104 protein-coding genes (1 of these 104 running past the window's edge) are annotated in these 115,343 nt (G+C 58.3%); 61 read left to right on the top strand and 43 right to left on the bottom strand.

What is annotated here, in order from left to right; all coding sequences use genetic code 11:
- The 3 genes from AVCG78_RS04180 to AVCG78_RS04170 form a co-directional block, all read right to left on the bottom strand.
- Positions 1 to 1,057: the 5' portion of a L,D-transpeptidase family protein gene (locus tag AVCG78_RS04180; protein WP_041696415.1), read on the bottom strand. 269 nt of this gene lie to the left of the window's left edge; 1,057 of the gene's 1,326 nt are visible here — the first part of the coding sequence; the start codon lies at positions 1,055 to 1,057; the stop codon falls past the left edge of the window.
- A 416-nt stretch (positions 1,058 to 1,473) separates the two neighbouring features.
- Positions 1,474 to 1,986: a transcriptional regulator LdtR gene (gene ldtR, locus AVCG78_RS04175; RefSeq protein ID WP_015915576.1), complete on the bottom strand. Its 513-nt coding sequence runs from the start codon at positions 1,984 to 1,986 to the stop codon at positions 1,474 to 1,476.
- A 148-nt stretch (positions 1,987 to 2,134) separates the two neighbouring features.
- Positions 2,135 to 2,554, bottom strand: a complete 420-nt coding sequence (locus AVCG78_RS04170) for a DUF6163 family protein (RefSeq protein WP_071204650.1) — start codon at positions 2,552 to 2,554, stop codon at positions 2,135 to 2,137.
- Positions 2,555 to 2,763: 209 nt separating this feature from the next.
- Here AVCG78_RS04170 and hemB point away from each other — a divergent pair, with 209 nt between their 5' ends.
- The 3 genes from hemB to AVCG78_RS04155 all read left to right on the top strand — a co-directional run bounded on the left by hemB (position 2,764) and on the right by AVCG78_RS04155 (position 5,456).
- Positions 2,764 to 3,777, top strand: a complete 1,014-nt coding sequence (gene hemB, locus AVCG78_RS04165) for a porphobilinogen synthase (RefSeq protein ID WP_071204651.1) — start codon at positions 2,764 to 2,766, stop codon at positions 3,775 to 3,777.
- Positions 3,778 to 3,899: 122 nt separating this feature from the next.
- Entirely contained in the window at positions 3,900 to 4,358 is a 459-nt protein-coding gene (locus tag AVCG78_RS04160) for an RDD family protein (RefSeq protein ID WP_060715813.1), read from the top strand.
- Between the two features lie 336 nt (positions 4,359 to 4,694).
- Positions 4,695 to 5,456, top strand: a complete 762-nt coding sequence (locus tag AVCG78_RS04155) for an arginyltransferase (RefSeq protein WP_071585297.1) — start codon at positions 4,695 to 4,697, stop codon at positions 5,454 to 5,456.
- An 81-nt stretch (positions 5,457 to 5,537) separates the two neighbouring features.
- On the opposite strand, the gene AVCG78_RS04150 is transcribed toward AVCG78_RS04155, so the two are convergent.
- Together AVCG78_RS04150 and AVCG78_RS04145 are read right to left on the bottom strand one after the other, a co-directional pair.
- Positions 5,538 to 7,322 carry a sensor domain-containing phosphodiesterase gene (locus tag AVCG78_RS04150; RefSeq protein WP_071204653.1) on the bottom strand — a complete coding sequence of 595 codons (1,785 nt, stop codon included), beginning with the start codon at positions 7,320 to 7,322 and terminating at the stop codon, positions 5,538 to 5,540.
- A gap of 469 nt (positions 7,323 to 7,791) precedes the next feature.
- Positions 7,792 to 8,838, bottom strand: coding sequence for a class I SAM-dependent methyltransferase (locus AVCG78_RS04145; protein WP_071204654.1), 1,047 nt, complete (start codon positions 8,836 to 8,838; stop codon positions 7,792 to 7,794).
- Positions 8,839 to 9,156: 318 nt separating this feature from the next.
- On the opposite strand from AVCG78_RS04145, the gene AVCG78_RS04140 reads away from it, so the two are divergent.
- The gene (locus tag AVCG78_RS04140; protein WP_071204655.1) at positions 9,157 to 11,181 is read left to right on the top strand and encodes a putative bifunctional diguanylate cyclase/phosphodiesterase; all 2,025 of its coding nucleotides are present in this window, start codon (positions 9,157 to 9,159) and stop codon (positions 11,179 to 11,181) included.
- A 108-nt stretch (positions 11,182 to 11,289) separates the two neighbouring features.
- Here AVCG78_RS04140 and parC read toward each other — a convergent pair whose 3' ends face one another.
- Positions 11,290 to 13,566, bottom strand: coding sequence for a DNA topoisomerase IV subunit A (gene parC, locus AVCG78_RS04135; protein WP_071585299.1), 2,277 nt, complete (start codon positions 13,564 to 13,566; stop codon positions 11,290 to 11,292).
- 199 nt (positions 13,567 to 13,765) lie between these two features.
- On the opposite strand from parC, the gene AVCG78_RS04130 reads away from it, so the two are divergent.
- Complete coding sequence (locus AVCG78_RS04130; protein ID WP_015915567.1) at positions 13,766 to 14,989, top strand: AsmA family protein; 1,224 nt, start codon at positions 13,766 to 13,768, stop codon at positions 14,987 to 14,989.
- Positions 14,990 to 15,069: 80 nt separating this feature from the next.
- Here AVCG78_RS04130 and AVCG78_RS04125 read toward each other — a convergent pair whose 3' ends face one another.
- The gene (locus AVCG78_RS04125) at positions 15,070 to 15,600 is read right to left on the bottom strand and encodes an FUSC family protein (RefSeq protein ID WP_071204657.1); all 531 of its coding nucleotides are present in this window, start codon (positions 15,598 to 15,600) and stop codon (positions 15,070 to 15,072) included.
- 4 nt (positions 15,601 to 15,604) lie between these two features.
- Complete coding sequence (gene aspS, locus AVCG78_RS04120) at positions 15,605 to 17,410, bottom strand: aspartate--tRNA ligase (RefSeq protein WP_015915565.1); 1,806 nt, start codon at positions 17,408 to 17,410, stop codon at positions 15,605 to 15,607.
- A 219-nt stretch (positions 17,411 to 17,629) separates the two neighbouring features.
- Between aspS and AVCG78_RS04115 the strand changes: the two genes are divergently transcribed.
- The 6 genes from AVCG78_RS04115 (at position 17,630) to AVCG78_RS04090 (ending at position 24,301) form a co-directional block, all read left to right on the top strand.
- Complete coding sequence (locus tag AVCG78_RS04115) at positions 17,630 to 18,865, top strand: MFS transporter (protein WP_087727712.1); 1,236 nt, start codon at positions 17,630 to 17,632, stop codon at positions 18,863 to 18,865.
- Positions 18,866 to 18,952: 87 nt separating this feature from the next.
- Positions 18,953 to 20,365, top strand: a complete 1,413-nt coding sequence (locus AVCG78_RS04110) for a multicopper oxidase family protein (protein WP_071204769.1) — start codon at positions 18,953 to 18,955, stop codon at positions 20,363 to 20,365.
- 235 nt (positions 20,366 to 20,600) lie between these two features.
- Positions 20,601 to 21,755 (top strand): ribonuclease D, encoded by a 1,155-nt coding sequence (rnd, locus tag AVCG78_RS04105; RefSeq protein WP_071585301.1) that lies wholly within the window; start codon positions 20,601 to 20,603, stop codon positions 21,753 to 21,755.
- Positions 21,755 to 22,249, top strand: a complete 495-nt coding sequence (locus AVCG78_RS04100; RefSeq protein WP_071204660.1) for a GNAT family N-acetyltransferase — start codon at positions 21,755 to 21,757, stop codon at positions 22,247 to 22,249. The genes rnd and AVCG78_RS04100 overlap by 1 nt, the downstream gene beginning before the upstream one ends.
- A 55-nt stretch (positions 22,250 to 22,304) precedes the next feature.
- A complete protein-coding gene (locus AVCG78_RS04095; protein WP_071204661.1) occupies positions 22,305 to 23,282 on the top strand; it encodes a small ribosomal subunit Rsm22 family protein in 978 nt (325 codons plus the stop codon).
- Positions 23,282 to 24,301, top strand: a complete 1,020-nt coding sequence (locus AVCG78_RS04090) for a DUF2891 domain-containing protein (protein ID WP_139191419.1) — start codon at positions 23,282 to 23,284, stop codon at positions 24,299 to 24,301. Before AVCG78_RS04095 ends, AVCG78_RS04090 begins: the two co-directional genes overlap by 1 nt.
- On the opposite strand, the gene AVCG78_RS04085 is transcribed toward AVCG78_RS04090, so the two are convergent.
- Positions 24,285 to 25,646: an Nramp family divalent metal transporter gene (locus tag AVCG78_RS04085; RefSeq protein WP_015915558.1), complete on the bottom strand. Its 1,362-nt coding sequence runs from the start codon at positions 25,644 to 25,646 to the stop codon at positions 24,285 to 24,287. The two genes, AVCG78_RS04090 and AVCG78_RS04085, sit on opposite strands and share 17 nt — an antisense overlap.
- A gap of 234 nt (positions 25,647 to 25,880) precedes the next feature.
- On the opposite strand from AVCG78_RS04085, the gene mntR reads away from it, so the two are divergent.
- The gene (gene mntR, locus AVCG78_RS04080; RefSeq protein ID WP_234634047.1) at positions 25,881 to 26,414 is read left to right on the top strand and encodes a manganese-binding transcriptional regulator MntR; all 534 of its coding nucleotides are present in this window, start codon (positions 25,881 to 25,883) and stop codon (positions 26,412 to 26,414) included.
- Between the two features lie 17 nt (positions 26,415 to 26,431).
- Here mntR and ppx read toward each other — a convergent pair whose 3' ends face one another.
- From ppx to AVCG78_RS04060, 4 genes are all read right to left on the bottom strand, one after another.
- Entirely contained in the window at positions 26,432 to 27,952 is a 1,521-nt protein-coding gene (gene ppx, locus AVCG78_RS04075) for an exopolyphosphatase (RefSeq protein ID WP_071204663.1), read from the bottom strand.
- Between the two features lie 176 nt (positions 27,953 to 28,128).
- Positions 28,129 to 30,333: an RNA degradosome polyphosphate kinase gene (locus AVCG78_RS04070; RefSeq protein ID WP_041696409.1), complete on the bottom strand. Its 2,205-nt coding sequence runs from the start codon at positions 30,331 to 30,333 to the stop codon at positions 28,129 to 28,131.
- A gap of 164 nt (positions 30,334 to 30,497) precedes the next feature.
- The gene (gene hdaA / locus AVCG78_RS04065) at positions 30,498 to 31,220 is read right to left on the bottom strand and encodes a DnaA regulatory inactivator HdaA (RefSeq protein ID WP_071585303.1); all 723 of its coding nucleotides are present in this window, start codon (positions 31,218 to 31,220) and stop codon (positions 30,498 to 30,500) included.
- Positions 31,221 to 32,360, bottom strand: coding sequence for an AI-2E family transporter (locus AVCG78_RS04060; RefSeq protein ID WP_060715830.1), 1,140 nt, complete (start codon positions 32,358 to 32,360; stop codon positions 31,221 to 31,223).
- A gap of 270 nt (positions 32,361 to 32,630) precedes the next feature.
- Between AVCG78_RS04060 and purM the strand changes: the two genes are divergently transcribed.
- Both purM and purN read left to right on the top strand, forming a co-directional pair.
- Positions 32,631 to 33,704 carry a phosphoribosylformylglycinamidine cyclo-ligase gene (purM, locus tag AVCG78_RS04055; protein ID WP_071204665.1) on the top strand — a complete coding sequence of 358 codons (1,074 nt, stop codon included), beginning with the start codon at positions 32,631 to 32,633 and terminating at the stop codon, positions 33,702 to 33,704.
- Positions 33,701 to 34,390 carry a phosphoribosylglycinamide formyltransferase gene (purN, locus tag AVCG78_RS04050; RefSeq protein WP_071204666.1) on the top strand — a complete coding sequence of 230 codons (690 nt, stop codon included), beginning with the start codon at positions 33,701 to 33,703 and terminating at the stop codon, positions 34,388 to 34,390. The genes purM and purN overlap by 4 nt, the downstream gene beginning before the upstream one ends.
- On the opposite strand, the gene AVCG78_RS04045 is transcribed toward purN, so the two are convergent.
- The 7 genes from AVCG78_RS04045 to AVCG78_RS04015 all read right to left on the bottom strand — a co-directional run bounded on the left by AVCG78_RS04045 (position 34,380) and on the right by AVCG78_RS04015 (position 40,464).
- Entirely contained in the window at positions 34,380 to 35,159 is a 780-nt protein-coding gene (locus tag AVCG78_RS04045) for a sulfite exporter TauE/SafE family protein (RefSeq protein WP_071204667.1), read from the bottom strand. The two genes, purN and AVCG78_RS04045, sit on opposite strands and share 11 nt — an antisense overlap.
- A complete protein-coding gene (locus tag AVCG78_RS04040; protein WP_071204668.1) occupies positions 35,156 to 35,590 on the bottom strand; it encodes a YeeE/YedE family protein in 435 nt (144 codons plus the stop codon). The genes AVCG78_RS04045 and AVCG78_RS04040 overlap by 4 nt, the downstream gene beginning before the upstream one ends.
- Complete coding sequence (locus tag AVCG78_RS04035; protein ID WP_071204773.1) at positions 35,587 to 35,994, bottom strand: YeeE/YedE family protein; 408 nt, start codon at positions 35,992 to 35,994, stop codon at positions 35,587 to 35,589. Before AVCG78_RS04035 ends, AVCG78_RS04040 begins: the two co-directional genes overlap by 4 nt.
- Entirely contained in the window at positions 35,994 to 36,338 is a 345-nt protein-coding gene (gene bigR, locus AVCG78_RS04030; protein ID WP_015915547.1) for a sulfite-sensing transcriptional repressor BigR, read from the bottom strand. Before bigR ends, AVCG78_RS04035 begins: the two co-directional genes overlap by 1 nt.
- A complete protein-coding gene (blh, locus tag AVCG78_RS04025) occupies positions 36,332 to 37,618 on the bottom strand; it encodes a bifunctional sulfur transferase/dioxygenase Blh (protein WP_071204669.1) in 1,287 nt (428 codons plus the stop codon). The genes bigR and blh overlap by 7 nt, the downstream gene beginning before the upstream one ends.
- Positions 37,619 to 37,768: 150 nt before the next feature.
- Positions 37,769 to 38,353, bottom strand: a complete 585-nt coding sequence (locus AVCG78_RS04020) for an NUDIX domain-containing protein (RefSeq protein WP_071204670.1) — start codon at positions 38,351 to 38,353, stop codon at positions 37,769 to 37,771.
- On the bottom strand, positions 38,350 to 40,464 hold the full coding sequence (locus AVCG78_RS04015; RefSeq protein WP_071585349.1) for a molybdopterin-containing oxidoreductase family protein: 2,115 nt from the start codon (positions 40,462 to 40,464) through the stop codon (positions 38,350 to 38,352). The genes AVCG78_RS04020 and AVCG78_RS04015 overlap by 4 nt, the downstream gene beginning before the upstream one ends.
- A 75-nt stretch (positions 40,465 to 40,539) precedes the next feature.
- On the opposite strand from AVCG78_RS04015, the gene AVCG78_RS04010 reads away from it, so the two are divergent.
- Together AVCG78_RS04010 and AVCG78_RS04005 are read left to right on the top strand one after the other, a co-directional pair.
- Positions 40,540 to 41,391 carry a 23S rRNA (adenine(2030)-N(6))-methyltransferase RlmJ gene (locus AVCG78_RS04010; protein WP_071204671.1) on the top strand — a complete coding sequence of 284 codons (852 nt, stop codon included), beginning with the start codon at positions 40,540 to 40,542 and terminating at the stop codon, positions 41,389 to 41,391.
- Positions 41,392 to 41,423: 32 nt separating this feature from the next.
- Positions 41,424 to 42,020, top strand: a complete 597-nt coding sequence (locus AVCG78_RS04005; RefSeq protein WP_015915542.1) for a glutathione S-transferase family protein — start codon at positions 41,424 to 41,426, stop codon at positions 42,018 to 42,020.
- 88 nt (positions 42,021 to 42,108) lie between these two features.
- On the opposite strand, the gene AVCG78_RS04000 is transcribed toward AVCG78_RS04005, so the two are convergent.
- Positions 42,109 to 42,747, bottom strand: coding sequence for an outer membrane protein (locus tag AVCG78_RS04000; RefSeq protein ID WP_071204672.1), 639 nt, complete (start codon positions 42,745 to 42,747; stop codon positions 42,109 to 42,111).
- 412 nt (positions 42,748 to 43,159) lie between these two features.
- On the opposite strand from AVCG78_RS04000, the gene AVCG78_RS03995 reads away from it, so the two are divergent.
- The 5 genes from AVCG78_RS03995 (at position 43,160) to AVCG78_RS03975 (ending at position 47,416) form a co-directional block, all read left to right on the top strand.
- Positions 43,160 to 43,939, top strand: coding sequence for an SDR family oxidoreductase (locus tag AVCG78_RS03995; RefSeq protein ID WP_071204673.1), 780 nt, complete (start codon positions 43,160 to 43,162; stop codon positions 43,937 to 43,939).
- Entirely contained in the window at positions 43,936 to 45,996 is a 2,061-nt protein-coding gene (gene uvrC, locus AVCG78_RS03990) for an excinuclease ABC subunit UvrC (RefSeq protein ID WP_071585306.1), read from the top strand. Before AVCG78_RS03995 ends, uvrC begins: the two co-directional genes overlap by 4 nt.
- A 112-nt stretch (positions 45,997 to 46,108) precedes the next feature.
- Positions 46,109 to 46,699, top strand: coding sequence for a CDP-diacylglycerol--glycerol-3-phosphate 3-phosphatidyltransferase (pgsA, locus tag AVCG78_RS03985; protein WP_015915538.1), 591 nt, complete (start codon positions 46,109 to 46,111; stop codon positions 46,697 to 46,699).
- On the top strand, positions 46,696 to 46,953 hold the full coding sequence (gene moaD / locus AVCG78_RS03980; protein ID WP_015915537.1) for a molybdopterin converting factor subunit 1: 258 nt from the start codon (positions 46,696 to 46,698) through the stop codon (positions 46,951 to 46,953). Before pgsA ends, moaD begins: the two co-directional genes overlap by 4 nt.
- 4 nt (positions 46,954 to 46,957) lie before the next feature.
- Positions 46,958 to 47,416 carry a molybdenum cofactor biosynthesis protein MoaE gene (locus AVCG78_RS03975; protein ID WP_071204675.1) on the top strand — a complete coding sequence of 153 codons (459 nt, stop codon included), beginning with the start codon at positions 46,958 to 46,960 and terminating at the stop codon, positions 47,414 to 47,416.
- Positions 47,417 to 47,578: 162 nt separating this feature from the next.
- Here AVCG78_RS03975 and ndk read toward each other — a convergent pair whose 3' ends face one another.
- Positions 47,579 to 48,001: a nucleoside-diphosphate kinase gene (gene ndk, locus AVCG78_RS03970; protein WP_041696404.1), complete on the bottom strand. Its 423-nt coding sequence runs from the start codon at positions 47,999 to 48,001 to the stop codon at positions 47,579 to 47,581.
- Positions 48,002 to 48,107: 106 nt separating this feature from the next.
- Positions 48,108 to 48,788, bottom strand: a complete 681-nt coding sequence (locus tag AVCG78_RS03965; RefSeq protein ID WP_071204676.1) for a glutathione S-transferase family protein — start codon at positions 48,786 to 48,788, stop codon at positions 48,108 to 48,110.
- A 160-nt stretch (positions 48,789 to 48,948) separates the two neighbouring features.
- On the opposite strand from AVCG78_RS03965, the gene AVCG78_RS03960 reads away from it, so the two are divergent.
- Both AVCG78_RS03960 and AVCG78_RS03955 read left to right on the top strand, forming a co-directional pair.
- The gene (locus AVCG78_RS03960) at positions 48,949 to 50,832 is read left to right on the top strand and encodes an ABC-F family ATP-binding cassette domain-containing protein (RefSeq protein WP_071585308.1); all 1,884 of its coding nucleotides are present in this window, start codon (positions 48,949 to 48,951) and stop codon (positions 50,830 to 50,832) included.
- A gap of 612 nt (positions 50,833 to 51,444) precedes the next feature.
- The gene (locus AVCG78_RS03955) at positions 51,445 to 53,352 is read left to right on the top strand and encodes a HAMP domain-containing methyl-accepting chemotaxis protein (protein WP_156582637.1); all 1,908 of its coding nucleotides are present in this window, start codon (positions 51,445 to 51,447) and stop codon (positions 53,350 to 53,352) included.
- Between the two features lie 145 nt (positions 53,353 to 53,497).
- Here AVCG78_RS03955 and AVCG78_RS03950 read toward each other — a convergent pair whose 3' ends face one another.
- Both AVCG78_RS03950 and AVCG78_RS03945 read right to left on the bottom strand, forming a co-directional pair.
- Positions 53,498 to 53,947: a DNA polymerase III subunit chi gene (locus AVCG78_RS03950; protein ID WP_071204679.1), complete on the bottom strand. Its 450-nt coding sequence runs from the start codon at positions 53,945 to 53,947 to the stop codon at positions 53,498 to 53,500.
- A 14-nt stretch (positions 53,948 to 53,961) separates the two neighbouring features.
- Complete coding sequence (locus tag AVCG78_RS03945; RefSeq protein WP_156582636.1) at positions 53,962 to 55,455, bottom strand: leucyl aminopeptidase; 1,494 nt, start codon at positions 55,453 to 55,455, stop codon at positions 53,962 to 53,964.
- Positions 55,456 to 55,824: 369 nt separating this feature from the next.
- On the opposite strand from AVCG78_RS03945, the gene AVCG78_RS03940 reads away from it, so the two are divergent.
- The 4 genes from AVCG78_RS03940 to AVCG78_RS03925 all read left to right on the top strand — a co-directional run bounded on the left by AVCG78_RS03940 (position 55,825) and on the right by AVCG78_RS03925 (position 61,360).
- Positions 55,825 to 56,631: a phosphatase PAP2 family protein gene (locus tag AVCG78_RS03940; RefSeq protein ID WP_174089656.1), complete on the top strand. Its 807-nt coding sequence runs from the start codon at positions 55,825 to 55,827 to the stop codon at positions 56,629 to 56,631.
- Between the two features lie 126 nt (positions 56,632 to 56,757).
- A complete protein-coding gene (gene lptF, locus AVCG78_RS03935; protein ID WP_071204681.1) occupies positions 56,758 to 57,942 on the top strand; it encodes an LPS export ABC transporter permease LptF in 1,185 nt (394 codons plus the stop codon).
- On the top strand, positions 57,939 to 59,027 hold the full coding sequence (lptG, locus tag AVCG78_RS03930) for an LPS export ABC transporter permease LptG (RefSeq protein ID WP_071204682.1): 1,089 nt from the start codon (positions 57,939 to 57,941) through the stop codon (positions 59,025 to 59,027). Before lptF ends, lptG begins: the two co-directional genes overlap by 4 nt.
- Positions 59,027 to 61,360: an LPS-assembly protein LptD gene (locus tag AVCG78_RS03925; protein WP_071204683.1), complete on the top strand. Its 2,334-nt coding sequence runs from the start codon at positions 59,027 to 59,029 to the stop codon at positions 61,358 to 61,360. Before lptG ends, AVCG78_RS03925 begins: the two co-directional genes overlap by 1 nt.
- Before the next feature lie 233 nt (positions 61,361 to 61,593).
- Here AVCG78_RS03925 and AVCG78_RS03920 read toward each other — a convergent pair whose 3' ends face one another.
- A complete protein-coding gene (locus AVCG78_RS03920; protein WP_156538201.1) occupies positions 61,594 to 61,764 on the bottom strand; it encodes a hypothetical protein in 171 nt (56 codons plus the stop codon).
- Positions 61,765 to 61,913: 149 nt separating this feature from the next.
- Here AVCG78_RS03920 and AVCG78_RS03915 point away from each other — a divergent pair, with 149 nt between their 5' ends.
- Genes AVCG78_RS03915 through rsmA form a run of 3 tightly spaced genes read left to right on the top strand, consistent with a single transcriptional unit; the run spans position 61,914 to position 64,737 of the window.
- Complete coding sequence (locus AVCG78_RS03915; protein ID WP_071204684.1) at positions 61,914 to 62,861, top strand: SurA N-terminal domain-containing protein; 948 nt, start codon at positions 61,914 to 61,916, stop codon at positions 62,859 to 62,861.
- Between the two features lie 8 nt (positions 62,862 to 62,869).
- Complete coding sequence (gene pdxA / locus AVCG78_RS03910) at positions 62,870 to 63,910, top strand: 4-hydroxythreonine-4-phosphate dehydrogenase PdxA (protein ID WP_071204685.1); 1,041 nt, start codon at positions 62,870 to 62,872, stop codon at positions 63,908 to 63,910.
- A complete protein-coding gene (gene rsmA / locus AVCG78_RS03905; protein WP_071204686.1) occupies positions 63,910 to 64,737 on the top strand; it encodes a 16S rRNA (adenine(1518)-N(6)/adenine(1519)-N(6))-dimethyltransferase RsmA in 828 nt (275 codons plus the stop codon). The genes pdxA and rsmA overlap by 1 nt, the downstream gene beginning before the upstream one ends.
- A gap of 28 nt (positions 64,738 to 64,765) precedes the next feature.
- On the opposite strand, the gene AVCG78_RS03900 is transcribed toward rsmA, so the two are convergent.
- From AVCG78_RS03900 to fabD, 8 genes are all read right to left on the bottom strand, one after another.
- Positions 64,766 to 65,446, bottom strand: coding sequence for a class I SAM-dependent methyltransferase (locus AVCG78_RS03900; RefSeq protein ID WP_071204687.1), 681 nt, complete (start codon positions 65,444 to 65,446; stop codon positions 64,766 to 64,768).
- 68 nt (positions 65,447 to 65,514) lie between these two features.
- Positions 65,515 to 66,177 carry a guanylate kinase gene (gene gmk, locus AVCG78_RS03895; protein ID WP_015915521.1) on the bottom strand — a complete coding sequence of 221 codons (663 nt, stop codon included), beginning with the start codon at positions 66,175 to 66,177 and terminating at the stop codon, positions 65,515 to 65,517.
- Between the two features lie 3 nt (positions 66,178 to 66,180).
- Positions 66,181 to 67,071: a YicC/YloC family endoribonuclease gene (locus tag AVCG78_RS03890; RefSeq protein ID WP_071204688.1), complete on the bottom strand. Its 891-nt coding sequence runs from the start codon at positions 67,069 to 67,071 to the stop codon at positions 66,181 to 66,183.
- A gap of 55 nt (positions 67,072 to 67,126) precedes the next feature.
- Positions 67,127 to 68,371, bottom strand: coding sequence for an endolytic transglycosylase MltG (mltG, locus tag AVCG78_RS03885; RefSeq protein WP_409065471.1), 1,245 nt, complete (start codon positions 68,369 to 68,371; stop codon positions 67,127 to 67,129).
- A gap of 333 nt (positions 68,372 to 68,704) precedes the next feature.
- Positions 68,705 to 69,967, bottom strand: coding sequence for a beta-ketoacyl-ACP synthase II (gene fabF / locus AVCG78_RS03880; RefSeq protein WP_015915518.1), 1,263 nt, complete (start codon positions 69,965 to 69,967; stop codon positions 68,705 to 68,707).
- 243 nt (positions 69,968 to 70,210) lie between these two features.
- The gene (locus AVCG78_RS03875) at positions 70,211 to 70,447 is read right to left on the bottom strand and encodes an acyl carrier protein (protein ID WP_015915517.1); all 237 of its coding nucleotides are present in this window, start codon (positions 70,445 to 70,447) and stop codon (positions 70,211 to 70,213) included.
- 295 nt (positions 70,448 to 70,742) lie between these two features.
- Positions 70,743 to 71,480 (bottom strand): 3-oxoacyl-[acyl-carrier-protein] reductase, encoded by a 738-nt coding sequence (gene fabG, locus AVCG78_RS03870; RefSeq protein ID WP_071585350.1) that lies wholly within the window; start codon positions 71,478 to 71,480, stop codon positions 70,743 to 70,745.
- A 131-nt stretch (positions 71,481 to 71,611) separates the two neighbouring features.
- The gene (gene fabD / locus AVCG78_RS03865) at positions 71,612 to 72,556 is read right to left on the bottom strand and encodes an ACP S-malonyltransferase (RefSeq protein WP_071204690.1); all 945 of its coding nucleotides are present in this window, start codon (positions 72,554 to 72,556) and stop codon (positions 71,612 to 71,614) included.
- Between the two features lie 207 nt (positions 72,557 to 72,763).
- Here fabD and AVCG78_RS03860 point away from each other — a divergent pair, with 207 nt between their 5' ends.
- The 12 genes from AVCG78_RS03860 (at position 72,764) to AVCG78_RS03805 (ending at position 83,477) form a co-directional block, all read left to right on the top strand.
- Positions 72,764 to 73,807: an aldo/keto reductase gene (locus AVCG78_RS03860; RefSeq protein ID WP_071204691.1), complete on the top strand. Its 1,044-nt coding sequence runs from the start codon at positions 72,764 to 72,766 to the stop codon at positions 73,805 to 73,807.
- A gap of 300 nt (positions 73,808 to 74,107) precedes the next feature.
- Positions 74,108 to 75,013 (top strand): RTX toxin, encoded by a 906-nt coding sequence (locus AVCG78_RS03855; RefSeq protein ID WP_071585312.1) that lies wholly within the window; start codon positions 74,108 to 74,110, stop codon positions 75,011 to 75,013.
- 154 nt (positions 75,014 to 75,167) lie between these two features.
- A complete protein-coding gene (locus AVCG78_RS03850) occupies positions 75,168 to 76,211 on the top strand; it encodes a M4 family metallopeptidase (RefSeq protein WP_071204777.1) in 1,044 nt (347 codons plus the stop codon).
- A 54-nt stretch (positions 76,212 to 76,265) separates the two neighbouring features.
- Positions 76,266 to 76,550, top strand: a complete 285-nt coding sequence (locus AVCG78_RS03845) for a protealysin inhibitor emfourin (protein WP_071204693.1) — start codon at positions 76,266 to 76,268, stop codon at positions 76,548 to 76,550.
- 307 nt (positions 76,551 to 76,857) lie between these two features.
- Positions 76,858 to 77,319 (top strand): 30S ribosomal protein S6, encoded by a 462-nt coding sequence (rpsF, locus tag AVCG78_RS03840; protein ID WP_015915511.1) that lies wholly within the window; start codon positions 76,858 to 76,860, stop codon positions 77,317 to 77,319.
- Positions 77,320 to 77,331: 12 nt separating this feature from the next.
- Positions 77,332 to 77,580 carry a 30S ribosomal protein S18 gene (gene rpsR / locus AVCG78_RS03835; RefSeq protein ID WP_015915510.1) on the top strand — a complete coding sequence of 83 codons (249 nt, stop codon included), beginning with the start codon at positions 77,332 to 77,334 and terminating at the stop codon, positions 77,578 to 77,580.
- Positions 77,581 to 77,725: 145 nt separating this feature from the next.
- The gene (locus AVCG78_RS03830; protein WP_071204694.1) at positions 77,726 to 78,727 is read left to right on the top strand and encodes a DUF2232 domain-containing protein; all 1,002 of its coding nucleotides are present in this window, start codon (positions 77,726 to 77,728) and stop codon (positions 78,725 to 78,727) included.
- Positions 78,728 to 78,772: 45 nt separating this feature from the next.
- On the top strand, positions 78,773 to 79,348 hold the full coding sequence (rplI, locus tag AVCG78_RS03825; protein WP_015915508.1) for a 50S ribosomal protein L9: 576 nt from the start codon (positions 78,773 to 78,775) through the stop codon (positions 79,346 to 79,348).
- A gap of 253 nt (positions 79,349 to 79,601) precedes the next feature.
- Positions 79,602 to 81,098, top strand: coding sequence for a replicative DNA helicase (locus AVCG78_RS03820; protein ID WP_060715865.1), 1,497 nt, complete (start codon positions 79,602 to 79,604; stop codon positions 81,096 to 81,098).
- Positions 81,099 to 81,246: 148 nt separating this feature from the next.
- Positions 81,247 to 82,029, top strand: coding sequence for a transporter substrate-binding domain-containing protein (locus tag AVCG78_RS03815; protein ID WP_015915506.1), 783 nt, complete (start codon positions 81,247 to 81,249; stop codon positions 82,027 to 82,029).
- A 120-nt stretch (positions 82,030 to 82,149) separates the two neighbouring features.
- The gene (locus AVCG78_RS03810) at positions 82,150 to 82,821 is read left to right on the top strand and encodes an amino acid ABC transporter permease (RefSeq protein WP_071204697.1); all 672 of its coding nucleotides are present in this window, start codon (positions 82,150 to 82,152) and stop codon (positions 82,819 to 82,821) included.
- Positions 82,818 to 83,477, top strand: a complete 660-nt coding sequence (locus AVCG78_RS03805) for an amino acid ABC transporter permease (protein ID WP_015915504.1) — start codon at positions 82,818 to 82,820, stop codon at positions 83,475 to 83,477. Before AVCG78_RS03810 ends, AVCG78_RS03805 begins: the two co-directional genes overlap by 4 nt.
- Before the next feature lie 10 nt (positions 83,478 to 83,487).
- Here AVCG78_RS03805 and AVCG78_RS03800 read toward each other — a convergent pair whose 3' ends face one another.
- Positions 83,488 to 84,342 (bottom strand): AraC family transcriptional regulator, encoded by an 855-nt coding sequence (locus AVCG78_RS03800; protein ID WP_071204698.1) that lies wholly within the window; start codon positions 84,340 to 84,342, stop codon positions 83,488 to 83,490.
- Between the two features lie 86 nt (positions 84,343 to 84,428).
- Between AVCG78_RS03800 and alr the strand changes: the two genes are divergently transcribed.
- From alr to AVCG78_RS03760, 8 genes are all read left to right on the top strand, one after another.
- On the top strand, positions 84,429 to 85,592 hold the full coding sequence (alr, locus tag AVCG78_RS03795) for an alanine racemase (RefSeq protein ID WP_071204699.1): 1,164 nt from the start codon (positions 84,429 to 84,431) through the stop codon (positions 85,590 to 85,592).
- A gap of 127 nt (positions 85,593 to 85,719) precedes the next feature.
- Positions 85,720 to 87,120 carry a DNA repair protein RadA gene (gene radA / locus AVCG78_RS03790; protein WP_015915501.1) on the top strand — a complete coding sequence of 467 codons (1,401 nt, stop codon included), beginning with the start codon at positions 85,720 to 85,722 and terminating at the stop codon, positions 87,118 to 87,120.
- Between the two features lie 137 nt (positions 87,121 to 87,257).
- Positions 87,258 to 88,283 carry a UDP-glucuronic acid decarboxylase family protein gene (locus AVCG78_RS03785; RefSeq protein ID WP_071204700.1) on the top strand — a complete coding sequence of 342 codons (1,026 nt, stop codon included), beginning with the start codon at positions 87,258 to 87,260 and terminating at the stop codon, positions 88,281 to 88,283.
- Complete coding sequence (gene galE, locus AVCG78_RS03780) at positions 88,280 to 89,254, top strand: UDP-glucose 4-epimerase GalE (protein ID WP_071204701.1); 975 nt, start codon at positions 88,280 to 88,282, stop codon at positions 89,252 to 89,254. The genes AVCG78_RS03785 and galE overlap by 4 nt, the downstream gene beginning before the upstream one ends.
- A 112-nt stretch (positions 89,255 to 89,366) precedes the next feature.
- Positions 89,367 to 90,683 carry a UDP-glucose dehydrogenase family protein gene (locus AVCG78_RS03775; protein ID WP_071204702.1) on the top strand — a complete coding sequence of 439 codons (1,317 nt, stop codon included), beginning with the start codon at positions 89,367 to 89,369 and terminating at the stop codon, positions 90,681 to 90,683.
- A gap of 190 nt (positions 90,684 to 90,873) precedes the next feature.
- Positions 90,874 to 91,485, top strand: coding sequence for a CvpA family protein (locus AVCG78_RS03770; RefSeq protein WP_071585314.1), 612 nt, complete (start codon positions 90,874 to 90,876; stop codon positions 91,483 to 91,485).
- A 216-nt stretch (positions 91,486 to 91,701) separates the two neighbouring features.
- Positions 91,702 to 93,195 carry an amidophosphoribosyltransferase gene (purF, locus tag AVCG78_RS03765; RefSeq protein ID WP_041696393.1) on the top strand — a complete coding sequence of 498 codons (1,494 nt, stop codon included), beginning with the start codon at positions 91,702 to 91,704 and terminating at the stop codon, positions 93,193 to 93,195.
- A 44-nt stretch (positions 93,196 to 93,239) separates the two neighbouring features.
- Positions 93,240 to 93,980: an SDR family NAD(P)-dependent oxidoreductase gene (locus AVCG78_RS03760; RefSeq protein ID WP_070167399.1), complete on the top strand. Its 741-nt coding sequence runs from the start codon at positions 93,240 to 93,242 to the stop codon at positions 93,978 to 93,980.
- Positions 93,981 to 94,036: 56 nt separating this feature from the next.
- On the opposite strand, the gene AVCG78_RS03755 is transcribed toward AVCG78_RS03760, so the two are convergent.
- From AVCG78_RS03755 to AVCG78_RS03725, 7 genes are all read right to left on the bottom strand, one after another.
- The gene (locus AVCG78_RS03755) at positions 94,037 to 95,119 is read right to left on the bottom strand and encodes a glycosyltransferase family protein (RefSeq protein ID WP_071204704.1); all 1,083 of its coding nucleotides are present in this window, start codon (positions 95,117 to 95,119) and stop codon (positions 94,037 to 94,039) included.
- Positions 95,116 to 97,041 (bottom strand): glycosyltransferase family 2 protein, encoded by a 1,926-nt coding sequence (locus tag AVCG78_RS03750; protein WP_071204705.1) that lies wholly within the window; start codon positions 97,039 to 97,041, stop codon positions 95,116 to 95,118. Before AVCG78_RS03750 ends, AVCG78_RS03755 begins: the two co-directional genes overlap by 4 nt.
- A 253-nt stretch (positions 97,042 to 97,294) precedes the next feature.
- Positions 97,295 to 98,158, bottom strand: a complete 864-nt coding sequence (rfbA, locus tag AVCG78_RS03745) for a glucose-1-phosphate thymidylyltransferase RfbA (RefSeq protein WP_071204706.1) — start codon at positions 98,156 to 98,158, stop codon at positions 97,295 to 97,297.
- A 77-nt stretch (positions 98,159 to 98,235) separates the two neighbouring features.
- Positions 98,236 to 99,141 (bottom strand): dTDP-4-dehydrorhamnose reductase, encoded by a 906-nt coding sequence (gene rfbD / locus AVCG78_RS03740; RefSeq protein WP_071204707.1) that lies wholly within the window; start codon positions 99,139 to 99,141, stop codon positions 98,236 to 98,238.
- Positions 99,138 to 100,196, bottom strand: coding sequence for a dTDP-glucose 4,6-dehydratase (gene rfbB / locus AVCG78_RS03735; RefSeq protein WP_015915490.1), 1,059 nt, complete (start codon positions 100,194 to 100,196; stop codon positions 99,138 to 99,140). Before rfbB ends, rfbD begins: the two co-directional genes overlap by 4 nt.
- Before the next feature lie 54 nt (positions 100,197 to 100,250).
- The gene (gene rfbC, locus AVCG78_RS03730; RefSeq protein ID WP_070167405.1) at positions 100,251 to 100,814 is read right to left on the bottom strand and encodes a dTDP-4-dehydrorhamnose 3,5-epimerase; all 564 of its coding nucleotides are present in this window, start codon (positions 100,812 to 100,814) and stop codon (positions 100,251 to 100,253) included.
- 183 nt (positions 100,815 to 100,997) lie between these two features.
- Positions 100,998 to 102,632 carry a glycoside hydrolase family 28 protein gene (locus AVCG78_RS03725; RefSeq protein WP_081355526.1) on the bottom strand — a complete coding sequence of 545 codons (1,635 nt, stop codon included), beginning with the start codon at positions 102,630 to 102,632 and terminating at the stop codon, positions 100,998 to 101,000.
- A 345-nt stretch (positions 102,633 to 102,977) separates the two neighbouring features.
- On the opposite strand from AVCG78_RS03725, the gene cysS reads away from it, so the two are divergent.
- The 9 genes from cysS (at position 102,978) to rarD (ending at position 110,235) form a co-directional block, all read left to right on the top strand.
- Positions 102,978 to 104,387 carry a cysteine--tRNA ligase gene (gene cysS, locus AVCG78_RS03720; RefSeq protein WP_071204708.1) on the top strand — a complete coding sequence of 470 codons (1,410 nt, stop codon included), beginning with the start codon at positions 102,978 to 102,980 and terminating at the stop codon, positions 104,385 to 104,387.
- Between the two features lie 58 nt (positions 104,388 to 104,445).
- A complete protein-coding gene (locus AVCG78_RS03715; protein ID WP_071204779.1) occupies positions 104,446 to 104,697 on the top strand; it encodes an antitoxin in 252 nt (83 codons plus the stop codon).
- On the top strand, positions 104,694 to 105,119 hold the full coding sequence (locus AVCG78_RS03710; protein ID WP_071204709.1) for a type II toxin-antitoxin system VapC family toxin: 426 nt from the start codon (positions 104,694 to 104,696) through the stop codon (positions 105,117 to 105,119). Before AVCG78_RS03715 ends, AVCG78_RS03710 begins: the two co-directional genes overlap by 4 nt.
- A 3-nt stretch (positions 105,120 to 105,122) precedes the next feature.
- Entirely contained in the window at positions 105,123 to 105,611 is a 489-nt protein-coding gene (locus AVCG78_RS03705) for a GFA family protein (RefSeq protein WP_071585316.1), read from the top strand.
- Entirely contained in the window at positions 105,608 to 106,075 is a 468-nt protein-coding gene (locus AVCG78_RS03700; RefSeq protein ID WP_015915482.1) for a GFA family protein, read from the top strand. Before AVCG78_RS03705 ends, AVCG78_RS03700 begins: the two co-directional genes overlap by 4 nt.
- Positions 106,072 to 106,566, top strand: a complete 495-nt coding sequence (locus AVCG78_RS03695; protein WP_071204711.1) for a GFA family protein — start codon at positions 106,072 to 106,074, stop codon at positions 106,564 to 106,566. The genes AVCG78_RS03700 and AVCG78_RS03695 overlap by 4 nt, the downstream gene beginning before the upstream one ends.
- On the top strand, positions 106,559 to 107,524 hold the full coding sequence (gene pip, locus AVCG78_RS03690) for a prolyl aminopeptidase (RefSeq protein WP_071204712.1): 966 nt from the start codon (positions 106,559 to 106,561) through the stop codon (positions 107,522 to 107,524). The genes AVCG78_RS03695 and pip overlap by 8 nt, the downstream gene beginning before the upstream one ends.
- Before the next feature lie 23 nt (positions 107,525 to 107,547).
- Positions 107,548 to 109,164, top strand: a complete 1,617-nt coding sequence (gene cimA, locus AVCG78_RS03685) for a citramalate synthase (RefSeq protein ID WP_071204713.1) — start codon at positions 107,548 to 107,550, stop codon at positions 109,162 to 109,164.
- Positions 109,165 to 109,311: 147 nt separating this feature from the next.
- Positions 109,312 to 110,235 carry an EamA family transporter RarD gene (rarD, locus tag AVCG78_RS03680; protein WP_071204714.1) on the top strand — a complete coding sequence of 308 codons (924 nt, stop codon included), beginning with the start codon at positions 109,312 to 109,314 and terminating at the stop codon, positions 110,233 to 110,235.
- Here the strand turns inward: rarD and AVCG78_RS03675 are convergent.
- Positions 110,224 to 110,844: an LOG family protein gene (locus tag AVCG78_RS03675; RefSeq protein ID WP_071204715.1), complete on the bottom strand. Its 621-nt coding sequence runs from the start codon at positions 110,842 to 110,844 to the stop codon at positions 110,224 to 110,226. The two genes, rarD and AVCG78_RS03675, sit on opposite strands and share 12 nt — an antisense overlap.
- Positions 110,845 to 111,192: 348 nt before the next feature.
- Between AVCG78_RS03675 and AVCG78_RS03670 the strand changes: the two genes are divergently transcribed.
- Both AVCG78_RS03670 and AVCG78_RS03665 read left to right on the top strand, forming a co-directional pair.
- On the top strand, positions 111,193 to 113,175 hold the full coding sequence (locus tag AVCG78_RS03670) for an Ig-like domain-containing protein (protein WP_071204717.1): 1,983 nt from the start codon (positions 111,193 to 111,195) through the stop codon (positions 113,173 to 113,175).
- Between the two features lie 178 nt (positions 113,176 to 113,353).
- The gene (locus tag AVCG78_RS03665; protein WP_071204718.1) at positions 113,354 to 115,240 is read left to right on the top strand and encodes an ABCB family ABC transporter ATP-binding protein/permease; all 1,887 of its coding nucleotides are present in this window, start codon (positions 113,354 to 113,356) and stop codon (positions 115,238 to 115,240) included.
- Positions 115,241 to 115,343 lie beyond the last annotated feature (103 nt).

Genomic DNA, 115,343 nt, shown 5'->3' with positions numbered 1-115,343 from the left:
GATCACGGACGTTCTGGACGCGCATGCAGCCGGAGGATTCAAAGCGCATCAGTTTGTTGAACAGGCCCTGCTGCGGCGTATCGTGCAGATATTCATTGTTCGGATTGTGAAAATTGATCTTCGTCGAGGCCATGGCGTTGATCTTGCCAGGGTCCTGACGGAACATCAGGTTAGGCGCCTTGGGCGCATTCCAATCCACAGTCTCCGGGGCCACTTCCTGGCCTTTGCCATCGAAGAGACGGATATTGTTGCGCGTCAGATAGGTGGGGTCCTTGCGCATCAGCGGCACGATGTCCTTTTCGACGATCGAGCGCGGCGCAGTCCAGTAGGGATTCAGGATGACTTCATAGATCTTGGAATTGATGGAATGGGTCGGGCGGTCGATACGTCCAACAACGGCATTGGTGCGCAAGGCGACGCGATCATTTTCGACGGCCTCGATAGACATCGAGGGAATGTTGACCATGACATACCGGTTGCCCAGATCACCGGACATTGCCTGCAGGCGCACCAGATTGGTATTGAGCTGGTTGAGACGCACATCGGCAGAAATATTCATCGCTTTCAGCGTATATTCGCCAAGCGCACCATCTGTGGGTAGACCGTGACGAGCCTGAAAACGCTTCACGGCACCGTCAACATAGGTATCGAAAGAATTGGACATGCCCGCTTCCTGGCCAAGATCGCCTGAGATCATCAGGCGTTGGCGCAGTTGCTGAACGACTGGATCAATGGACCCGAGTTTCAATTTCACCGAGGGATTGACCTGCGGCCAACCGCCCTGGGCGACGATCTGCTGATAGGCGGAAATGGCCAATTGCAGGTTCGGCAGGTTGGTGGCGCTCAACATCGGCGAATTTGATGTCACAGAGGCGACCGCACGTGACGTTTGGGCATCGAACTGGTCGTCCCAATTGCCCCGCGAGCGAGCATTGATCAGCTCGTCGACGGCAGATTGCGCCATGGCGGTCCCGGCCAGCGTGGATGCTCCCACCAATGCCGCGCCTCTCAGCAACGCTCTGCGAGAGACCGAAACCAGTTTAATCTTGTCCGCCATAGTCTTCTATTTCCCTACCGATCCACCGATCCCGAAACGCTTTAGCCCATGGGAGATGATCATGTCCCATGAAGGCATTGTGCTTAATAAAGCCGGAGGCGTTCCGCAATCATTGTTTTCATCGCGGGAAACGTTTGCCGCTATCGCTTGTTCCAAAAGCCCTCTGCCCTAAAGAGTTTCTTTTGAACCCGGGCGAAGGCGAAGCTTCAGCGCGGGTCGAACAACCAGCTTATTCCACAGTCTGGCGGTCCCATATCAATATGGCCAAAGCTTGTCAGGCCCGATGCGCTCACAACACTGTGTTGAATAAGCATGCGCGCATCAAAACAAAGCGAGGCGATATCGACCTGCCGGGATTGAATGACCGTTACCGGTTTCCATCAAGGCAGCAAAGCCAGACATTGCAGCCGGTTGGCCTACATGCGATAGGCGATCGTGTCATTCCAGAAGCGATCGAGACGCTGCAACAACCTGTTCATCTGGTTGAATTCGTCTGGACCGATACCGCCGACTTTCTGGATGGAGCCGACGTGACGCTCATAGAGCTTGGCGACGGTTTCGGCGATATCCTGGCCTTCCGGTGTCAGGGAAATACGGACCGAACGACGGTCGACACGCGAGCGGGAATGATTGATGAAACCAAGGTCCACCAGCTTCTTGACGTTATAGGAAACGTTGGAGCCGAGGTAGTAGCCGCGAGACCGCAATTCACCAGCAGTCAGCTCGGAATTGCCAATGTTAAACAGCAGCAAAGCCTGAACAGCATTGACGTCGTTGCGGCCCTGACGGTCGAATTCGTCCTTGATGACGTCGAGCAGGCGGCGGTGCAAGCGCTCCACCAGATGCAGGGAATCAAGATAGAGAGAACGGATGGTCTGCTCTTCGTGATCGATAGCGGACACCTGCGGTTTGATCTTTGTCGTGGTCATATCGTCTGCCTCACTGTTTGGGTGGCGGCCTTGTTGGTTTCCAACCGCCTTGTGAGTGACAATATCGAATGCAGATAAAATTCTATTTAAAACGCAGGCTTAACAGAGGCTTACCATTCAGCCTGCTTGTATCAGGGTAAACCATTCCTTATGCCGCGGCGCGCCGGCGCTTTTGCAGCAGGATCGCCAGGCGGAAAGCGAGATAAACGACGGCGACAATCAGATGGAATGCGACGATCAGCGGATCGCGCCCGAAAATGCCCGGCCATACGGCATGCATCAGGATCTGGCCACTGGCGGCAATGACCCAAATGACCGGCCCCCAGGAGACCGTCATCCACAACCCGACCCCTGCCACCGGCAGCATCACGGCAAGCCCGCAGCTGGCAATGCGCCAAGGCACATTCATCAGGTCGAACCGCCCAAGGCCGTCACCTGCAAAGCCCACCAGAAGCCCCCAGAATTGCAAGCCCAGCCAAAGGCAGGCAAGCGCAACAACGCGCAGGAAGAGCACGAACAACAGGTCTACCAGGCTGGGCTTTGGCGTATGGACGACATCATCAATCATTGTGCGACGATATCGCATAATTGATCGGATCGGTATCGGCGACAGGTGAAATTTATGGGGAGACAAACAATCCGCAGACGGTTTTATTCGAGCATCGCTATGCCCGGGGGGGCCGGAGGTGGGGCCGGTCAGGTTGCCGCAGTGGGCAAACATCCCAGTGCATGATAAACGGCATCATAAGAGAGCAGGCCTGAAGACTGGAGACCGCGATGACCAACAAGACCCACCTCGTTGACGATATTACCGGCCACCGGCGCATGCGCCGCAACCGTAAGGCGGACTGGACGCGCAGGCTGGTACAGGAAAGCCGGTTGACAGTGGACGATCTGATCTGGCCGATCTTCCTCGTACCCGGCAGCGGCATCGTCGAGCCGATCGCCGCCATGCCGGGGGTCAACCGGATGAGTGTCGACAAGGCGGTCGAGGCGGTGAAGGAAGCTGCCGATCTCGGCATTCCGGCTATTGCCACCTTTCCGAACATCGAGATGAACCTGCGTGACCAGACGGGTTCCCATATCCTGGAAGCCAATAACCTGCTCAACCAGGCGACGGCGGCCATCAAGAAAGCCGTCGCCAACATCGGCGTGATTACCGATGTGGCGCTGGACCCGTTTACCAGCCATGGCCATGACGGTATTTTGCGCGGCGACGATATCGTCAATGACGAGACGGTCGATCAGGTGGTCAAAGCAGCCATCCTGCAAGCCGATGCTGGCTCCGACATTATCGCGCCATCCGAAATGATGGACGGGCGAATCGGCGCGATCCGCCGCGGGCTCGACGCCGCCGGTCACCAGTCGGTCGGCATCATGTCCTATGCGACGAAATTCTCCTCCGGCTATTACGGCCCCTATCGCGAGGCGATTTCCACCGCAGGCCTGCTGAAGGGCGACAAGAACAGCTATTACATCAGCCCGGCCAATGGCACCGAAGCAGTGCGGGACGCCGCCATGGATGTTGAGGAAGGGGCGGATATGCTGATGGTCAAGCCCGGCCTGCCCTATCTGGATATCTGCTGGCGTCTCAAGGAAGCCTTCAGCCTGCCGGTCTTTTCCTATCAGGTGTCAGGCGAATATGCGCAGATCAAGGCTGCGGGTCTGAATGGCTGGATTGATGAAGAGCGTGTAATGATGGAAACACTGCTCTGCTTCAAACGGGCCGGATGCGACGGCATTCTGAGTTATTTCGCCGTGGAAGCGGCAAAGCGGCTCGCCAGAAGCTGAGTTTTCGGCACTGCCATTTGCAGCACGCCAGCAGCGATTCCTGGCTAGACTGTAAAGATGTCAGGCAATTGTATTTCGGAGCGGGGCTTCCCATATCATCGTCATCGACCAAGGAGACGATCATGAGCTTCGATCCGAATATGACCACCGTGGCTCCGACCGACTGGCGCGCCTATAGCGGCGTGCTGTCGCGCCGGGTCTTTGCCTTCATTATCGACTATGTTCTGGTCGGGCTCCTGTGGGTTCCCGCAGCCGTTGTGGTGTTCTTCCTCGGCGTCATCACGCTTGGCCTCGGATGGCTCCTTTATCCCATTCTGTTTTTCATCGTCGCGGGCCTTTATTTCGGTCTGTCGCTGGCCGGACGCACTCAGGCGACACCTGGCATGCGAGCCATGGGAATTGCCATGATTCGCCTGGATGGCACCAAGATTGATTTCGTCACGGCCATTGCCCATCTGGCACTGTTCTGGATCCTCAATTCCGTGTTAACGCCACTGATCCTGCTGGCGGGACTGTTTACTGATCGTTCGCGATTGGTCCATGACTTGCTGCTCGGCACGGCTGCGCTTCGCGCTGGCTGAGTGAAAGTCGACATCCGCTAAAAATTATTAGTCGCGTTAGAAATGACTACAATTTCACGTTGAGCAACCAAATCGTGAAATGAAAGAGTTGACCTTTTGAAATCTTGAGCCATGCTAGACATGAACTTGAAGGTCATGGGCAATACCGGGAATCATTGAAAGTGACTTCTGGCATTGCACTTTCGAATATCTCAAGCGCTTGATGCATTTGAGATATTCGACATTCCTGCAAGGTGAGGATGCGTTAGCACCTTCGATGTCTTGGTGTAATGTGCATTCCCGGCCAATGAAGCAAGCGCGCTTTTCCGGGTGCCTGAGAGGACGCATAGACAAAGCATGAACACGCAGGCTGCTACGTCTCCGCAGTTTTATCTGACAGCACCCGCGCCCTGCCCTTATCTGGCGGGGGAAATGGAGCGGAAGGTCTTCACGCACCTTGTGGGACCACGCGCGCCGGAAATGAACGATCTTCTGACACAGGGCGGCTTTCGCCGATCGCAGAATATCGCCTACCGTCCAGCCTGCGAAACCTGCCGCGCCTGCATATCCGTGCGGATCGTCGCCCGAGAATTCCAGCCGAACCGGACCATGCGGCGTGTGGCGGGCGTCAACGCCGATCTCACCAGCAGCGTCTTTGCCGCCCAGCCTTCGACCGAACAATTCTCGCTGTTTCGCACCTATCTCGATCATCGCCACCAGCAGGGCGGCATGTCGGACATGTCGGCGCTCGATTTTGCAATCATGGTGGAAGACAGCCATGTCAAAACCAAGGTGATCGAATATCGCCTGCCGAAAGTGGACGAGGACAGCGACCGCCCCGGCGAACTGGTGGCCGTGGCGCTATCCGATATCCTCAGCGACGGATTGTCGATGGTCTATTCCTTCTTCAATCCGGCCATGGAAAAACGGTCTCTCGGCACATTCATGGTTCTCGACCATATCCGCCGTGCCAACGAGATGGGCCTACCCCATGTCTATCTGGGTTATTGGGTGAACGGCTCCCGCAAAATGGGATATAAAATTCGCTTCCTGCCGCAGGAACATCTGCTCAGCCAGGGCTGGACTCGTTATGAGCCAGAGAGCAGCGTCGAAGAGTAAACCGAAGCTCACTCTTCGTATTCCTTTGCGCTCGCCTCAAGAGGAGGATGCGTCATCCTCTTCGGGACTTGAACGAATGGATCAGGCGACCCGAGCCGCCTGATCGGCAGCCTCACGACGATGACGCAGCCATTCCGGCAGGATTTCCGCCGCCATGGGACGCGACAGCCAGAAGCCCTGGATCTCATCGCAACCCATCGCTTGCAGGAGATCGGCGGCCTCAAGCGTTTCGACGCCTTCCGCCACCACTTCATAGCCAAGACTGTGCGAAAGGTTGATCATCGATCGCACCAAGACGCGCTCGCGATTGCCTTTTGCCATATCCGCGACGAAAGAACGGTCGATTTTCACAACATCAGCAGGCAATTTCTGCATATACGCCAGGCTGCTATAGCCAGTGCCGAAGTCGTCGATCGCCAGCCGGACACCATGGGCGCTCAGCGCGTGCAGAAGGTCGAGTGACTTTTCGGTCTCCCTCATCATCGCCGTTTCCGTCAGTTCAAATTCAATCTGACCCGGCAGAACATCGTATTTCGCCAGCTTTTCCTTCAGCAGTTCCAGAAATTCCGGCTCATTCAGATTGAGAGCCGAAATATTGATCGACAATCGCATATCGATGCCTTGACCTCGCAGAACGGCCAGATGCGACAGCGCCTTGTCGATCACCCAGGCGCTCATGGCGCGTACCAGATCGGAGGCTTCGATAACTGGCACGAATTCGGCTGGTGAAATCGACCCCAGTTCAGGGTGGGTCCAGCGCAGCAACGCTTCGGCGCATTCCGCCTGACCGGTCTTCAAAGACAGCCTCGGCTGGAAAACCAGATGCAATTGATCCTGCGACGCCAGAGCGACAGGAAAATCCTGCAACAGGCGGAAGTTACGGCGATGCAGCAGGTCATGATCGTCGGAGAAAAAGGCAATGCCGGTTTCGCTGTCACGCGCGTCTTGAACCGCACTTTGCAGCGACCGCAGCACGTTTTCCGGCTCCATTGCGCCCGGATTGAACCAGGTCACCCCAAGCGAGGGTGTCATCGTCAAACGAAGATTGGCCACCTCACCGACATCGGACAGCAAGCTTTTCAGCATAGGAAGCAGGCTTTCGGATGTGACGTCCTCCGGCGGGATCAAGGCAAACTGCATCGCGCCAATGTGATAGGAGGCGGTATGATCACCTACCGCCCTCTGCAGGAACTGCGCCACGGAGCGGATGACACCATCCAGATGCGATGGGCCCATGACACGCGACAACCGGTCGAACTGCATGGTGCGCGCAAGATCGAGAACGCCGATCAACCGTTCCTTGCCCCCGCCGTGCTTGCCAATATCGGCAAGGTCGCTCAACAATTGGAAGCGATTGGGCAGACCGCTGGCGGCCTCGATACGGCCAACGGCATGCTGCATTTCTATCTGCGCCATGACCATGGCCGCCATATCGGACAACACAGCCATTTCCCTGTCGCCGACCGTGTGAGGTTCATTATCAAGAACGCAGAGCGCGCCCAGGGAATAACCATCCGTCGTCATCAGGGGCACACCGGCGTAGAACCGAACGCCAGCCTGACCGAGGGGACTATCGACATAAAAGGCGTCATTGTGAAAATCGTTGACGATCAGCGGCCGACAGGTTTCAGCGACTTCAGCGCAGGGCGCCTTGAACCGTGGAATTTGGTTATGCTCGATTCCCACTTTGGACTTGAACCACTGGCGATCGACATCTGTCAGCGACACCGCCGCGACCGGCAGTCCGAAAAATTCCGATACGATTCGCGTAATCCGGTCGAAGCTTTCGCTCGGCAGGGTATCGAGTATTTTCAGGTTGCGTAGGCTGGTCAGTCTTGCCAGTTCGCGCTCTTGATCCACAGTCATCGCCTTCTTAGTAGGGCTCGAAGCATCTGATTATCATGCCGAAAGCCGACCACACAGAAACGCGGTTCCGAAAGGCGCAGCCAGGCAAAAAACTCTTCCGGCTTGCGTATTGAGCACGGTTTGAAATCAAAAACGCTCGCGCACAGCCTTTGTTCCATATGGCGCAGAAGTGATTAAAACCAAGTGACGATATTAACTGCAAAAAGCTTGAATTTATCTATGGTTATAGCATCATGAATCATTGTTTTCATGCAAAACAAAACCCAGAATTCAGAAGAATTCTGGGTTTGGGGAACCACAACCAGTCATTTGGGAGATATGCTGGCTGCAAAATAACTGAAATCGATTTTCTTTAACGAGCCACGCACCTGAAATGCAACGCGCAGGCTAGTGTAATGCCTCGGAAATTCTGCGCAAATCCGCAAATATAATATATTCACGGATTTATACAGTAAACTCATAGTTAATTCTAGCCGATCTTGCGGATAAATCCGTAGACAATATTGCGGTTGGCGCCGAAACGGACCTGGGAATCGATATCGCCTTCAGGTGTGCTTGCATGAATAACGCGCCACATGTCCTGCTCGCTGCGCAGCAGCAGCGCCCAATTCATGAAGGTTTCCATATAGCCGTCGACGACAATATCTTCCGCAAAATTGGCGAACATAAAGACACCATTCGGCTTCAGCATGGAAAGGCACTTCTTCGTCAGCTTTACCGCGACCTTGTCGTTAAGGTAATCATAAAGGCCCGACGCATAGACGAAATCGAAAGTTCCAAGATCATGCTGATTGGTCAAGAGGCTACGGACTGATCCATCGATAGGCTCTATGCAGGTGTTTGCAAAATCCCGGCGGATGGAACCGACACTCACAGGGTCCTGATCCAGCGCGATCCAGCGCTTGATTCTGCCCTCTTTCAGAGCCACTGAGCGGTTGGCCTCGCGCAGATGGCCTGCAGCAATGGTCAGGATTTCAGCATCCGGCCCGCGTGACGTGGCAATTTCATCGACATGCTGGGTCAGGAGATCGCGGCGCTCCCGTACAGCGACAGATGACGACGCATCCTTGGTGTAATCATACAGCGCCAGCCCGAGAGGCGAAGCAGCGGCAATTTCATTCGCAACGCTTTCATGGCCGTAAATAAAGTCAAGTAATTGCGCATCCCCTGAATAGCCGCGCGGCTTGACGCAAGACCAGCGCGTGAAAGGATCCTCAAGAAAATACTTAGATACTTTATGATTTTGCGCCATCGGTATCAATGACTGCCATAAGGCAGGAGAAACCTTATTGCGGAGATTATGAAGCGCTCCAGCCATCATTGCAATGATAGCAGCGGGATCTCTACCGTGCTCAAATTGCTGATAGGCAATGTTGAGTGCCAGGGCCAATTCGGATTCCGCTAAAACCCGCTCACGATCATCGATTTTCTTGCCTTTTGGCGAAAAAACCTCTGCTGCAATTGCATCTGGAGTGACCAAGCTTTCGCCGTCTAAGACAGTTTCTATATACTGCATATCCGATCTACCTCTAATGTTTTATCGACAAAATTAAATGTTTGATAACTATAAAGTCTGATTCTAACTATTGCGACTGGCGATTTAGGCAATTTTCTATTAAGGTTAATAGATGAGAGCGCGTCATATTCAGCATGATACAGAAGTTTGACGCTTGTCTAAATTCCAATTAAATTTAAGGGTAATTGTGCGCTGTATTACATTAGCGATTCGGGTTTAAAATAAAAAGGTGTATCGTGCTGAGTGTGTGAATAGCGCGCATGAAGGAATAGCTTGCATTCCTATTCACGACGGTAAAACTCAGTGGAACAATCCAGCATGAAGCACCCCGGGTCGGACCCAATGAAAACCGGTCGGCGTGGCACCCCTGACAGAAAGCGAACTGCAGAAGTCGTGAAACTGTATCGAGACCAGACCGAATCCGAGCGCATTGCCGCAGCACGCCATGGCCTTTGGATCGCTGTGATCGTCTATCTAATGTTTTCAGGGATGGATTACATCCTCATTCCCGACGTTGCATCAACCTTGCTGATCAGCCGTCTTGCGGTTGGCGCTTTGTCTCTCGTCATTTTGGAAGCCCAGATCTTCATTGGCCCGAGAGCCAATATGATAGACTTGACCTGCGCCCTGGCGCTCATCATCGGTTATGGCGGCTGGCTTTTTCCGGCATCAATGACCGATTCGGTGGAGAATTTTCGCTATTACATGGTGTTTGGCGCGATTTTCATGATGGGTGCCAACCTATTTTTCGGCCTGTATTTCCTGTTGTCGATTATCACCTCTGCTTCAGTACTTGCCTTGTTTCTCTGGGTTGTTACGAGTGTCTTCGGTCGAGAAACGTCTTACATCATTGCTTTCGCTACGTTTTATGTCCTGTGCTTCGTCTTCACCAGCTATGTCAACTGGCGACTGAACAAGGAGCGCTACCATGTTTTCCTCAACGCGCTGGAGGCACGTAAGCAGCATCGGGAAGCGATCGAACGCGGCAAAGCGCTGCTGCGCCTTTCCAACACAGACTATCTGACCGGCGTTGAAAACCGGCGTGCCATCGACCAGCGATTGCGGGACAATTGGGCTGAATGGCAAAGTTCAGGAACCGGCTTTGCCGCAATTCTGGTCGACGTCGATTTTTTCAAGAAATACAACGACTATTACGGCCATCAGGCTGGCGACCACTGCCTGGTCCTGGTCGCCAATGCTCTGAAGACAGCCCTCCTGCCCTTCAATGCCTCCATTGGCCGTTATGGCGGCGAGGAATTTATCGTTCTGGCTCCAGCCGCTAGCCGTGACGATGTTGGGCTGCTGGCTGAGATGATTCGCAATACCGTGGAAAAAATGTCGCTGGTCCATGATCAGCGCAAGGATGGTATCAACGTCGTCACGGTCAGCGTCGGCGCGGCCTTTACACGCCCTCATTTCGGTCCACGGCTGGAAAAGATCATTACCGAGGCGGACCGGGCGCTCTATTCGGCAAAGGCCAATGGTCGTAATTGCGTGCGGCTGTTTGACCCGAACGACCCGCAAAGCAGCGACGATAGCGAACACATTGCCGCTTTGTTGCGGGTGGCTGTGGCCAATAACCTTGTTTCCCTCGTCTATCAGCCGATCCTCAACCTCACGACCGGCAAGATCGACGCTGCGGAAGCCCTGATGCGGCTGAAACTGCTAGATGGGACGCCTGTCACACCGTCGGTGTTCATTCCGATTGCCGAGCGCACGGGGTCCATCCTTGATCTCGGCCTGTGGACGCTACGCCAGGCCTGCACCGAAATCCTCGTTCCCGGCCACGCGCCGGTCGTTAGCATCAATGTCTCTCCTATTCAGTTGAAAACCCGCGGCTTTGCCGCCGCCGTCGCTGAAATCCTGATCGATACCGGCGTCGATGGGCAGCATGTCGCCTTCGAGATTACCGAAGGCATCAATATGGATCGTCAATCCGACATCCTGCGCTGCATCAAGGACCTTGAAAATATGGGCATCCGCATCTGGCTGGATGATTTCGGCACCGGTTTCGCCGGACTGTCCTGGCTGCGGCTCTTCAATTTCGACACCGTGAAGATCGACAGGTCCTTCCTTCACGACAGCGATACGCCGAAGGGACGCTCCATGCTGCGCGACATCATCGCGCTGGTCCGCAATCGTGGCCACCGCATTCTTGTCGAGGGCATCGAGACCGAGGAACAGCTGGAGTTGATGCGGCAGTTCGACATTGATCATGTACAGGGATTCTACATCGGCCGCCCGGCCACCCTGGATGTCTTCAAGTCCAAACCCCTGAACCATTTTAGCCAAACTGAGGCGGAAAGCACAGACGCGCCGCTGATTACCCATTTCATCAGCTAGGGCATTCAATATTTCTCGGAAATGCAGAAATACGCTACAGCCTGAGCCATTGGCAAAACAGAACCGGCGGCCCTGCCCACCGCATGGTGCGCAGGGCGAAACGGGCAATCAGCCGCTGAATTTGCCGCTGCGCGGGAAGCCCTTGGGAACCGTGCGTCCAGACCCGGCCCGATCGCCCAGCCATTCCAACAGTTCGTCCTTGCTGCGAGTGAAGCTCCGGCCCGCACTGTCTTCCCAGGAAAGCCCGTCTGCAAGGGTAAAGCACTTGATGTCGGATACACCGCCGTCCTTATAGCGTTGCAGGCGCACGCCCTTGCCGCGGCTCATTTCCGGGACCTGTGCCAGCGGGAATACCACCATTTTGCGATTTTCGCCGACCACAGCCACATGGTCGCCGGAAATCGGCACGACCAGCTTGGTTTCGTCAGGCATGCCGACATTCATCACCTGCTTACCCTTCCGGGTATTGGCGGTGATGTCGCTTTCCGCGACGATGAAGCCATTGCCGCCCGTCGAGGCGATCAGCAGCTTGCGGGCTGGATCGTGGACGAAAGCCGTCAGCACATCCTGATCGTTTTCCATATCGACCATGATGCGGATCGGCTCGCCATGGCCGCGCCCGCCGGGCAGCTTGTCGCCGCCAAGCGTATAGACCTTGCCACCGGTGGTCACCAGCAGGATCTTGTCTGTGGTCTGGGCCGGGAAGGCCACGCGCAGACCATCGCCTTCCTTGAAGGTCAGGCTGGCCTTGTCGTAGCTGTGGCCCTTCAGCGCCCGTATCCAGCCCTTTTCAGAGATGACGACGGTGATCGGCTCTTTCTCGATCATCGCCTGCTGAATGGCATCGACATCGGCATCCGGCGCATTGGCAAACAGCGTGCGGCGACGGCCAATGTCGGTCGCCTTGGCATATTTCTTCTTCACCTCACCGATTTCCGAGGCAATCGTTCCCCATTGCAAGTCGTCAGAGGCCAGCAATGTCTCGATCTCTGCCTTTTCCTTGGACAGAGCATCATGTTCCTTGCGGATCTCGAATTCCTCGAGTTTGCGCAAATTGCGCAACCGCATGTTCAAGATGGCTTCGGCCTGGTTGTCCGTCAGCTCGAAGCGGGCAATCAGTGCGTCCTTGGCCTCGTCTTCCTCGCGGATGATGCGGATCACCTCGTCGAGATTGAGATAGGCGATCAGCAAGCCGCCGAGAATTTCCAGCCGCCGGTCGATGGCCGCCAGACGGAAGCGCGACCGGCGCACCAACACGTCCTTGCGGTGATCCAGCCATTCCAGCAGCACCTCGTTCAGCGCCATCACCTTCGGTACTTTACCTTGGGAGAGGACGTTCATGTTCAAGGGAATGCGGCTTTCCAGCTCAGACAGCTTGAATAGCGATTCCATCAGGATGGTCGGATCGACGGTACGACTCTTCGGCACCAGCACAACGCGAACGTCTTCGGCTGACTCATCGCGAATGTCTTCCAGCAACGGCAGGCGCTTGGCGATCAGCAATTCGGCGATCTTTTCGATCAACCGTGATTTCTGCACCTGGAACGGGATCTGGGTAATGACGATCTGATAGCCGCCGCGCCCGAGGTCTTCCGTCTCCCATTTGGCCCGCACTCGGAAACCGCCGCGTCCGGTGCGGTAGGTTTCCAGCATGCTTTCGCGGCTTTCGATGACAATGCCACCGGTCGGGAAATCCGGTCCCTCGATGCCGCCGCGCTGCGGATGAGCCGGATCGGCAAACAGCTCTTCGACAGAAGCGCTACGGTTCTTGATCAGATAAAGCGCCGCATCACACAGCTCATGGGCATTGTGCGGCGGTATAGAGGTTGCCATGCCGACCGCGATGCCGGAGGCGCCATTGGCGAGCAGATTGGGGAAAGCGCCGGGCAACACGACCGGCTCGTCGTCTTCCTCGTTATAGGTCGGACGAAAATCCACCGCATCCTGCTCGATACCCTCAAGCAGAAGCCCGGCAACGTCGGTCATCCGTGCTTCGGTATATCGGTAGGCAGCCGCCGAATCGCCGTCGATATTGCCGAAATTGCCCTGACCATCGACAACGGGATAGCGCTGCGAAAAATCCTGAGCGAGCCGCACCAGCGCGTCATAGACCGACTGGTCGCCATGCGGGTGAAATTTACCGATGACATCGCCGACGATACGGGCGCATTTCTTGAAGGCGGAATTGGGCCTGATGCCCATTTCGCTCATCGCATGGATAATGCGCCGATGCACCGGCTTCAGCCCATCGCGCACGTCAGGCAGCGCCCGGTGCATGATGGTCGACAGCGCATAGGCCAGGTAGCGCTCTTCCAGCGCATATTTCAGATCGATCGGTGTGACGTTATCGCCACCGTCGCCAGGCGGTATAAGACTTTTTCCCATGCCCCTTGCGTAGCCGAGAACCCCTTGCACGGCAAGGATTCCGGGGGATGCACCTGTGGATTATCCGATCAGGGCGTTTGGGGTCTATGAGACAAAATCAAACGAGTACGACAAAAAGCATGGCGGATTTCCGCACTGTCTTATAAAGGATCATGACCGCGCAATCGCGCATATCCTTTTGTTCTTAGAGGGAATTGTTATGACGACGCATAAATCCGCCGGGCCTGCCCTGCGCCGTATCCTCTCGGTCAGTGCCGCCATTCTCGTGCTTCCCTCAGCAGCTTTTGCGCTGGATGGCCAGGATTTGCTCGCCAAGATCAATAAATCCTATACCGGGGGCAATGCCGCCATTACCGCCAGTTCTATCGATATCAACGGCGATGTCGTAACGCTGCGGGGTACCAAGCTGAAGCCAGCCAAAGCGTCGGATACCGGCCCGGATGCCGCGCCAGTCTCCATAGGCGACGTGAAAATGAGCGGCGTCATCGAAAACCAGGACGGCTCCTATGAAATCGACCGGGTCGATTTCCAGCCGCTCAATCTGGTTGAAAACAACTCAACCGTCACCGCCTCCGATCTTTATCTGTCCGGCGTCACCGTTCCGGCCAAGACCGATGGCGGCGACCTCGCCTCCATGCTGTTTTACGAGAAGGCCCATAGCGGCCCGATCAGCGTCAAGGCGGATGGCAAGGAAGTGTTGTCCATGGCAGAGGCCGAGGCGACAACGGCAATCGAGGACGATGGCGCCAGCCTCGCTTTCGAAGGGACCGTCAAAGGCTTCAAGCTCGATCTGTCCACCGTCGACGATCCAAAGAGCCGCGATGCAATCGAAAAGCTCGGGATCAGCATGCTGGATGGCGGCATGACCATGAAAGGCAGCTGGGAACTGCAATCGGGAACGATTGACGTTCAAAACTACACGCTTGATTTCAAGAATGTTGGTAAGCTGACGGTGGCGCTTGGCCTGTCCGGTTATACGCTGGACCTGGTCAAGCAACTTCAGGAAACCGCCCGGGCCATGGAAACCAATGCCAAGGACCCGCAGGCGCAGCAGGCCTCCGGCATCGCCATTCTCGGCCTGATGCAGCAAATGTCCTTCCTGGGCGCCGATATCCGCTTCGACGATGCCGGCATTACCGAGCGGGCACTGGCCTATAGCGGCAGCCAACAGGGCGTCTCGGGCAAGGATATGGGCCAGATGGTCAAGGCCATGATGCCGTTGATGCTGGCCCAGGCCAAGCTTGGCGATTTCCAGAATGTCGTTACGTCAGCCGTCAATGCCTATATCGACAATCCGAAGAGCCTGACGATCTCCGCGGAACCGCAGAACCCGGTCCCCTTCCCGATGATCGTCGGCGCGGCCATGGGCGCACCGGAAACGCTGCCCAAGGTTCTGGGCGCAAAGGTAACGTCTAACGACTAAGGGTCATCGAACTCGAACATAGGTGATAAAAGCCGCCAGTCTGGCGGCTTTTTTTGTGGAATGCAGTATTGCAGATTGCGCTATTTTTCCTGCGGCCCCTGCCCTGCATCCTTGCTGGGCGTGGTCGCTGTGTCATGCAGTGTCGTCGCATTGCGAAACAGGATGAGCGCGAAGACAAGTCCGGTGGAGACGCCGATGATGACATCGAGAAAGCGCACCAGCCCACCGGTCGCAGGGCCAAGCAGGATGACCAGAAGTGCTGAGGCGCCAGCCTGGATAGGCGTGACGGGTGCCAGATTGGCCAACGCGCCCAGAAACATCGCGGCGAATATGGCCAGCGAAATCTGCACGCCGAGCACACTTATCGGCAGAAGAAAGATCAGCTCGCCGACCGCGATGCCGATGGTCACGCCAATGACAACATTGATACCTTGGCGCAGGTGATTGGGAATGCCCGGGGCCAGACAGATGATCGCGGCTATGGCGGCAAAAATCGGCTGCTGATGGCCGAACAGCCAGTGGGCACCATAAAACGCGACCGCCGCAGCTAAAGCTGCGGCGGTCGCGTGGCTGAAGGCATCCCGGATATGGCTAGCAAACCGGGACCACATCGGTTCAGTCTTTCTTAGGCGTCGGCACCACGCGCAGCGCCAATTCGCGCAGCTGGGTCGGCGTTGCCGGAGCCGGTGCGCCCATCAACAGATCCTGCGCCTGCTGGTTCATTGGGAACAGCGAGATTTCGCGCAAGTTCTTGGCACCCACCAGCAGCATGACCACGCGGTCGATACCAAATGCGCAGCCGCCATGCGGCGGTGCGCCGTATTGGAAGGCGCGGTAGAGGCCGCCGAAGCGTTCTTCCACGTCCGTCTGGCTGAGACCAACCTTCTCGAACGCCTTGACCATCAGTTCTGGCGACTGGTTACGGATCGAGCCGGAAGCGATTTCAAAGCCGTTGCAGACGGCGTCATATTGGTAAGCCTTGAGTGTCAGCGGGTCTTGGCTGTCGAAGGCTTCCAACCCGCCCTGCGGCATGGAGAACGGGTTGTGGGCGAAGTCGATCTTCTTTTCTTCCTCGCTCCATTCGTAGAACGGGAAGTCGACAATCCAGCACATTTCAAACCGGTCGCGGTCAATAAGGTTCAGCTCTTCACCTGCACGGGTGCGGGCTTCGCCAGCGAACTTGTAGAACTTGGCCGGATCACCGGCGACGAAGAAGCAGGCATCGCCCGCGCCAAGGCCAAGCTGGGCGGCAATGGCGGCTGTACGTTCTTCGCCGATGTTCTTGGCCAAGGGGCCGGAACCGGCAACCTTGCCGTCTTCTTCCTTCCAGAAGATGTAGCCAAGGCCCGGCTGGCCGGTCGATTGCGCCCAGGCATTCATGCGGTCGCAGACGGCGCGGCCAATCGCGCCGGTTGCTTCCGTGTGCTTGACCGGGATCGCCCAGACCTCAACCTTCGGGTTGGCGGCAATCATGCTTGCGAAAATCTTGAAGCCTGAATCAGCGAAATGCTCGGTCACGGCCTGCATAACAATTGGGTTACGCAGATCGGGCTTATCGGAGCCGTATTTGCGGATCGCTTCATCATAGGGAATGCGTGGCCATTGCTTCGTCACAGGCTTGCCTTCGGCAAACTGCTCGAACACCTTGGTCATCATCGGTTCCATCGTGGTCCAGACATCTTCCTGGGTCACGAAGCTCATTTCCACGTCGAGCTGGTAGAACTCGCCGGGCAGACGGTCAGCGCGCGGGTCTTCATCGCGGAAGCAGGGCGCAATCTGGAAGTAGCGGTCGAAACCAGCCACCATCAACAGCTGCTTATACTGCTGCGGAGCCTGCGGCAGGGCGAAGAACTGGCCTTCGTGGATACGGCTTGGCACCAGAAAGTCGCGCGCACCTTCGGGCGAAGAGGCGGTCAGGATGGGCGTGGTGTATTCGGCAAAGCCAAGCTCACTCATGCCGTTGCGCATGGATGAAATAATCTGGGTGCGCTTGACGATGTTCTTGTGCAGGGTTTCGCGGCGAAGGTCGATGAAGCGGTACTTCAGGCGCACATCTTCTGGATAGTCCGGCTCGCCAAACACTGGCAGCGGCAATTCCTTGGCGACGGCGAGAATTTCGATTTCCTGCGCATAAAGCTCGATTTCGCCGGTCTGCATGGCCTTGTTGACCGTCTCATCGGCACGGGCCTTGACCACGCCATCGATGCGGATCACCCACTCGCCGCGCACGGTTTCGGCCAGCTTGAAGGCCGGACTATCGGGATCGGCCACCACCTGCGTGATGCCGTAATGGTCACGAAGGTCGATGAAGAGAACGCCGCCGTGGTCGCGGACGCGATGGACCCAGCCGGAAAGGCGCACGGTGGCACCAACATCGGACTTGCGGAGAGCGGCACAGGTGTGGCTGCGATAACGATGCATTTCGAACGATCCTGGACATGTGTAAAAGGTCAGCACGGACGCAAGGAATGCGCGCTTGGCTGGCATGGAAAATCGGGCGGAAAAGCGCATGGCCGGCCCGATTTGTCAAGGCTACAGGCTTTTACGCTTTGGATTTACGCTATATCGGCATCTCCTGCCGGGGTAAACGTCGCATGCTGTTATAGCCCGACTCACCTGCATTTGAAAATCCGGCCCATCATGAACGATATACGTCCGCTTTTGCCCCTGCTCGTCACCGCCGGTATTCTGATCGGCGGCAATGGCTTGCAGGGCACGTTCATTTCGCTGCGCGCCCTCGAAGAAGGGTTCTCGACGACGATGATCGGCGTGGTCGGCACCGGCTATAATATCGGCTTTGCCATCGGCTGCATCTATGTGACGAGGCTGATCCGGGAAATCGGCCATATCCGCGCCTTTGCCGGGCTGGCGGCGATTGCTTCTGCCGCCTCCATCGCCATGCTGATCTTCATTCATCCTGCCGCGTGGTTTTCGATGCGGCTCATCCAGGGCGTCTGCTTTGCCGGGCTGTTCGCCGTGGTGGAAAGCTGGCTCAATGCCCGCGTCACCAACGAGACACGGGCGCGCACCTTGTCGATCTATCGCTTCGTCGATCTCGGCTCAGTGACGGTCGCGCAATATATCATTCCGGCGGTCGGGATTTCCGGTGTCGATCTGTTTGCGCTGATCGCCATGGCGCTGTCTCTGTCGCTGGTACCGATTTCCTTTGCCGACCGCACCAGCCCTGCCCCACCCCGGCATGTGGAGTTTAACATCAAGGCCCTGTGGGGCATTTCGCCGCTGGCGACCATCGGCTGTATTGTGGTGGGGCTGACCAATTCCAGTTTCCGGTCGCTCGGCCCCATCTATGCCGAAGGCATCGGCATGTCGGTCACGGCCATCGTCACCTTCATGAGCATCGGGATTTTTGCCGGTGTCGTGCTACAATATCCGCTCGGCCATTATTCCGACAAGCTGGATCGGCGCACCATCATTCTGGTGGCCGCCGGCGGTGCCATGCTAGCCGGGCTATTCCTGACCTTCGTGGCGGGAACGAGCGAAATCCTCAATTTTATCGGGATTTTCCTGTTCGGCGCCTTTGCCATGCCGCTTTATTCGCTGTGCTCAGCCCATGCCAATGACCATGCCGCCCCCGGCCAGCATGCGCTGGTCTCGGCAGGAACCCTGTTCTTCTGGTCCTGCGGGGCCGTGGTCGGGCCGATGTTTGCCTCCGTCCTGCTCGACCATTTCGGACCAAGGGCGCTGTTTAGCTATATGGTCGTCGTGCTGGCGCTGTTCATCCTCTACACCCTGCTGCGGATGCGGGCGCGCGAAGCGGTCCCGACGGAGGAGCGACGCTATCCCTTCCGGGCGCTGCTGCGCACCTCGGCCTTTTTCAGCAAGCTCGCTGCACCTGTGCGAACGAAGCGGAAATAGGCTCGGAGGCATACGCCTGGGATATTGCTGATTTCCACAATCAACTTTAAAAGACCAACGTCCCGTCCGACGCTGGAACCGCCCATCATGCCCATTCTCTCCCGCCGCACCCTGTTGAAAGCCTCCGCTGTTGCCACTGCCTATGGCGCAGGGCTCGGCATTGCCAGCCGCTTCCAGGGCACGCGCATGGCCTTTGCCGCCCCCAAGCCGTTGGAAATCGAGGCGCGGTTTACCTCAGCCACCCTCGACGGCAGCCATGAGACGAAAAAGCTGATGAGCTTTGCTCTGCCGGGCCAGACGGCGGCAATGCCACCCACCATCCGCATGCGCCGGGGCGAGCCTTTCGCCGCAAAACTGATAAACCATATCGATGATGCCACCACCATTCACTGGCATGGCTTGCGGATTCCAAACGCGATGGACGGCGTGCCGTTCCTGACCCAGCCCTATGTCTATCAGGGCGACAGCTTCGATTACGCCTTCACGCCGCCGGATGCCGGTACGTTCTGGTATCACCCGCATTGCAACACGCTGACCCAGATGGCGACCGGCATGACCGGAATGATCGTGGTAGAAGACCCTGACGACCCGGCCTTCGACGCGGAAATCGATCTCAATCTGCGCGACTGGCGGCTGGGCGAAGATGGCCAGTTCATCGCGCTATTTAAGCCGCGCGACACGGCCCGGGCCGGAACATTCGGCACCGTGCGCACTGCCAATTGGCAGGTGGAGCCGCGCTACGATGCGCCCAGCGGCGGTTTGACCCGGGTTCGGATCGTCAACACCGACGTAACGCGGATCTATACGCTGAAACTGGAAGGCGCAGAAACGGTGATCGTCGCGCTGGACGGCCAGCCGGTGCCAGCGATCCTGCCGATGCAGCTTGCCATCGTCGCCCCCGGCCAGCGCATGGACATCATCCTGAAAATGCCCGACAGCGAAGGCAGCGAGGCACGGCTGACCGATATTCGCCCCAGCACGCCAAAAACCGTCGTCAGCTTCCGTGCCACCGGCGCGTCCTTGAAACGCGATCTGAAGGACGTGCCGCCGCTGCGGCCCAATCCCTTCGACAAGCCAGATCTCGCATCCGCCCAGCATATTCCGCTGGTGCTCTCCGCCACGGCGGAAAACGGCGCGAAAGAGTCAATCTGCGGCACGCTCGGCTATTCCTTCTGGGCAATCAACAAGGTGACATGGCCGGGCGACACACCCGACCCGACCGCGCCGCTGGCCGAATTGAAGCTGGGCAAGAGCTACATCTTCGACCTGGTGAACGACACGCCTCACGCCCACCCCATCCATCTGCACGGCATGAATTTCCAGGTGATTGCCTCCAACAACCGTCCTGCCGTACCGCTGATCTCCGACACCTACCTGGTCATGCCCGATGAAAAGGTGCAACTCGCTTTGGTGGCCGACAATCCCGGCGACTGGGTTTTGCATTGCCACATCATCGAGCACCAGAAGACCGGCATGACCAGCTATGTCAGGGTCACATGACCGGAGGCATTCTCATTCGGCATTCGTGCTTCATGCCCAGGTAGAAAACCGACCCGAACCCGCTGCCGCCGGGGGCTTGGACAGGCACCGTGTCCTCTCGGTCACATTGGCGTCACGATCCGTTAAAAACCGGGGAGTTTTGGCCATAGACGGCCTCAAACCTTGTCATCAACTTGACAATAAGGACGCAAGGGGGAAGGAAAGAAATGAATTCGAAGAGATATGCCGGGGCCCAATGATTTCTACAACTCAAGATTTAGAAGCCGCTTGCGAAAAACTGGCCAAATCTGAATTTATCACCATTGATACTGAATTCCTGCGTGAAACCACTTTCTGGCCGGAACTGTGCCTGATCCAGATGGCCAGTCCCGATCTGGAAGTGATCGTCGATCCGCTGGCCGAGGGGCTCGACCTTGCACCCTTTTTCAAGTTGATGGCCAATGGCGATGTGATCAAGGTGTTTCACGCCGCGCGCCAGGATATTGAAATCATTTTTCACCTGGGCAATCTTATTCCCCATCCTATCTTCGACACCCAGGTGGCGGCCATGGTCTGCGGCTTTGGCGACAGCGTGTCCTATGACCAGCTGGTCCAGAAGATCAAGAATATCCATATCGACAAAAGCTCGCGCTTTACCGACTGGAGCCGCCGTCCGCTTTCGGAAAAGCAGCTGGATTATGCGCTCGCCGATGTCACCCATCTGCGCGACGTCTACCTGACTCTAAATGCAGAACTGGAACGTGAAGGCCGCGCCAGCTGGCTGAGCGAGGAAATGGCCATTCTCGAATCCCGCGACACCTATGATCTACACCCCGACGATGCCTGGCAGCGCCTGAAGATGCGGCTGAGAAAACCGCAGGAACTGATGGTGATGAAGGCCGTCACCGCCTGGCGTGAGCGTGAGGCCCGCGCCCGCAACGTCCCCCGCTCGCGGGTCATCAAGGACGACGCCATTTTCGAAATCGCCCAGCAGCAGCCCAGGGATGTCGAGGCGCTCGGACGGCTGAGGACCATTCCGAAGGGTTGGGAGCGCTCTACGCCGGGCGGCGCGATCATCGAGGCGGTCAATGCCGCCCTGGCAATTCCTAAGGCCGAATGGCCGCAGGTCCAGCGCCAGAACCATGTGCCGGAAGGCACCGCACCGGCGGTGGAACTGCTCAAGGTACTGCTGCGCCTGACCTGTGAACAGCATGGCGTCGCCGCCAAGATGATCGCCAATACCGACGACCTGGAAAAGATTGCCGTCGAGGGCGAACAGGCCGATGTGCAGGCCATGCGCGGCTGGCGGCGTGATCTGTTCGGCGAATCGGCGCTGAAGCTGATCAATGGCGGGGTTGCCCTCCGCTTCGTCGGCAAGAAGATCGAAGCCGTCGAATTTATCGAACCTTGATGGTGTCGCTGCGCGCGGCCACAGAAGGCGATATCGGGTTCATGATGTCAGCGGAGCGCCAGCCCGGTTACGACCTGCTGGTCGGCCGGTTTAGCGCGGCGGAACATCTTGCCAATCTCAATGATCCGGCGAAGGCCTATCGGATCGCCGTGTCGCCGAATGGCGAGCCGCTCGGCTTCGTGTTGTTCCGCGACATCAATGATCCGCAGGATAATCTCTATATCAAGCGCGTCGTGGTTGCCGCTCCCGAAAAGGGAACCGGCACGGCGATGATGCGGCTTGCGCTGGATTGGGCATTCACCACCACCTCCGCCTATCGGATCTGGCTAACCCACATACCGAATAACCGGCGCGCCCACGCGCTTTACAGCAAGCTCGGCTTTCAACAGGAAGGCGTGCTGCGCGGGGCCTATGGTCATCGTCAGGACCAACGCGGTGACCTCGTGCAGATGTCACTGCTGAAACCGGAATGGGACAGCGTAACGTCCGGCTGATAAGATCGCCCTCGCAGCACTGTTTCCCAATTCTTCAACCCGCCGGACCGTTACCTTGGAACTCCCCTCACCCCTGAAAAGCGCCGTTGAGCGCCTGCTGGAACATCAACCGCTTGCGCCCTTGATGAAAGCCGCCGAACGCCTGTCCCAGCGTTACCGCAAGGAAGTACGCGACGGGCAGTTGCATATCAGCGACGATCTGGCCGCACGCGCTTATCTCGCCGCTCGCCTGCCCGCCACTTTCGCCGCCGTCAGGGCGGCGATGGACATGGTGGCCGAGGTGCAGGCGGATTTCTCCCCGAAAACCTTGAGCGATTTTGGCTCCGGCCCCGGCACCGCGCTTTGGGCCGCCGCCGATTGCTGGCCGCAATTGGAACAGGCGACGCTGATCGAGGCCAGCCCTGCCATTCGCGCCATCGGTAAAAGCCTCTCGCAAGCCCTGCCCTTTGCCTGCGACTGGCAGGCGGGAGATCTCACCAAAACCCTGCCGCCTATGGTCCCTGCCGATCTGGTGACGCTGGCCTATGTGCTTGATGAGTTACCTATTGATGCGGTGGCAAGCATGACGGCAAAGCTCTGGGCCTTGACCGGCGGCACGATCATCATTGTCGAGCCCGGCACGCCAGCAGGCTGGCAGCGGATTGTCACAGCACGGCAGGCGCTTCTCGATGCGGGCGCCCATCTGCTTGCACCCTGCCCTCACCAGCAGCTCTGTCCGATCGTCAGCCCGGACTGGTGTCACTTTTCACGGCGCGTTGCCCGTTCCCGCCTGCATCGGCAGGTGAAACAAGGCGAAGTGCCGTGGGAAGACGAGAAATACATTTTCATCGCCGCCTCGCGCCAGCCTGTGACCTTATCCGGTGCGCGGGTCCTGCTGCCACCCCGGCTTGCCAGCGGCATGGTGAAGCTGAAACTGTGCCAAGGCAATGGAACGGCAGAGGAGACCACTCTCAGCCGCCGTGATGGCGCACTCTTCAAGGCGGCGCGCCGGGCCGATTGGGGTGACTTGCTGATCGCCGAGGAGGAAGCTTGATGGCCATGCCACAGAGGATTCTGGATATCGAGACGGCGAACAATTTTGCCGTGATTGCCCTTTGCCATGTCACCAAGGAATATCCCAATCACATCATGCATGTGTTCGATGGTGCTGAGACTGAAGTGACGCCCTCGGCCCTGCATCCGGTGTTCTACGGCAGTTTCGACTGGCATTCCTGCGTGCATGGCTATTGGATGCTGGCGCGGCTGCTCAGGCTTTTTCCCTCCATGCCATCCGCACCGGCCATCCGCGACCTGTTCGATACCATGCTGGTCGCGGAAAACATCGCCGGAGAATGCCGCTATTTCGACAGACCCTCATCCCGTGGCTATGAAAGGCCCTATGGCTGGGGCTGGCTTCTGGCGCTTGCAGCCGAATTGGCGGGTCACGAAAGGCCGGGTTGGGCGCTAGCCTTGCTGCCGCTCACCCAACGGATCGTCGCGCGCTTTGAGGCATTTTTGCCGCTGGTGACCTATCCGGTCCGGGTCGGCACCCATTACAATACCGCTTTTGCCCTGCGGCTGGCCGCAGACTATGGGGACGTATCGGGCAATTCCGCATTCCTGACACTTCTTGAGCAAACGGCCCGGCGCTGGTATGGCGACGACCACACTTGCACGGCCTGGGGAGAACCCTCCGGCGACGAATTCCTGTCCTCGTCGCTGATCGAGGCCGAATGCATGCGTCGGCTTCTGCCACGTGGGGAATTTTCCGGCTGGCTGTCACGTTTCCTGCCGGAGCTCGCCCGGGGCGAGCCTGCGCATCTGATGCAGCCAGCCAATGTTTCCGACCGCAGCGATGGCAAGATCGCCCATCTGGACGGGCTAAACCTCAGCCGGGCCTGGTGCTTTTATGCGCTGGCAGCGGCGCTGACGGCTCAGGATACCGCCAGCCTGGTGCTCATCCAAGCCGCTGAACGGCATCTGGATGCCGCACTCGCCCATGTCGCGGGCGAATACATGGGCGAGCACTGGCTGGCAAGTTTTGCCGTGCTGGCGCTTACACAGCCCCGCTGAAGACGTCCCAGAGCAGTTTGAGATTGAGCGCGATGATGATCGCGGCGATCACCCAGGCCAGGGCAGCCGTCCAGCGGGAAATGACGAACGAGCCCATCTTGCGCTTATCGCTGACGAATTGCACCAACGGCACGACGGCAAAGGGCAATTGCATCGACAAGATGACCTGGCTCAGCACCAGCAGTTCCGCCGTTCCCTTGTTGCCGTAAAGCCAGGTGACGATCACGACCGGAATGATCGCCAGACAGCGGGTCAGCAGGCGGCGCGCCCAATTGGGGATGGTCAGCCGCAGGAACCCTTCCATGACGATCTGTCCGGCCAGCGTTGCCGTGACGGTGGAATTGATGCCGGAGGCCAGCAGCGCCACGGCAAACAGGGTGGAGGCAAGGCCGAAGCCCAGAAGCGGCGACAACAATTGATGCGCCTGCTCGATTTCCGCCACATCGGTGCGACCATTGGCATGAAACACCACGGCGGCGATGATCAGGATCGAGGCATTGACGAACAGCGCCAGCATCAGCGCAATCGTGCTGTCCAGCGTCGCCCATTTGATCGCATCCTTACGGCCACGGTCATTGCGCTCATAGGCGCGGGTCTGGACGATGGAAGAATGCAGGTAGAGATTATGCGGCATGACCGTCGCGCCGATAATGCCGATGGCGACATAGAGCATTTCGCGATTGGTGATCACTTCGGCGGAGGGAATGAAGCCCGATAGAATCTCGGCGACCGGCGGTTGGGCGGCGATGATCTGCGCCAGGAAACACAGGGCGATAATGGTCAGCATCGAGACCACGAAGGCTTCCAGGAAACGAAAACCCTTGTTCATCAACAGCAACAGCAAAAACGTATCGAGCGCGGTGATCAGCGCGCCGCCGATCAGCGGTATGCCGAACAGCAATTGCAGGGCGATGGCCGTGCCGATCACTTCCGCCAGATCGCAGGCGATAATCGCCACTTCGCATGCCAGCCACAGACAGATGCGCACCGGCGGCGAATAATGATCGCGGCAGGCCTGGGCGAGATCCCGCCCGGTGGCAATGCCAAGCCGGGCTGACAGCGCCTGCAACAGGATCGCCATCAGGTTGGAAATCATGATGACCGACAAAAGCGTATAGCCAAATTGCGACCCGCCAGCGATATCCGTCGCCCAGTTACCGGGGTCCATATAGCCGACCGAAATCATATAGCCCGGTCCGGCAAAGGCCATCAGCTTGCGCATCCACGAGCCAATCTTCGGCACATGGACCGAGGCATGCACTTCCGGCAGACTGGCGCGGTCGTCTCCTGGCCGCGCAAAACCCCAGGCCCCTTTCGGGGCGGGACTGGTTTCCAATTTTGACATAAGTGCCCGTAGCCTGTTTTTATTGCGATTAATTCGCAACAATCTGCGCCGGTTTTTTTAATTATGCAATAGGCTATATTCTATTGCTTTGGCTTTATTCGAAGGTTCTGCCTATGGGCCGCATCCCGCAATCCCGCTGTTTTTCGAAAGCCGCCGGAGGCTGGTCATCAAGGCCAAGACTTGCTACTGCATTGTTTCGCCTGGACCAGGCCACAGCGCACGGTTGCGTCAAAAATGGTGCAAGGCGAGTACCCCACTGAATACGAGGACCAGCATTTGGCGCGCACGTCACCTTCAAAGCCCCGGACCGGTTCCCTGCCGGATGCCGACGCCCATTCTGAAGGCTTCCGGCAGGCGCGCGAGGCGCAACGCAGCGCGCTGGTGGAGGATTATGTCGAACTGATCGCAGATCTGATCGCCGAAGGTCAGGAGGCCCGTCAGGTCGATATCGCCCAACGGCTCGGCGTCGCCCAACCGACCGTGGCCAAGATGCTGGCCCGACTGACCGAGGGCGGTCTGATTTCCCGCAAGCCCTATCGCGGAGTTTTCCTGACCGAGGCCGGAGAAAAACTGGCTCAGGAAAGCCGGGAGCGGCATGAGACTGTCGAGGATTTTCTGAAAATGCTCGGCGTCTGCGAAAAGACCGCGCGGATCGACGCCGAAGGAATCGAGCACTATGTCAGCGCCGAAACGCTCGCGGCCTTTCGTAAAGCGCTGGCTGAGGGACTTGCCGGATCACGGGCAGATGAGATCAACGATCACCAATAACAACAGCAGCAATCAGCTCACTCAAACCGAAAGGCCAGCCGCTTGCCTGTCAGTTTCGACAGTTGCTGCAAACGGCCATCCAAGCGCTCGCCGGCAAAATCGTGATATTCCTTCGGTATCACGAATTCGAGGTCGAGATCCGACCGCTTCGAGCGCTCGAAGGTCAGGTGATGGACCACGCCCGGCATCGAGGCCGAAAACAGATAGACCACGCGCAGCAGCCCACCCAATAGCTTTGCCCGATCCAGCAGTCTCTGCGTGGCAATGGTGGCGAGCGGACCGGTCTGCCCATCGTCATGCAGGCCTTCGAACCGGTAGTAATTGCTGAGCGCGATAAAGGCCCGGCCCGGATGGCTGATGCCGACAAAGGAGGAGTGGGCAATCAGGTTCAGCGCCTGCAAGCCGCGATAATCGGGATGGGCGCGCCAGCTCAGATCGGCCAGAAGGCAGGCGGCCTGACGATAACGCGCCTCCTCCTCCGTCTCCACGACATCGAAAAACGGCATCATCGCGCCGGACCACTCTGCAAGCTCACGCGCATGTTCCGGCGAGCGGGCGCGCAGGATTGCCAATTCGTCGGCCGCTTCCAGCAATGGGTCCAGCGCGCGGATCTCGTCCGACAGCTTGGAATAAAGATAGCCCTCACGCACGCCTTGCGCGGAAAAGCAGACCCGGGCAGGCTGCATGGCCTCCAGCACTTCGCGAAGCGCAACCGCGCCAAAAGGAATCAATGTGCGGCGGCTCTTGGAAACAGTCTGCCAAGCCGGTGCGCGGGCGCTAACACCAGTCAGGATTTCGTCGAGAAACTGCATCATCTCGGCGGTGGACACTTCATAGCCCTGCATCATATGCAGGGGATAATTGCGGATTTCCATATGCAGCTTGGCAATATTGCGCCATGTGCCACCGACCGCATAAAAGGTCCGGCCTTGGCCATTTTTCAGAAGGCTGGCGGAGCGAACCTGTTTGCGGGTAAAACTGGCCGCCTTTTCAAGAGAGCCTTCTGATAGTTCCGATAGCCGCAAGCCGCCGAGTGGCAGGGTAATTCCCTTGCCAATCGCCTGCCCCTTGACATCGACCAGCTCGAGAGAACCGCCACCCAGATCGCCGGCAATGCCATCCGGGTCGTGAAAGCCGCTGATGATGCCATAGGCGGAATAAAGCGCCTCTTCCTCGCCGGACAGAACTTCGATTTTATGGTCGAGGATTGCTTCGGCCTCGGCGATGAATGCGGGACCGTTTTGCGCCTCGCGCGCCGCCGCCGTTGCCAGCACATGCATGGAGACCGCACGGGCCTGCTGCGACAAGGCGTGAAAACGCTTCAACGCCAAAAGTGCGCGCCTGACACCCTCTTCATCCATCCTGCCAGTCTTGGCGAGGCCCTTGCCCAAGCCGCACAGCACTTTCTCGTTAAAGAGAATGGCAGGCGCCCGCGACAGGCCTTCATAGATCACCAGACGAATGGAATTCGAGCCGATATCGACGACGGAAACAGGGGAAATTCCGGGGAGACGCCCCTGCGCTTCGGATTGGGTCATGCGTATCCAGTTTGGCGTTCACTTGCTTTGCAGGTTCGCTCCGAAAGCCGGTCACCGCCTTTCGGAAATCCTGCTTAGAGTCTGTCAGGTTCAGATTGAACCAGACAGACTCTCGCTACTCTTGTTTTCGTTTGTCTTTTCGGGAAAACTGGGTTCCACTTTTCCTAAGGCAAACTCTAGCTTTTTCGACCGGAGACAACCCCGGCGATCAGCTTCGGCGCGCTCGATTTCAAAGCTTCTCCCCGCCCGGACAGGCTGGGATTGGTCATGAAATACTGTTGCGCGTTAAAAGGTTCCTCGCCCGCACGCACATCGATGCGCCTCGACGTTCCATCGGGCAATATCTCGTAGCTCTGCTGGTTGTCAATCAGATTGCCCAGCATGATCTGTGAGAGAACCTGTTCATGCACGGTTGGGTTGACCAGCGGCACCAAGGTTTCGACACGCCGGTCGAGATTGCGCGGCATCATATCGGCCGAGCCGATATAGACCAGCGCCTTTTCGGAGGGCAGACGATGGCCGTTGCCGAAGCAGAAAATCCGGCTGTGCTCAAGGAAACGTCCGATGATCGATTTGACCCGGATATTTTCCGAGAGACCCGCCACCTGCGGCCGCAGGCAGCAAATGCCGCGAATGACCAGATCCACTTCGACCCCGGCGCGGCTGGCACGGTAAAGCGCATCGATGATCTCAGGATCGACCAGCGAGTTCATCTTCATCCAGATGCCGGACGGCTTACCGTCCTTGGCATTGCTGGTTTCTTCCTCGATATGACGCAGAATGCGCGAGCGCATCGTGTAGGGAGACACCGCCAGCTTCATGTTTTCCTCCGGCTCTCCATAGCCGGTGATGAAATTGAAGACATTGGCCATGTCGTGCGCAATCTTCGGATTGCAGGTGAAGAACGACAGGTCCGTATAGATCTTCGCGGTAATCGGGTGGTAGTTGCCGGTGCCGAGATGGCAATAGGTTCTAAGCTTGCCGTCCTCGCGGCGCACCACCATCGACATCTTGGCATGGGTCTTCAGCTCGATAAAGCCGAACACCACCTGCACGCCTGCCCGCTCCAGATCGCGTGCCCAGCGGATATTGGCCTCTTCATCAAACCGGGCCTTCAACTCCACCAGCGCCGTCACCGATTTTCCGGCATCGGCGGCATCGATCAGGGCGCGGACAATCGGGCTGTCATTGGAGGTGCGGTAAAGCGTCTGCTTGATGGCCAGCACGTCGGGATCACGAGCGGCCTGCAGCAGGAACTGCACCACGACATCGAAGCTTTCGTAAGGGTGGTGAACCACCATGTCCTTCTCGCGGATGGCCGCCAGGCAATCGCCCATATGCTCGCGGACCCGCTCCGGGAAGCGGGCATTGTAAGGCTCAAACCGCAAATCTTCGCGCGGTGCCTTGGTGATTTCGGATATGGTATTCAGCGCCAACAGCCCCGGCAGAACCGCAACGCGGTTATCAGGCACATTCAGCTCCTGCACCACGAACTGGCGCAGCGCCGCTGGCATTTCCGAATCGGTTTCGATGCGGATCACCTTGCCACGACGACGGCGTTTCAGAGCTGTTTCGAAAAACCGGACCAGATCTTCGGCTTCTTCCTCGACCTCGATATCGCTGTCGCGGATGATGCGGAACGTGCCGTAACCCTTGACGTCATAACCGGGATAGAGCCGGTGGATGAACATGCCGACCACGTCTTCGAGCGTGATGTAGCGGATGGTGTTCTTGTCGTCGGGCAGGCGAATGAAGCGGTCCAGCGCGGTCGGCAGGCGCAGCAGTGCGGTCATCGGCTCCTTGCCGTGCAGGCTTTCCAGTTGCAGGCCCATGGAAAAACCGAGATTGGGAATGAAGGGGAACGGATGGGCCGGATCGATGGACAGTGGCGTCAGGACAGGAAAGATCGACTGCTCGAATTCAGTGCCAAGCCAGGTGCGGTCTTCCTCGGAAAGAGCGGAGGGCCGGACGATCAGAATGTCTTCCTTGGCGAGATATTGCTGCAAGACGGCCAGCGATGCCTGCTGTTCCATTTGCAGATTGTCGATTTCCTTGAGGATATCTTCCAGCTGCTCAACCGGCGTGCGTCCATCAGGGCTTTTGATAACAATACCCTGGCGCACCTGGCCTTCCAGCCCGGCAACACGCACCATGAAAAACTCATCCAGGTTGGCGGCGGAAATCGACAGGAAGCGCACACGCTCCAGCAACGGATGGGCGGTGTTCAGGGTTTCCTCCAGCACCCGCCGATTGAATTGCAGCCAGGAAAATTCGCGGTTGATGAAGCGATGCGGGCTGGAGAGCAATTCCTCGCGCGCGACCTCTTCTCCCGCCAGGATAACCGTTTCCTGAGATACCGCCGATTCCGTTACCGATTCCATTGTTCCCGCCTTCGTTTTCAATGCCTTCCGGCATATAAAGGTTGGCGCATCATCCATGATGCTCCAGCCCCTTCCACCCGATAAACTACACTCCACCCTGAAACGGTTTCCGAGTCAGAGACTTGCCCAACTATACCAGCAACACGACGTTCCTGTGACAGGCTTTAGCGATCGTGCGCCACGACCGCGTCCAGAACCTCTGCCGCCAGCGCGCGCGAAATTTTTGCCCGCCGCGCCAGTGCCAACCGGTCCAATTGCTCAACCACGGCCTGGGCGGCAGCCAGCGACCGTTCCATACGCTGAACGATATAATCAACGACCCGCTCATCAATCGCCAATTGGCGGTCGGCAAACAGCTTGACGATCACCTGCGACAGCAAGGCCTCGTCCGGCTCGCCAATTTCAACCAGTGTCGCGGCCTTCAGCCGGGAACGCAGGTCCGCAAGCTTAACCGGCCAGGACAGCGGCCATGTGCGCGAAGTGATCAGCAGGCTCGTCCCATGCTGCTTGACGCTATTGATCACATGAAACAGCTCGACCTCGTCGAAATCCGCCCGGTCAGCGTCCTCAAACAGCACCGCCCCCTTGGATGCGGTCATGGAGGCATCCGCTCCCGACACAGGCAGAATATCAACAGCCCCGCTTTGCGTCCGCCAGATTTCCGCCAGATGCGATTTACCGGAGCCTTGCGGCCCCGACAAGATCACCACCGGTGACGGCCAGTTGGGCCAGGCATCGACAACAGACACGGCAGCCGCCAGCCGGCCAGAGACAAGCAGGTCGTCACGGCCCGATGCCGGCCTGTGGCCCAAGGCGAGCGGCAATTGTTCGCCCGTTTTGCCGTCATATGCTTGGCGTCGGGCCGCTGTCTTGTCGATGTCACGCATTTACGTCTCTGAAATGACGGGAGGGCGGACGTCCTTGATCACGGTCGCCTCCTCACCATAGTATAGATCGCTGTCAAGATACCGCCGCACGGCAAAGCGAACAAGCACGCCAACTGCCGCCGCGCAGGGAACGGCAACCAGAACCCCAAGAAAACCGAAGAGCGAGCCGAAGGCGAACATCGCAAACATCAGCCAAACCGGGTGCAGGCCGACGCTGGAGCCGACCAGCTTGGGCTGAAGGACATTGCCTTCCAGGAACTGGCCAGTGAAGAAGAATACGCCTGTTATGACCACCCAGAGATAGTCCGGCCAGAACTGCACCGCCGCCATGCCCAGCGCCAGAATTAGCCCGACGGATGAGCCGACATAAGGAATGAAGCTGATCATGCCGGTGAAAAACCCGATCAGCAGGCCAAAATTCAAACCGATCAGCGACAGGCCGACCGCGTAGTAAATGCCGAGGATGAGGCAGAGCGAGCCCTGGCCACGCACGAAACCGGCAATGGTCCGGTTCATTTCACGGGCGATTTCCCGCACGGCGCCGACCTGGTTGCGCGGAATGAGGCTGTCCAGCTTGGCCATCATCCGGTCCCAGTCGAGCAGAAGATAGAAGGCGACGACCGGGGTCACCACCAACAGGGAGATGATATCAAGCAGCGCCTTGCCGGAATTCCACAATTGCGACAGAAGCGTGCCGATAAAGCCTGCCCCTTCTGCCAGATAGCGAGAGAAATTGCCCTTGATCGCCGCCATCTGGGTGCTCACCTGGCCATTCAGCCATTTCGGTACCCAGGAGGCGTTGGATTTGGCAATCAGCGCCTGCAACTGGCTAACATAATCGGGGATATTGGTGATGAAGTCGTTGAGCTGGGTGACAAGGACCGGAATGATGATCACCAACGACAAGACGAAAATCACCACGAAGGACACCAGGATCAACACTGTCGCCATCATCCGTGACAGGCCCAGCCGCTCCAGCCGGTCGGCGACCGGATCGAGAAAATAGGCGAGCGCCATGCCAGCCACAAACGGCAGCAGGATGGAGCTGAAGGTCAGCAAAAAGGCGATGACCACCGCCAGCGTGCCGATGCCGAAAAGAACCTGCCGCCAGAAAACGGGGCCGCTGACGCGCTTGATCATGATTTATGTCCTTCCCGGCGGATTGCCTTTTGCAAACTGGATAGGGCGGGCCACAACAGGCCATCCTAGCATCGTGCCGATGAACATGAGATAGGATGGTGTTTCGTCAAGGGTCAAGGTGGCGCGACCGCAATTCGCATATGCAGCCACCACAGACCTTGGAAAACGACGAAAAAGCGGGAGTTTCCGGCCCTTGCGCTTGCATCGCGGCCCCACCCATGCCATGGCGGGCGAAACGTGCCAACCCTGCCAACCAGCGGAGACGAACGGATGAGCCAGTCGGGGAAAAACGGTCTGACCTATAGCGATGCAGGCGTCGATATCGATGCGGGCAATCTTCTGGTCGAAAAGATCAAGCCTGCGGTTCGCTCCACCCGCCGCCCCGGTGCCGATGGCGAGATTGGCGGCTTCGGCGGATTGTTCGACCTGAAAGCGGCAGGCTTTACCGATCCGATTTTGGTGGCGGCCAATGACGGCGTCGGCACCAAGCTGAAGATCGCTATCGACGCGGGCCTGCATGACACTGTCGGCATCGACCTCGTTGCCATGTGCGTCAACGATCTGGTGGTGCAGGGTGCCGAACCCCTGCTGTTTCTTGATTATTACGCCACCGGCAAGCTCGATCCCGATCAGGGTGCGGCCATTGTTGGCGGCATTGCGGCGGGCTGCCGCGAGGCAGGCTGCGCGCTGATCGGCGGCGAGACCGCTGAAATGCCCGGCATGTATTCCGGCGGCGATTACGATCTGGCCGGTTTTGCGGTCGGTGCCGCCGAGCGCGGACAGCTTCTGCCCGCTGGCGATATTGCCGAGGGCGATGTCATTCTGGGTCTTGCCTCATCCGGCGTCCATTCCAACGGCTTTTCGCTGGTGCGTAAGATCGTCGAGCTTTCCGGCCTTGGCTGGGACGCACCGGCACCGTTTGCAGAAGGTGCTACGCTTGGCGCGGCCCTGCTGACCCCGACCCGCATCTATGTGAAGCCGCTGTTGAAGGCGATCCGCGAGACCAAGGCCCTGAAGGCACTGGCCCATATTACCGGCGGTGGTTTTCCCGAAAATATTCCGCGCGTCCTGCCCAAGCATCTGGCCGCCGAAATCAACCTCGCGTCAATCACGGTTCCCGCCGTGTTTTCCTGGCTGTCGAAAACCGGTGGCGTCGCGCAGAATGAAATGCTGCGGACCTTCAATTGCGGCGTTGGCATGATTGTCGTGGTCGCAGCCGAAAACGCCGATGCGGTTGTTGCTGCTCTGGAAGCCGAAGGCGAAACAGTCGCCCGTCTCGGCCGGATGATTTCCCGTGAGGAAGGCGCGCCCGGTACCGTCTACAAGGGAACGCTCGGCTTATGAGTTCGGCACCTTCATCGGCGGTCGAAAGGCCATCTCACCCCAAAAAGCGTGTCGCCGTGCTGGTTTCTGGCAGCGGCTCCAATATGGTGGCGCTGGCCAAGGCCTGCGAAGCGGCGGATTACCCGGCGGAAATCGTTGCGGTATTCTCCGACAAGCCGGAGGCTGGCGGTCTGGTCAAGGCCCGCGATCTCGGCATTTTCGCTGCCGCCTTTCCCCGTAAGGACTATGCCAGCAAGGCTGACCACGAAGCCGCCATTCTGGCGGCGCTGGATCAGGTACAGCCCGACCTGATCTGTCTTGCCGGTTATATGCGGCTGCTGTCGGGCGATTTCATCCGCCGCTATCAGGGCCGTATTCTCAACATTCACCCTTCGCTTCTGCCGCTGTTTCCGGGCCTGCACACCCACCAGCGGGCGCTGGATGCCGGCATGAAGATTGCCGGTTGCACCGTGCATTTCGTCACCGAAGGCATGGATGAAGGTCCAATTGTCGCGCAGGCCGCTGTACCCGTGTTGCCAACCGATACCGCTGATGCGCTGGCGACCCGCACCCTGACGGTGGAGCATCGCATCTATCCGGTCGCCTTGCAGCTGGTGGCAGGCGGCACCGTCACCATGCTGGAAGACGGTCGCATTGAGCGCTCCGGCTTTGTCGCGGATGCTGAGGCGCGGCTGCTCAGCGCGTAATGATCGCGCCGGAGCTTTTGTAGATCACATAGAAGGCAACCAGAAAGATCATCGCCGCAAACATCCGGTTGAGGGTGTTTTTATGCGCGCCGAGCCGGGTTGCCGCCAGAGTGCCGACAATACCGCCCAGCAGACCACCCAGAATGAACTCCGCCGCCAAAGCCCAGTCCACCAGACCTGACAGTGCGTAATTCACAGCCGTCGCCAGCCCGAAGGCCGTGACGGCCATAAGCGATGTTCCGACTGCATTGATCATTGGCATGCCCGTCGCAAGGATCAGCCCCGGAACGATCAGAAAGCCGCCGCCAATCCCGAAAAAGCCGGAGGCGGCACCCGATAGCAGCGCCACAAGCGCCGTCGTCAGGCACATGCGAAGATCCACCGGCCTCGGAGCAGCAGTCACCGCCTTTCTGGGCCGTAGCATCCACACCCCGACAACAAGCATGACGATTCCGAACAGCAGCAGAAGCCTCGTGCCATCCATCGCCTTGCCAAGCGAGGACCCGGCCAACGCGCCAAGCACACCCAAAGCCGCAAACACCGCACCGCAGCGCCAGCGGACATTGCCTTTCAGGGCGTGACTGGCAAAATTGATAAGGGCATTGGCCGAGACCGCCAAAGCGCCCGTGCCGATAGCCACATGCGGTTGCGATACGCCAACCACATAGAGCAGCAGCGGCGTTGCCAAGATGGACCCGCCTCCCCCAAGCAGTCCAAGCGTGAAACCCACCAACCCGCCGGAACCGATAGCCGCAACAAGCGTGTTCATCGGGTGCGTCCCGCCAGGAAGCGATCATGCACGACCATACCGATCACCATGGCCGCGACGAAGATCAGGCTTTCACCATAGCCGAGCGGCAGAGCCGCCAGCGCCGGACCGGGGCAAAAACCGCCCAGGCCCCAACCGATCCCGAACAAGGCCGAGCCTGCCACCAGCCGCAAATCGATGCGGGTCGCGGTCGGCATGACGAAACGATCCGCCAGCACGGGACGGACCATACGGCGCACCAGCACCATGCCGGCGAAAGCCGTGACAACAGCACCGCCCAGCACGAAGATCAGGCTCGGGTCCCAAGCGCCGAAAATATCAAGAAAGCCCTGGACACGAGCCGGGTCCAGCATGCCGGACAAGGACAGGCCGAAACCGAAGAGAAGACCGGATAGGAGCGCGGCAGCAGCCTGCAAGGGGGCGGTTTTCATAGGCTGCCCCTCATGATTGTCACAGTGACAATGCCGGTGAAGAGAAAGGTGACGACCGCAACGAAGGAGCGCGGCGACAGTCTCGCCAGGCCCAGAACGCCATGGCCGCTGGTGCAGCCGGACCCCATGCGTGAACCGAAACCGACCAGCAGGCCAGCAACAACCGCCAGCGGCAGGCTGGCCGTCATCGTCACCTGCGGCCAGGCCCCAAACAGGGCGAAGAACAGGATGGGGCCAAGCATCAACCCAACGACAAATGCGCCATTGATAGCGGTGCTGGCCCCCTGGGCCAGACGTCCGACAATGCCGCTGATACCGGCGATGCGGCCTGTCATCACCAGAAACAGAATGGCGGAAGCGCCAATCATCACGCCGCCGACGAGCGAGGGAAGATAGGTCTGAATCATGCCTCATCCTCCGCACAGAAAATCGTGAACAGGGCGGCAATCAACCGCTGGGTCTTCGCCTCCGTCAGGCGGTAGAAGATCTGCTTGCCCTCACGCCGGGTCTCGACGATCCCTGCCTCGCGGAGCACGGTAAGCTGCTGCGACAGGGTCGGCTGGTGAATATCCAGCTTTTCCTCCAGCTCCCCCACCGACCATTCGCCCTCAACCAGCGTGCAGACCAGCATGAGGCGTACCGGGTGGGCGAGTGTTTTCAAGTGTCCCGCCACTTCATCGGCCCGTTCTTCCATCGCCTTCGGCGTCATGCCGGCGCGGCGCTTGATCTCAGCAAACGGATCTACCATGCGGCCCCCTCCAGAACATCAAGCGGAATTTTCAGGTAGCGGCGGCCATTGTCTTCCGGTTCCGGCAAGCGTCCGCCACGCACATTGACCTGCAAGGCATGCAGAATCAGCTTCGGCATCGGCAGTGTGCGGTCGCGAGCCTGACGCAGGGCGATGAACCCGGCCTCATCCGTAGCGGCCAGATGCGGATTGGCGGCCTTCTGCGCTGCAACAGTGCTTTCCCAACGCGGATTGCGCCCGCCCGGCTGATAGTCATGGCCGGTGAAAATCCTGGTGTCGTCAGGCAGGGCCAGAATATCCTGCATGGATTGCCACAGCATATGGGCATCGCCACCGGGAAAATCGGCCCGCGCCGTGCCGCTATCAGGCATGAACATCGTGTCATGCACGAAGGCCGCATCGCCAATGACATAGGTGACGGAGGCCAGCGTATGCCCCGGCGAAAACATCACCTTCGCATCAATGGAGCCGAGCTTGAAGGTCTCACCATGGCTGAACAGCCGGTCCCACTGCGACCCATCGGTTTTCAGTTCCGGCCAATTGTAGATGCCCTTCCACAGCCTCTGTACATCGGTGACATGCGCGCCGATTGCCGTCGGCGCGCCGGTCTTGCCCTTCAGATAGTCGGCAGCAGAAAAATGATCGGCATGGGGATGGGTGTCGAGAATCCAGGCGACCGTCAGCCCCTCGTCCTCGATATGGCGAAGGATGCGGTCGGCATTGCCGGTCGAGGTCTGGCCGGATTTCTCATCGTAATCCAGTACCGGATCGATGATGGCGCAAACCTTCGTTGCGGGGTCTGAGACCACATATTGCACACTCCAGGTGCGCGGATCAAAGAAACCCTTGACCTGCGGACGGCGCTCGGCACGGCGATTGAGCCAGACGACGGCGGCGCTCAAATCCATGCCATGGGCGGCACCGAAAGATGAGACCTCGTCCACACTCATGCAACCATCGAGGACTTCGCTCAGAACATGCAGGGTCAGCGCCCTCAGGCCGCTGCGGCAATGGGCAAAGACCTTAACCTGACCTTGAGACGCAGCCCGGAAAGCCTCCACGTCAGCCTCGGTGAAATCGGCCATCGTGACCGGGATGAAATGATAGTTCAAACCTGCCTTTTCCGCTGCCTCTCGCTCGGCTTTCGTGCCGGGCGCTCCTTCTTCGGCATCAGGGCGTAGATTGATGAGCGTGGTAAACCCATCGTCCGCCAGTGCGGCAATCTCGTCCATGGAGGGTTGGCTGGAAATGGTAAACGTATCGGAGATGCGGTTCGGCATGGTGGTTCGCCTTCTATCAATATACAATATTATATAATGTATATTGTCAGAACGCACAAGAGCCAAAAGGGCGCAGGCCACCCATCCTCAGCGTCTCAAAACCCTTGCTTGCTTGCCTTGGTCGGAACAGTTCCACCCCGACCGCGCCCCTCAGGCCAGATTGAGCGCCGCCCATTGCAGCAGCATGATGGTCTTACCATCGACGATGTCGCCCCGCTCGATCATCGAAATTGCATCAGCAAGTGGCACTTCCACCAGTTCCAGATCTTCGTGTTCAGCTTCCAGCCCGCCGCCGAGCGACAGTTTTTGCGCCTCAACGATGGGTGAGTAGAAGAAGTGGATCTTTTCCGTCACCGCTCCCGGCGACATATAGGCGGTGAACAGGAAACGTGGCGCGGCAATGTGATAGCCCGTCTCCTCCTCGACCTCGCGGGTCACGGCCTTTTCGGCGTCCTCGCCATCGGTCATGCCCGCTGGCACTTCCAGCAGAAAGGGCTTGTCACCCATCATATAGGCGGGAATGCGAAACTGCCGCACCAGCAGCAAGGTCTTCTTGGAGGGGTCATGCAGCAGGATTGCCACCGCATGGCCGCGATCAAAAACTTCCCAGCTGAGGCGCTGGGTGGTGCCATCCGGTTTCGCATAATCGAACACCATCTTGCGCAGATGGCTCCAGCCCTTCCACAGGGTCTTGTCCTCGACAATGGTAATGCTGGTCGCGTCGAACTTGCTCATGATACCCGAACCCAAACCTTGTTATCGTGAAATGCAGCCCCACCATGGGGTGCAGGCGCGTCGGCACCGGTCAGCACGTTAATGCCCTCACCGTCCAGATGTGCCTTGTTGGGCCAAAGACCTTCCGCCACCAGCACGCCGGGCTTGACCGCATCGGTGATGTTGACGTGGATATGCAAGCTTCCCCGCCGGTTGCCAATCTGCACCACATCACCATGGCCGATACCCAGTGCCGTCGCGTCAGCCGGATTGACCATCACCTCCGGTCTGCCTTCCTTATCACGCGAGGTCTTGGTCTCGGCGAATGTCGAGTTGAGAAAATTGCGGGCGGGTGACGTTGCCAGCCGGAACGGATGCTGGCTATCCGCTGTCTCGATCACATCCATCTGATCGGGGAAAACCGGAAGCGCGGCCACCGGCCCCAGCGAACCCATTGCTCGTGGCGGTTTGTTGGGCGCGGGCGTGCCTTCCCAATCCGGCCTGAAGCGGAATTTCCCATCGGGATGGGCAAAGCCTTTTAGATAATGAGCGTCTTCGAACGGCGGCTGGCAATCCAGCCACTTATCCTGCTCGAAACTGGCAAAATCCGGTTTGCCGCTGGCCGCCAGGATATGGTCGATATGCTCGCGCTCGCTGAGGCCGAAACCCGGAAGGTCCGACACACCCAACCGTTTGGCCAATTCCTCGATAACAAAGAGATTGGTGCGCACCGTGTCCGGCGGCTCGACCAGTTTTGGCCCAAGCAGGATATGGCTCTGGCCACCGCCGCGATAGAGATCGTCATGCTCAACGAACATCGTTGCCGGCAGAACCAGATCGGCAAGCTCCGATGTCTCGGTCATGAAATGCTCGTGCACGGCCACGAAAAGATCGTCGCGCAAAAAACCCTGCTTTACCAGCCGCTGTTCCGGCGCAACATTGACCGGATTGGTGTTCTGGATCAGCATCGCCGTCACCGGTCCGCGATGGCGCAGCGCCTCCGCATCGCCGGTCAGCACCCGGCCAACCTGCGACTGGTCCAGCATGCGAATGTCAGGATCGACAAACGCCGTCCCCATCAACTCGGCTTTGTTGAGCTTGAAAATATCGCTGTTGGAATGAAACGCGCCGCCGCCCTCATATTGCCAGCTGCCCAGCACGGTCGAAAGCGACAGGGCCGCATGCATGGAAACCGCGCCATTACGGCTGCGGGTAAAGCCATAGCCAAGACGGAAATAGGTTTTTTTGGTCTCGCCAACCAATTTGGCGAAGCCTTCGATCTCTTCAATTGAAAGACCGGTGATGCTGGCGGCCCATTCCGGGGTCTTGTCCTTCAGATGCGCTTCCAGCCCGGCGGGATCATCGGCAAAGTCAGCCATATACTCCCGGTCGGCATAACCATCACGAAAGGCGATATGCATGGCGGCGCAGGCCAGCGCCGCATCGGTTCCAGGGCGCAGAATCAAGCCCATATCGGCCTGTTTCATGGTCGGATTGTCGTAGATATCGATGACGACGATTTTCGCGCCGCGATTTTTGCGGGCCGCCACCGCATGGGTCATGACATTGACCTGGGTCGCCACCGCATTGGTGCCCCAGATCACCACGCAATCGGCAACCGCCATTTCGCGAGGGTCCGGGCCGCGCAGCGTGCCGGTGCCCATCACATAGCCAGTCCAGGCCAGATTGGTGCAGATCGAGCCGAAAAAGCCGGAATATTTCTTGGCGTGGCGCAGCCGCTCTATCGAATCGCGCTGCACCTGCCCCATCGTTCCGGCATAGAAATAGGGCCAGACGGCCTCGCTGCCATGCAGTTGCTCTGCTTTGACGAACGCATTGGCGATCTCGTCCAGCGCCGCATCCCAGGAAATTTCCTGCCAGCTGCCCGCCCCTTTTGCGCCTTTCCGGCGCTGCGGCACCAGCAAGCGGTCAGGGTGATAGAGCCGCTCTGTATAGCGCGCCACCTTGGCGCAGATCACGCCTGCGGTATAGCTATTGTCGCGCGCGCCGCGCATCCGGCCGATCCTGCCGTCCGGGGTCAGATCAACCTCAAGCGCGCAGGTGGATGGACAGTCATGCGGACAGGCCGTATGACCAATGGAAGTTTTCAAGGCGGGGCTGATAATGTTCATGGCAAAGTTATAGGCCAAGCCCGCAAAGCTCAAAAGCCCCATTCCAAAAAATCACCAGACCCATCGGAAAAGCGCATGAATTACCGCCACATCTACCACGCAGGCAATTTCGCGGACGTGCTGAAGCATGCCGTGCTGGCGCGGCTGGTCATTTATCTCCAGCAGAAGGACAAGGCATTCCGGGTGCTGGATACCCATGCGGGCATCGGTCTTTACGACCTATCCTCCGACGAATCGCAAAAAACCGGTGAATGGCTAGGCGGAATTGGCAAATTGCTGGACGCCGAGCTGACACCGGCAGCGGCCGAGGTGCTGAAACCCTATCTGGACGTGGTGCGGGCGCTGAACCCGGACGGCGGCCTGACCCGCTATCCCGGCTCGCCGAAGCTGGCACGCGACCTGTTTCGCCCGCAGGACCGTCTGTCGGCGATGGAACTGCATCCAGACGATTGCCGCACACTTTCCCGGCTGTTCGAAGGCGATTACCAGGCGCGGATCACCGAGCTGGATGGCTGGCTGGCGCTGGGCGCCCATCTGCCGCCCAAGGAAAAACGCGGCATCGTGCTGGTTGATCCGCCCTTCGAGCTGGACGGTGAATATGAGCGGCTGGTCGATGGATTGGCGCGGGCCTATCGCCGGTTTTCTGCCGGGGTCTATTGTCTCTGGTATCCCATCAAGAAGGGCGCGCCGATTGCCGCTTTTCACGAGGCCTTGAAAGAGACGGGCATCCCCAAAATGCTCTGCACTGAGCTTTCGGTGAAAAGCGACCGCGATTTGACCGGTCTGTCTGGTTCAGGCCTGATCATCGTCAACGCGCCCTTCACCCTCAAAGATGAATTGCATGCGCTGCTGCCCGAATTGAAGCGGGTGCTGGCGCAAGACCGCTATGCCTCGCAACGCTGCTTCTGGCTGCGCGGCGAAGAGTAAACTCCACCTGACACGCGAACAGGACCAAACCGATGAAGCTGCTTTATGCTCCCGCCTCACCCTATTCCTCCAAGGTCAGGATGGCCGCCCGCGCCACCGGCATTACCCTTGAGGAAATCAAGGTCGATACCAATGCCAACCCACCTGAATTGATCGACAACAATCCGCTGGGCAAGATCCCGACGCTGATTACCGATGAAGGCCAGTCGATTTACGATAGCCGCGCCATCATGCAGTATCTGAACCGTATCTCTGACGGTGGCCTCTATCCGAAAAAGGACGAAAAGCGCACCGAGGCCGAGGTGCTGGAAGCGCTGTGCGATGGCATCACCGATTGCCTTCTGGCGATCGTCTATGAGAAGCGCCTGCATCCGCCGGAAAAGATCCACCAGCCCTATATCGACCGGCAATGGGAAAAGGTCACACGCGGCCTGGACTATCTCGAAACCCATATGCCGAAGATGGGCAAGAAGCTGAACGGCGGCCATTTTTCCATGGCGGGCCTGCTCGGCTACCTAATGCTGCGCTTTCCCGGTGAATGGGAAAATGGTCATGTGGCGCTGACCGAATGGCCGGTGCTGTTTGCCAAGAAATTCGATGGGTATCAGTTGCTGCGACCGCAGGCCTGAAAGTGTTGCCAGGCTTTAAAAGCCTTCCCAGAATCAAGAAGCCCGGCGCAAACGCCGGGCTTCTTTCGAGATCACAATAATCGGCTGATCAGAACTTCATGCCGATACCAACCTTGACGCTCTGGTCGTCAAAGCCGCGCGATACCTTGGAACCACCGATGTTGTAGTCCTTGTTCTGGTAATCGGTGTAGCGGTATTCCACACGAGTGGTGATGTTGTTGGTCACCATGGCTTCAACGCCTGCACCGACCGTGTAGCCGAGAGCGGCCTTGCTGTCAGAACCGCCAGCACCGGAAATCTTGGTGTCAGCCGCAGCCACACCGGCTGTGCCGTAAACCATGAATGGGTTGAGGTCGTAGCCGACGCGGCCACGAATAGAGCCGTTTACGCCCTGCTTGCCGGTCAGGCCAGCGCCAGAGCGGCTACCATTGCCGTCATAACCGATGTCAGCTTCACCACCGTAAACGATCTTGTCGTTCTGCATGTTGTAGCCGCCATAGACCTGGCCGCCGAACGCACGGGCGCTGAACTTGCTGCCGTGCGAACGACCCATTGTATAGGTGCCTGCACCGCCGACATAAGCACCGGCCCAGTTGCTGACCGGAGCCGGCATATCGACGGCTGCGGGTGCTTCCGGCACCGACATGACGGCATCGGCAGCGTGAGCGCCGGTGACGAGGGAAAGACCAGCAGACGATGCCAGCAAAATCATAACGAGAGTACGCATACCAAATTCTCCTATTTATAAAACGAACCGATGGCGATCATGTCGTCTCTTGCGGTTCGAATACTTGCACGGATGTCCCTGCCCGCTTCAGTGTTGAAAATGGCCCTCAATTGCGGAATTGGAAGAGCCGAATTGTGAAATATTTTAGGCAAACACTAGGCAAAATTTAGACGTTGCTTTCGCGCAACAGGTGATTTGTTAACCCTAATAAATCGTCAACAAGATATTACTTTGCGCTCACGGCATTTTACTTTCGCAAATGCGGAGTGATACAGAGATTCAAGATGAAGAAAACGAAGATCGCTGACCTTCAATAAGTCGCGCCATGACATATATCTGGAGCGACAATAATGGTGCGCCTTGAGCGTCCGGCCTATCCATACAAAGCCGATTATAACAAAAGGTGAAGAGCATGTCCGCCCCTCGTCCAAAAGCTGTCTCAAGAACAGCACTTGTCACCGCTTCCGCCAAACGGATTGGCCGGGCCATCGCGCAGGATCTGGCAGACAATGGTTTTGCCGTTGCCATCCATACCCATGCGTCTCTTGACGAAGCTGAAACTCTGGCGCAGCAGATAAGTTCCAAGGGCGGCAAGGCGGTGGCCTTGAAAGCGGATCTTCGTGACATTGGCGAGACACAAGCGCTGATTTCAAAGGCGACGCAGGCGCTTGGTCCTCTCGGTCTGCTGGTCAACAATGCCTCGGTGTTTCTGGACGACAAGGCAGACCAGTTCGATGCGGAGCATTTCGCCGCGCATTTCGATATTCATGTCCGTGCGCCTGCCATTCTGTCCGCTGAATTTCATCGGCAGGTGCCAGAGAATGGCTCGGGCCTGATCGTCAACATCATCGATCAGCGGGTGCTGGCCCTCAAACCAACGTTCTTTTCCTATACATTGTCGAAATCCACCCTGTGGACGGCGACGAGAACTATGGCGCAAGCCTTTGCCCCACAGATCCGGGTCAATGCCATCGGCCCCGGCCCGACGCTGAAAAGCGAGCGGCAGGAGCAGAAGGATTTCCAGGCGCAGATAGACAGCCTGCCGCTGAAGCAGGGCGCGGGCCTTGAAGAATTCGGCCGCACCATCCGCTTTCTTTTTGACACGCCATCGATCACCGGCCAAATGTTTGCCCTCGATGGCGGGCAACATCTGATTTGGCCCGGCGCAAACGGCACGGAGATTGCGGAATGACCCCAGGGAAGCAGCCGGAAGGCGGCATTCTCTATGACGGCACAGAAGATGACGAGGATGACATTGCGACAGACGGCGCAATCGACCCCGCGGTCGCTGCCGTTCTGCCGCCGATCGACTGGAACGAAGGCGCCCTGCATGGCAGCGGCCTGACCGGTGCCGATCTGATTGCGGAATTCGTCAAGAAACTGCCCAACAATCCGGGCGTCTACCGGATGATGAATGGCGACGGCGATGTCCTCTATGTCGGCAAGGCCCGCAGCCTGAAGAAGCGCGTCAGCAATTACGCGCAAGGCCGCCTGCATTCCAACCGCCTGACCCGCATGGTGCGCGAAACCGCCCATATGGAATTCGTCACGACCCGCACCGAGGTCGAGGCACTGCTGCTCGAAGCCAACCTCATCAAGCGTTTGCGGCCGCGCTATAACGTGCTGTTGCGCGACGACAAGAGCTTTCCCTATATCCTGATTACCGGCGATGGCCGCGCACCCGCCATTTACAAACATCGCGGTGCGCGCGCCCGCAAGGGCGATTATTTCGGCCCCTTCGCCTCGGCAGGAGCGGTTGGGCGCACCATCAATTCGCTGCAACGGGCCTTTCTGTTGCGTACCTGCACCGACAGCGTGTTCGAGAGCCGCACGCGGCCCTGTCTTCTTTACCAGATCAAGCGCTGCTCCGGCCCCTGCACCCATGAAATCAGCGACGCCGATTACGGCGTGCTGGTGAAGGAAGCCAAGGATTTCCTGTCCGGCAAGAGCCAGAACGTCAAGGAAGCCATGGCGCGGACGATGAACGAGGCAGCGGAAACCCTGGATTTCGAACGCGCCGCCGTGTTCCGCGACCGTCTTGCGGGCCTCTCTCATGTGCAGAGCCACCAGGGCATCAACCCGGCGGGCGTCGAGGAAGCCGATATTTTCGCCATCCACCACGAGGGTGGCTTGACCTGTATCCAGGTGTTCTTTTTCAGGACCGGACAGAACTGGGGCAACCGCGCCTATTTCCCGAAGGCCGATCCGCAAATGACTGGTGCGGAAGTGTTGAGCGCCTTTCTGGCACAGTTTTACGACGACAAGCCCTGTCCCCGGCAAGTGCTGCTGTCGGAGGGGATTGACGAACAAGATTTGTTGAGTCTCGCGCTCTCCGAAAAGGCCGGTTACAAGGTGACGATCCTGGTGCCGCAGCGTGGCGAGAAGAAGGATCTGGTCGAGCATGTGCATGGCAATGCCCGCGAAGCGCATGGCCGCAAGCTGGCGGAGACGGCCTCGCAGGAGCGGCTATTGAAAGGCTTTGCCGAGACCTTCGCACTCACCTACGTGCCGCGCCGCATCGAGATCTACGACAATTCCCATATCATGGGGACCAACGCCGTGGGCGGCATGGTGGTGGCCGGGCCGGAAGGCTTCGTGCGCAACCAGTATCGCAAATTCAACATCAAATCGACCGACATCACCCCCGGCGACGATTTCGGCATGATGCGCGAAGTGATGACACGACGCTTTTCGCGTCTGCTGAAAGAAGAAGGCAAGCCGGACCGCAACACTATCACCGAGGAAGGCGCGGATGCGGTTTTCCCGGCCTGGCCCGACGTGATCCTGATCGATGGCGGCCAAGGCCAGATGACCGCCGTCAGGGCAATCCTGAAGGAACTGGACATTACCGATTGTGTCACCGCCATCGGCGTCGCCAAGGGCGTGGATCGCGATGCGGGGCGCGAGCGTTTCTTTGCTGAGGGCAAGCCGGACTTCACACTCGCTCCCCGCGATCCGGTGCTGTATTTCATCCAGCGGCTGCGCGACGAGGCACATCGATTCGCCATCGGCTCGCACCGGGCGCGGCGCAAGAAGGAAATGGTCAAGAACCCATTGGATGAAATCGGCGGCATCGGACCGACCCGCAAGCGGGCGCTGTTACAGCATTTCGGTACGGCCAAGGCGGTCTCGCGGGCTGCAATGAACGACCTGATGGCAGTGGATGGCATTTCGGAAGTCGTTGCACGACAAATTTACAATCATTTTCATGAAAATTCTGGTCATTCTCACGAAAACAGCCGGGAATAGCTACATTGGGCATAAAATGGCCGTTTCGCCCCCGGAAAAACCTTAGCACCGGCTTGACGATCGATCTTCCCAAGCGCCATCTTCCAGCGCTTCACAACAAAGACAGGGCATCATGGCTTCGCGTACCTACAGCATCCCCAACCTGTTGACATATGGCCGTATTCTGGCCGTGCCTTTGATTGTTCTGTGCTTCTATCTGGAAGGCAAGCTGCAAAGCACCGACTTTGCCCGCTGGGCGGCGCTGGCGATTTTCGTTGTCGCCTCGATTACCGATTTCTTCGATGGCTATCTGGCCCGGATCTGGAACCAGACCTCCAATATCGGCCGAATGCTCGACCCGATTGCCGACAAGCTGCTGGTCGCCACCTGCCTGTTGCTGATGGCCGCCGATACCGAAAAAACCATTGCCGGCTGGTCGCTCTGGGCCGCTATCATCATCCTCTGCCGCGAAATTCTGGTCTCCGGCCTTCGCGAATATCTGGCCGAGCTGAAGGTGAGCGTGCCGGTGACGCGGATCGCCAAGTGGAAAACCACCGTGCAAATGGTGGCACTGGCCTTTCTACTGGCCGGTCCGGCGGGCGACAAGGTCCTGCCTTACACCACCCAGATCGGCATCGGCCTGTTGTGGATCGCCGCCGCCCTGACCATGTATACCGGCTATGACTATTTCAAAGCCGGTGTGAAGCATATGGTGGACGAATGACCGTCAAGCTCGTCTATTTCGCCTGGGTGCGTGAAAAGATCGGCCTCGACGAGGAAGAGCTTGCGCTGCCCGAGCAGGTAAAGACTGGCGCCGATCTGATTGCCTATCTGACCGAGCGGGGCGAGAATTACGCCGAGGCGCTGCAATTTCCAAACGCCATTCGTATCGCTGTCAATCAGGAACATGTCGAGCACGACGAGCTTTTGGCAGGCGCCCGTGAGATCGGCCTGTTTCCGCCGATGACTGGCGGCTGAGGCCATGGTGTCGCCTGTCATCCGGGTTCAGAAGGACGATTTCGACGCTTCGGCAGAGACGGCACTCATAACGGATGGCCGCACGGATATCGGCGCTCTGGTGTCCTTCGTCGGACTTTGCCGTGATGAACAGGGCAGGCTCGATGCGCTGGAGCTGGAACATTACCCCGGCATGGCAGAGGCCGAGATGAACCGGATTGCCACGCTTGCTATCAATCGGTTCGACCTGATGGCGCTGACCGTGCTGCATCGCTATGGCAAGATCGCCGCTGGCGAACAGATCGTGCTGGTCATTGCCGCCTCAAGCCACCGGCAGGCAGCCTTCGACGGCGCCAATTTTGTGATGGATTTCCTGAAAACCGCTGCCCCCTTCTGGAAGAAGGAACATGGCAAAGACGGCACGTCAGGCACCTGGGTCGCCGCCCGCGACGCCGACGACGCGGCCCGCGACAGGTGGACATAAAAAAACCGGAGCCTCTCAGCCCCGGTCTTTTTCATTCTGAAAGTAAAAGCCTCGAAGAGGCCTAGAGTCTGTCAGGTTCAGATTGAACCAGACAGACTCTAGATTCTCTTGTTTTCGTTTGTCTTTTTGGGAAAACCGGATTCCACTTTTCCCTGACAAACTTTAGCCGACGATTTCGGTGGCTGCGAACCAGTAAGCGATTTCTTCAGCGGCAGTTTCCGGGGCGTCGGAGCCGTGAACGGAATTTTCGCCGATGGAGAGGGCGAACTGCTTGCGGATCGTGCCTTCGGCAGCCTGGGCAGGGTTGGTTGCACCCATGATTTCGCGGTTCTTGAGGATGGCGCCTTCGCCTTCCAGAACCTGAACCACGGTTGGGCCGGACGTCATGCCTTCAACCAGTTCGCCGAAGAAAGGGCGTTCTTTGTGAACGGCGTAGAAGCCTTCAGCTTCGCGCGTGCTCATCCAGACGCGCTTCGAAGCAACAACGCGCAGGCCGTTGTCTTCAAAAACCTTGGTGATCGCGCCCGTCAGGTTACGCTTGGTTGCATCCGGCTTGATCATCGAAAAGGTGCGTTCAATCGCCATCGTCTCGTCCTTTGTTTGTAGGGAAAGTGGGCGGTTTCTACCTGCCCCGATTCGCGAAAACAAGGGGGAGACGCGAATTTCACGCCACCGTCACATGACAAGGCCTTTATGCCGCGTCAGCCTGCACCAAGCCAAGGGCCGCGCAGCGCTCGAACCATTGCGCTGCCGGATCGTCTTCGGGCAGGAAGATCGAGCCTGTGACGATCTTCAACCACTGGAATGCGCCAAACACGATGTAATCAGCAAACAACGGCTTTTCCCCGCCGATAAAGGGCTGCGACCGCAGCATATGTCGCAAGGGCTGGAGTTTCGCCGGAAACGCCGCAATCGCACCGTCGCGATCCGGGAAAATCTCTTCCAACACCTTGCCGAACAGCGCTTCGCGGGTTTTGCGAAAATGCGCCTGATCGGCGGGAGAGATCATGTTGTAGATATCCATAAGGACGATGGCACTGATGGCCGGATGGATAGTGGATTGCGAATAGCCTTCCACAAACCGTGCCAGAGCCTTGCCGCCCTCGCCGCGAAACAGGCTGGGACGGTCGGGATAGGCCTCTTCCAGATAAAGCGCGATCTGGAAACTGTCCGCGACCACGGTATCGCCATCGCGCAGGATCGGCACGATTTTCGAGACCCCCTCCTCCACCGTTGGAATTTCGGTAAAGGCCAGCGGCTTTTCCTCGAAGCTCAATCCCTTGTGGCGCAGCGCCAGGATGATCTTCCAGCAATGCGGTGAAAACGGACGAGTGAGGTCCGTGCCTGCAAGTGAGTAGAGAAGTCGGGTCATCGGTGGTGGCCTCCGGTCGAAACAATTCGACTATCGGATGCCAATCGCCCCAACTATTCAAATCAAAAATGCTTATATCAGCCATCAACATCAAGACTGACGTCCTTCCCCACCCCCGCCCCCCTTGCCTTCCCGGCCATCATCGGCCAAAACGCCAGCCATGATTACCATCAATGACGTCTCCGCCCGTATTGCAGGCCGCCTGCTGATTGACCACGCCAGCATTTCGCTGCCAACAGGCACGAAAGCGGGTCTTGTCGGCCGCAATGGTGCCGGTAAATCCACCCTGTTTCGGGTGATCACCGGCGACCTGGGAGCTGAAAGCGGCTCGGTCTCCATCCCCAAGAATGCCAAGATTGGTCAGGTGGCGCAGGAAGCCCCCGGCACCGAGGACAGCCTGATCGAAATCGTCCTGGCTGCCGACAAGGAGCGCACAGCGCTGATGGCGGAGGCCGAAACGGCCACTGACCCGAACCGGATCGCCGACATCCAGATGCGGCTGGTGGATATCGATGCGCATTCGGCGGAAGCCCGCGCCTCCAGCATCCTTGCCGGTCTCGGCTTCAACCAGGAAGCACAGTTGCGCCCAGCCTCGGCCTTTTCAGGCGGCTGGCGGATGCGCGTGGCGCTGGCCTCGGTACTGTTTGCCGAGCCGGACCTGCTGCTGCTGGACGAACCGACCAACTATCTCGACCTTGAAGGTACGTTGTGGCTAGAAGACTATATCCGCCGCTACCCGCACACCGTCATCATCATCAGCCATGACCGCGACCTTCTCAACAATGCGGTCAATGCCATCGTCCATCTCGACCAGAAAAAGCTGACCTTCTATCGCGGCGGCTATGACCAGTTCGAGCGCCAGAAGGCCGAGAACGACGAATTGCAGATGAAGTCGAAGGCCAAGAGTGATGCGGCGCGCAAGCATCTTCAAGCCTTCATCGACCGGTTCAAGGCCAAGGCCTCCAAGGCCAAACAGGCCCAGAGCCGTGTGAAAGCGCTGGAGCGCATGGGCACGGTCTCCGCGGTTATTGAAGACCACGTCCAGCCGATCACCTTCCCTGAGCCGGAAAAACAGCCGGCATCGCCGATCATCGCCATCAATGGCGGTTCCGTGGGTTACGAACCCGGCAAGCCGATCCTGAAGAACCTCAACCTGCGCATCGATGCGGATGACCGCATCGCGCTGCTGGGATCGAACGGCAACGGTAAATCCACCTTCGCCAAATTCATTTCCGGTCGTCTTCCGCCCGAAAGCGGCGATCTGCGGCTGGCTCCCAGCCTGAAGATCGGCTTCTTCGCCCAGCATCAACTGGACGACCTAGTGCCGGAAGACACGCCAGTGGAACATGTGCGCAGGCTGATGCCGCAGGCACCGGAAGCCAAGGTACGCGCCCGCGTCGCCCAGATGGGGCTGGCCACCGAAAAAATGGCCACCGCTGCCAAGGATTTGTCCGGTGGTGAAAAGGCCCGGTTGCTGATGGGCCTTGCTGCCTTTCACGCCCCCAACCTGCTGATCCTCGATGAGCCGACCAACCATCTCGATATCGACAGCCGCCGCGCGCTGATCGAAGCGCTGAACGATTATGACGGCGCGGTCATCCTGATCTCCCATGATCGCCACCTGATCGAGGCAACGGTGGACCGGCTCTGGCTGGTCAATAACGGCACCGTCACCACATTCGAGGGTGACATGGAAGAATACCGCGACCTGATTGTCTCTTCGGGTAAAAAAAAAGAAGAAAAAATTGACGTAACCGTCGAGGCCGGAAAAAAAGCCGACCAGCGCAAGGCCAATGCCGAAAAGCGGGCCGCGCTGGCGCCGCTGAAGAAAAAGATCAACGAAATCGAATCTTTGACCAAAAAGCTGGAGACAGTGATTCAAGGTCTTGATGCAGAACTTGCAGATCCGGTTCTCTACGAAAAGCATCCCGCCAAGGCGGCGGAAAAGGTTAAGCAGCGTGGTGAGGCCGCCGCCAAGTTGAGCGCTGCCGAGGAGCAATGGCTGGAGCTTTCAACCGAATATGAAGAGGCGATGGCGGGTTAGGCAGCCTTTGCAATCGTAATCTATCAGAATGCTTGGAAGTCACCGATTCTATAGTTGTGATCGAAATCGCAATCAGATGCACAAAACAAAAAAACAACTTTAAATTTTAAATACTGACTATATTGAACAATGCACAATGCCGACACTTAAAGATTGCGTCGGACATAAATGCCGGAAGTCCTCTTTTCCGTTATTATTTTTGCATCGCAAACAAAAACCATTCGACTGAATGCAGCGAAGCAATTCTCTAAACCCCTGAATCTTTTAGGATAAGCCAGCAAACCCCTAAAATAGCAGGGTTAATTATCTATTAGAGATATTTTAAATATTAAGCAACATCATCCTCGCCAAGGACAGGCCAGCAAGAAACGTGCCGGTTTCCATGTCCCTCCGTCGGCTGTCAGCGCTCGCCCCCAGCGTGACTGTCGCGTCATATCTGTCAGCAGGTTCAGCCGCTCTACGGCTTTTATATATCCATTCCTCCACGGTGCTCTTCCAGCACGTGTCACATGATGAAACTCCCGGTCTTCTGCGCAATGAAGTGTGCGGAATGGTGCAAGCACGCCGTCGGACAAAGATGACCTTTGCCATGGGCTCGATTGGAACAGATCAATGCATCTGAATTTCTCGCTCAAGACATCGCTGGCCAGCGCGTTTAGCGGCCTGATGTTGCTTCTCCTCCTCCAGGGCTGCTTTGCCCTGTCGTCCATGTCTGGCGTGTTTGACAATGTAGAGGGATTGGCGAAAGACGCGGTTCCCTCGGTGGATATTACCAACCGCCTCAACATTTCACTCGCCAATGTGCGCGGCCTCGAAATGCGCCATATCCTCAGCAAAACGCCACAGGCCATTCAGGAAGCGGACGATGCCCTGAAAACGGAAATGCAGAAGCTGGACAAGCGGATGAAAACCTATGAAACGCTGATCTCGCTACCTGAAGAGCGCAAGGCCTATGACGCCTTCAAGCTGGCCATGGTTTCTTATGTGACGCTGCACAATCAGATGGTGGCCTATTCGTCCAGAGGTGAAAAGGACAAGGCTGCGGCCTTGCTGACCGGAGACATGGTCAGTGCCTATAACGCCATGGACGAACAAGCCGATATCTTCCGGGATGCCAATGTCGATGCGGCTGGCCGCATGTATGAAAATGCAGCATCGGCATTTCAACTGTCGCTGCTACTGAATGGCCTGGTTCTGGCGCTGGGTGCCATTGCCGGTATCGGGGCGATGATCTTTGTGTTTAAGGGCGTTTCCAATCCTATTGAGCGATTGACCCGCGCAATGCGGCGTCTCGCCGATGGCGACCTGAATACCCAAGTGCTCTATCTGGAACGCGGCAACGAAATCGGCGACATGGCTCGGGCGCTCGAAGTGTTCAAACAGAACGGCTTGCGGGTGCAGACGATGAATGCTCAGGAACTGCATATGCGGCAAAAATCCGATGAGTTGCGCGACAGTATCGGTGAAGTGGTCGCCGCTGCCGTGGTCGGCGATTTCAGCCAGCGGATCACCCGGGATTTCGATTTCGAAGATCTGAACGCCTTTGCCTCATCCATGAACAAATTGGTGCAGTCCATCGATACCGGCCTTGGCGAGACCCGCCGCATCGTCGCTGCCCTCTCGGATGGTGATCTGACCGATACGATGCGCGGCCAGTTCCACGGCGCGTTTGCCGAGTTGCAGCAGAATGTCAACGGGACAATGTCCGCACTGCGGGGCATTGTCGGCGAAGTGCGCTCCTCCATCGACATGATCAATTCCGGCTCCGGCGAATTGCGGTTTGCCTCGGACGATCTGGCCAAGCGCACCGAGCAACAGGCCGCCACCCTTGAAGAAACTTCCTCGGCATTGGAAGAAATCACCACGGCAGTGCATTCCTCCAATGATCGTGCCCAGCAGACCAGCCGCATGGTGGATGAGGCCCGCCGCAGTACCGAACAATCCGCCTCGGTCGTCCATGACGCCGTCTCGGCCATGGGCCGGATCGAACAAGCCTCCGGCGAAATCGGCAAGATCATCAATGTCATCGACGAGATCGCCTTCCAGACCAACCTGCTGGCGCTGAATGCCGGCGTCGAGGCGGCACGTGCCGGTGAAGCCGGCAAGGGCTTTGCGGTCGTCGCTCAGGAAGTGCGCGAATTGGCGCAACGCTCCGCAGGTGCTGCCAAGGACATCAAGTCGCTGATCACCAAATCGGGCGAGGAAGTCAATGCAGGCGTGCGGCTCGTTACCGCCACCGGCGATGCACTCTCCAAGATCCGCGATCATGTCGTGGATATCAACGCGCAGGTGCATCAGATCGCCAATGCCGCCAAGGAACAATCCTTCAAGCTGCAAGAGGTCAATTCTGCCGTCAGCCAGATGGACCAGGTCACCCAACGCAATGCCGCCATGGTGGAAGAAACCACTGCGAGCACCAACCAACTGGCCGATGACGCCCAGAACCTCGCCCGGCTGATCTCGCATTTCAAGCTGGAAGCTGGCGGCGCTCACCAAAGACAGAAACGTCAGGCGGCCTGAGCCGGAAACGCCTGCGTCCCACCAATCACATTGACGCGGGAAACCGCGTCAATGTCTCGTTTCAAGCAGTCAACAAGACATTCGAGAACCTCATATTCTCGTTTATCTTATCGGGAAAACCGAGGTCCACTTTTATCTGGCAAACTCAAGCCTTCTTTTCCCATCGGCCTTGGTTGTTCTGTTGCCAATAGGTGAGCGCGTGGCCCTCACCCTTCAGCCGTTTCCATTCACCTCTCGCCGTTTCCAACTCGCCCTGATCATGGCCGTCGAAGACGAAGACGATCCGGTCATAGACAAGCGGAAGGTCCGGCACGGCACCGTCGATATAAAAGCGCACCGTCGCCCCATTGGGATTGTCTGATGACAGGCAGAGAAGGATCGGTTGTGCCTCCGCCTGCTCGCCGGTGCTGATCCCATGCGCCAGAAAACTGTCGTCGCGAAAGGTCCATAAATGCTGATCCAGCCGGTCACACCGCTCCGGATCGCGCATTTCTACGCCAACCTTCCAGCCGCGCTCGACGCTTTTTTCCAAAAGCGCCGGAAGCGCATCCTCCAACCGGGTCTCGGTCAGGTGATAGAACAATACCTCGGTCAAGGCCGGGCTATCCCTTACGCTTCATAGGCATCGCGCACCAGTTGGTCGAGCAGGCGCACACCAAAGCCCGACGCCCAGGACTGGTTGATCTCGTCCTTCGGAGAAGCCATCGCCGTACCGGCAATGTCGAGATGCGCCCACGGCGTGTCGCCGACGAAGCGCTTCAGGAACTGCGCCGCCGTGATCGAACCACCATACCGGCCACCAGTATTTTTCATATCGGCGAATTTGCTATCGATCAGCTTGTCGTAATCCTTGCCGAGCGGCATGCGCCACAGGCGCTCATTGGTGGAGAGGCCAGCCTTCAGCAGGTTTTCGGCCAGCGTGTCATCATTCGAAAACAGCCCGGCATGCAGATTGGCAAGCGCCACCAGGATGGCGCCAGTCAGCGTCGCCAGATTGATCATAAAGGCAGGCTTGAAACGGTCGTTGCAATACCAGAGCGCGTCGCACAGCACGAGACGCCCTTCGGCATCGGTATTGATCACCTCGATGGTCTGGCCGGACATCGAGGTGACTATATCGCCGGGGCGCTGGGCATTACCATCAGGCATGTTTTCGACCAGGCCGAGAATACCGACCACATTCACCTTGGCCTTGCGGGCCGCCAGCGTATGCATCAAGCCGATGACGGCAGCAGCACCGCCCATATCGCCCTTCATATCTTCCATGCCACCCGCCGGCTTGATGGAAATGCCGCCGGTATCGAACACCACGCCCTTGCCGATGAAGGCAATGGGCTGCCCTTCAGGCGCGCCGCCCTTCCACTGCATGACCGCAAGGCGTGGCGGGCGGACCGAGCCCTGGGCCACACCCAGAATCGCGCCCATGCCGAGGCTGGCCATTTCGGTTTCGGTGAGGATTTCCACCTCGACGCCTAGCGCTTCCAGCGCCTTGGCACGGTCGGCAAATTCCACCGGACCCAAAACATTGGCCGGCAGGTTGACGAGGTTGCGCGCCAGAAGAACACCATCAACAACAGCCCTGCCCTCAGCGGCAAACAACCGTTCCGCAGCAACGGCCACAGCGGTTACCAGGGTGATCTGGACGGCGGAAGGTGCCTTATCGTCATCGTCTTTCTTCTTCGTCTTGTAATCATCGAAGGAATAGGCGCGCAGCAGCATGCCGATGGCAAAATCCCGCACGCCCTCAGCCGTTATCGTCAACCCCTCAGCATCGAGAAAGACCGTCGCGGCCTCCGAGCCTTTCAGGTTTGCCGCCGCCACCCCACCCAGACGCAGCCAGTCATGATCGACAAGATCGGCGGCCTTGCCAGTCCCGATGACAATCAGCCGATCTGCCTTCGAACCGGTGGGCGCGAGAATGTCGAGAACCGACATGGCCTTGGCCTTGAACTTCGCCGTTGCTGCGGCCTTCGCGAAAATTCCGGACGGATCGACCGTGGCCGCCCCGGCTGGCAACGTCGCTTCAGCCTCCTTCAGGCTGAGGACCAAGCCCGCCTCGATTAAGGCGGATGGGGCAAAGGAAATTTCCAGCTTCATGGACATGGCTTACTCCGGCACTGTATGTTTGATCGCAATTGTCACGATTTGCTCTGGGCGCCGATCATGTCGGTTTTGCGCATGATTGCAACAGGGCTCGCCTCCTTGTCCTCATGCCTTCTCCTCACTCCGGATCAAAGACGCGCTTTGCCAACGCCGCCCCTGTCGCCATCGATCACAAACCCACATCCCCCAACAGACCCTAATTTGGCCGTTCCCGACCCGTGAATACAGTAAAGATTTGTAATGCGTGGCCTGCCTGCAACTGGTCTTTGTCTTATAACATCTATAAGCATTCGCTATGATGCAAATCAGCACCGGGGCGAACGAAGACCGGGGCAAGCCCGAGTTGTGACGAGCCTCAAGAGTTTGACGATGAAGACCAGTGCCCGCAAACCCCAGCTGACCGTCACGGATATATTTGGACGGCACTGTCGTATTCCCGATCTCACCCGGTCCTCCTTTACGACCGCCGCCTTGCTATCCACCGTCTGGGTGATGCTGCTGGTGGTGTTCTATTCAGCGCCCGGCTTCGATATCGCGGTGTCTGAAGTGTTCTTTCGCGCCGGCAATTGCACAGCGCATGAGGCAAACACGATCTGCGGCGGCTTTCCCATTTCGCGCGAGCCAGTCCTGAAGGCGATCAGGCAAATCCTGTTCTACATGCCGCATGTAGTGGGCGTCGGCGTGCTGGTGGCGCTGATCGTCAAGCTGTGTCAGCCGCGCGCCGCCTGGCAGCAGGAACAGATCGTCAAGCTGGTTCTGTCGCTGCTGGCAACGGCCATTGGACCCTATCTGCTGGTCAATGTGTTTCTGAAGGACATGTCCGGCCGGCCACGCCCCAATCAGACCGTGTTCTTCGGCGGACCCTATGGGTTTGAACCGGCGGGCAATTTTGCCGGTGCCTGCGATCAGAACTGTTCCTTCATTTCCGGCGAAGCCGCAGGTGCGGGCTGGATCATCTGCATCGTTCCCCTGCTGCCAGCCACCTGGCGTCGGCGCGTCGGCTGGCCGCTGGTCTTCGCATCGCTTGCCTCGCCCCTGCTGCGGCTGGCCTTTGGGGCACATTACCTGTCCGACGTGGTTCTGGGCTGGCTGTCTTCGCCGGTGATCTTCGCCATTGTCTTTGCCGTGGCAAACGGCTGCGGGCTTTTGCGGGCCAGAAACCAGCCCCATCTTTAAATGAGGCACATAAATCTGCCTGTTGCCGAGAAGCATCATTAAAAAGTCCTGCACAGATGATTGAAGCATCGGCTCTTGTGTTTTGCCCTGACGATGGGCAAATAGGCGCTATTGGCAGGATCCGGCATGAAGCTTCTTGAGTCCTATATATTGCGGCGTGTCGCGCAGATGTTCCTGACGGCACTTCTGCCCGTGCTGGCGATCATCTGGACAACACAGGTCCTGGCACGCATCAATCTCGTGACCGATACCGGACAGTCGATCGGCTCTTTTGCCACGCTCGCCACCCTCATCCTGCCCACCATCATTCCCATCGTCATGCCGTTTGCGCTGGTTATTGGCATAACCCAGAGTCTGACGGCGATGAACAACGATTCCGAGCTGGCCGTCATCGACGCCGCCGGTGCGTCTCGTGCGGTTATTCTCCGGCCAATCCTGCTATTTGCGCTGGCCATCAGCGTGATAACGCTTGTTATCACCAACGAAGTGCAGCCAAAAGTGAAAGTGGCGGCGCGTCAGATGATTGCCAATGCCTATGCCGACCTTCTCTCGACGGTGATCGAGGAAAAAACCTTCCGCAAGGTGGAAGACGGCCTTTATGTGCAAATTTCCCAGCGGCTGGCGGGACGCGTGCTGAAAGGCCTGTTCGTCGCCGATTACCGCGACCCGGCCTATTCGCTGATCTATTATGCCCGCGAAGGCGCGGTGGATGAGACCGGGACCGCGTTGATCATGCATGACGGTGAGGTGCAGCGCAAAGCACCGGGTGGCACGGTTTCGATCGTACGGTTCGATTCCTATGCCTTCGACCTGTCCGACCTGACGGAAACCCGTGGCAAGGCAAAGATGCGGCCGAGCGACCGCAGCCTGAGCTTCCTGCTCAATCCGGATACGAATGACGACGATTACAAGGACCACCCAGGCGAATACCGGGCGGAACTGCATAAGCGCATGACTGAATGGCTCCTGCCCTTTGCCTTCGCGCTGATTTCACTGGCCATCGCCGGCGATGCGCGCTCCCACCGAGAGGCACGGCTGCATCCTATGGTCTCGGCATTGACCCTTGCGCTTGTTCTGCGCTGGCTGACATTCTATGCCGCCAACAAGTCCGAATCGAATGCCGCCTTCATCGTGCTGATGTATGCGACACCGCTCGCCAGCGCGGCGATTGCCACCCTGATGCTGATGCGGCAGAAGAAATCGCAATTGCCAGCACCCTTGCGTCGTATGATCGACACGACACGGTTGGCCTTTCAGCGGCGCTTTACCTCCAATAGCGCGAACGGCCAGGACAATGGAGGCAGCGCATGATGCTCAACACGCTCAGCCGCTATTTTCTCAAGCGCTATGCGATCACCGTGTTCTGGTTCGTGATCGGCGTCGCAGCGATCATTTTCCTGATCGACTTCAGCGAGGTCAGTGGCCGGTTCTCCGACAACGAACAATCCTCGCTGTTTGGCGTCTTCCTGCTGACGCTGATGCGCCTGCCGCTGCTGCTCCAGCAAACCGTACCCTTCATCGCATTGTTTTCCGGGATGGTGACCCTGATCACCCTGAACAGGCGCTCCGAATTGGTGATTGCGCGTGCCGCAGGCATTTCCGTCTGGCAGTTCATGTTCCCCTTCCTGCTGGGCGCTTTCCTGCTCGGCTGCGCCACATCCCTGCTGATCAATCCGCTTGCCGCTCTCGGACAGAAACAGGCCGCGACACTGGAGGCCGAATACAGCGACCCCGGCAAGGCCAGCAACAACAAGAACTCCGTGCCGTGGATGCGCCAGATCACCGGCAAGGAAGACACGATCATCGGCGCGACCTCGGTTCTGGAAGACGGAACGTTGCTGATGCAGGCGGTGTTCATCCACTTCGACGGCCAGGGTCGAATCACCTCCCGTCAGGATGCACGCACAGCGAAGTTGCAAGATGGTTACTGGTTGCTTAAGGATGTCGTAGAGACCAAGCCTGGCGAAACACCCAAGCGGGAGACATCGGCACAAGTTAGCACCAATTTGAAACAGGAATTTGTACAGGAGCGTCTCGCACAGCCGGATACTGTTGCTTTTTATGAACTTTCTCAGAAAATCGCAGTTGCCAAATCCTATGGCGTCTCAACGAAGAATTTGGAAACGCAGTTTCACACGCTGCTCTCCACTCCCTTCCTTTTCGTTGCGATGACTCTGATTGCTGCAACTGTTTCTCTCAAATTCAGCCGGTTCAACCAGTCACGTTCCGTGATTCTGGGTGGAATCATTTCGGGCTTCGTGCTTTATGTGGCGACAGTGCTCGTGAAGGCGTTCGGAAGCAGTGGCGTTGTGCCTCCGTTCGTTGCGACCTGGGTTCCTGTCATTGTTGCGACAGCGCTCGGGGCGACGATCCTGCTTCATCAGGAGGATGGTTAGTGGCGGCAATTGACCGCGGAAATATAAAACGGCTTTTCACAGCCCTGCTGGCAGGCGTCGCCTTTAGTGCGACCCTCGTTCCTGTGCCTTTTGCCTATGCGCAGACGGCCTCCAGCAATGGTTTGGTGTCACCGAAAATTCCCGCCGATGCGAAGCTCATGCTCGCAGCGAATGAAATGACATATGATAAGGACGCCCAGAAGGTGACTGCGGTCGGCGGCGTCCAGATCAATTACGCCGGCTACCAGATGGTATCCAAGCGCGTCGAATACGACCAGAAGACCGGCCGGATGATGGCCTATGGCAATATCGAACTGATAGAGCCTGACGGCAACCGCATCTATGCCGACAAGATGGACGTCACCGACGACTTCGCCAATGGCTTCGTCAACAGCCTGCGGGTGGAGACGACGGATAATACCCGCATCGCCGCCCAGAAGGGCGAACGCGTCAACGGCGACCAGATGATCCTCTACAAGGGTGTCTACACCGCCTGTCTGCCATGCGCGGAACAGGGCCGTGCGCCCTTCTGGCAGATCAAGGCGGAACGAGTCATCCAAAATGGCAAGACCCATACGATCCGCCTGGAAAACGCTCGCTTCCAGCTATTCGGCAAGTCGATTGCGCTGATCCCGTCAATCGAGGTTCCCGACAATACCGTCAAGCGTAAGTCGGGCTTCCTGTTTCCCGAATTCAGCACGACTCAGAAACTCGGATTTGGGGTTATTGTTCCCTATTACTGGGCCATTTCCCCGCAGACCGATGCCACGATCAAACTGGGTGGCTTTACCAGCCAGGGCGTGCTGATCGACACGGAAGTGCGTCATCAGTTCGAGGATGGATTGGCGACGCTGCGCTTTGCTGGCATCGACCAGTTAAACCCAGGCAAGTTCGACAGCGGCACCACGGATGCCGAGAAGGACTTCCGCGGCATGGTCGGCTCGACCGGCAAATTCGATATCAATCCCCGCTGGAGCTTCGGCTGGGACGTGATGCTGGAGAGCGACAACAACTTCGCACGCACCTACGATCTGGAAGGTTTCAACCAGAAAACCCATACCAATCAGGTCTATCTGACCGGTCTTGGGGATCGTAATTCCTTCGACATGCGCGCCTATTACTTCGACATCCAGGATGCCGACAGCAAGGATGTCGCCGAGCGCAAGCAGCCGATTGTCACCCCGACCATCGACTATAGCTATTATGCGCCGGAACCGTTCATGGGCGGAGAATTGTCGGCAACCGTCAACTTCACGGCCCTGACGCGTTATAACAGCGATATTCTCAACCTGAACAATGGCAACGAACGCTTCAGCGGACTGAAGGGCAATACGACCCGCCTGACCGGTGAAGTGGAATGGAAGCGCACCTTCGATACACCGCAGGGCGTGCTGCTGACACCTATCCTTGCCGCGCGTGGCGATGCCTTTGGCAATAACATGGACGCACCAGGGTCCAGCTATTCCGGCAATTACAACGACACCACCGGCGTGACCCGTTCGATGGTGACGGCTGGACTTGAGGTTCGCTATCCGTGGCTGCTCAGCGCGCCGGGCAGCACGCATGTGATCGAGCCGATTGGCCAGATCTTTGTCCGACCCGACGAGCAACAGGCCGGCCGACTTACGAATGAAGATGCGCAAAGCTTCGTCTTCGACGCCAGCAACCTGTTTGAGCGCGATAAGTTCTCCGGCTATGACCGGGTTGAAGGCGGTACGCGTGCCAATGTCGGCCTGCGCTATACCGGCTCATTCGACAGCGGTTATACATTGCGCAGTATCTTCGGGCAGTCCTACCAACTGGCCGGCAAAAACTCCTTTGCCTCCTCGGACCTGGTCTATGCCGGCAACGAATCGGGCCTGGAAACCGCGGTGTCCGATTATGTCGGCATGGTCGGGCTGGACACGCCTTACGGCATATCCACCTCGGTCAATGCGCGGTTCGATGAAAAGACCTTTGAGGTCGCACGGACGGATTCGGCCATCGGTTATCACAATGACCAACTGCAAACGAATTTCATCTACACCCAGATCGCAGCGCAGCCTAATTACGGCTATGATTACGACCGCGAAGAGATACAGAACGCCAGTTCGGTCAAGATTGGCGATTTCTGGTCGGTCTTCGGTTCGATTACTTGGGATGTGAAGAAGGACAATATCAACCGCTATGGCATCGGCGTGTCCTATGCCGACGATTGCACGATCTTCTCCATCGTTTACAAGAACAAGGACGATGACGAATCCGCCAATGACTGGTCCATCGGCGCCCGACTGACATTCCGCACCTTGGGCGATGTCAAAGTAGGCGATACCGACGTCACCGGGTTCAATTGATCTGTCTCGCCTTTTAAAAGCCCGCTGTTTTCCCTGGAAAGCAGCGGGCCACGTTCCTATTGATCCAAAATATCAATAGCACCGTGCGGAGACTGGATTCGGCACGATGCTATTGGTTTTTATTTTCACATCGGATTTTTCAAGATCCGGTTCGCGGCTTTTCGGTCTGATGCCTTAGAACAGATGTGTTTTTATAAGAAACGCTGCCGCACGATTGGTTGACACGGCGTTTCTTATGGAAAAGCCATTGTTTCGCCGCAGGGTTTGTGCAATCGATCCTGCAATAAAGCATTTTCAGCAAAAGTGCGGTGCGGCTTTGTGGTGTAAATGCCTGAAAGTAAAAAGGGAGCATTCTGCGGTTCACTTTGAAGCGGGAATTCTCCAATATGCTGTGCCTGCTGCATAATTCTTTGAATCATTGCCGATTTAAGAAATTATGCAGCAGAGTTTACCGGGAAAAAACGTGCGTGTTTTTAACGGTAGACCCTGAACACGATCATTCAGAGGGTGCCGCGCGCCATTGGATCGCTGCGGCATGGGAAAAGGACAGGTGATGACCTTGAGCAATAAAACTTTGCGCGCCGCTGTTGTTGCAACGGTGGCTTTGATTTGCGTGACAGGCTTTGCGCCAGCAACGGTCACTCCAGCTCTGGCCGATACCGGCGTGGCTGTCGTCGTCAATAAAACCGCGATTACCAATACCGATTTGGCACGGCGGATTGCCTTCCTGAAACTTCGCCACGAGACAGGTGACGTCGCTAAAAAGGCCCGTCAGGAATTGATCGACGAGCAACTGAAGCGCCAGGAAATCGCCCGGGTCGGAATGTCCGTCAGCACCATGGATGTCGACCAGGCTTTTGGGCGGTTCGCCGCTTCCAACAAACTGTCCACGCAGCAGATGGGCCAGATCCTTGATAAGGCCGGCGTCGGCGTCGAGCACTTCAAAGCCTATATTGCCGTGCAGATGAGCTGGCCGCGACTGGTAAACGCACGCTATGCGTCCCGCTCGAAGATGAGCAATCAGGACATGGTTACCCGTCTGCTTGAAAACAAACAAAAGCCAGTGACGACGGAATACACCCTGAAACAGGTTATTTTCGTTGTTCCCGTCGCCAAACGCGCCACCTTGACCGCCAAGCGCAAGGCAGAGGCCGAAGCGTCCCGCGCCAAGTTTCCCGGCTGCGACCAGGCGATGGATTTTGCTAAAAACTACCTCGATGTATCTATCCGCGACCTCGGTCGGGTGATGAAGCCTGAATTGCCTGACGACTGGAAGCCTTTGATCGAGGGCGCGAACGGCACCACCACAGGCACGCGCGTCACCGAACGCGGAATTGAATATCTGGCGATCTGCAATCAGAAGCAGGTCTCCGACGATCTAGCCGCCGAAGCGGTTTTCAAGGCCGAAGATATCGGCAAGGAAGACAAGTCCAAGGGCGATCCGAATTCCGAAAAATACCTGACCGAACTGCGCTCCAAGGCCCAGATCATCAATCGTTGAGCATCATCATGTCGGATACCAGCCAGCGTCTTCCCCTCGCCTTGACCCAAGGCGATCCAGCGGGGATCGGCCCGGATATCGCCTTGGTGGCATGGACGAAGCGCAAGGCGCTCGACCTGCCGCCATTCCTGTTTCTGGGCGATCCAGCCGTGCTGAAAAGCCGTGCAAGACTGCTGGGGCTGGACATTCCCTTCAAGGAAACCGGGGCAGAGGATGCGGCAGAGGTTTTCGAAACCGCGTTTCCGGTTCTGCCGATCCCTGTTGGTATCGATGTCGTGGCTGGCGAGCCGCATGTTGCAACCGCGCGCTCGACGATAACAGCCATTGAAATGGCGGTTGATCTTTGCCTGAAAGGTCAGGCTGGCGCGGTCGTGACCAATCCCGTCGCCAAATCCGTGCTCTATGAGGGCGGATTTGGTTTTCCAGGTCATACCGAGTTTTTGGCCGCTCTTGCCGAAAAGGCCACAGGCCACCCGGTCATGCCCGTGATGATGCTGGCCGGAGCGCAATTGCGGGCAATTCCGGTCACAATCCACATGCCGCTAAGCGCGGTGGCGCCAGCGCTGAGCGAAGACCTGATCATTCGCACCTGTCGCATCACCCATGCCGACCTGCGCGACAAATTCGGCATTGCCGAACCTCGGCTCGCCGTTGCCGGGCTCAATCCGCATGCTGGCGAAGGCGGCGCGATGGGCCGCGAAGACGAAGAGATCATCGCACCGGCTCTCAAAATCCTCCGCGCGGAAGGAATCGACGCTTTCGGGCCGCTGCCTGCCGACACCATGTTTCATGAGGAAGCGCGCCGCCGCTACGATGTCGCTGTCTGCATGTATCACGATCAGGCGCTGATACCGGTGAAGACCCTGGACTTCGACGGTTCGGTCAACGTCACCCTCGGCCTACCCTTCGTGCGCACCTCGCCCGACCATGGCACCGCGTTCGGCCTCGCCGGCCAGGGTATTGCCCGTGAAAACAGCTTGGTCGCAGCGCTACGCCTGGCGGTGGATATCAGCCGCAAGGCCGCCCTCACCCACGCATTGGCCGTCTGATGGCCGCTCTGGACGGATTGCCGCCGCTGCGCGACGTTATCCAGCGCCATGGGCTGGATGCAAAGAAAGCACTCGGCCAGAATTTTCTGCTGGACCTCAATATCACCCAAAAAGTCGCCCGCACCGCCGGTGACCTGACGAATGCGACGGTGTTCGAGGTCGGCCCAGGCCCAGGCGGCCTGACGCGCGCCTTGCTGGCGCTGGGCGCCAAGAAGGTTATCGCCATAGAGCGCGACAGCCGCTGCCTGCCGGCGCTGGCCGAGATTTCCGACCATTATCCGGGCCGCCTTGAGGTGATTGAAGGCGATGCGCTGAAGACCGATTTTGAAGCTATGGCCCCGGATGGTCCGGTGAAAATCGTCGCCAACTTGCCCTATAATGTCGGCACGCAATTGTTGATCAACTGGCTGATGCCACGCCAATGGCCGCCCTTCTGGGACTCGTTGACGCTGATGTTCCAGAAGGAAGTCGGCCAGCGGATTGTGGCGCAAGCCGATGACGACCATTATGGCCGACTCGGTGTACTCTGCGGCTGGCGGACTGAGGCCCATATGGCGTTCGACCTGTCACCACAGGCCTTCACACCACCGCCGAAAGTGACATCCACAGTGGTGCATCTGACGCCGCGCCCTGCCCCCATCCCTTGCGAGATCGCCAAGCTGGAAAAACTGACCCAGGCCGCCTTTGGTCAGCGGCGCAAGATGCTGCGTGCCAGCCTGAAGCCCCTGGGTGGTGAAGCGCTTCTGAACCGCGCCGAAATCGATCCATCGCGCCGGGCAGAAACCCTGTCGGTCGAGGAATTCTGCCGGATTGCCAATCTGCTGTAGCCACTACTCAATCAAACAAACGCGCCGATCATGCCTTCGGGACGCGCAGGGTAAACAGGGCGACCCGGCCATGACGCCGGACGTCCACATCCTGAAAATGCGCACTGAGCGTCTCCGTAAGGCCCTCCTGCGTGTCGTGGCGATTGCCGAAAACACCCTTCGCATTGTAGACCGCCATCAGTCGTCGGCCATAGTGGTTATGGCCAGCGCTCTCGCCGAGGATTGTCGCCCCGTATATCACCCCGCCGGGTTCCAGATAGGGCGACAGATGGGCGATGGAAGCTGACTTTTCCGCCATGCTGCCCGGCAAGCAGTGATAGAGATAGAACAGCGAAATTGACGAAAAACGGCAATCCGACGGCAGCGGCTGCGGTCGCCTCACGTCACCGACATAGGTGCTACACGCTCGGCCCAAAGACCGGGCCAAGCGCGCCTGCGCCGCCTTCAGGCTGTTCGGGTTGAGGTCGAGCAGGCTGACCTTCTGATGCGGGCCGATCCCCGCCTCCGCAAGGTAATAGCCCGTGCCAACGCCGACATCGAGATGATTGTCACTGAGATGCGCCTTGAAGAACGGGAGTAGCACCTTGCGCGTCGGGCATGTCCAAGCGAAGCGGTTGGAAAAACCGAGCACGACGAGATCATAAAGCTTCAGGGTTAGCGGCGAATAGATCGCCGCACCCGAGCTGCTATCGAGACCATTCTCCGCCATTGGCATCTCTCTCCTCATGCCACCAGGAACAGGCTATTTGGTTCGGACCCTCCAGTCCTGACCATATGTTAAAGCTTTGGCTCTTCCGTAATCAGGTTATTGACGAAATCGAACAGGCCCGGGCGGCGGTCGCGGCGCAGGCGCTCGGCCTTGACGATTGACTGCACGGCATCGAAGGCCGAATTCAGATCGTCATTGACGATGACATAGTCATATTCACGCCAATGCTCGATCTCGGAGCGGGAATTGGCCAGCCGCGTCTGGATCACCTCTTCGGAATCCTCGGCGCGGCGGTGCAGGCGCGATTGCAGCTCGGTCATGGTCGGTGGCAGGATGAAGACCGAAACGACATCGGCGGCCATTTTCTCCTGCAATTGCTGGGCACCCTGCCAGTCGATGTCGAACAGCATGTCACGTCCCTCTGACATCGCCACCTCCACCGGCTCGCGTGGTGTACCATAGAAATTGCCATGCACTTCCGCCCATTCCAGCAGCGCATCCGAGGCCTTGAGCCGCTCGAATTCACGCTGCGAAATGAAATGGTAATGCACGCCCTCGATTTCACTCGGACGACGCTGGCGCGTGGTGACGCTGACCGACATGCCGATCTGCTTGTCGATATCCATCAGCGTGCGTGAAATGGTCGATTTACCCGCCCCCGAGGGTGAGGAAATCACCAGCATCAGGCCGCGCCTGGGAATGGTGGCGTTTTTGGACGCTGCGATGGACATGTTTCACTCCAGATTTTGGACCTGCTCGCGGAACTGGTCGATGACGACCTTCAATTCGATCCCGGCCGCCGTAACCGCGGCGGAATTGGATTTGGAGCAGATGGTATTCGATTCGCGATTAAATTCCTGCGCCAGAAAATCGAGCTTGCGCCCGACCGGACCGCCAGCGCGCAGCAGGGTCCGAGCCGCAGCCACATGCGCCTTCAACCGGTCGATCTCCTCGCGCAGATCGGCCTTGGTGGCCATCAAGGCAGCCTCGGCGTAAAGCCTGTCCTTGTCCAAAACAGGCGCGGACGCCAGCAACGCGCTGATCTGCGTGGCGAGCCGTCGTGCGATATCGTCCGGGCTGCGGGATGGATCAGCCTCGATGACCAAGGCCAGTCGCTCGATTTCATCGATATGTGCGAGCAGGACCGCCTGCAAGGCAAGGCCCTCGTGCGACCGCATCTCAGCAAGTGCGGCGACGGCGGTTTCCAGTTCGCCCAGCAGCATTTGCCGCCGTGCGGCCAGCTGTGTGCCGTCCTCCTGGGCCTCGCGCAGATCGACAAGGCCACGGATGGACAGAAGCGTGTCGAGCGACAATGGTTCGGCAGAGACGATGCCCGGCCCCAATTGAGCACGCAACTCCAGAACGGCATCCAGCGCATCGCGGTTGACCACCGCTTCCATGCGGTTGTCGCTGGCCGTCAGGCTCAGGCCAACCTGCACATTGCCGCGAGACAGCAGCAAGGCGACCGCCGCCTTGACGTCGGTTTCCATGTCTTCCAGGCCCGGCGGCAGGCGAAGCCGCACATCCAGCCCCTTGCCATTGACCGAACGCAGCTCCCAGGCAAAACGATAGCGGCCGATCTGACCTTCATTGCGGGCGAACCCGGTCATCGATTGCAATGTCATCGTGTGTCTTCCATCGCAGCTACGTTTGACCGGTCATCCGGCCAGCCGCGTCACGTTATTTTTTCTTCGCCGGTTTCGGAGCCTGATCAGGATCCGCTTCGGGCTGGCCATCGACAGCTTGACCCGGATCTGCACCCCGATCCGCCTCCAGCTTGCGCCAGCGCCTGACATTGGCATTATGCTCATCCAGGGTCGATGCAAAGACGTGACCGCCGGTGCCATCTGCGACGAAATACAGATCGGAGGTGCGCCAGGGATTGGCAACCGCCTCCAGCGCCGCGCGGCCTGGATTGGCAATCGGTCCCGGCGGCAGGCCCTTGATCACATAGGTATTATAGGGCGTCTGCTTCTGCAGGTCCGACTGGTAGATCGGCCGGTCGGCAGGTTTGCCGTCACCGCCGAACAACCCGTAAACGATGGTCGGGTCCGATTGCAGCCGCATGCCCTTCTGCAGCCGGTTGAGGAACACCGAGGCCACATGGGCGCGCTCGTCATCCTTGCCGGTTTCCTTTTCGACAATGGAGGCCAGAACCACGAATTGCTCCTTGGTCTTCAAGGACAGGTCGGGGGAACGATTGGCCCATATCTGATCGACAAGACGTTTCTGTCCGTCGAGCATTTGGTCGACGACCTCCTGCCGCTTGGTGCCCCGGGTGAATTTATAGGTATCCGGGCGCAGGCTTCCCTCTGGCGGCAGCGCCTTGGGTAGATCGCCTTCCAGCGTCTCATCCTTGGCCAGCCGGTCGAACATCTGCTTGACCGTCAGACCCTCCGGCAGCGTCACCGAATAGAGAATGGATTTGCCCGACCGCAGCAGCTCGAGAATATCCTTCATCGAGGCGCCGGCCTTGATCTCGTATTCGCCAGCCTTCAACGTATCGCCGTCATGCAGATAGGTCGATGTCATGTAACGGAAAATCCGCGCATCGGAAATCATGCCATTGCGCTCAAGGCTGGTGGAGATCTCGGAGACGCCCGCGCCGTTGCGAACCAGAAAATTGGCGTTGGTCGGGAGCGGACCGGGGTCCTGAAACGCAGAGACCACGTAATAGAAGGCAGCAACTGCGGCAATGCAGGCAAAGACCAGCAAGGTCATCACGAAATTCAGGAACACCACCACCTGGCTGCGCGCGCGCCGTGAACGACGCGGCGGTTGCGGCACCCGCTCTGGCCTCAGGGCTTCCGAGGGCGATTTGGGGATGAAAGGCCCTTTTGCCGCCTGGTTTTGATTTTGGGGCTGCTGTTCGCCACCATTGCTGGAACGGTTGGCTTCCTGGTCGACGCGATCGCTCACCGGCACTCCTCTTCTGTTCGGTCATGGTGCTTTTGGGCAAGCATTACGGCAAAAGCGGGTTCCGGAGACATGTCTTCCGGCGTTGTAGCGACGGCAGGGGTTGAAACCAGACCTTCAAGCCCATCCTCTGCCCTTACCACGAAACAGCATCGGCCCGGCAGAGTTTCATACTCTACCCCTGCCTTTCAGAAAAGGCAGGGGATCTATTTTTCCGACTGGTCGGGATTGAGAGCATGACCAAGGCTTGAATCACAGAAGCACAAGCGTTTGGCCCGTCGCTCTCGAAGCTGCCGTTAGTCTTTTCGGGAAAACCGGTCTCCGCTTTTCCTCAGGCAAACTCTAGCCTTCGAAGCGGCGCAGCACCAGCGATGCATTGGTGCCGCCGAACCCGAAGGAATTCGACAGGGCCACCCGCACATCGCGCTTTCGGGCCTGATGCGGCACGAGGTCAATGGCACTGTCCACATCCGGCGTATCGAGGTTCAGCGTCGGTGGAACGATGCCATCCCGAATGGCAAGCGCCGAGAAGATCGCTTCGACGGCACCGGCTGCCCCCAGAAGATGTCCAATCGCCGATTTGGTCGAGGACATCGAAATCTTCGAGGCGGACGCGCCGACCAGCCGCTCGACAGCGCCAAGCTCAATCGTATCGGCCATGGTCGATGTGCCATGGGCATTGATATAGTCGATATCGGCAGCCGTCATCCCAGCGCGCTTCAGCGCCATGGTCATGCAGCGGAAGGCGCCATCGCCATCTTCCGCAGGTGCCGTGATATGGAATGCATCGCCGGACAGGCCATAGCCTACCACTTCGGCATAGATCTTGGCACCACGCGCCTTGGCATGTTCCAACTCCTCAAGCACCACGATCCCGGCGCCCTCGCCCATCACGAAACCGTCGCGGTCTCTGTCATAGGGGCGCGAAGCCTTTTGCGGATCGTCGTTATGCTGGGTGGACAGGGCCTTGCAGGCGGCAAAACCGGCCAGCGAAATCCGGCTGATCGGCGATTCAGCACCACCGGCCACCATCACGTCGGCATCGCCGAAAGCGATGAACCGGCTGGCATCGCCGATAGCATGGGCGCCCGTCGAACAGGCGGTGACCACCGAATGGTTCGGACCGCGCAGCTTGTGGCGGATCGAAACATGACCGGAGGCCAAGTTGATCAGACGGCCAGGAATGAAGAAGGGGGAAATGCGACGCGGACCTTTGTCGCGCAGCGTATAGCCGGCTTCGACAATGCCTTCAATGCCACCAATACCCGAACCGATCAGCACGCCGGTAGCAATCTGATCCTCGTCGGTCTGAGGTTTCCAGTCGGCATCGGCCAATGCCATTTCAGCAGCGGCCATCGCATAAACGATAAAAGGATCGACCTTGCGCTGTTCCTTCGGCTCCATCCAGTCATCGGCATTGAATGTGCCGTCTGTACCGTCGCCAAAGGGAAGGCGGCACGCGATCTTGGCCGGAAGATCCTCGACCTCGAATTCGGTTACCTTGCGGGCAGCGTTCTGGCCGGCAAGAAGCCGCGTCCAGGTGACGTCCGTACCGCAGCCAAGAGGAGATACCATGCCGGTACCGGTGATAACGACACGTCTCATTCGCCCGTTCACCCCACTCAAACAATCAAATGCTAACGCATGCCCCCTCAATCCGCCTCGATTGAAGGTGAAAACATGCCACGGATTAGAGATTTCCAGCCCGATTGCCCGTCATCTAGGATGCGGTACGACTGTGAAACCTGAAAACAACGTCAAAACAAACAGGACCGCAGGTGCATGATTTGCTTGCAGGTCCTTTGAAGGGGGCGGACAGGCGCCCGCCCCTCTCAGGAAGATCAAGGATCAAGCCTGAGCCTTTTCGATGAACTTGACAGCATCGCCAACCGTGAGGATGGAGTCAGCTGCATCGTCGGGGATCTCGACGCCGAATTCTTCTTCGAACGCCATGACCAGTTCGACCGTGTCGAGCGAGTCTGCACCGAGATCGTCGATGAAGCTTGCGCCTTCAACGACCTTGTCGGCTTCAACGCCCAGATGGTCAATAACAATTTTCTTTACGCGTTCTGCGATATCGCTCATGTCGGTTTCCTCGACCTCTAATATAAAAGGGAATGCCGTGATGACGTTCCCACCCTGTTTTGCGCCCGCGGGTCCGAAGACGTCGCCGGCATTTGCGTTGAACCCGCTCTGCACACGTTCGTTCCGTGCTCACGGTCAGGCGCAAGACCTTCCATTTCGTGGCCATTTTCTGGCCATTTCCGGGACGACTGCTCACAGTCCCCGCCCGATTAACATGGTTTAAGTCTGCCGGAAAGCCCGAAAATCGATGCCCTCTGGTTGTTCCCAGACCAATTAACCGGGTTTTGGCTTGTCTTCAGATCATTGCCATGCCGCCATTCACATGCAGTGTCTGGCCAGTGACATAGCTCGCTTCCGAAGAGGCCAGGTAGAGAACGGCAGACGCAATCTCGGCTCCCGTTCCCATGCGTTTCATGGGGATTGCCCCCATAATGGTGTCTTTCTGCTTATCGTTCAGCTTGCCAGTCATGGCGCTTTCGATAAAGCCCGGTGCAATACAGTTGACCGTGACGTTGCGCGCGGCAATTTCCTGGGCCAGCGACTTGGAAAAGCCGATCATGCCAGCCTTGGAGGCACAGTAATTGGCCTGGCCGGGATTGCCGGTCACGCCGACAATCGACGTGATGTTGATGATCCGGCCATAGCGGCGGCGCATCATCGGATGGGTAAGCTCGCGCGTCAGGCGGAATGTCGAGGTCAGATTGACCTCCAGCACGCTGTCCCAATCGGCATCCGACATGCGCACGAACAGGCCGTCCTTGGTGATACCGGCATTGTTGACGAGAATGTCGACGCCTTCCAGTTCTGCTTCGGCCTTTTCGCCCAGTGCCTTCACGTCATCGCGGTCGGCGAGATTGGCGGGAAAAATCTTCACACGCTCGCCGAGATCGGCGGCCAGCGCCTCCAGCTTTTCGACGCGGGTGCCATGCAGACCGACGATTGCGCCTTGCGCATGCAGCATGCGGGCGATTTCCTCGCCAATGCCGCCGGTTGCGCCGGTTACCAGGGCCTTGCGGCCGGTCAAATCGAACATGTTCAATCCTCGTTGCTTGAAACCCGGTTCCGCCCTGCGAAACGCCAGCCTCATGTTAGAAACTTCTGCATTGTGCATTCATAAGCGACCGGCATAAGCTACCAGCCCCGGCAGGCCGCAAACCAGATGGCTTAAGACATCAACGCGGTCAGGGCCGCTTCGATATCAGCTGGTGAACCGACCGCCGTGCCGGTGATATTCTTGTCGATGCGACGCACCAGGCCGCTCAGTACCTTGCCCGCGCCAATCTCATAGAGAACCGAGACGGCATTGTGGCTGAACCATTCTACCGTTTCACGCCAGCGCACCTGCCCCGTCACCTGCTCCACCAACAGGCGGCGGATCTCGTTCGGGTCGCTTACCGGAACGGCGACGACATTGGCGATCAACGGCACGACAGGTGCTTTCATCTCAACCGTCGCCAGAGCCTGGGCCATGGCATCGGCTGCCGGACCCATCAGCGTCGAATGGAATGGCGCCGAGACTGGCAGCATGATGGCGCGCTTGGCGCCTTTTTCCATCGCAAGCACTGATGCCTTTTCCACGGCAGCCTTCGCGCCGGAAATCACCAGCTGGCCGCCGCCATTGTCATTGGCGATCTGCACCGGGCCGTCGCTGCTGGCCGCCTTGCAGACCTTTTCGACGTCGCCATGCTCAAGACCCAGGATTGCCGCCATGGCCCCGGCACCGACCGGAACGGCGGCCTGCATGGCATTGCCGCGAATGCGAAGCAGGCGAGCGGTGTCGGCAAGGCTGAAGGTGCCGGCGGCACAGAGCGCCGAATATTCACCGAGCGAATGGCCCGCGACATAGGACACTTTGCCCGCTAACGAAAAACCACGCGCTTCCATGACCCGCAGCACCGCAATGGACACAGCCATCAGCGCCGGCTGGGCATTGGCCGTCAGGGTCAGATCCTCAACGGACCCGTTCCACATCACGTCCGACAGTTTCTGACCGAGTGCATCGTCAACTTCGTCAAAAACCGTGCGGGCTTCCGGAAAAGCCTCAGCCAGATCCTTGCCCATTCCGACGACCTGGCTGCCCTGGCCCGGAAATGTAAATGCGACACCCATGCGGTACTCCCTGCTAATTTCCTTCTCCAATTCACAAACTATCCTGGAGAGTCAACCCTTCGAGGCCGTATCGACGCCTCAACCCCGGTGAAGTCACAGGCTTTAGAGGTGCATTGGCGGGTCTTGCGGATCGAAAAATTCCCTCTACATTCCGCCTCGATCCCTCCCTGCTCGCAAAGAGCTTTTTGAAAACCTGGACCATAGACCATGAAATATAACAGGCTTGGCCGCACGGATATCTCCGTCTCCTCAATCTGCCTCGGCACCATGACCTGGGGAAGCCAGAACACCAAGGAAGACGCTTTCGCGCAAATGGACTATGCCCTTGATAAGGGTGTGAATTTCTTCGATACCGCCGAGCTTTATCCCACCACGCCGCTCTCTGCCGAAACCTATACGGACACCGAAAAACTGATCGGCCTGTGGTTTGAAAAAACCGGAAAACGCAAGGATGTGGTCCTGGCGACCAAGGTTGCAGGGGCCGGGCGGCCCTATATCCGGGGTGGTGCGCCGATCAATGCCGACACGATCCGCGAGGCGGTCGATGCCAGCCTGATGCGGCTGAAAACCGATTATATCGACCTCTATCAAATTCATTGGCCTAATCGCGGTCATTATCATTTCCGTGGTGTCTGGGGCTATGATCCATCCAACCAGAACCGCGCCCAGGTGCTGGCCGAAATCACCGAAAAGCTCGAAGCCTTGCAGGATTGCGTGACCGCCGGAAAGATCCGCGCCATCGGCCTGTCGAACGAAACCACCTGGGGGACGCAGAAATTTCTATCGATTGCCGAAGAAAAAGGCCTTCCTCGCGTTGCCAGCGTGCAGAACGAATATAACCTGCTTTACCGTCCGCACGATCTCGACATGGCAGAACTGTCCCACCACGAACAGGTCGGGCTTCTCTCCTATTCGCCGCTGGCTGGCGGCATCCTGAGCGGCAAATATCTTGATGGCGCAAAGCCCGCCGGATCACGCGGCTCAATCAACGGCGATATCGGTGGCCGTCTGACACCCCATCAGGAACCCGCCACCCGCGCCTATCTGGATCTGGCGAAGCAGCATGGTCTCGACCCGTCGCAAATGGCGCTGGCCTTCTGCCTGACCCGCCCGTTCATGGCCTCGGTTATTATTGGTGCGACAAGCATGGACCAGCTAAAAACCAATATCGGCGCTGCCGACGTCAACCTGTCCGACGAGGTGATGAAGGGCATTGCCGCGATTTACCGGCAATATCCCATGCCGATCTGACAGTCCGCCCAATAATCGCCGCTGGCCGTCTGTAAATGGCAATTTCTGCGCTTACCGAGCCTCACGTACGTTAAGTACGCTCCGTTCCGGTTCTCGAAATCACCATTTTCGCCAGGCCAGCAGCAATTTTTGAACAGACTGTAAGACATTAACCACGCAATTGACCCAGGGGCTGGATATTTCCGGCCCCTTTGACGTTAACGGCTTACTCACCGCGTTTTGAAGCAAGGCTGGCTTTACATTCCCTTATATATAAGTGTGCTCTTATCTTGTGGCTCGCACCGGGCACGGAGAGCGCAAATGAGCAGCATCAACAGTTTCTATCGCGACCCCAATGCCGTGGCCTATGCAAGCCAGCTGTTTTCCGGCAGCAGCCCGGCCAAACCCACAGCAACGACAAACACCGGCCATAGCCAATCTGATCGCGGCACAGTCTCCGACAGCGCCGGGCAAAGAGCATTGGCCCGCATCATCGAAATTCTCAGCCTTGGCGATGGCGGCAGCGCCGACCAGGCCGATGTCAGCGAAAGCCTTGGCTATATTACCAGCGTCACCGGCACGGAAGGCAATGACAGCCTGACTTTTACCGGTCGTGGCGTCTATCAGGTCGAGACCGGCAATGGCGATGACAGCCTGGTGGCCAAAAGCGCCGCCATGGCGGGTATCGCACTTGGCGACGGCAAGGACAGCCTGAAGGCCAGCGCCGCCCTGCTTTCGGAGATCGACGGCGGAGCCGGTGATGACGACATCCAGTTAACCGGATCGCTGATCATGGCGGTAACGGGCGGCGACGGGAACGACACGATCAAAGCCTCCGGCGACACGCTTGCCAATATCGATGGCGGGGCTGGCGATGATACGATGTATCTCGAAGGCAGTCGCATTTTCGCCTCAGGCGGCACCGGCAATGATACGGTGACCATCCACCAAAAACCCGGCAGCAATAGCGTCGCCGAATATGCCTTTGCCGCTGGCGACGGTCAGGACACCATCACCACGGATGGGCCACTCTCCCTGCAACTGGGTGGATTTCAGCAGGGCGATATCACTGTCACCACTGGCACCAATAGCCTGATCCTGACCTTTGCAGGGTCGTCCGACAAGATGACCGTGACCTTTGATGGCGCGGCGGCCAAAGGCTCAACCCCAAGCTTTGCATTTGCCAATCAGGATGGCCACCTGACCCTCCAGATCAAATCAGCCTGATCGCTTCTCCCAAAACCGCATGATGTTCTTGGCTCGTATGCAACTTTGTCTGCGAGGCATGGAACCTGCCGGTGCCTTGATCGTTTTCCCGAATAAATTTTAACGACACTTTATACTCCCCTCGGTGGAAATCTGATCAATCATGGAGGTTGCCATGTGCCGCTATTGTCAAATCATTCCCGAAAAAGTGCTGATTGCCCTATCCCGTGACCAGGATTTTCCAGCCGCCGTGCGCGAGCGGCTACAGGAAACCATGCATCACGACCATCAACTGCGCCAGTTTCGCGACAGCGCCCGCCAGCTGACCATCGCCAAACGGCCTTTCCGGGCATTTTCCGTGACCGTAGCCCAGGCACCTGATATCCCGGTCTATACCTGCAATAACGGCATGACCCTTCCCGGCGTGCAGATCGTCAATCCCGGCTCTTCAACGGATGCCCAGGTGAAGACCACATTCGATTCAACGACCGGCGTCGAGCAATTCTACAGCAGCGTTTTCAAGCGTAACTCCATCGACGGCAATGGCATGACGATCCTGTCGTCTGTGCATTACGGCAGGGATTACAACAACGCCTTCTGGAACGGCTCGCAAATGGCCTATGGCGATGGCGACGGGGAGATTTTCACCCCGTTTTGTGAGAGCGCCGATGTGGTCGGCCATGAACTGACCCATGGCATCACCCAATATACCCTGGGCCTCGACTATGAAAACCAGCCGGGTGGGCTGAATGAAAGTCTCTCGGATGTGTTCGGCAGCATGTTCAAGCAATGGACGAAAGATCAGAATGCCGATGAGGCCGACTGGCTGATCGGCAATGACATTCTCGGCCCGACGGCCCGGCAGAAATATACTTGCCTGCGCGACATGGCCAATCCTGAAGCATCCCATTGCATGGCCGAGCAGATCAGCCATTTCAGCGATTATCGCGATGGCATGGACCCACATGAGAGCAGCGGCATCGCCAACCGCGCCTTTTATCTGGCCGCCACCCGCATCGGCGGCAAAAGCTGGGACAAGGCCGGACAGATATGGTATGATGCACTCACAAAGAATGGCAGCAACCCGGACATGACCATGGCGGAATTTGCCGATGCGACCCGGGCCGGAGCTGCCAGGCTTTATCCAGGAGATGGATCGCTCGCAGAGGTGCTCGACACCGCCTGGAGCGAAGTGGGTCTGCAAAGTGCTTCGGTCTGATGCGTTTGCCAGGATCACGGCGGCATCGATCAGGGCCGTAAAGGTCAAGAACGTATGGATGAACTCATTCTTGAAAAAATGGGCGGCTTTGCTGGCTTCGGCGGAGCAAGATCGGCATTGCGCAGCGATGGGGTCTGCGCCGTCGAAAAACTGAGCGCGGCCGAAAAACAGCTGATCGAAGAGTTTTTCCGGCATTCGGTGCCACAAACAGCAGCCGTGGCGGATGGTTTTCGCTATCGAATCGTCTGGCCGTCGCGTTTCGGCGACCAGTCCGTGGACGTGCCTGAAAGCCTGGTGCCGGATGAAATCAAGGCCGCCGTCAAGGATCGGCTTAGGTAAGAGCCCCATCTTATAATATTACCTCGGCGCACAACCGTTACGTTTCCCCAGCTTTTTGCTTGCTTTCCGGCTGAAACCAGCTATAAGCCCGCTGTTCGCAACACCCGGTCTTTTGGCTGGTGGCTGAACGGAGGGCCGGCAGACTTGTTTTGCCGTCAGAAACGAAAAGCGTTTCGGCCTCCCGTGTCTCCGCTCTCGACCGTCTCGTACAACGCTTTTCTTGCCCCGGGCCTTGCCCGATCAGGAGCAGTCGTTGAGGCTTAGCGCCGATCCGGGTGATGATCACAGCAAGAAAGGCAAAGCTATCATGGCTCTTTATGAACATGTATTCCTTGCCCGGCAGGATATGTCCGCACAGCAGGTTGATGCCCTCGTAGAACAGTACAAGGGTGTTATCGAAGCAAATGGCGGCAAAGTCGGGCGCGTAGAAAACTGGGGCCTGAAGTCCCTGACCTACCGCATCAACAAGAACCGCAAGGCTCACTACGCTCTCATGGACATCGATGCACCGGCTGCTGCCGTGCACGAAGTCGAGCGTCAGATGCGCATCAACGAAGACGTTCTTCGTTACATGACCATCGCCGTTGAAGCCCACGAAGAAGGCCCGTCTGCCATGATGCAGAAGCGCGACCGCGACGACCGTCCGCGCCGCGATGGCGACCGTCCGGATCGTGGCGACCGCGGTGATCGTGGCGATCGTGGTCCCCGTGAAGGTGGCCGTGAAAGCTTTGGTGATCGTCCGCGCCGTCCGCGCGAAGATCGCGCATAAGGAGATTTGACTATGGCTGAAGTTTCCTCTTCCACGGTTCGTCGTCCGTTCCATCGCCGTCGCAAGACCTGCCCTTTCTCCGGCGCCAACGCTCCGAAGATCGACTACAAGGACGTGCGTCTGTTGCAGCGCTACATTTCCGAGCGTGGCAAGATCGTTCCTTCGCGGATCACGGCTGTTTCGCAGAAGAAGCAGCGCGAGCTGGCCAAGGCCATCAAGCGCGCCCGCTTCCTCGGCCTGCTGCCTTACGTTGTTGCTTAATCTAAGCTGACGTGACTTCGCGGCTCCCGTTTTCGGGGGCCGTCTCCCTTCCGCGATGGGCGTGGATCGGAACGGATAAATCCCATGTTGAGGTGCAGGCCGCTTGACGGTATCGCCCTCTAACTGCCAGGCGCAGGACAGCGACGTGAAACAATTGGACGGAAAATTGCTGCTGACCGGCTTTCTCGCCGGCGTGACCGCCATCTTTCTGGTGCTGGCGGCCAATGCACAACCGTCTTTTTCGTCTGTTTTCTATGCGGCATCCGCCCTGCCCGTGATGATTGTCGGCCTGCGCTGGGGCAATGTTCCCGCCATCGTCGCCATCGTCACCGCAGCCTTTGCTGGCGCGCTGGCGGTTTCGCCGCTGTTTGCCTGCGCCATGGCGGTGTTTACCCTGCTGCCAGCCGGCTGGATCAGCCATCTCGCCAATCTCGCCCGCCCGGCGTCTGAAATCGGTGGCCCGGACAAGCTGCTCGCTTGGTATCCCTTGTCGGATATCCTCATGCATCTCTGCGGGTTGGTCTGCATCGGCGTGATCTTCCTCGGCGTGATGATCGGCTATGATGCTGAACTGGTCAGCAACATGATCGATGCGCTGATGCAGTCGCTGAACGATCGCGATCCAACCGTTGCCGCCACCATGGGCAGCACCGCCGGAATCAAATCCACCATGCTGCTGACCCTGCCGATCGTGCAGGGTGGCATGTGGGTCATCATGCTGTTTGCCGCTTACTATCTGGCAAGCCGGATTGTGGCGGCATCAGGCAATGCGTTGCGTCCGCGCGAGGATATTCCCTCGGCGCTGCGCATGAACCGCAATGCGCCGTTCATCTTCCTGGCTGGCATTGTCGCCTGCTTTATCGGCGGCGTACCGGCCCTGATCGGCGCAACTGTCTGTGGCACGTTTGGGGCAGGCTTTCTGCTCGGCGGCTTCGCATCGCTGCATCAACGCACCCGTGGCAAGGAATGGCGCATCCCGGCGCTGATCCTCACCTATATGGCGTCTCTCCTCGCCTTTCCGGCCTTCTTCATCGTCATTCTCGGCCTTATCGACACACGGCGGACCGTTGCCCTCACCCCACCGAGGGTAGACGGCAAGTCCGGTACGGACAGCAAGTCCGATGACGATAACAAACCCGAAACATGAGCTTACAAACTTGAATTGCCCAACTTGAATTGAAAGGAAAATAGCATGCAAGTCATTCTTCTCGAGCGCATCGCCAAGCTTGGCCAGATGGGCGAAGTGGTCAAGGTTCGTGACGGCTTTGCCCGTAACTACCTGCTGCCAACCGGCAAGGCGCTGCGCGCCAATGCCGCCAACAAGGCCCGCTTCGACGCCGAGCGTTCCACGCTCGAAGCCCGCAACCTGGAGCGTAAGTCCGAAGCCCAGACCGTTGCTGACGTTCTGAACGGCAAGTCGTTCATCGTCGTCCGTTCGGCTGGCGAAACCGGCCAGCTCTACGGTTCGGTTGCGGCTCGCGACATCATCGAAGCTCTGGCTGCCGAAGGCTTTACCGTTTCGCGCAACCAGGTTGAGTTGAACAACCCGATCAAGACCATCGGCCTGCACAACGTGACCATGCACCTGCATGCCGAAGTTGAAATCGCTATCGAAATCAACGTTGCCCGTTCCGCTGAAGAAGCCGAGCGTCAGGCCAAGGGCGAAAGCCTCACCTCCGCCGACGCCATCTACGGCGTGGACGAAGACGCGCTGCGTCCGGAAGACTTCTTCGATCCGGATGCCGACCGCGATGGCGACGACGAATAAGATATTCGTCCTTATCGATTGAAGAGACGCCCGGATTTTCCGGGCGTTTTTTTGTGCGGATCGGGCTAAAATAGATGTTCACAGAACTGAGTCGCGCCATGCCACAGTCAATGGAAAAAGCGGGGTCAGCGTGTTTTTTTCTGCCCTGGCACATCAGGCCTGTGAACTACTGTGTTTATCGCAATCCGCCCTTTAACCGCCCCACAGGATCGATAGGAATGCAGCTTCCAGCGAGAGAGAACGGATAAAGCCCATGAACGATGTTGCGCGCAGGTTAAATCCTGCCCAGCCGGCAGAGCCCCATTACCGGGAAGCCCCGAACAATATCGAGGCCGAACAGGCTTTGCTTGGCGCCATTCTGGTCAATAACGATGCCTATTATCGTGTCTCGGATTTTCTCAAACCCCCGCATTTTCATGAGGGACTGCACCGGAAGATCTACGAGGTCGCCTCCGACATTATCCGCATGGGCAAGACCGCCAATCCGGTGACGATCAAGACCTTCCTGCCCTCGGACCAGAAGATCGGCGATTTCACCATTGCCCAATATCTGGCGCGGCTGGCGTCGGAAGCCGTGTCGATCATCAATGCCGAGGACTATGGCCGGGCGATCTACGATCTGGCCCTACGGCGCGCGCTGATCACCATCGGCGAAGACATGGTCAATATCGCCTTCGACGCACCGCTCGACATGCCGCCGCAGGCGCAGATCGAAGATACCGAGCGCCGGCTGTTCGATCTCGCCGAAAACGGCCGCTATGACGGCGGTTTCCAGTCCTTCAACGATGCGGTGGCCCAGGCCGTCGATATGGCCGGTGCTGCTTTCGAGCGTGACGGTCATTTGTCCGGCATTTCCACCGGCATCCACTCGCTTGATAGCAAAATGGGCGGTTTACAGCGCTCCGACTTGATCGTGCTGGCCGGACGTCCCGGCATGGGTAAGACCTCGCTTGCCACCAATATCGCCTGGAACATCGCCGCATCCTATGAGCCGGAAGTGCAGCCAGACGGTTCGTTCAAAGCTAAAAACGGCGGTGTGGTTGGCTTCTATTCGCTCGAAATGTCCTCCGAGCAGCTCGCCACCCGTATCATGTCCGAGCAGACCGAAGTGTCGTCTTCGAAAATCCGCCGGGGTGATATTACCGAGCAGGATTTTGAAAAGCTGGTTGGTTTTTCCCAGACCATGCAGAAAGTACCGCTGTTCATCGACCAGACCGGTGGTATTTCCATCGCCCAGCTTTCCGCTCGGGCACGCCGCCTGAAGCGCCAGCGCGGCCTCGATTGTCTTGTCGTGGACTATATTCAGCTGATGACCGGCTCGGGCAAGTCAGGGGAAAACCGCGTCCAGGAAATCACCCAGATCACCACGGGCTTGAAAGCACTTGGCAAGGAGTTGAACGTGCCAATCGTCGCGCTGTCGCAGCTGTCGCGTCAGGTGGAAAGCCGCGACGACAAGCGTCCTCAGCTCTCCGACCTTCGTGAATCAGGCTCGATCGAGCAGGACGCCGACGTGGTGATGTTCGTGTTCCGTGAGGAATATTATGTGCAGAACCTCGAACCCCGCGACCAGGGCGACCCTAAATATCCCGAATGGGAAGCCCAGATGGAAAAGGTGCGCGGCACGGCGGACGTAATCATCGCCAAGCAGCGTCACGGACCGACCGGCACCGTCAAACTGGCCTTCCAGGCGCAGTTTACCCGCTTTGCCGATCTCGCTGATCCAAGTTTCACGCCTTACGAGGAAACATGACCATGCTTTGCGCGGAGCTTGCTTAAACTTTGCGCAAATGCACACCGTCAATCCAGACAGAACCAAGAGCCGCCTTTTCCGGGCGGCTTTTTGCATAGTGGCATAGCAATTGCTTCAAGTTGTGCATCATATCAATCCGGAGCATCCTATGCATCGTCGTACCCTGCTTGCCCTTGGCCTTTCCCTTGCCACCTTTGCCGCCGTCCTGCCGGCCCATGCCGATGCGCTGGGCGACATTACCAAGCGGGGTACGCTGAAAGTGGCGGTGCCGCAGGACTTTCCACCATTTGGCAGCGTCGGCACCGACATGCAGCCCGTCGGATATGACATCGATACCGCAGCGCTGATTGCCAAGAAATTGGGCGTCAAGCTGGAACTGGTGCCGGTCACCAGCGCCAACCGCATTCCCTATTTGCAGACCAACAAGGTTGATCTGGTCATTTCAAGCCTCGGCAAGAATCCAGACCGTGAAAAGGTCGTGGACTTCTCCACCGCCTATGCGCCTTTCTATAATGGCGTGTTTGCGCCCGCAGATACCGCCATCAAGTCCGCCGCCGATCTGTCGGGCAAGTCGGTCGGCGTTACCCGTGGCGCGGTCGAGGATCTGGAACTGACCAAGGTTGCGCCGTCCGACGCTGTCATCAAGCGCTACGAGGACAATAACGGCACGATTTCCGCCTTCCTCTCCGGTCAGGTCGATGCGGTTGCCACCGGCAATGTCGTCGCTGCTGCGATCCTCGCCAAAAACCCGCCGAAGCGTCCGGAGCCAAAGTTCCTGATCAAGAACTCGCCCTGCTTCATCGGCTTCAACAAGAACGAACCGGCGCTGGCGGAAAAAATCAATGCGATTATCGCCGAGGCAAAGGCCGATGGCTCGCTGAGCAAGATTTCCGAAAAATGGCTGGGCGCACCGCTTCCCGCCGATCTGTAATCTTTGATCGGACGGTATAACCATTTCTGCACAATCACCGCAGCCGTGTGGCTGAGATGATTGTGCAGGCCAGATACGGCAGCAAAGCCGCATAAGTTCGCTTTGCCAGCAGGTTTCATCATGCATTATATTTTCGATTTCAGCTGGTTTGGCGAATATTACCCGATCATCCTCAAAGGGGTCGGGGTGACGGTTGAACTGACCCTGGTCGGTGGTGTCGTCGGCATTGCCTTCGGCATCGCCTGCGCCTGGGCGCGGGCCTTGGGACCGAAATGGGTCAAGCCACCAGTTGCCGCCTATGTGGAACTGATCCGCAATACGCCCTTCCTGATCCAGCTGTTCTTCATCTTTTTCGGCCTGCCCTCCACCGGGCTGAAGCTCTCCGAGATGGAAGCCGCCAATCTGGCAATGATTATCAATCTCGGCGCCTATAGCTGCGAAATCATCCGCGCCGGGATCGAGGCAACCCCGAAAGGCCAGTTCGAAGCCGGGACCGCGCTGGCGCTTCGGCCACTGCAAACCTTCCGGCTGATCATTTTGGTCCCAGCCCTGCAACGCATCTGGCCGGCGCTATCGTCTCAATTGGTCATCGTCATGCTCGGTTCCGCCGTCGTGTCCCAGATTGCCACTGAGGACCTGACTTTTGCCGCCAATTTCATCCAGTCGCGCACCTTCCGCGCCTTTGAAGCCTATATGATCTCCACTGCTCTCTATCTGTTGCTGGCCATCGGCCTTCGGCAATTGCTGGCGCTGCTCGGTCGGCAGATCTTCCCGAAAGGGGCGACACGATGATTGAGTTCACCCTCTGGGATATCGCTCGCAATCTGCTGCTGGCAGTCCGCTGGACCCTGGTTCTTTCCCTGGTTTCCTTCATCTGTGGCGGAGCGCTTGGATTGGCGCTGCTGATGCTGCGGATTGCCAAACAGCGCATGTCCCGGATCTTCGCGCGCGGCTTCATCGAGTTTTTCCAAGGCACGCCGCTGTTGATGCAGTTGTTCATCGCGTTTTTCGGTCTCGGCCTGTTCGGCATCGACGTTCCCGCCTGGCTCGCTGCCGGTGTGGCACTGACTTGCTGGACCGCCGCGTTTCTGACCGAGATCTGGCGCGGCTGCGTCGAAGCCGTGCCAAAAGGCCAGTGGGAAGCTGGCACCAGCCTGGCCCTCACCTATCGTCAGCAGATGCGGCTGATCATCCTGCCGCAGGCCATGCGGATCGCCATTGCCCCGACCGCCGGTTTTTCGGTTCAGGTGGTCAAAGGCACGGCCCTGACCTCGATCATCGGCTTTGTCGAGTTGTCGAAGGCCGGAACCATCGTTACCAACGCAACCTTCCAACCCTTCACCGTTTATGGATTGGTCGCGCTGTTCTATTTCGCCATCTGCTACCCACTGTCGCGCTACTCCAAATATCTGGAACGCCGGTTCGGCGCGGCACCGGTCGGGCATTGATCCCCTCAGCCTATCCCCGGCGAAATTGCGCCGGGGTCATGCCCATCCGCGCCTTGAAATTGCGGGTAAAATGCGCCTGGTCGGCAAAGCCGCAGGCAAAGGCGACGTCCGCAGGCGCAGCGTCCTTGGCCAGCATGGACTCCGCTTCTCGAATACGCCGAAGTGTCAGATAGGCGTGGGGCGTAATATGAAAGGTGGCGCGAAAGCTGCGGATCAAATGCGCGCGGCTAAATCCGACCAGTCCCGCCAGATGGTCAAGGCCGATATCCTCGGCAAAATTCGCATGGAGATAGTCTCGCACTCTCTCCATCGCCGTATCGGGGCGGGCAGCAGAGGAGGCAGGCGCAACAGCGCCATGGCGAGTGAAAAGAGCGATGAGTATGTCCAGCATCCCCTCTTCGGCACCGAGCATTCCATCTGCCTGCTCTATTTGCCTGTGCATCCGGATAAAGGCCTGCGCCAAGGCCGGATCCATGACGATCTGCTGGCGAAAGGACGGTGTTCCCCACGACGGTCTCTTGCTGGTCTCTTGCAGAACGTCGCACACCATGGCGACCGACGGATAGATCATCCGATAGCGATAGACCCCACCCGCAGGACTGCCATCGTGGATCTCCTCCGGATTTATCAGGTAGAGATCGCCCGGTCCGCAGACTTGTCTGCATCCCCTGATCGTGGCGATTTTCTGCCCCGTCTCCATGGCACCGATGCCAAAATGCTCATGGGCATGCGGGGAAAACCGATGGGTGATAAAGGTCGCACTCATGCATTTCATGCCGCCAAACCGAGCATCTCGCCAGAAGCGGGTCTGCTCACGAATGAGAGGTTGATATAAACTAGCGGGGCGAGATGAAAGCATGTGCATGGCCCGACAATACCATCGCCGCATCATTCCAGTCTTGAAGAAAAGTGATAGGGTCCGGACATCGTTCCTTTGCGAAAAGCTGTTTCATGTCTGCTTCTTCCTTTTCCATTCCCCCCTCCGATGAATTCCTGACCGCACCGCTGCGCGTCACCATCGACCTGCAAGCGCTGGCCGACAATTGGCGCGAGATGGCGAAGCGATCCGGCAAGGCGCGAGCGGGCGCCGTGGTGAAGGCCGATGGCTACGGCATCGGCATCGAGGATGCAGGCCAGACGCTTTACAATGCCGGTGCGCGGGATTTTTTCGTGGCGCTGCCATCGGAAGGCGCGACCTTGCGCACCTATGCGCCGGACGCCCGGATTTTCGTGCTGTCAGGGATCTGGGAGGGAATGGAACCGCTGTTTTTCGAGCATGATCTGGTGCCGGTGATTGCCAGTGAGGAACAGCTGGCGTTCTGGATGCGGGCCGTGACTGACCATGGCGATCATCCGTGCGCCCTGCATGTCGATACCGGCTTCAACCGGCTGGGCCTCAGCATGGACGATGCCTTGTTCCTGGCGACGGACGTTTCGCGCCCGGCCAGCTTTTCGCCGGTGTTGATTTTGAGCCATCTCGCCTGCGCAGATGATCCATCCTCGCCGATGAACCAGAAGCAATTGCAGGCTTTTCATCAGGTTAGCGCGGCTTTCGAGGGCATTGAATCAAGCCTTTCAGCCTCTGCTGGAACTTTACTCGGCCCTGATTACCATTTCGACCTCACCCGCCCCGGCATCGCGCTTTACGGTGGCGAAGCGGTCACGGGCCTGCCCAACCCGATGCGTCCAGTGGTCAAGGCCGAGGCCCGCATTCTCCAGATCCGCCAAGCCAAGAATGGAGAAACCGTCAGCTACGGCGCCACCTGCCAGTTGACGAGAGAAAGCCGTCTGGCCGTTGCCTCCGTCGGCTATGCCGATGGCTACCTGCGCAATCTCTCAGGCCACGGCACGGCGCTGCGCGATACCGGATTGCCGGGCGCCTATGGCTCTATCGCCGGATACCGAGTGCCGGTTGTTGGCCGCATCACCATGGACATGACGATCTTTGACGTCAGCGACGTGCCGGAAAAAGCAATTGCCGCTGGCGACTATATCGAGCTGTTCGGACCGAACATGCCTATCGATGACGTCGCCCGGGCGGCAGGTACGATCGGCTATGAAATGCTGACCGGGCTTGGCCTGCGCTACGAGCGGCATTATCTGGAGGCCGAATAAGTCGTTAGCCCTCTTGCATAGGCCCGGCATTTCTCTTAGGTGATAGCACGTATTCACTCTTTGTTCTCATTTCTCCATCCATATTGCGGTGGGTGGGATGGTACGATGCTCGCATGAAAGGCAATGCATGGCCAAGGCCAAGACCCAATTCATCTGCCAGAACTGCGGCACGGTTCACAGCCGCTGGGCTGGCAAATGCGATGGTTGCGCACAATGGAACACCATTGTCGAGGAAGATCCGATGGGTGGCATCGGCTCTGGTCCCGGCAAGGTGCCGAAGAAAGGCCGGGCGGTAACGCTGACCTCGCTGTCGGGCGAAATCGAGGAAGCGCCACGCATTCCCACGGGCCTGTCGGAACTGGACCGGGCGACCGGCGGCGGTTTCGTGCGCGGCTCCGCCGTGCTGATCGGCGGCGATCCGGGCATCGGTAAATCTACCCTGCTGATGCAGGCCGCCGCCGCCTTGTCGCGGCAGGGTCATCGCGTCGTCTATGTCTCGGGCGAAGAAGCAGTGGCCCAGGTGCGGCTGCGCGCCCAGCGGCTGAATGCCGCCGATACCGATGTGCTGCTGGCAGCAGAAACCAATGTCGAGGATATTCTGGCGACGATTTCCGAAGGCAAACGGCCCGATCTCGTCATCATCGATTCGATCCAGACGCTCTGGAGCGACACCGCCGATTCGGCCCCCGGCACGGTCACGCAGGTGCGCACCGGCGTGCAGGCGATGATTCGTTTCGCCAAGCAGACCGGGGCCACCATGGTTCTGGTTGGCCATGTCACCAAGGAGGGCCAGATCGCCGGTCCCCGCGTCGTCGAGCACATGGTCGATGCGGTGCTATATTTCGAGGGCGACCGGGGCCACCATTACCGCATCCTGCGCACCGTCAAAAACCGTTTCGGCCCGACGGATGAAATCGGCGTGTTTGAAATGTCGGACCGGGGCCTGCGCGAAGTCGCCAATCCCTCGGAACTGTTTCTGGGCGAGCGCAATGAAAAAGCGCCGGGCGCTGCGGTGTTTGCCGGCATGGAAGGCACACGGCCGGTGCTGGTCGAAGTGCAAGCCCTGGTGGCCGCCACAGCGCTTGGCACGCCGCGCCGAGCCGTGGTCGGCTGGGATTCCAGCCGTCTGGCGATGATTCTGGCCGTGCTGGAAGCCCATTGCGGCGTCCGGCTTGGCCAGCACGATGTCTATCTGAATGTGGCAGGCGGCTACCGAATCACCGAACCCGCCGCCGATATGGCAATTGCCTCGGCCCTGGTCTCATCGCTGGCTGGCGTCGCCCTGCCTGCTGATTGCGTCTATTTTGGTGAAATCAGCCTTTCAGGCGCGGTGCGACCGGTATCGCATACAGCGCAGCGGTTGAAGGAGGCCGAAAAGCTTGGCTTTTCCTCCGCCGTGCTGCCCGCTTCTTCTGTCGATCTGCCGAAACGCACCGGCAAATGGGGCGAAATTGAAAGCCTGCCGGATCTGGTGGCGCGCATTGCCGGATCGAAACTGAAATCGCGCCAGCAGGGCAATGAGGATTGAGGCAACCGGTTCGATAGCACCAGCCGCAAGCAGGTTGCGACCCTTGTCGCTCATAACGGTTGATTGCTTGTAGCCTGGAATTGACAGGGCCGGACCCCTTCCCCTACATGAACGGCAACGGACTGCAAGAGGACGCTATGGGAAAGACACGGACGGCATTGGTGACCGGCGGCGCTGGATTTCTCGGTTCCCACGTCTGCGCACGTTTGCTTGACGAAGGCTGTGATGTGGTCTGCCTGGACAATCTCCAGACCGGGCGGCGCAAAAATATCGAACCTCTGCTGACCAATCCCAAACTGTCCTTTATAAAAGCCGATGTCCGCGATCCCTTGCCGCAAGGCAATTATGACGAGATCTGGAATCTCGCCTGCCCCGCCTCTCCGCCGCAATATCAGATCGATCCGGTTGGCACGATGCTGATCAATGTGCTCGGCATGAAAAACGTGCTGGACCTGGCTGTCGCCTGCGGCGCGAGAGTGTTTCAGGCATCGACCAGCGAGATCTACGGCGATCCGCAGGTCCATCCCCAGACGGAAAGCTATCGTGGCGCGGTCAACACGATAGGGCCGCGGGCCTGCTATGACGAAGGCAAGCGCGCCGCCGAAACCCTGTGTTTCGATTATCACCGCCAGCACGGCGTTGAAATCAAGGTGGTTCGGATCTTCAATACCTATGGTCCCAACATGGACCCGCAGGACGGACGGGTGGTCTCCAATTTCATCGTCCGCGCCCTGGAAGAGGCTCCGCTGGAGCTTTATGGCGGCGGCACGCAGACCCGGTCCTTCTGCTATGTCGATGACCTGATCGAGGGATTTTTCCGACTGATGCGCTCCGACGCCTCGATCACCGGGCCTGTGAATATCGGCGACCCCGGCGAGTTTACGGTGCGGGAACTGGCTGACATCATTCTGGAAATGACTGGAAGCCGGTCGGTTATCATCGACAGGCCGTTGCCGAAGGACGATCCGCTGCTGCGGCGTCCCGATATCACCCTGGCCGGGCAATTGCTGGGCTGGGAGCCGAAAGTGCGGCTACGTGAAGGACTGAAGCGGTCAATCCCGTATTTCGCAGCGGAAACGGGACGCCCCGTCAACATAAGGGCTGCCAACGCTGGAACTGTCAACACCAGAGCTGCCAACATCAATCTGGATACATTGTCATGAAAAATATCCTTGTTGTCGGCGGTGCCGGCTATATCGGAAGCCATGCCTGCAAGGCCTTGTCCAAGGCGGGTTATACACCGGTTGTTTATGACAATCTGGTCCACGGCCATGCGGATTCGGTCAAGTGGGGACCGTTCGAGCAAGGCGACATTGCCGATGGCGCAAGGCTTGATGCGGTTCTCAGCAAATACAAGCCGGAATGCGTGATGCATTTCGCCGCCTTCGCCGCTGTTGGCGAATCGGTGACAGACCCGGCAAAATATTACAATAACAATATCCATGGTTCGGTCTGCCTGCTGGACGCCATGCGCCGCAACGGCGTTGACACCATCGTGTTTTCCTCGACCTGCGCCACCTATGGCGAGGTCAAAAGCCTGCCAATCGTCGAGGAAGCTCCGCAGAGCCCGGTCAATCCCTATGGATTTTCCAAGCTGGTGATCGAGCAGGCGCTGAAGGATTACGGCCATGCCTATGGGTTGAAATGGGTGGCCATGCGCTATTTCAACGCCGCCGGTCTCGATCCGGAAGGCGATCTGGGCGAACGTCACGACCCGGAAACCCATGCCATTCCGTTGGCGGTTCTGGCGGCCATGCGCCAGACCGAGTTCAACGTGTTCGGCACCGATTACGATACGCCTGACGGCACCGCCGTGCGCGACTATATCCATGTCTGCGATCTTGCCGATGCCCATGTCCTGGCTATCGATTACCTGCAAAAGGGCGGCGAAAGCGGCGCCTTCAATCTTGCGACCGGCAAGGGTACATCGGTCAAGGACTTGCTGGAAGCAGTGTCTGAGGCCGTCGGCGCGCAGGTTCCGATCAAATATGCGCCGAGGCGGGCTGGCGATGCGCCAGCTCTTTACGCCTCCGGCGACAAGGCCCGCAGCCTTTTGGGCTGGACGCCGCGCTATACCGATATCAACCTGATCGTGAAAACCGCAGCGGACTGGTTCAAGGCCCACCGCAACTAAGGCCGATATAACCAGAGATCGTCGATATGGTTTGACAGGAACCACAGGGCAATCCGGCCCATCGCACACCCCCGCCCATCCCACACCCTTTGACAGGAAAGCGGCAGAATTCATGAACGTTCGCATTACCATGGTAGGCACCGGCTATGTGGGCCTGGTCAGCGGTGCATGCTTTGCCGAGCTGGGCCATGACGTCATCTGCGTCGATAAGGACCCGCGCAAGATCGAAATGCTGCATCAAGGCAAGATGCCGATCTATGAGCCGGGTTTGGATGAACTGGTTCAGCGCAATGTGGCAGCCGGGCGCATCACCTTCACTACCGACCTTGCCGCAAGCGTCAAGGACCGCGATGCCGTGTTCATCGCCGTCGGCACGCCAACCGAGGCGGGTTCGGACCGGGCCGATCTGAAATATGTGTTTGCCGCCGCCGCCGAAATTGCCAAGGCTGTCACCGGCTTTACCGTCATTGTCACCAAATCGACGGTGCCGGTTGGCACCAACCGTCAGGTCTTCGAGATTGCCAAGGCCAATGCCGCACCGGATGTGCGGATCGCGGTTGCGTCCAATCCCGAATTTCTGCGCGAAGGCGCCGCCATCAAGGATTTTCTGGAGCCGGACCGGATCGTCGTCGGCGTCGATACCCCTCAGTCTGGCGAGGTGATGGAACGGATTTATGCGCCGCTGCTGCTAAACGGTAATGTTCCTTTCTTCAGCACAGGGATTGAGACGGCTGAACTGATCAAATATGCCGCCAATGCCTTTCTCGCGGTCAAGATCAGCTTTATCAATGAAATGGCCAATCTATGCGAGGCCGTCGGCGCCACGGTTGAGGATGTGGCGCATGGCATCGGTCTCGACAAGCGGATCGGCCGGGCCTTTCTCAATACCGGCCCTGGCTGGGGCGGCTCCTGCTTTCCCAAGGATACCCGCGCGTTGCTGGCAACCGCTGCCGATGCCGGGATCGACTCGCTCGTCGTGTCTTCGGCGGTCAATGCCAACAACCAGCGCAAGGCCGATATGGTCACCAAGGTGATTGAGGCCGCGGGCGGTGATGTCGAGGGCAAGAAAATCGCCGTGCTCGGCGTGACCTTCAAAGGCCAGACCGACGATATGCGCGAAAGCACCAGCCTGGTGATGCTGCCTGCCTTGCAGGCGAAAGGCGCAAAGGTCGCCGCTTTCGATCCGTCGAACCCGCATGACGCAGCAAGTCAGTTGCCCGGCGTTGAAATGACCAAGACAGCTAAGGAAGCCGCGACCGGCGCCGATGTGCTTGTGATCCTCACCGACTGGATGGTCTTCAAGACCTATAACTTCAAGGAAATCGCCAGTGTCATGGCCTCTCCTGTTCTTGTTGATCTGCGCAATATGTTCAATGCCAATGAAGCGCAGAAGAACGGCTTTTCTCACTATGTCTCGCTGGGACGGTGAGGTAGCTCCCAGGAACAGGCCGTTCGGAAGGATTTTTGGCGTAAAGTCACATTTGTGTAACAAACTCGGCAAGGATTGATCCTTCCACTGCGTGACATCGTGGTGTAAGGAGAGGCCGCCGGAACAGCCGGACCGGAAAGATCAAGAAACCTGGCGACCCCTTCGCGGCCTAGTCCTGGAGTTGAACGGAATGCCCATTACGATTTTCGACGGTATTGTCATCGGTGTCGTGCTGTTTTCAGCCGTGCTGGCGATGATCCGCGGCTTTTCACGCGAGATCCTGTCGATTGCCAGTTGGGTGGGCGCCATTGCGGCGGCCTATTATCTTTATCCTTTCATTCTTCCCTATGTGAAGAATTATACCAACGACCAGCGGATCGCCGTTGCCGCCTCCGCAGGCGGGGTATTCCTGCTGGCCCTGATCCTGATCTCGTTTATCACCTCGCGCATTGCCGACTTCATCATCGACAGCCGGATCGGCGCATTGGACCGTACCCTCGGCTTTCTGTTCGGAGCGGCGCGCGGCATCCTGCTGCTGGTGGTGGCCGTGGCCTTCTGGAACTGGCTGATCGATGCCAAGCAGCGGCCGGACTGGGTCAACAACGCCAAGTCGAAACCGTTCCTCGATGCGCTGGTAGTCAAGCTGGAAGCGGTGCTGCCCGACGATATCGAACCGCAACTGCGCGCCCGCATCCTCGGCAAACAACAGACAGCACCTGCTGAAGGCCAGGCGCCTGCCGACGATGCGCCTGCACAACCGCCAGCCCAGACACCAGGTCAGACACCCGCGCCAGCCAACTGATATCGTCCGCCTTCTGGACGTTGATAGCAGGCGCGCTTATATAGAGCTGGCCTGTCCGAATTGCTCAAGATCATCAGACCCTGCCAGGGATTGAGCCCAGGGATTGAGCAGAGACAAAGAATGAGCGCCACCCGTGATGGAAATCGGCGCTCCTCACTGCATTTCGTCACCCGTGCCCCGTACCGGCGCGCATGTATCGAGCAAAGGCTTGCTGCAATGAAACAGTCTATTTCCTCGACTTTCCTTGAAGACCTCGATGGCGACACGCTTCATGAAGAATGCGGCGTGTTCGGCATTCTGGGCCATCAGGATGCCGCAACCCTGACCGCTCTCGGCCTGCATGCGCTTCAGCATCGCGGCCAGGAAGCAGCCGGACTGGTGTCTTTTGACGGCAAGCAGTTTCACACCGAAAAGCATATGGGCCTGGTTGGTGACCATTATACCAATCCAGTGACGCTGGCAAAATTGCCGGGTTCCGCCGCCATCGGCCATACCCGTTATTCCACCACTGGCGAAGTGGCGTTGCGCAATGTGCAGCCACTGTTTGCCGAATTGGAGGAAGGCGGCATCGCCATTGCCCATAACGGCAATTTCACCAATGGCCTGACGCTGCGCCGCCAGATCATTGCCACCGGGGCCATCTGTCAATCGACCTCGGATACGGAAGTCGTGCTGCACCTAATCGCACGCTCCCGTCACAGCTCCACAGCCGACCGCTTCATCGATGCCATCAGGCAGATGGAAGGCGGCTATTCGATGCTGGCCATGACCCGCACCAAGCTGATCGCCGCCCGCGACCCGATCGGCATCCGGCCTCTGGTGATGGGCGATCTCGACGGCAAGCCGATTTTCTGTTCGGAAACCTGCGCACTCGACATTATCGGCGCGAAATTCGTCCGTGATGTTGAAAATGGCGAAGTGATCATCTGCGAGATCCAGCCCGACGGCTCGATCACTATCGACAGCCGCCGCCCGGCACGCCCGCAGGCCGAGCGTCCCTGCCTGTTCGAATATGTCTATTTCGCCCGCCCCGATTCGGTCGTCAGCGGTCGCAACGTCTATCAGACCCGCAAGGCCATGGGCATGAACCTGGCGAAGGAAGCCCCTTGCGATGGTGATGTCGTGGTGCCTGTTCCCGATGGTGGCACGCCGGCTGCACTGGGCTATGCCCAGGCCAGCGGCATTCCGTTCGAATACGGCATCATCCGCAATCACTATGTCGGGCGCACCTTTATCGAGCCGACGCAACAGATCCGCGCCTTCGGCGTCAAGCTGAAACATTCGGCCAACCGGGCGATGATAGAGGGCAAACGGGTTGTTCTGGTGGACGATTCCATCGTGCGCGGCACGACATCGCTGAAGATCGTCCAGATGATCCGCGATGCCGGCGCCAAGGAAGTTCATATCCGTGTTGCCAGCCCGATGATCTACCATCCGGATTTCTACGGCATCGACACGCCGGATGCCGAAAAGCTGCTCGCCAATCAATATGCGGGCGCCGAAGCCATGGCGAAATTTATCGGCGCCGATTCGCTTGCCTTCCTGTCCATCGATGGGCTGTACATGGCCGTAGGCGGCGAGGCCCGCAATGCCGCCAATCCGCAATTTACCGATCACTATTTCACCGGCGACTACCCGACCCGTCTCCTGGACAAGGAAGGCGAGAAAATGGGCGGCCGCAAGGTGTCGGTTATGTCTATCAACGGCTGAGGCCGGTTCTTGGCGTTGCATGAGATGATGAGGGGGAAGCGGACATGACGGTTGATCTCAAGGGACGGATCGCGCTTGTCACCGGCGCGTCACGCGGCATCGGCTATTTCACCGCGCTGGAACTGGCAAAGGCAGGCGCGCATGTGATTGCCTGCGCCCGTACGGTCGGGGGTCTGGAAGACCTTGATGACGCCATTACCTCAGCAGGTGGTAGCGCGACTCTGGTGCCGTTCGATCTTGCCGATATGGGCGCCATCGACGCGTTAGGTGGATCGATTTTCGAGCGCTGGGGCAAGCTGGATATTCTGGTTGCCAATGCTGGCGTGCTCGGGACGATTTCGCCCGTTGCCCATGTCGAGGCCAAGGTGTTCGAAAAGGTCATGACCATCAATGTCACCGCCACCTGGCGGCTGATCCGCTCGATCGATCCGCTGATCACCAAATCCGACCAGGGCCGCGCCCTGATCCTGTCCTCCGCCGCACCGCATAAATGCAAGCCTTTCTGGGGCCCCTATTCCGCATCCAAGGCTGCGGTTGAAGCCTTAGCCCGCACCTGGGCTGCCGAAAACCAGCGCCTACCGCTCCGCGTCCTCTCGATTGACCCCGGTGCCACCCGCACGGCGATGCGCGCCCAGGCCATGCCGGGCGAAGACCCTGATACATTGCCGCATCCCTCAGAAGTCGCCAAAGCCCTGTTGCCACTGGTCGGGCCGCAACAGACGGAAACAGGCAAGCTGTTTATCGTCCGGGAACAGAAGATCGTCGATTATCCGCCCTACGGCTGACCGCGATTGCGGACAGCCTGGACGGCTGCGATCTTCAAAAATATTGAAATAGATTTTTACGGCAATAGCGGCTCGAAAGTCGTCCCCATCAGGGCCACTTTGCTGCGAATCCGCTCGGCTCCTTCGGCTCTTTCCGCGGGATTATCGATCAAGCGGATGATTTCTGCGATCCAGGCAGCCTGATCATAGGGCAATCGAGGTTGTGCATCATCAGCCTCGGCGCCATAGGCCAGGCCTTCTGAGAACAGCCCTGCCGCACCGAGCCGGGCGACATCGATGAATTTGGTGCAGGCCCGGCTGTCATTCGCCTCGGACGGCGCCAAGGGCACCAGCATGATATCGACCTGCGCCCTTCCCGCGTAAACCAGATATTGTGGCCAGGACACTGGCGCCTTCACCGTTACGCGGTTCATGTCTTTCCAGATCGTGCGCGCCTTCTTGCCCGCGAACACTTCGAACACCGCCTGGGGGCGCTGTTCCAGCACGGTCCGGATGACCGGCTTCAGGAAGTGATGTTCCGCCACATGCACCCCCGTGGCGTGATAGGCAACCACCACCTTGTCCTGGTTGGCGGCGCTATCCGCCCTCCCATCGGCAAGTAACCGGCGCTCCCAAAGGCTGATGGGAGGAGCAGGCGGCAGGATACGGGCCTTCGGTTCGCCAATCGCCTGGAACAATTGCGGTGTGGACAGCCAGAGAATGTCGAGATGGCGGTTCAGGCGTCGCAGCGGATAAAGCGCCCTAAACCACAGGAACAGGCTATAGGCGATATCGGCGTCACGGCTGGATATGACGGCATTGATGTCGTCATCCAGCAGCAGACCGACACCGGCGAGCTTGTCAGCATGGGTTTCGATCCAGCGCAGCAAGGGCCGTGACGCATAGCGACAGATCACCACAAATGCGCCGTCGGGGTCGAGTGCGCCCCCGTCAAGCTTTCTGATATCGTGAACCTGATAGGGAGGCATGCCCTCTGCACTCAACCGGACGGGCAGATAATAGTCGAACGTGGGGTTTGGAACGCGACCGAAGACCAGAACCGACTTGACTGGGCGGCGCGGCTTTCCATCCGCTTGGTCCCGCAGCCGGGGTCGCGGCAAAACCTGCTCCAGAACCGGCCAGTACCAGCGTTTTTTCATCGGATGCGGCCACTCCTTGCCGACAGGTCACGCGGGGCCGCTTCCAGCACGAAATCACCAGCGCTCAGCGAACAATTCGGATTGTAGCAGGGATCGTTGTCGATCACCTCGGACCAGCGTTCGAACATTACCTTCTCCTCCCCGGCAAAGCGCAGCCGCTTTTCGACGGTATCGTCCCGCCCACGCGATACGGATTCACGATGAACAAGGCGTGCATGAGGCGTCCAGACGATATCGAGACCAGCGCGGCGCAGCTTCAGGCAGTAATCGACATCGTTGAAGGCGACCGGTAAATTCGCTTCGTCCATGCCACCCACCTGTAACCAATGGCTTTTGCGGGTCAAGAGGCAGGCCGCCGTGACGGCGGAAACATGGCGGCGCTGCGCAAGCAGGCCATAATCCTCGCCACCGTCAGGATCATGAAAATGGAAACTGTGGCGGGCGATGGACCCCGCCCCCAGCGTGACACCGGCATGCTGGACAAAACCATCGGGATAGAGCAACAAGGCGCCGACAGCCCCGACTTGAGGATCATCCAACTCGGCATTCATCTCACCCAGCCAGTCGCGCTCCAGCGGCTCGACATCGTTGTTGAGCAGCAGAATCCGATCATGCCGGGCCTGATCGACGCCGAGATTGCAGGCTCTGGAAAAATTGAAGGTGCCGGGCATCGGCAAGCGCCGCACATGGCCTTCCGCCTCGATCCTGTCGAGAAGTATGCGCGTCGCATCCTCCTTGCTGTCATTGTCGATGACGATAATGTCCAATTCGCCATGATCGGTTCGACCCAGCAGGCCATCAAGACAGGCTGAAAGAAGATCCGCCCGGTCCCGGGTTGGAATGATCACGGTGACAGGCGGGCGAGAGCTGCCCGGTCGCAGCAAGGGCCGCGATAGCGTGAGAGCCGGTCGCGGAGAGGATCGGTGAGCCAGAACGCGGGGCAGATGAAGAATGTCCCCCGCTGCTGCTGCCTGGATGACGAGTTGGTTCGCATCGAAACTGGTGAAATCGACAGGTTGCGGTAGGCAGGCAGGACGCAAGAGAACGCAGTCCATCGGCAGCCAGCCGGTTTGCACCAAGGGCAGATTCCAGGCCGGTTTGAACAACGGCACAGCTGGCTCACCCTTGCGGGTAGTCTGGTCCTCGTCGCAATAGACCCCCGCCGCCTGTGGGTGACGGATCAGGCAATCCGCCATCCATTGCAGCGCCAATGGCGACAAGGTGACGCCAGCCGGCACCAGCAGCCAGAACAGATCCTTCTCTGTCGCGCGGCTTGCCAGGCCACCGGCCAGGCCCTCCAGATCCACAAATTCAACTTGGCGATAAGTCTGCCGATCAAGGCTTTTGCGCGTGACGGATCGCCCCTCACCCGCTCCCATAACACTGACCAAAACGAGAGGCGCAGAGCTGCTAGAAATGGCTGGCGGCCTGTCCACCTCATCGCGCAGCCGAAGCCAATCCTGATAGCGGGGAGACGATAAGGCCTCGAAATGCCGGAGGAACCGGAACGTCGCACCCTTGACGTTTCGCGCCGCCAGCAAGCGGAGCAAGGTGCGTGCGGTATGGGGCCAGCGGATCAGCACCCGCAGGACAGCTTCGGCGATGGACAGCGTGCGGATCGTGACGGTCGGTTGCCGAACTGCGTTGACCCGGTCCTTTGCCGGTGTCGCGACGACAGCAATCGAGTCCAGATCGTCGGGCATCCATCCCAGGAAGCGGCCAGAGTTTTTCACGATCAGCGAACGCTTGAGAATGGCTGGAACCCGACCGGGACGATGAAGCAAGAGACGCGACGAAGGCCCAAGGCAGCCATCGGGATCATGGACTGAAATCATCACCGGCTTATCGGCCAGACGGCGGGCAGCCGGACCCTGTGCGGCGCATACCTGCGCCAGCTCGGTCGAATCCTGTCCATCACGCACACTGATCTTCAACGCATCACACCACCGATAAGACCATTGGATGCGCTCCACAGCCGATACAATATTTCACCGGGCCTCACTTTTGAAACGCCAACACCGACCGCAACGAGACCTCTGCCCGCGTTTTACCGCATAAACCTTAAATCAAAGTCGATTTGAGGAAAAAATTATGCAGCATATATAAACTGTTACAGCGCCACACCCTCTCAGGTGCGTGGCGCTGTATTGCAGATACGCGTCCGGTTTAAAAGCGTTAGAGCACTTTTTTCAGCAGATATTGCCCATAAGCGCTCTTGCCATATTGCAGGCCGAGCGTCTCCAACTGCTGGGCGTCGATGAAACCGAGCCGATAGGCGATCTCTTCCGGGCAGGAAATCTTGAAGCCCTGACGGCGTTCCAGCGTGGCGACGAATTCCGAGGCGTCGAGCAGACTGTCGGGCGTGCCGGTATCCAGCCACGCATAGCCGCGGCCCATCTTCACCACGTTCAGCCGACCGCGTTCTAGATAGACCCGGTTGACGTCGGTGATTTCCAGCTCGCCACGCGCCGATGGCTTCAGGTTTGCAGCGATATCAACGACATCCTTGTCGTAGAAATAAAGCCCGGTCACGGCCCAGCTCGAGCGCGGCGCCTGCGGCTTTTCCTCGATGGAGATGGCCTTCAAATCCTTGTCGAATTCGACGACGCCGTACCGCTCGGGATCATTGACGTGATAGGCAAATACGGTTGCCCCGTCATTGCCGGCAACTGCACTTCTGAACAGGTCGTTGACACCATGGCCATAGAAAATATTGTCCCCGAGGATCAAGCAGGACGGATTAGAGCCGACGAAATCCGCGCCGATAATATAGGCCTGCGCCAGGCCATCCGGCGTTGGCTGCTCGGCATAGGTCAGCGAAATCCCCCATTTCGACCCATCACCCAGCAGGCTTTGAAAGTTCGGCAGATCCTTCGGTGTCGAAATGATCAGGATATCGCGAATCCCGGCCAGCATCAGCGTCGAGAGCGGATAATAGATCATCGGCTTGTCATAGACAGGCATGAGCTGCTTGGAGGTGACTAGCGTCATGGGATGCAGGCGGGTGCCGCTGCCACCGGCTAGAATGATACCCTTCATTTATAAAACTCCTGACACGTCATTTGTGTTCGTTGTCTTTTGAGGAAAGCTGGCGACCAGTTTTCCCTAGACAAACTCTAAACTGCGGCTGGTCGGCGTAACCGGTCGATGACCAGTTGCGTCGATACGCGCCAATCGGGGATATCGATAGCATGAACTCTGGCCAGTTTGGCGCAATCCAGCCGGGAATTCGCAGGCCGTTTGGCGGGCGTCGGGTAGGCGCTGGCCGGGATTGGATTGACTTTGGCCGAAGGGCCGTTTTGCTCAGCCGACAGCCTGAAGATCTCCGTTGCAAACTCCGCCCAGCTCGCCTCTCCCGTTCCCGTCATATGGAACGTGCCGCGCAGATCGGCGGCCTTGGACGACAGCAGGTTATCAGCCACCTTCAACACCGCATCGGCAATATCGAGCGCCGAGGTCGGATTGCCAATCTGGTCGGCGACCACGCCCAGTTCATCGCGGGTTTCGGCCAGCCGCAACATGGTCAGCAGAAAGTTCTTGCCGAACGGGCTATAGACCCAGGCGGTGCGCAGGATCGCGTGGTTATCGGTTTCAGCCGCCACCCGGCGCTCGCCTTCCAGCTTGCTGCGGCCATAGACGCCAAGCGGCGCAACCGGATCGGCCTCGTTATAGGGCGAAGCCTTGCTGCCATCGAAGACATAATCGGTCGAGATATGGATGATCGGGATATCCAGCGCCTTGGCAACCCGCGCCAATTCCCCCGGCCCTTCGCCATTGACCGCAAAGGCCGCGGCCTCGTCGGTTTCGGCCTGGTCGACCGCGGTATAAGCGGCAGCCGAAATAATCAGGTCGGGTTTCGCGGCCAGCACAGCCGCTTCAATCGTCGCGGCATCGGCCAGATCAAGCTGTGGCCGACCCAGGGCGACCAAGTCGATATCCTTGCGATCACTGGCTTTCTCAAGCACCGACTGCACGACCTGTCCGGCCAGGCCCGTCACCAGATAGCGCTTCACGCCGCTCATTTGCTCGCGGCTTTCAGCAGGCCAAGACGGCTACCGTCATAGCCCTGGCGCAACGGCTCCCACCACCAGCGGTTTTCGAGATACCATTTCACGGTTTTCTCGATGCCGGTCTCGAAATTTTCCTGAGCCTTCCAGCCGAGTTCGGTTTCCAGACGTGTCGCATCAATGGCATAACGCGCATCGTGGCCGGGGCGGTCGGTCACATATTGGATCAGCTTCTCATGCGGTGTACCCGACGGATGCAATTCATCCATCAGCGCGCAGACGCGGGTGACGACGTCGATATTGCGTCGCTCATTGCGTCCGCCGACATTATAGGTTTCGCCGATCTGCCCACGCTCGGCGATGATATCAAGCGCCCTTGCATGGTCTTCGACGTAAAGCCAATCGCGGATATTGGCGCCATTACCGTAAACAGGCAGAGGCTTGCCTTCCATCGCGTTGATGATCATCAGCGGAATAAGCTTTTCCGGGAAATGGAAGGGGCCGTAATTGTTGGAGCAATTCGACACCACCACCGGCAGGCCGTAGGTGCGCGCCCAAGCCTTGGCGAGATGGTCGGACGCCGCTTTCGAGGCTGAATAAGGAGAGCTTGGATCATAGGGGGTGGTTTCGGTAAACAGACCTTCATCGCCCAGCGAACCATAGACTTCGTCGGTCGAGACATGCAGGAAGCGGAAACCGTCCTTGCTCGCACCTTCCAGCCCCTGCCAATAGGCCCGGGCGCATTCCAGCATGGTGAACGTGCCGAGCACATTGGTCTCGACGAAATCCTTGGCACCGGTAATCGAGCGATCCACATGGCTTTCGGCGGCCAGATGCATGACGCGGTCCGGCTTGAAGCTTGCAAAAGCCGAGGCAATCGCCTGGCCATCGCAGATATCGGCCTGAAGGAACCGGTAAAGCGGATTTGCCTCAACCGATTTCAGCGAGGTCAAGGTACCCGCATAGGTCAGCTTATCGACATTCAGGACGTCATAGCCTTTTTCAAGCACCAGATGGCGAACAACGGCCGATCCGATAAAGCCGGCACCGCCGGTTACAAGTACGCGCATGATTTTCGATATCCCCTAGCGTTCATAGAGCTGACAGGTAATAAGCAGAGATGCTTAAGGCCGATAGACGAAATTCGTCTCAAGCTCGCTCAGTTTCGGCTGCTTCTTGTCCTTGTCAGACAGAATGGCATTGTCCTCCGTCACCGGCCAGTCGATCGCCAGAGCCGGATCGTTCCACAACAGGCCCCGGTCATGATCCGGGCTGTAATAATCCGTCACCTTGTAGCTGATCACGGTATTGGGCTGCAATGTGCAGAAGCCATGGGCAAAACCCGGCGGCACCCAAAGCTGGCAGCCGTTTTCGGCAGTCAGTTCGGCTTTGACCATCTGGCCGTAGGTCGGCGAGCCCTGGCGAATATCGACAGCGACATCCAGCAAAGCGCCAGCCGCACAGGACACGAGCTTGCCCTGCGCCCTCGGGTTCAACTGGAAATGCAGGCCGCGCACCGTGCCGACCTCGGCCGAAAACGACTTGTTGTCCTGAACGAAGGTGAAAGATCCCACTTCGCTTTCAAACAGGCTGGCACGGAAGGTTTCCATGAAATAGCCCCGCGCGTCCCCAAACCGCTTTGGAGTGATCAGGAAAACACCCGACAGCTTCGTTTCTTCAAACTGCATTCTTATCCCTTTGAATTAAGCCCCTCGCGCAGTTAACAATCTCGATCCATCAGAGCAAGTAAAATGCTAGGTGCCCACGGTCTTAACCGGAAGATTATGACGTTATTCGGACAGTCCCTGTGACCAACTGCCACCATTGCAGGCAAGCGTTTGCCATTTACGTCTCTTTACGACACCATCCGCTCAAAACGGCGCGCCCTCTAAAAAGCTCGAGAACGGTACGAAGGCCGACGAGCAATCGAGCGGCGGAACCGGATCTTCTTCACTGGCATCCACGAGATTGACAGTTTTCACCCGGCGCGCTGGATCTGCCTTCAGAAGGTTGGCAAAGCTGACCGGACCAGGCCCCAGCGTGACATGCGCATTGAGCGGCGGATCTTTTGCCGCCGGATCGGCAGAGCCGACCAGGAGCGGTTGGGACCCGTCGAACTGAATGGTATCCAGGAAAAGGCCAAGCGGCTGATAATGCGCATCATCCCTGATGCCACGCAAAACCACATGGCCACCGCTGCCGGTCGTACTGCCTGTGTAACGCAGGTTGCGCACCGTGATGCCGGAAAAATCCGGGATACGGTCGCCGGTTTTGTCCGAGTAGCGAGTATCGAACACCAAGGGAAAGGCGACATTGCGCATGCAGACATCTTCATACAGCACATTGGTGACCTTGCCGCCGCGCGATATGTCCGACTTTATCCGCAGGCCATTTCCGTTGGGACTATCATGGCCATCCATCACCAGATCATAGACATGGATACCGTCCACGCCGGAATTGGTCTCGGAGCCGATCGACATCCCGTGGCCGTAATAGAACCGGTTATGGGCAAAGGTCATCCGCGTCGATGGTTTGTCGCCGCCCGCCTTGATCGCCACATGATCGTCGCCGGTGCTAATGGCGCTATAGGCAAGCACGACTTTCGAGGACTGGCCTGGATCAAAACCATCGGTATTCTTGACCGTATCGGGCGTGAAACAGGTGGCGGGCGTCAATTTGTCAGGCGTGGTCTCCGGCGGGCAAGCGTAATCCGGGCGAGTATAGACGGCACTGGGGCTGAGGATCTTGATCCCCCAGGCGGTCAGGCCCGTCACACCATTGCTCACCACATGAAAATTCGGGCTGTTCAACAGCGTAATCCGGTGCAGGGTAAAATTCTCGCCACCATCGATTTCCACCAGCCGGAACACATGCTGGATCAACCCCTGCTTGGATTGCCAGGCCACATCCCACCAGGACCGCTTGCCAGCATTGTCGCCCGATAGCAGCAGCGAACCGCCGCGTCCATCAATCCGCCCCTCACCGACGATGCCAGCCCCTTTGGTGTCCTTGGCGATAATCAGCGGCTTGCAGGTCTTGGCGGATGAGGTATTGGCCGTGCCGCAATCGCCAGCACCGCTGTCGTAATCCTTGGGATCGCGGGAGGCAAACAGCGTCACACCCTTGTCGATCCACAGTACGACGCCGCTCTTCAAGCTCAGCGGTCCACTCAAAAACGCATCCTGTCCCTCACCGCCGGGCACGAGCTTGACGGCACCGCCCGCGCAGCCGTCAATGGCAGCCTGCAAGCGCATCTGGTCTGGATGGGGGGCCTTGCCATCGGCATCGGCATGGTCGAGGGAGCCGTCCTTGGCCGTCAGGCCAGCCGTCAATGTCGTGCAGAGATTTGAGGGAACCTCCGGCGCGGTCACCGACCCCCATTGGGTGGCAACTGCCGGCTCCGCCGCCCAGACAGTAACCGGCGACAGGGTGCAAATGGCGACCGCGCCAAGCATCCGACCTAAAGCAGACCGTTGAAACAGGCGGGCAAAAACAGGTCCGGGCATAGGCTTATCCTTCAGCGGCGGCATGTAAAACAACAGTTCGCGCCCATCTTCAAACGGGTGAATGGCCCGAAATCAAGGCCGCAGCGTGCGCTTGTCGATGGGATAAAGCAAAAAATTTTCACCACTGCGTAAAAACCGGCAGAGACCGACCAGAAGGCGCAAAAATCCGTTGACCAAAAACCGGGGCCGGGTCATAAAGCCAGCCATGAAAACGAGCACCTGCATTATCTGCTGGATCATTATTCGCTAGCGCATTCGCTGGCCCGGCCGTTTTCGTCTCTTGTAAAAGTCCTAGATGACAAACGCTTCGGTCCAGCCGGGTTTATACACGTCTGGGAGACTGACATGGCCGAGGGCCTCAAGCTTTACAACACACTGACGCGCAGCAAGGTTGATTTCACCCCAATCGACCCCAAAAACGTGCGCATGTATGTCTGCGGCCCAACGGTTTATGATTTTGCCCATATCGGCAACGCCCGGCCCGTGATTGTGTTTGATGTGCTCTACCGGCTGCTGCGTCACATCTATGGCGAAAACCACGTCACCTATGCCCGCAACATCACCGATGTCGATGACAAGATCAATGCGCGGGCGCTCCGGGACTTTCCCGATCTGCCGCTGAATGAGGCGATTGCCAAGGTGACGCAAAAGACGGCGGATCAGTTCCACGCCGATGTGGCCGCACTGGGTAACTTGCCGCCGACCATCGAGCCGCGCGCCACCGACAATATCCAGCAGATGATTGACATCATCAAGACGCTGATTGCCAAGGGCCATGCCTATGTGGCGGAAGGTGAAGTGCTGTTTGATACAACATCCATGGCTGCTTACGGCCAGCTCTCCAAGCGCAATCTGGATGAGCAACAGGCAGGCGCACGCATCGCTGTCGAGGCCCATAAAAAGCACCCCGGCGACTTTGTGCTATGGAAGCTCTCAAGCCATAACGAACCCGGCTGGGAAAGCCACTGGGGCCGAGGCCGTCCGGGCTGGCATATCGAATGCTCGGCCATGTCAAAGCGCTATCTGGGCGAGGTTTTCGACATTCACGGTGGCGGACTGGACCTGATCTTCCCGCACCACGAAAACGAAATTGCCCAATCCTGCTGCGCCAACGACACCAGCGTGATGGCCAATGTGTGGATGCACAATGGCTTCGTGCAGGTAGAAGGCAAGAAGATGTCGAAGTCGGAAGGCAACTTTGTGACCATCAATGAGTTGCTGGATACTAAAAAATTTGGCAACCGCAAATGGCCGGGCGAAGTGCTGCGCCTGGCGATGCTGATGACGCATTACCGGCAGCCGATTGATTTCAGCATCTCACGACTGGAAGAGGCAGTCCGTATCCTTAAAAGATGGAATTTGATTGCTGGTGCATACAATCCCAACATTGAAGCAAGTGTTGATTCAGAAGCTCTGGATCTATTGTCCGACGACCTGGATACGCCAGCTGTCGTGACAAGGCTGCATGCACTTGTGAAGAACGAAGATTCTCCTGAAACCCTTGCAGCAACGCTGAAATTTTTGGGGCTTTGGTGGCCATCAAATGAATGGAGAAAATACGATCATCAAGCTGATGATACATTATCCGCCGCTATCGACGCCCTTGTCGAGATGCGCCTTGAAATGCTGAAGACCAAGAACTTTGCCGAGGCCGACAAGATCCGCGATGATCTTCTGGCCAAAGGCATCCAGCTCAAGGATGGCAAGGATAAAGACACCGGCGAGCGCGTGACCACCTGGGAGGTCAAGCGCTGATTTGCATGGTGAAGATCACTGGCATATGCTAAGGCCTATGCCAGTGATGGAGGCAAATATGAGTGTGGAGCAGGAAAGACATGTGAGGGTGTTCAAAAACGGTCGCAATCGCGCCGTTCGCATCCCCGTGGAGTTCGAGTTTCCGGGCGATGAAGTGATCATGCGCAAGGAAGGCGACCGGATCATTATTGAGCCTCTCAACGACAAGAAGCAAAATCTGATCGAGTGGCTGCGTAGTCAGCCGCCTATCGAGGAGGATTTTCCCGATTTTGATCTGATTGAACCACCGCCGAGACCAGTCGATCTATGATAACCGCGCGCTACATGCTCGACACCAATATTATCTCTGATGTGGTGCGAAATCCTATGGGCAGGGCGGCAGACGTTATGCATGGCCTCAACCGTGACGATATTTGCCTGAGTTCAATTGTTCTGTCGGAAATCCTGTTTGGCATACAGCGCAAAGGCTCCGAGCGGCTTACTCGTCTGGTTGAAGGGGTCTTGGAAAGGATCGCTGTCATTGCCTATGATGATTTGGCGGGCCGTCATTATGCTGAGATTCGCACCACCTTGGAAAAACAGGGAACACCTATCGGCGCAACCGACCTGTTCATCGCCGCCCACGCGCTGTCGCTGGATATGGTTCTGGTCACCAACAATACCCGCGAATTTGCCCGTGTATCCGGGCTGAAACTGGAAAACTGGCTCGAAACCGCAACAGAGGGACAATAGGCCATGGCAGAAACAGTTTACACCGGCGGCTGCCAATGCGGAGCCATCCGGTTTCGCGTTGAGGGCGTGCTGAAAGATAGCTCCATCTGCCATTGCCGCATGTGCCAGAAGGCGTTTGGGGCCTATTATGCGCCGTTGGTGTCTACCCGTGGCGCGCAATTGAACTGGACGCGCGGTGTGATCAAGCATTTTCAATCATCCAATATGGTCAAGCGCGGCTTTTGTGATGCCTGCGGCACGCCGCTGACCTATGATGCACCCGACGGGGTTGCGGTGTCGGCTGGGGCGTTTGATGATCCATCTATCCTGCCCCCGACTATTCAATACGGTATTGAGGGCAAGGTCGGCTTTGTCGATAAACTGCATGAATTACCAAACCGCAATACCGAAGAGGATTTGCAAAGCACTGCCTTTCTGGCGCAGTTGATCTCCTACCAGCACCCCGACCACGACACCGAAAGCTGGCCCACCACAAACGGAGCAAAGCCATGAGCGAGATTTTTTCCGGCGGCTGCCAATGTGGCGCGGTGCGGTTTCAAGCGGCCAAGCTGGGACGGCCTTCCATCTGTCATTGCCGCATGTGCCAAAAGCAATTCGGTGGGTTTTTTGGCGCTTTTGTCTCCGCTGATCAGGCGCATCTGACATGGACACGTGGCCAGCCGAAATTGTTTCGCTCTTCGAGCAAGGTCAAGCGTGGCTTTTGCGAAAAATGCGGCACACCGCTAACCTATCAGCATCCAACCGGAGTTGAGATTGCTATCGGTGCCTTTGACAATCCCGCCGCCTTTGAGCCCGCCATTCAGGTCAATCACCACAAGCGCCTGCCGTGGATCGACACGCTGTTTGAAACGCCGATCTATACCAGCCCGGAATACGAAGCCTTCTTCGACTCCATCGAATCCTGGCAGCACCCGGATTTCGACACCCAAGTCTGGCCGGTGGAGGATGAGGCATGAAAGGTCAAACCTTGCATGGCGGCTGCCAATGTGGCGCAGTGCGCTACACGGCAAAATCGCCGATTGGCAATCCGCATATCTGTCATTGTCGCATGTGCCAGAAAGCGTCGGGCAATTATTTCCTGCCGCTTGGCTCGGTCAGCCGTGACCTGTTTCAGCTGACACGCGGCGCGCCGCAGTGGTTTCAGTCCTCTGATCTGGTGCGGCGCGGCTTTTGCGCCGCCTGCGGTACGCCGCTGTTTTTCGACATTCCCGAGGCGGATTTCATCAACATAACGCTCGGTTCGCTGGATGACCCGGCCAGCGTCAAGCCCGTTGAACAGGCCAATCTGGACAGCAAAATGCCGTGGTTTGCAGCCCTCGACACCTTGCCGGTCGAGGCCAGCGAAGCCAATGCCGACTGGCTGGCGAAAGTGGCAGGCGCCACCCACCAACACCCGGACCATGACACGAGCGAGTGGCCAACCCATATGGGATCTCCCCATGACTGAGTTGCGCACCCTCTACCCTGAGATCGAACCCTTCGAGACCGGCGATCTCGATGTTGGCGATGGCCACGTCATCCATTGGGAGCGGGTCGGCACCAGGGGTGCCAAGCCTGCGGTGTTTCTGCACGGCGGACCGGGCGGCGGCATCAATCCCAGCCAGAGGCGGGTGTTCGATCCCGCTCTTTATGATGTGATCCTGTTCGATCAACGCGGTTGTGGAAAATCCACGCCGCATGCCCATCTGGACGCCAACACCACCTGGCATCTGGTCGCCGATATCGAGCGCTTGCGTGACATGATCGGCGTCGAAAAATGGCTGGTGTTTGGTGGCTCCTGGGGCTCGACGCTGGCGCTGGCCTATGCGCAGACCTATCCCGAGCGGGTCAGCGAACTGGTGCTGCGCGGCATCTACACGCTGACCAAGGCGGAGCTGGACTGGTATTATCAGTTCGGCGTCTCCGAGATGTATCCTGATCGTTGGGAGCATTTCATCGCGCCCATTCCGGTTGAAGAGCGCCATGACATGATTTCCGCCTATCATCGCCGTTTGACCGGAGAGGACAAGGAAGTGCAGCTCGCCTGCGCCCGCGCCTGGAGCCAGTGGGAAGGCGCGACGATTTCGCTGATCCCTAATATCCAGCAGATCGAAAATTTCGGCGAGGACCATTACGCCATCGCCTTTGCCCGGCTGGAAAACCATTTTTTCATGAACCGGATCTGGATGGAAGACGGGCAATTGCTGCGCGATGCCCATAAGCTCAAAGGCATTCCGGGCGTGATCGTGCATGGGCGCTATGACATGCCCTGCCCGCTGCGCTATGCATGGGAATTGTCAAAACTCTGGCCGGATGCCGATCTGCACATTGTCGAGGCCGCGGGCCACTCCATGAGCGAACCGGGTATTCTCGACCAATTGATCCGCGCCACCGACTGTTTTGCCGGAAAAATCCAGAACACATAAAAATTTGCCTTTGGGAGGCACTCATGACCCGCGAAAAAATCACCCTGTTCGATACCACGCTGCGCGATGGGCAGCAGACGCCCGGCATCGATTTTTCCGTGGAAGACAAGATTGCCATTGCCGCCATGCTGGATAATTTCGGGCTTGATTATGTCGAGGGTGGCTATCCCGGTGCCAATCCGACCGACACGGCATTTTTCTCAAAGAAACGCACCAGCCGCGCCCGCTTCACGGCGTTTGGCATGACCAAACGCGCCGGAATTTCCGCCTCCAACGATCCGGGCCTGAGCCAGCTTTTGCAATCGAAAAGCGACGCCATCTGTCTGGTGGCGAAAAGCTGGGATTACCATGTGACAGTGGCGCTTGGCTGCACCAATGAGGAAAACCTCGACTCCATCCGCGACAGTGTCAAGGCCGTGGTGGCTGCGGGCAAGGAAGCGCTGGTGGATTGCGAGCATTTCTTCGACGGCTACAAGGCCGATGCCGATTATGCCGTGGCCTGTGCCAAAACCGCCTATGACGCCGGTGCGCGCTGGGTGGTGCTGTGCGACACCAATGGCGGCACCCAGCCGCCGGAAATCCGCACGATCATCGCCAGCCTGATCGAGGCAGGTGTTCCCGGCACGTCGCTGGGCATCCATGCTCATAATGATACCGGCCAGGCCGTTGCCAATTCGCTGGCTGCCGTGGAAGCCGGTGTGCGCCAGATTCAAGGCACGCTGAACGGCATTGGCGAGCGCTGCGGCAATGCCGATCTGACCACCATCATTCCAACGCTCTGTCTGAAGAACACCTATGCCGACCGGTTCGAGACTGCCATCGATCTCGAAAAGCTGGTGGAATTGACCCGCCTCTCCCATGCCTTCGATGAGCTGTTGAATCGCTCCCCCAACCATCAGGCTCCCTATGTCGGTGCTTCCGCCTTTGCCACCAAGGCTGGCATCCATGCCTCGGCGCTGTTGAAGGACCCGAAAACCTATGAGCACGTGGAGCCGGGTCTGGTGGGCAATTTCCGCAAGGTCATGGTCTCTGACCAGGGCGGCAAGGCCAATTTCATCAACGAGTTGAAACGCCGCGGCATCACGGTTGCCAAGGACGATCCGAAGCTGGACCGGCTGATCGAGATCGTCAAGCAGCGTGAAGCGACAGGCTATGCCTATGAAGGGGCCGATGGCAGTTTCGAGCTCTTGGCGCATCGCACCCTCGGCACCGTGCCGGAGTTTTTCGCCGTCGAAAGCTTCCGTGTGATGATCGAGCGCCGGTTTGACAGCAATGGCAATTTGAAAACCGTGTCAGAAGCCGTGGTGAAAATGGTGATCGACGGGCAGACGGTGATGTCGGTCGCCGAAGGTGACGGCCCGGTCAACGCACTCGACATTGCCCTTCGCAAGGATCTCGGCAAATTCCAAAGCGAAATAAAGGATCTGGAACTGGCCGATTTCAAGGTCCGTATCCTCAATGGCGGCACCGAAGCCATTACCCGTGTTCTGATCGAATCCACCGATGCCAGCGGTGCCCGCTGGTGGACGGTGGGGGTCTCGGAAAATATCATCGACGCCTCGTTCCAGGCGCTGATGGACGCCATTGTCTACAAGCTGATGAAAAACCGCCAATTGGCCGGGCGGATTGCGGCGGAATAAACCAAAACCGTCTCGATCTGCTTTCCAGTTTTCGAACATTCCCATGGTCGCATTCACCAAACTCACTGACCCTTCAATGGAATGAATTTGCCGTTTGCGCCCTGAAGGCGTATCGGCAGGAAAAACAGCAATGGGATCGGAAACATCATGAGCGAAGTTGCAGCGCCAGCGGGCGAAAACCGCGATAGCCTGCGCGGCTTTCTTTTTGCGCTTTCGGCCTATCTGCTCTGGGGATTTCTGCCTCTTTACATGAAGGCCGTGGCGCATATTCCGCCCATGGAAGTGATCGCCCATCGGGTGCTGTGGTCCATTCCGGTGGCCGGTCTCGTTCTTCTGGTGCTGCGGCGCACCGATGACCTGAAGCGGGCACTACGCAATCCGAAAATGATCGGCATGGCGGCAATCACGGCCTGCCTGATCAGCGTCAACTGGGGTATTTATGTCTGGGCCATCGGTGCAGGCCATGCGCTGGATACGGCGCTTGGCTATTTCATCAATCCGCTGTTTTCCATTCTGCTTGGTGCTGTGCTTTTGAAGGAAAAGCTGAAGCCGGCGCAAATGGCGGCGTTGGCGCTGGTGGTGGTCGCCGTCGTCATCCTGACGGTGGATGCCGGACGCCTGCCGCTGATCGCCCTCAGCCTTACTTTTTCCTGGGGCTTCTATGCGTTTTTCCGCAAGACGCTGCCGATTGGCCCCAATCAGGGCTTTCTGCTGGAAGTGCTGTTGCTGTCACCTTTTGCCCTGGCCTATCTGATCTATCTCGGCGTGACCGGCCAGTCGCATTTTCTGGGGTCGCCGGATACCAGCATGTTCAACAATACCGTGCTACTGGCCTCGAGCGGGTTGGTCACAGCCGTGCCGCTGATCCTCTACGCCAATGGCGCCAAACTTCTGCGTCTCTCCACCATCGGCATCATGCAATATATCGCCCCGACGATGATTTTCCTGATCGCCGTCTTCCTGTTTCGCGAGGAATTCAGCACCGCCAAGGCCATTGCCTTCCCGCTGATCTGGGTAGCACTGGTCATCTATACCTTACCGATGCTGAAACGGCGCCGATCAGAGCTTTGACAACACCTCGGCATCCCCGGAGATGCGACCGAGTTCTTCCCAGCGATCGACGATTTTCGGCACGATGGCCTCGATCTCGTCAATCACCAGCGGCTGCACCTTATGGCCGGTATGGACGAAGCCCTCCTGGCGCATATGGGTGATCAGCTCCAGCATCGGGTCCCAGAAACCGTTGACATTGGCAAATACCATCGGCTTTTCATGGCGGCCAAGCTGGCCCCAGGTCATGATCTCGACGATTTCCTCCAGCGTGCCGATACCGCCCGGCAGGGTCACGAAGGCATCGGCGCGCTCGAACATCTTGTGCTTGCGCTGATGCATGTCCTGCGTAATGATCAATTCGTTCAGCTGGCCGAGAGAATGGCGTGTAGCTTCCATATCGACCAGGAATTCCGGTATGATGCCCGTCACCTGGCCACCCGCGTCCAACACGCCGCTGGCAACGGCACCCATGATGCCCTTGGTGCCGCCGCCATAGACGAGGCGCAGGCCATGAGCGGCAATTGAGTGGCCAAGTGTGCGGCCTGCAGCCATGTAATCGGGATCACGACCGGGCCGTGAGCCACAATAAACGCAGATGGATCGAATCGAAGAATGGTTTTCTGTCATACGTTTAGAATGGCCATCGCGGCCCGCTGACGTCAATAAAATTAACGAAAACTCCAGGAAGCCTATGAACAAACCGGGTTCATCGCTTGTGCAGCGATTAAGGAAACGTTACTGCATAAACTCTTAAATCCCTATGGATGTAAGAGATCGGACCAAAATGCGGGACGCGATTTTTGGAAAATCCGATGGAAATGCCAAGTCCGTAGTACCGCAGCGGTATGCGGTTTTGAGCTGGGTCATGCAGTGGGGACAAAACTTTTGGGCGTCCTTCATGGGGTATTCATACGCCATGGCGCTCTATCAGTTTCAAGGGATATGGCGGAATAATCCGCCCGGAGACGTTGGACTATGAAAAACCGTGCCGGTTGGCTGGCTCTCGGCGTGCTTGCCATTGCGACAGTATTGATGGTGTTTTTCGTGCTTCCGCAAATTGGCGGCACAAAGAAGACGGCAGAAACACCTGCTGCCCCGGCTGAACAGGCGGCAGCGCCCGAAGCGTCCGGGCCTTCCTCACCCACGCCTGCCCCCGATGGCCAGGCCGCCGCCAAGATGCAGCGTCTGACCAAGGCCGCAGAGCAATCGGTGGCCGCCTTGGAAAATCTGTTTGCCGATCAGAAAACCCCGGCACCCGAACTTTACGCCACAGCCCGTATTGCTGCATTGACAGCCCTGAAAGCCCTATCGGATGCCGATCTTCCCGCCGGGATAGAAGCAGGCCTTGTAGACAGCCTCACCAAGGCCAAGTCCTCGGCAGCCCATGCCTTGCAGTTGATCGCCAAACTGCCCGCCTCCCCGCAGGATGCCGCCGCCATGATCGCCAATATCGGTCGGGCCATGCGCGGCGAACCGGAAGTGGCTATCGATCCGGACATGCCACGTTTTGACGTGCTGCGCGTTGAAAAAGACGGCTCGACTGTTATCGCCGGCAGCGCGGCACCGGGTGCCAAGGTCGAGGTCCATGACGGCTCCAGCAATATTGCCAGTGCCACCGCCTCTCCAAACGGTGATTTCGCCATCGTGCTCGACAAGCCTCTGTCGCCCGGCGATCATTCTCTGGATTTGAAAGCCACGACCAAGGAAGGCAAGACCATCGGGTCTGAGGAGCAAGCCACGGTTTCCGTCCCGGCCGATCCATCCGGTGACGTGCTGGCCATGGTGACCAAGCCCGGCGAAGCCAGCCGGCTGATCAGTGGCCCGCAACAGGATCAAGTCTCGCCAAAGGATCAGAGCCAGCCACAGGCTCCGGAACAGATCAATGGTGTCGACAAGCAGGGCCGCGTCGCCGCTGCTACGCCCACGACGCCGTCTGGACCTGCGTCCACCCCATCCCTGTCCGCTGCCGATTTGCAGATTACCGCGGTCGAGCTTGAAGGCGACAAGATTTTCGTGGCAGGCAACGCCCAGAAGGGCCGCACCGTGACCGCCTATGCCGATGGCAAGCAGATCGGCTCGGCGGATGTCGACCAGAAGGGGCATTTCGTGGTCGAAGGCCAGATGCCGCTTTCCGTCGGCCAGCATATCATCAGCGTCGATCTGAAGGATGCCAATGGCAGGGTCACACTGCGCGCGTCGGTGCCGTTCAACCGGCCGGAAGGCGATCAGGTTGCGGTTGTCGCACCGGAAGCCCAGCCCGGCGCCGCCGGCAGCACCGTCAGCCCGGCCACCGTCGATAGCAACCTGTTTGATCGGCAGCGCGATACACTGGCCAAGTCCTTCACGCTGCTCAGCAACCTGTTTGCCGATGGCAAGACACCGACGCTGGAAAGCCTGGCGGCATCGCGCTCGGCACTGGAATTTGCCCTGAAAGCAGTTGCGGATTTCCGCCCGACCCCCAGCACGGACCAGACCGCCAGCGCCTTCATGGCGCGCATGGCAGACCAGGCTGACAAGGCACTCGTGGTCCTCAAGCAAGTGCCGACGGCGTCGGTCACGGCGATGGCTAATGCCTTGCCGACCCTCAAGTCGCTTGTCGATGCGGCGCTGGAACCCATGCCGGCCAAAATTGCCGCCGCGCAAGCCGCAGCGACGCAAAACCCGGCACCGACCTTGGCGCCAGCCGATGGTACATCGCCGCCGGTGCTGAGCCAGGCGCCGCTGACCGAAAGCAAGAATGCGGTGATCATCCGCCGGGGCGATACGCTCTGGCAGATTTCCCGCCGGGTCTATGGCCAGGGCGTGCGCTACACGACGATCTATGTCGCCAATGCCGAACAGATCAGCAATCCCGACCTGATCGAGCCCGGCCAGACCTTCACCGTGCCGGATCAATCCATGCCGGATGACGAGGCCGAAAAAATCCATCGCAAATGGATGCTGGAGCACAAGCGATAGGCTGAAATGCCGGCAAGGGCAGACGAATGTTTCCAAGTCCTTGCCTCTTTCGTCAGCATTGCCTATATCAGCACATAACAAAGGCGGCCTCAGGGCCGCCTCTTTTTTGCCGCCTCTTCCGGGCGCCTCCTTCGGGAACGGACCGCGCTTCCACCAGCCCGCGCGCAGGACATAAAGCATGCATCAGAAAGTCAAAACGGTTTCGGCCGAGAGCAGTAATCCGTGGCGCACCATCGTCAATCTCTGGCCCTATATGTGGCCAGCCGAGCGCCTCGATCTGAAAATGCGGGTGGTCTGGGCAAGCCTGTTTCTGGTGATCGCCAAGCTCGTGCTGATGCTGGTGCCCTATTATTTCAAATGGGCCACCGATGCGCTCAATGGCAAGATGGATGCGACCGGCCTGCTGCCTGCCTTCATGCTGTCGGCGGTGATGCTGGTTATCGCCTATAATCTGGCCCGCATCGTGCAGATGGGCATCAACCAGTTCCGCGACGCATTGTTTGCCAGCGTCGGCCAATATGCCGTGCGGCGGCTGGCCCATATAACCTTTCTGCACATGCATCAATTGTCGCTGCGCTTCCATCTGGAGCGCAAGACCGGCGGCCTATCACGCATCATTGAGCGCGGCACCAAGGGCATCGAGACCATCGTCCGCTTCACCATTCTCAACTCCATCCCGACGCTGATCGAATTTGCCCTGACGGCGGTGATTTTCTGGTGGGGCTACGGATTTTCCTATCTGGCGATCACCGCCGTCACCGTCGCCGTCTATGTCTGGTTCACAGTCAAGGCTTCGGACTGGCGCATCGCCATCCGCCGCTCGATGAATGACAGCGATACCGACGCCAATGTCAAAGCCATCGACTCACTGTTGAATTTCGAGACGGTCAAATATTTCGGCAACGAAGACATGGAAGCACGCCGTTTCGATGCCTCCATGGCCCGCTATGAAAAGGCCGCCACCCAGGTCTGGACCTCGCTCGGCTGGCTGAACTTCGGCCAGGGGCTGATCTTCGGTGTGGGCATGACGGTGATGCTGGTGTTTTCGGCGCTGGCCGTACAGCGCGGCGAGCAAACCATCGGCGATTTCGTCTTCGTCAACGCGCTGCTGTTGCAGCTTTCCGTGCCGCTGAATTTCATCGGCATGCTCTACCGCGAAATCCGCCAGGGGTTGACCGATATCGAGCAGATGTTCGACCTTCTGGCGGTAGAGCCGGAAGTGCGCGACGCGCCCGATGCCAAGCCGCTTACCATCGCCAAGGGCGCGATCACCTTCGAAAACGTGTATTTCGCCTATGATCCGGCAAGGCCGATCCTGAAGGGGATTTCCTTCACCGTGCCGGAGGGCAAGACCGTGGCCGTCGTCGGCCCATCCGGCGCTGGCAAGTCGACGATTTCGCGGCTGCTCTACCGGTTTTACGATGTGCAGCAGGGCGCGATCCGCATTGACGGGCAGGATGTCCGGGACATCACGCAGACCTCGCTGCGCGCCGCCATCGGCATGGTGCCGCAGGATACGGTGCTGTTCAACGACACCATTGCCTATAATATCCGTTATGGCAGGCCTGAGGCCAGCGACGCCGAAATGGAAGCCGCAGCCGACATTGCCCAGATCAGCCGCTCGATCCGTGAACTGCCGCAGGGCTACAAGACCATGGTCGGTGAGCGCGGCCTGAAACTGTCGGGCGGCGAAAAACAGCGTGTCGCCATCGCCCGCACCGTGCTCAAATCACCGCCAATCCTCATTCTCGATGAAGCAACCTCGGCGCTCGACACCACGACCGAGCAAGATATCCAGGCGGCCCTCGACATTGTATCGCAAAATCGCACCACTTTGGTTATCGCCCACCGGTTGTCCACCGTGATCGGCGCCGACGAAATCATCGTTTTGAAAGCGGGCGAAATCGCCGAGCGTGGCACACACGCGGAACTTCTCGCTCAAAACGGCCTTTACGCCTCGATGTGGAACCGGCAGCGGGAGGCGACCCAGGCAGAAGAGCATCTGCGCCAGGTGCGCGAAAGTGACGATCTCGGTGTGGTCACGCGCCTGCCGCCTGCTGTGTGATCGGCATGTATAAAAGTGGGGCGGCTTTCCCGTGAGGGGCCTCAATCAGGCCCGGCATTGCCCCTGAACACGTTTCGCGGTAGTCACGTCATCAATAGAGTTT

This window comes from Gillisella vitis, assembly GCF_021559775.1.
Lineage (GTDB): Bacteria > Pseudomonadota > Alphaproteobacteria > Rhizobiales > Rhizobiaceae > Allorhizobium > Allorhizobium ampelinum.
This window is presented reverse-complemented; position numbering and strand designations above follow the sequence as displayed.

Bases quoted from the DNA above. Each gene is read 5' to 3' on its own strand.
- AVCG78_RS04010 (WP_071204671.1), top strand. From the start codon at position 40,540: ATGAATTACCGCCACATCTACCACGCAGGCAATTTCGCGGACGTGCTG.
- parC (WP_071585299.1), bottom strand. From the start codon at position 13,566: ATGGGAAAAAGTCTTATACCGCCTGGCGACGGTGGCGATAACGTCACA.
- AVCG78_RS04070 (WP_041696409.1), bottom strand. From the start codon at position 30,333: ATGGAATCGGTAACGGAATCGGCGGTATCTCAGGAAACGGTTATCCTG.
- rpsF (WP_015915511.1), top strand. From the start codon at position 76,858: ATGGCTCTTTATGAACATGTATTCCTTGCCCGGCAGGATATGTCCGCA.
- AVCG78_RS03965 (WP_071204676.1), bottom strand. From the start codon at position 48,788: ATGACCCGACTTCTCTACTCACTTGCAGGCACGGACCTCACTCGTCCG.
- AVCG78_RS04125 (WP_071204657.1), bottom strand. From the start codon at position 15,600: ATGTGGTCCCGGTTTGCTAGCCATATCCGGGATGCCTTCAGCCACGCG.
- AVCG78_RS03775 (WP_071204702.1), top strand. From the start codon at position 89,367: ATGAACGTTCGCATTACCATGGTAGGCACCGGCTATGTGGGCCTGGTC.
- purN (WP_071204666.1), top strand. From the start codon at position 33,701: ATGAGTTCGGCACCTTCATCGGCGGTCGAAAGGCCATCTCACCCCAAA.
- cysS (WP_071204708.1), top strand. From the start codon at position 102,978: ATGGCCGAGGGCCTCAAGCTTTACAACACACTGACGCGCAGCAAGGTT.
- galE (WP_071204701.1), top strand. From the start codon at position 88,280: ATGAAAAATATCCTTGTTGTCGGCGGTGCCGGCTATATCGGAAGCCAT.
- AVCG78_RS04150 (WP_071204653.1), bottom strand. From the start codon at position 7,322: ATGACTGTGGATCAAGAGCGCGAACTGGCAAGACTGACCAGCCTACGC.
- pdxA (WP_071204685.1), top strand. From the start codon at position 62,870: ATGTCGGATACCAGCCAGCGTCTTCCCCTCGCCTTGACCCAAGGCGAT.
- AVCG78_RS03675 (WP_071204715.1), bottom strand. From the start codon at position 110,844: ATGACAGAAAACCATTCTTCGATTCGATCCATCTGCGTTTATTGTGGC.
- rnd (WP_071585301.1), top strand. From the start codon at position 20,601: ATGATTTCTACAACTCAAGATTTAGAAGCCGCTTGCGAAAAACTGGCC.
- AVCG78_RS03770 (WP_071585314.1), top strand. From the start codon at position 90,874: ATGCCCATTACGATTTTCGACGGTATTGTCATCGGTGTCGTGCTGTTT.
- AVCG78_RS03900 (WP_071204687.1), bottom strand. From the start codon at position 65,446: ATGGCGGAGAATGGTCTCGATAGCAGCTCGGGTGCGGCGATCTATTCG.
- hemB (WP_071204651.1), top strand. From the start codon at position 2,764: ATGACCAACAAGACCCACCTCGTTGACGATATTACCGGCCACCGGCGC.
- purM (WP_071204665.1), top strand. From the start codon at position 32,631: ATGAGCCAGTCGGGGAAAAACGGTCTGACCTATAGCGATGCAGGCGTC.
- AVCG78_RS04000 (WP_071204672.1), bottom strand. From the start codon at position 42,747: ATGCGTACTCTCGTTATGATTTTGCTGGCATCGTCTGCTGGTCTTTCC.
- blh (WP_071204669.1), bottom strand. From the start codon at position 37,618: ATGCCGAACCGCATCTCCGATACGTTTACCATTTCCAGCCAACCCTCC.
- AVCG78_RS03945 (WP_156582636.1), bottom strand. From the start codon at position 55,455: ATGTCCATGAAGCTGGAAATTTCCTTTGCCCCATCCGCCTTAATCGAG.
- AVCG78_RS03755 (WP_071204704.1), bottom strand. From the start codon at position 95,119: ATGAAAAAACGCTGGTACTGGCCGGTTCTGGAGCAGGTTTTGCCGCGA.
- AVCG78_RS03710 (WP_071204709.1), top strand. From the start codon at position 104,694: ATGATAACCGCGCGCTACATGCTCGACACCAATATTATCTCTGATGTG.
- pip (WP_071204712.1), top strand. From the start codon at position 106,559: ATGACTGAGTTGCGCACCCTCTACCCTGAGATCGAACCCTTCGAGACC.
- AVCG78_RS03715 (WP_071204779.1), top strand. From the start codon at position 104,446: ATGAGTGTGGAGCAGGAAAGACATGTGAGGGTGTTCAAAAACGGTCGC.
- AVCG78_RS04040 (WP_071204668.1), bottom strand. From the start codon at position 35,590: ATGAAAACCGCCCCCTTGCAGGCTGCTGCCGCGCTCCTATCCGGTCTT.
- purF (WP_041696393.1), top strand. From the start codon at position 91,702: ATGAAACAGTCTATTTCCTCGACTTTCCTTGAAGACCTCGATGGCGAC.
- rplI (WP_015915508.1), top strand. From the start codon at position 78,773: ATGCAAGTCATTCTTCTCGAGCGCATCGCCAAGCTTGGCCAGATGGGC.
- fabG (WP_071585350.1), bottom strand. From the start codon at position 71,480: ATGTTCGATTTGACCGGCCGCAAGGCCCTGGTAACCGGCGCAACCGGC.
- uvrC (WP_071585306.1), top strand. From the start codon at position 43,936: ATGACCCCAGGGAAGCAGCCGGAAGGCGGCATTCTCTATGACGGCACA.
- AVCG78_RS03815 (WP_015915506.1), top strand. From the start codon at position 81,247: ATGCATCGTCGTACCCTGCTTGCCCTTGGCCTTTCCCTTGCCACCTTT.
- AVCG78_RS03995 (WP_071204673.1), top strand. From the start codon at position 43,160: ATGTCCGCCCCTCGTCCAAAAGCTGTCTCAAGAACAGCACTTGTCACC.
- AVCG78_RS04110 (WP_071204769.1), top strand. From the start codon at position 18,953: ATGCCCATTCTCTCCCGCCGCACCCTGTTGAAAGCCTCCGCTGTTGCC.
- ppx (WP_071204663.1), bottom strand. From the start codon at position 27,952: ATGACCCAATCCGAAGCGCAGGGGCGTCTCCCCGGAATTTCCCCTGTT.
- rfbC (WP_070167405.1), bottom strand. From the start codon at position 100,814: ATGCAGTTTGAAGAAACGAAGCTGTCGGGTGTTTTCCTGATCACTCCA.
- lptF (WP_071204681.1), top strand. From the start codon at position 56,758: ATGAAGCTTCTTGAGTCCTATATATTGCGGCGTGTCGCGCAGATGTTC.
- rsmA (WP_071204686.1), top strand. From the start codon at position 63,910: ATGGCCGCTCTGGACGGATTGCCGCCGCTGCGCGACGTTATCCAGCGC.
- alr (WP_071204699.1), top strand. From the start codon at position 84,429: ATGTCTGCTTCTTCCTTTTCCATTCCCCCCTCCGATGAATTCCTGACC.
- AVCG78_RS03670 (WP_071204717.1), top strand. From the start codon at position 111,193: ATGAAAAACCGTGCCGGTTGGCTGGCTCTCGGCGTGCTTGCCATTGCG.
- AVCG78_RS03695 (WP_071204711.1), top strand. From the start codon at position 106,072: ATGAAAGGTCAAACCTTGCATGGCGGCTGCCAATGTGGCGCAGTGCGC.
- AVCG78_RS03915 (WP_071204684.1), top strand. From the start codon at position 61,914: ATGACCTTGAGCAATAAAACTTTGCGCGCCGCTGTTGTTGCAACGGTG.
- AVCG78_RS03700 (WP_015915482.1), top strand. From the start codon at position 105,608: ATGAGCGAGATTTTTTCCGGCGGCTGCCAATGTGGCGCGGTGCGGTTT.
- AVCG78_RS04060 (WP_060715830.1), bottom strand. From the start codon at position 32,360: ATGATCAAGCGCGTCAGCGGCCCCGTTTTCTGGCGGCAGGTTCTTTTC.
- aspS (WP_015915565.1), bottom strand. From the start codon at position 17,410: ATGCATCGTTATCGCAGCCACACCTGTGCCGCTCTCCGCAAGTCCGAT.
- AVCG78_RS04170 (WP_071204650.1), bottom strand. From the start codon at position 2,554: ATGATTGATGATGTCGTCCATACGCCAAAGCCCAGCCTGGTAGACCTG.
- AVCG78_RS03785 (WP_071204700.1), top strand. From the start codon at position 87,258: ATGGGAAAGACACGGACGGCATTGGTGACCGGCGGCGCTGGATTTCTC.
- AVCG78_RS03850 (WP_071204777.1), top strand. From the start codon at position 75,168: ATGTGCCGCTATTGTCAAATCATTCCCGAAAAAGTGCTGATTGCCCTA.
- AVCG78_RS03805 (WP_015915504.1), top strand. From the start codon at position 82,818: ATGATTGAGTTCACCCTCTGGGATATCGCTCGCAATCTGCTGCTGGCA.
- AVCG78_RS03975 (WP_071204675.1), top strand. From the start codon at position 46,958: ATGGTGTCGCCTGTCATCCGGGTTCAGAAGGACGATTTCGACGCTTCG.
- AVCG78_RS04100 (WP_071204660.1), top strand. From the start codon at position 21,755: ATGGTGTCGCTGCGCGCGGCCACAGAAGGCGATATCGGGTTCATGATG.
- AVCG78_RS03845 (WP_071204693.1), top strand. From the start codon at position 76,266: ATGGATGAACTCATTCTTGAAAAAATGGGCGGCTTTGCTGGCTTCGGC.
- AVCG78_RS04140 (WP_071204655.1), top strand. From the start codon at position 9,157: ATGAAGCACCCCGGGTCGGACCCAATGAAAACCGGTCGGCGTGGCACC.
- mntR (WP_234634047.1), top strand. From the start codon at position 25,881: ATGGTGCAAGGCGAGTACCCCACTGAATACGAGGACCAGCATTTGGCG.
- cimA (WP_071204713.1), top strand. From the start codon at position 107,548: ATGACCCGCGAAAAAATCACCCTGTTCGATACCACGCTGCGCGATGGG.
- AVCG78_RS03920 (WP_156538201.1), bottom strand. From the start codon at position 61,764: ATGCAGCAGGCACAGCATATTGGAGAATTCCCGCTTCAAAGTGAACCG.
- AVCG78_RS03760 (WP_070167399.1), top strand. From the start codon at position 93,240: ATGACGGTTGATCTCAAGGGACGGATCGCGCTTGTCACCGGCGCGTCA.
- AVCG78_RS04155 (WP_071585297.1), top strand. From the start codon at position 4,695: ATGAACACGCAGGCTGCTACGTCTCCGCAGTTTTATCTGACAGCACCC.
- fabF (WP_015915518.1), bottom strand. From the start codon at position 69,967: ATGAGACGTGTCGTTATCACCGGTACCGGCATGGTATCTCCTCTTGGC.
- AVCG78_RS03955 (WP_156582637.1), top strand. From the start codon at position 51,445: ATGCATCTGAATTTCTCGCTCAAGACATCGCTGGCCAGCGCGTTTAGC.
- lptG (WP_071204682.1), top strand. From the start codon at position 57,939: ATGATGCTCAACACGCTCAGCCGCTATTTTCTCAAGCGCTATGCGATC.
- AVCG78_RS03860 (WP_071204691.1), top strand. From the start codon at position 72,764: ATGAAATATAACAGGCTTGGCCGCACGGATATCTCCGTCTCCTCAATC.
- moaD (WP_015915537.1), top strand. From the start codon at position 46,696: ATGACCGTCAAGCTCGTCTATTTCGCCTGGGTGCGTGAAAAGATCGGC.
- AVCG78_RS03810 (WP_071204697.1), top strand. From the start codon at position 82,150: ATGCATTATATTTTCGATTTCAGCTGGTTTGGCGAATATTACCCGATC.
- AVCG78_RS04145 (WP_071204654.1), bottom strand. From the start codon at position 8,838: ATGCAGTATATAGAAACTGTCTTAGACGGCGAAAGCTTGGTCACTCCA.
- pgsA (WP_015915538.1), top strand. From the start codon at position 46,109: ATGGCTTCGCGTACCTACAGCATCCCCAACCTGTTGACATATGGCCGT.
- AVCG78_RS04160 (WP_060715813.1), top strand. From the start codon at position 3,900: ATGAGCTTCGATCCGAATATGACCACCGTGGCTCCGACCGACTGGCGC.
- AVCG78_RS04115 (WP_087727712.1), top strand. From the start codon at position 17,630: ATGAACGATATACGTCCGCTTTTGCCCCTGCTCGTCACCGCCGGTATT.
- AVCG78_RS04005 (WP_015915542.1), top strand. From the start codon at position 41,424: ATGAAGCTGCTTTATGCTCCCGCCTCACCCTATTCCTCCAAGGTCAGG.
- AVCG78_RS03890 (WP_071204688.1), bottom strand. From the start codon at position 67,071: ATGACATTGCAATCGATGACCGGGTTCGCCCGCAATGAAGGTCAGATC.
- AVCG78_RS04045 (WP_071204667.1), bottom strand. From the start codon at position 35,159: ATGAACACGCTTGTTGCGGCTATCGGTTCCGGCGGGTTGGTGGGTTTC.
- fabD (WP_071204690.1), bottom strand. From the start codon at position 72,556: ATGGGTGTCGCATTTACATTTCCGGGCCAGGGCAGCCAGGTCGTCGGA.
- AVCG78_RS03665 (WP_071204718.1), top strand. From the start codon at position 113,354: ATGCATCAGAAAGTCAAAACGGTTTCGGCCGAGAGCAGTAATCCGTGG.
- AVCG78_RS03875 (WP_015915517.1), bottom strand. From the start codon at position 70,447: ATGAGCGATATCGCAGAACGCGTAAAGAAAATTGTTATTGACCATCTG.
- AVCG78_RS04020 (WP_071204670.1), bottom strand. From the start codon at position 38,353: ATGAGCAAGTTCGACGCGACCAGCATTACCATTGTCGAGGACAAGACC.
- rarD (WP_071204714.1), top strand. From the start codon at position 109,312: ATGAGCGAAGTTGCAGCGCCAGCGGGCGAAAACCGCGATAGCCTGCGC.
- rfbD (WP_071204707.1), bottom strand. From the start codon at position 99,141: ATGAGCGGCGTGAAGCGCTATCTGGTGACGGGCCTGGCCGGACAGGTC.
- rfbA (WP_071204706.1), bottom strand. From the start codon at position 98,158: ATGAAGGGTATCATTCTAGCCGGTGGCAGCGGCACCCGCCTGCATCCC.
- radA (WP_015915501.1), top strand. From the start codon at position 85,720: ATGGCCAAGGCCAAGACCCAATTCATCTGCCAGAACTGCGGCACGGTT.
- AVCG78_RS03725 (WP_081355526.1), bottom strand. From the start codon at position 102,632: ATGCCCGGACCTGTTTTTGCCCGCCTGTTTCAACGGTCTGCTTTAGGT.
- AVCG78_RS03855 (WP_071585312.1), top strand. From the start codon at position 74,108: ATGAGCAGCATCAACAGTTTCTATCGCGACCCCAATGCCGTGGCCTAT.
- gmk (WP_015915521.1), bottom strand. From the start codon at position 66,177: ATGTCCATCGCAGCGTCCAAAAACGCCACCATTCCCAGGCGCGGCCTG.
- rpsR (WP_015915510.1), top strand. From the start codon at position 77,332: ATGGCTGAAGTTTCCTCTTCCACGGTTCGTCGTCCGTTCCATCGCCGT.
- AVCG78_RS03800 (WP_071204698.1), bottom strand. From the start codon at position 84,342: ATGCACATGCTTTCATCTCGCCCCGCTAGTTTATATCAACCTCTCATT.
- AVCG78_RS03705 (WP_071585316.1), top strand. From the start codon at position 105,123: ATGGCAGAAACAGTTTACACCGGCGGCTGCCAATGCGGAGCCATCCGG.
- rfbB (WP_015915490.1), bottom strand. From the start codon at position 100,196: ATGCGCGTACTTGTAACCGGCGGTGCCGGCTTTATCGGATCGGCCGTT.
- AVCG78_RS03960 (WP_071585308.1), top strand. From the start codon at position 48,949: ATGATTACCATCAATGACGTCTCCGCCCGTATTGCAGGCCGCCTGCTG.
- AVCG78_RS03940 (WP_174089656.1), top strand. From the start codon at position 55,825: ATGAAGACCAGTGCCCGCAAACCCCAGCTGACCGTCACGGATATATTT.
- ndk (WP_041696404.1), bottom strand. From the start codon at position 48,001: ATGGCGATTGAACGCACCTTTTCGATGATCAAGCCGGATGCAACCAAG.
- ldtR (WP_015915576.1), bottom strand. From the start codon at position 1,986: ATGACCACGACAAAGATCAAACCGCAGGTGTCCGCTATCGATCACGAA.
- AVCG78_RS04085 (WP_015915558.1), bottom strand. From the start codon at position 25,646: ATGTCAAAATTGGAAACCAGTCCCGCCCCGAAAGGGGCCTGGGGTTTT.
- AVCG78_RS04090 (WP_139191419.1), top strand. From the start codon at position 23,282: ATGGCCATGCCACAGAGGATTCTGGATATCGAGACGGCGAACAATTTT.
- bigR (WP_015915547.1), bottom strand. From the start codon at position 36,338: ATGGTAGATCCGTTTGCTGAGATCAAGCGCCGCGCCGGCATGACGCCG.
- AVCG78_RS04015 (WP_071585349.1), bottom strand. From the start codon at position 40,464: ATGAACATTATCAGCCCCGCCTTGAAAACTTCCATTGGTCATACGGCC.
- AVCG78_RS04130 (WP_015915567.1), top strand. From the start codon at position 13,766: ATGACGACGCATAAATCCGCCGGGCCTGCCCTGCGCCGTATCCTCTCG.
- hdaA (WP_071585303.1), bottom strand. From the start codon at position 31,220: ATGCGTGACATCGACAAGACAGCGGCCCGACGCCAAGCATATGACGGC.
- AVCG78_RS03820 (WP_060715865.1), top strand. From the start codon at position 79,602: ATGAACGATGTTGCGCGCAGGTTAAATCCTGCCCAGCCGGCAGAGCCC.